This window comes from Polaribacter litoreus, from assembly GCF_054584775.1.
Window position 1 is genome coordinate 173,015 of record NZ_JBTLRD010000002.1, and the last position, 115,343, is coordinate 288,357.

Consider the following 115,343-nt stretch of genomic DNA (forward strand, 5'->3'; position numbering starts at 1 on the left):
TAAACTATTGGTTTTTATATCAAACATCCACCTAAAAGTCACTTATTCGTAATGTTAAAGAGTATCTTTGTACAAAATTTTTGAATCAAAAATTTTATAATAAAAAGATACCAAAAAAATGAATACACTATTTACAGAAGCTAGTTTTCAGAATATGACAAATGTAGCTAATCGCTATGGGATTAGCGTAAACGCAGTTACTGATTTAACCCAAGCTTTAATGCGAAGTGGAGGAAGCATGGCACAATTTAACATTCAAGAATTAGGTGGTGGAGGCCAATGGATGTTAGGAGGAATGACAATGGTAGGCGATATGTTTAACAATGGCTTAAAAGCAACTGTAGACGGTTTATGTTTAGAGCTTTATAACTTGATTAATAATGGAGGCATACAATACAAACCGTTGCCAAAAGTAAAGCATCAAAACGGATCAATGTCTGGCAATGCTGGGAATTGGTGGGGAGATTTAGGTTTTCCAAACTCCACAGGAAGTCAGAATAATACCAGTTATGCTATTTTTTCACAAATCAATCGATTGGCAATTCAAGAAAACGGAAAAGTAACTGTTTTTGATACGTTAGATCATCAAATTGGAGGTACAGGACAACAACAAGGAGGTTCGTATTCAGTTTCGTTTACTAGTCAATATGGTACTGTAGATTTGAATCAGTTACCCATTGTTTCTGGAGGTGAAAATAGGCCACAACCAATACAAAACAACAATACTGTTGTACAGCAACAACCACAGCAAAATTTTCAAGAACCGATTGAAAATGTTGCGCAAAATAGCAATACAACCAACGTTGTTGAGGAAGATATTTTTATGAAAATAGAAAAAATGGCAGGTCTAAAAGATAAAGGTATTTTAACAGAACAAGAGTTTGAAAATAAAAAAGCAGAGCTGTTAAGTAGATTATAAATTCGGGGTTTAATTTATAAACGGCAAACACTTCTTACAGAGGTTTTTGCCGTTTTTTTGTGGATTATTAATTCCGTTTTCTTGTCATTTCGACCTTGTGGAGAAATTTCAAAGTAAGTTTATTGCAGATTTCTCGATTTCATTGCATTACACTCGAAAAGACATTTCACTTTTTAATTGTGTTTTGTTGTCATTTCGACCTTGTGGAGAAATCTCAAAGTAACTTGAATCATTCTTATTTGACATTCCATCATAATCAATTCGTTTTGTATAAGTATGAAGTAAATTTTCAATTGAGTTATTAATCATATTCTTTTTCAAATTATATCATATTTTTAATAGCATAATATTATATTTAAATATACAAAAAATTACCTTTTCAACTTTTACCCAATCCAAACACTTTTCCCAACTTATCAACAGAAAAAATAGAAAAAGTTCCGTTTAAAATTCAGCAAAATAATGGCACAAGCAGCATTGCATCAGGATCCATCTTTTATCGCGTCTTGATGCAACTTGTATTCCATCAGGTTCTGATGCGAATTGCATCAGGGTGTAATTTTGGTGTTTTCAAAATATTGATAATCAATAGTTTAAAAACGATTAAAAATTGTAGAAAAATCATTTAAAAAAAGAGTAGAATTTACTGCTAAGCATAAAGTTATTAACAAACTTTATTTGAATAGACATCGTATTTTAAATCCATATAAAAACATGGTAATCAGTGTAATAAACTATTGTTTAACAGTTGAATATCATTAAGTAAAGCTTAGTGTATTTTATAAAACGCTAATAAAGTCTACTTTTGGTAGCTGATATCTTTTATATTCATAAATATTAAGAAAAATGGCAAAAACATTATTTGACAAAGTATGGGATTCGCACGTTGTTCGTCAAGTTAAAGACGGACCAGATGTGTTTTTTATAGATCGTCATTTTATCCACGAAGTTACAAGTCCTGTAGCTTTTTTAGGATTAGAAAGTAGAGGAAACAGTGTAGTATATCCAGAACGCACATTTGCAACTGCAGATCATAATACACCAACTATAAATCAACATTTACCTGTGGCAGATCCTTTATCTGCAAATCAGTTAAAAGCATTAGAAAACAATGCTGCAAAATATGGTATTTCTCACTGGGGTTTAGGTGATGTGAATAACGGAATTGTACACGTTGTAGGACCTGAAAACGGAATTACCTTACCTGGAGCAACCATTGTTTGTGGAGATTCGCATACATCTACACATGGTGCTTTTGGTGCGATTGCTTTTGGTATTGGTACATCTGAGGTAGAAATGGTTTTGTCTACACAATGTATTATGCAACCTAAACCTAAAAAAATGCGTATTAACGTAAATGGTAAATTAGGTTTAGGGGTAACTCCTAAAGATGTTGCTTTATACATCATTTCTAAGCAAACAACTTCTGGAGCTACTGGTTATTTTGTAGAATATGCAGGTGATGTTTTCGAAGACATGACTATGGAAGGACGTATGACTGTGTGTAACTTATCTATTGAGATGGGAGCACGTGGTGGAATGATTGCACCCGATGCTAAAACTTTTGAATATATTAAAGGTCGTTCTCAAACTCCTAAAGGAGCAGATTGGGACAAAGCCATGAAATATTGGGAAACTTTATATACTGATGAAGGAGCTGAGTTTGATGTAGAATTCAATTACGAAGCATCAGATATTGAGCCAATGATTACTTATGGTACAAATCCAGGAATGGGAATTGGCGTTACAAAATCAATACCAAATGCTGAAACTGTAGAAGGTGGCGTAGAGACGTATAAAAAATCTTTAGGTTATATGTCTTTTAACGAAGGCGAAGCAATGATTGGTAAAGAAATCGACTTTGTATTTTTAGGATCTTGTACTAATGGTAGAATTGAAGATTTTAGAGCATTTTGTTCTATTGTAAAAGGACGTAAAAAAGCAGACAATGTTACTGCTTGGTTAGTTCCAGGATCTCATAAAGTGGTAGATCAAATAAAAGCAGAAGGTTTAGATAAAATTATTGATGAGGCAGGTTTTGTGTTAAGAGAACCAGGTTGTTCTGCATGTTTGGCTATGAATGATGATAAAATCCCTTCAGGAAAATTATCAGTTTCTACATCAAACAGAAACTTTGAAGGACGTCAAGGACCAGGTTCTAGAACATTATTAGCATCTCCTTTAGTAGCAGCAGCATCTGCAGTAGAAGGTAAAGTTACAGATCCAAGAACGCTTTTGGTATAGTTTGCAGTTAGCAGTAAGCAGTTTTTCAGTCAAAAACTGATGTTCTGCTAGTGAAATAAAATTTAAAATAATTATAATGACTGCCAACTGAATACTGGCAGACTGAATACTTAAAATATGGCTTACGATAAATTTAATGTATTAACAAGTACAGCATATCCATTACCAACCGAAAATGTAGATACAGATCAAATTATTCCTGCTCGTTTTTTAAAAGCAACAGAGCGTAAAGATTTTGATATCAATTTTTTCCGTGATTGGAGATTTGAACAAGATGGAACACCAAAACCAGATTTTCCATTAAATAAAGAAATTTATGCAGGTTCTAAAATTTTAGTAGGAGGTAGAAACTTCGGTTCTGGTTCTTCTAGAGAGCACGCAGCTTGGTCTGTGTACGATTTTGGTTTACGTTGCGTTATTTCATCAGCATTTGCAGATATTTTTAAAAACAACTGTTTAAATGTTGGAGTTTTACCTGTGCAAGTTTCTCCAGAATTTGCAGATAAATTGTTTGATGCAATTTTTGCAGACCCAAAAACAGAAATAAAAGTAGATTTACCTAATCAAACAGTAACGTTAGTTGCAACTGGTGAGTCTGAGTCTTTTGACATCAATAGCTACAAAAAAGACAATATGTTAAATGGTTTTGATGATATCGATTATTTAAAAAACATCGAAAACGAAATTTCGGCATTTGCTGAAACAAGACCATTTTAAAACAGTTTTGTAAAAAAATGTCATTCCGAGTGAAGCGATAGCGAAATCGAGGAATCTCTAGTTCATTAGATTTCTCCACAAGGTCGAAATGACAAGCAATTATCATTTTGATTAAAGTGATAACGAAATCGAGGAATCTCTAGTTTTTTAGATTTCTCAATCTCAGTTGAAATGACAGATAAATTATTTAGGTTTTCAAAATTGATGAAATGACCCAAAGAGTGATAGAAATAATGGATACGACACTGCGTGATGGAGAACAAACATCAGGAGTGTCGTTTTCAGTTTCCGAAAAACTAACAATTGCTAAATTACTTTTAGAAGAATTAAAAGTAGATCGAATAGAAATTGCATCTGCAAGGGTTTCTGAAGGAGAGTTAGAAGCGGTTAAAAAAATTACTTCTTGGGCATCCGAAAATAATTTTTTAGATAAAATAGAAGTATTAACTTTTGTTGATGGTGGAAAATCTATAGATTGGATGATGGCTTCTGGAGCAAAAGTTCAGAATCTGTTAACCAAAGGTTCTTTAAATCATTTAACGCATCAACTTAAAAAAACGCCAGAACAACATTTTGCAGATATTAAGGCAACTATTGAGTTAGCTGCTAAAAATAATATTAAAACCAATGTGTATTTGGAAGATTGGTCTAATGGAATGCGTAGTTCTAAAGCATACGTTTTCGAGTATTTAGATTTTTTAACTACTCAAAAAATAGAGCGAGTTTTATTACCAGATACTTTAGGAGTTTTAACTCCAGAAGAAACGTTTAAATTCATTAGTGAGGTTAAAGAAAAGTACCCAAACTTGCCTATCGATTTTCACGGACATAATGATTATGATTTAGGTGTTGCTAATGTTATGGAAGCTGTAAAAGCGGGTACAAATGGTTTGCATTTAACCATAAATGGGATGGGCGAGCGTGCAGGAAATGCACCTATGGCTAGTGTAATTGCAGTAATTAATGATTTTTTAGAGAATGTAAAAGTAAATACTAACGAAAAGGCTTTAAATAAAGTAAGTAAGTTAGTAGAAACGTTTTCAGGATTTCGAATTCCTGTTAATAAACCTGTTGTTGGGGCAAATGTTTTTACGCAAACTGCAGGTATTCATGCAGATGGCGATAATAAAAACAATCTGTATTTTAACGATTTAATGCCAGAACGTTTTGGTAGAAAACGTAAATACGCTTTAGGGAAGACCTCTGGTAAAGCCAACATTCAGAAAAACTTACAAGATTTAGGTTTAAGTTTAAACGACGAAGAACTTAAAAAAGTTACCCAAAGAATTATAGAATTAGGAGATAAAAAAGAAGTCGTTTCTCAAGATGATTTACCTTATATTATTTCTGATGTTTTAGATTCTGATACCATAGAAAAAAGAATTGTAGTAGAAAATTATGTATTAGGGCACGCAAAAGGAATGAAACCCTCTACAACTTTACAATTAAAAGTAGAAGGAGTTCAATACGAAGCACATGCACAAGGAGATGGACAATTTGATGCGTTTATGAATGCCTTACGTACATTATACAAAACACATAGTAAAAAAGATTTACCAGATTTGATTGATTATGGAGTTAGAATTCCTCCTGGAAGTCATTCTGATGCATTGTGTGAAACCATAATTACTTGGAAAAAAGAAGAAAAAGAATTTATAACACGTGGTTTAGACTCAGATCAAACTGTATCAGCAATAAAAGCCACTGAGAAAATGTTGAATATTATATAATAGCTTTTTGCTTTTAGTAATTAGCACTTAGCTAAGAGCCAAAAGCCAAGAGCCAAAAGCCAAAATAAAAAATGAAATTAAACATCGCATTATTAGCAGGAGATGGAATTGGTCCTGAAGTAATAGACCAAGCTGTAAAAGTATCTGATGCAATTGCAAAAAAATTTAATCACGAAATTAATTGGAGACCAGCCTTAACTGGTGCTGCTGCTATTGATGCAGTTGGTGATCCTTATCCAGATGAAACTCACGAAATTTGTGCATCTTCAGATGCTGTATTATTTGGTGCAATTGGGCATCCACGTTTCGATAATGATCCTTCTGCAAAAGTTCGTCCAGAGCAAGGTTTATTAAAAATGCGTAAAAAATTAGGTTTGTTTGCAAATGTAAGACCAACGTTTACGTTTCCTTCTTTGTTAGATAAATCACCTTTAAAAAGAGAACGAATTGAAGGTACTGATTTGGTGTTTTTACGTGAATTAACTGGAGGAATTTACTTTGGAGAAAAGGGTAGAAGAGAAGAAGGTGAAACTGCTTTTGACAATTGTGTATACACAAGAGCTGAGGTTCAAAGATTAGCAAAAAAAGGTTTCGAATTGGCAATGACACGTGGTAAAAAATTATGTTGTGTAGATAAAGCCAATGTATTAGAAACATCGCGTTTATGGAGAGAAACTGTGCAAGCAATGGAAAAAGATTATCCAGAAGTTGAGGTTTCTTATGAGTTTGTAGATGCTGTTGCAATGAGACTTGTTCAATGGCCAAATAGTTATGATGTTTTAATTACTGAAAACTTATTTGGAGACATTTTAACAGACGAAGCTTCTGTAATTTCTGGTTCTATGGGCTTAATGCCAAGTGCTTCTTTAGGTGCTGAAATTGGTTTGTTTGAGCCAATTCACGGTTCGTATCCACAAGCTACTGGATTAAATATAGCAAACCCAATGGCTACAGTGTTATCTGCAGCAATGATGTTTGAAAACTTTGGTTTACAAGCAGAAGGTAAAGCAATTCGTGATGCTGTAAATAAAGCGTTAAACGAAGGTGTGGTTACAGAAGATTTAGCAGATGGCGGAAAATCTTACGGAACTTCTGAAGTTGGAGACTGGTTAGCGGAGAATATTTAATGAAACGATTTTTTTTGTTTATATAAGCGATTAAAATAGCATCATAAGATTATTAAATGGAAGGCAGTGATTTTTTATCACTGTCTTTTTTGTATTTTCGAACTTTGTGATTTTGAATCTGTTTTAAAATTGCGATGACACATAAATTCAGCATATAATGAACTGGGAACAACTCCTTTCTTTAAAACGTTTTGGCGATACCGAAAAAAGACCAAGAATAGCGCAAGACGAAACACGTTTGGGCTTTGAAGTAGATTTTGATAGAATCATATTTTCATCAGCATTTAGAAGTTTACAAGATAAAACACAGGTAATTCCGTTATCAGAAACCGATTTTGTACATACGCGTTTAACACACAGTTTAGAAGTTTCTGTAGTGGGTAGAACTTTGGGTAGAAGAGTAGGCAAAGTGTTGTTAGAACGTCATCCAGATTTGGTAAAATTAGGCTATACTTTTAATGATTTTGGAGCCATTGTTGCTGCAGCATCCGTAACGCATGATATTGGAAATCCGCCTTTTGGGCATTCTGGAGAAAAAGCTATAGGCGAGTATTTCAAAACCGGAAAAGGAGCTAAATACAAAGACCAATTATCAGCAAAAGAATATCAAGATTTGGTTGATTTTGAAGGAAATGCAAACGGTTTTAAAATATTAACCGAAAGTAGAGCGGGTATATCAGGTGGTTTACGGTTGAGTTATGCAACTTTAGGTGCGTTTTTAAAATATCCAAAAGAGAGTTTACCTAAAAAACCAACAGCACATATTTCCGATAAAAAATATGGGTTTTTTCAATCTGAAAAATCGGAGTTTTTAGATGTAGTTCAAGAGTTAGGAATGGTGTCTAAATCTTCAGAAAACATCGCTTTTTACAGACATCCTTTAGCCTATTTGGTAGAGGCTGCAGACGATATTTGTTATACCATCATCGATTTTGAAGATGGTATCAATTTGGGGTTAATTGATGAAGATTATGCTCTGGAATATTTGTCAAAATTGATAAAAAATATCAATAGAGAAAAATATTACGAACTACAACATACCAAAGATAGAACCGCGTATTTAAGAGCAATTGCTATAAGTGCGCTTATCGATGAAGCAGTTGCCCTATTTTTAAATAACGAAAAGGCCATTTTAGAGGGTAGTTTTGAAAAATCGTTATTAGAAAAATGTAAGTACGAAGCGCAAATTAATGACATCATAGAAATTAGTAGAATAAAGATTTACAACAGTACAGAAGTTATTGAAAAAGAAGTGGCAGGCTATAGAATTATTGCAGATTTGTTAGATGTGTTTGTAAATGCTTTGAATAATAATTTTACCAACACCCAGTCTAATTTTGATAAGTTGGTGCTGAATTTATTACCAAAAGAATATCTGAGAGAAACAGATAATATATATCAAAGAATTATGCAGGTATGCAGTTATGTTTCTAGGATGTCTGATAGCTATGCCATAAGAATGCATAAAAAATTAACAGGAAATATGATTTAGAGCTTTTACAAAACACTGTTTATATTTTAAATTCAACAACCAATTTTTGGTAAGATTTTACATTTTCTGCGGTACCATAATTAAAAATAACTCTATAAGATCCAGATTGCATTCTTTGGGTTGTTTTTCTTCCATTTTTACAATTTGTTATGTTTTTATCCCAATTAAAAACATGTTGCTGATTCGCAGAGATTGATAAAACTGCTGGTGGTGGTGGGCAACCTCCACAAGGACAGTATGGCACATCGATTTTAGTCCAATTTTCGCCATCAAATTTTTCAATTTTTTTCAAAAAAGGATCAAAAACCACTAAATTATGCTTCGTGTTATTTAAGATTTTAATGTCAACTGTATTTAAAGTCATAAAATCTTTTTCGGAGTGTACAGTCCAATCTTTATTTTGAGCAGGTTCGTTTTTTTTGATCTCTTTATGAATTTTACAGTTAAATAACAATAGTAGTACTAAAAATGAGATATTTTTCATAGTATTTTATAAATTAAACACGGGTAAGATTAGCTACCCGTGTTTAAGTTTAACATTTATTTTTTAATAATTTTAAACATTTTTGTTTTACCTTCATTTAAGATTTTCATGATATAAATACCATTAGCTTCTTTAGTTAAATCTAAAGTAAAATTTTGTTGGTTAACCTCTACAGATTGTTTTTTAACAGTTCTACCTGCCAAATCATACACAGCAACTTTTAAGTCAGAAGAAAAAGTAGCCCTCATTTGTACTTCAAATACACCATTTGTTGGGTTGGCAAGAAGTCTTAATTCATTTTCATTAAAATCAGCTGTACTAAGCGTAGGTTCGCTACTACCAAATAAACTAAAAATTAATGCACCATTATTGCCACTGTCTGTCCAAGTAGTAGCAGTACCTGCTAATTCTGTTGGTGATTGTCTCATATAATCTCCATTTACAGCTGGTGTAGTAAAGAACCAAAACCACTGATTACTACCTGGATTAAATGCTTGATTGGTTCTTACAGATACCCAGTAAATTCCTGAAGATAAACTAGCAGGTGTGTCTGTGGTAATGATAAAATCTGAACTATCATTGGTAGGTACTACATTTAAATCACCCGAATTAAAAATTTCGTTTCCAGGTAAACCATTATCATCTTCATGTATTGTAAAAACGGCTAATTCAGGAGCACCACTGCTAATAGACCCTTCAACACTTACACTAGATATATCCCAAGTTTCTCCAATAGGGATTTCGAAATTATCTGCGGTTTGTATGGTTTGATCTGCAAAATCTGGGAAAATTTGAGACGAACTAGTACCTTCTACAATACCTGTTTGTCCATAAAGAGGTAAAGAAACGATAAAAGAATCTTCTACACTAAGCCCATTTGAAGTCGCTTTTATAGTAATTTGTGCCATATCAAAACTTCCAGAATAATTTAAGGATAACTCTTTTCCAGAAATTGATGCTGTAACAAAAGAAGTGTTTTTATTGTCAGTAACTTCTAAAGTAATAAGATCATCATCATTATCTGCATCTGTAAATGTATTTGTTAAATCGATTACCATAGGATTTGGGTCAGGAATACTTAAAAGCGCTATGTCATCAATAGGATTTGCTACTGTTGGTGTTTCGTCTGTAATAGTAGCTACTCCATCTATTGAGAAAAGTAATTCGAATCCTTGAGAAGTAAATGTGCCAGAACCATTGCCAGCATAACTGTTTCCATCATTAGCACTTGTATACCAAGCAAAAAGAGCTGTTGAACTATCTGTACCTGCACTTACATCAAAAGTTGGTAAAATACTAAACCAGTAGTTGCCAGAAGTTAAATTAATTGTAGAATTTAGTCTAACCGTTAACGAAGGACTGTTTTGTGTACCTCCAATAATTTGACCTTGGTTATTTAAAATAGTTTGTTGTTCTACAATAGAACCAGGTGCACCTTCATTATCATCATATATTGTGATACTTACATTTTGTAAGTTTAAAACAGCTTCACCTAATGAAAACCCAAAAGAAGTTACTGTTGAGATATCCCAGTTTTGACCACCAGGTACAATAAAATCTTCTACATTTTGATTAGTTGTATTGTTGTAAACACCCTCTAATCTACCAGATCCATTAGGAGGTCCTGGTTGATTAAAAAGAGAAATTGCAGTACTGTTAGAAGTTACATTAAATGTATCATCTACTGTTTTACCATTTGATGTTGCTCTTATTGTAATTTGAGAAGCACCAATTTTATTGGCAATAAAAGATAGTGTTAAATCACTTTCTGTTAAATTGGTGTTTACAAGTGCGTTATTACTATTATTGAATATGGTATAGGTAATGTTGCTATTATCATTATCAATATCATTAAATACATCTGATAAGTTTATATTGATATCGTCGGAATTTTCATTAACAGAGATGTCTGCGATAGGAATATTTACCACTGGTGGTATATCACCATCAAAAGTGGTAAAATTCCAAGTGCTACTTTCTGAAATTCCAGCAAAATCGTTATCAAAATTATCTTTAAAAGTACCAGCATCAATGGTGATGTAATAGGCAGTTAAAGCAGCCAAATCATTTGTAGGATTTATAATAGCTCTAGAACCAGAAATGCTTACTTGACTACTAGTAACCGAAATGTTCTCTACCAAAGAATCGTCGTTAATTAAATAAAGACCAATATTTCCAGTGCCGATATTTATAGCTTCATTAAATTGAATTTCTAAATTGGCATCTAAAGGCGTAGCAGCAGTTTCATCGTCAGTTGGATTTAAAGCTGTAATTACTGGAGCATCTGTATCATTATTTTCTGTGAATATATTTGAAGTATAAAACCCTCTACCATGCGTGGCAACAACAATCATTCCATCTACTTCTCTATATTGTATCATATCACATCTAACATTAGCTAAACCCTCATTGCTAGGTTCCCAATTTGGATTGATAGCTGTAATATCATTTGTAGACCAAATACCTAACTCAGTTGCTAATAAGACTTGATTTGTATTGTTAGGGTTAAAAAGAGCCCATCTTATAGGTATATTTGGTAATCCGTGCTCTGCTTCATCTTTATTAATCCAGGTTGTACCACCATCTATAGAATACCAAACTGATGTAATACCAAAATTAGAGTACGTAGCAATAAGTTCCATATCACTAGAACCTACATCAATAGAAGAAACATTACCTACTGATGTAATGTTACTAGTGATGTCTGTAATTACGGGTGTATCTAAATTTGCATCGTCAATTTTATAAATTATACCCCCTTCAGTACCCACAAACAAACGATTGGCAACATTGGTATTCGCTCTTATTGTTGAGGTTTGTCTCCCTCCTAAATCAATACTTGTTGCAACTTCTTCGCTTGGGCTATCTGTTTTTAAATCTCTAATTAAGGCAATCTCATCATTATCAGCAGTGCTGTATAAAATACCACTAGTGTTATCATAATCACTTTGATTGATAAAATTACCAGTTCCTAAAGTTGTTAAATTAGAAAAAGAAATACCACCATTAGAAGAATGAGCTGATCTACCATTTTGCGAAGCAACCAATTGAAAGTTTCTGTCTAATTGATCTACATGAGCAAATGCACCATCTCCACCCCAAACTTCAACTGAAGAAAAACCAAGTTCACTGGTTAGTTGTTGGGTTCCATTATCTTGGGTACCACCAATATAATAATTTGAGTTGGCTATATTATCTGTTGCTACAGCGTAAAATTGAGTTGTGGTAAAGTTTTTATCTCTAGCAGCAAATGTAGGGCTAGGAGCAATACCAAGATTTGGTGAGTAATCAAGCCCACCATCACTACCTATAAGGGCTTCTGATGGGTGATTGGGTCTAAAAACAATATTATGTATGTCTGCATGAACATATGCAATACCATCACAAGGATTGTTTTCATTAGACCATCTTGAAATTTGAGACCATGTTTGACCACCATCTTCACTTCTTGCCATATCTACACCACCAATAACCACTACATCAGGATTCGTTGGGCTTACAGCTAAGATTAAATCATACCAAGATTGACCTCTAGTTAAATGTTGTTGCGTGGTACCGCAAAATTGGTTCATTACAGGAATGGATAAGTTAGTCCATGTAGCCCCACCATCTGTAGATTTTTGTACCCAATCTGTATCGTTATCACTACCTGCAAAAACTGCGTTGGTGTTAGATGCAATTGCATAGATAATATTTGCGTCTGTTGGTGCTGTGGCCATTTCTATTCTTCCAGGGTTTACTCCTCCAGGAGGTGTAACATCTGCCCAGTTGACCCCATCATCTGTAGATTTAAAAACACTTCCAGAAGTAAAAATACCTCTAGACGCATAGATGTCTCCATTTGCTGCAATTTCAATATCTACACCTCTAGTATTTAAAACTCTAGTGAAAGAAACCCCATCATCAGTTGATCTAAAAATTCCTCCATCATTACCATTTACAGCTCTTGTAGCCGCTAAAATAGTTCCAGAAGCAGTAATTTGAATTTTTTGTATATAAGCAAATTCTGATCCAGAAGTACTAGATAATAAACTCCAAGTTTTACCAGCGTCTGTAGACTTAAAGATACCTATACCTCTTACAGATCCGCCACCAAACCAGCCTTCACCTGTACCTGCATAGAAAGTTTGAGTGTTATTTGGGTCTGCAACTAAATGTGTAATGGATAAAGTAGCTAACATATCATTAACAGCTCTCCAAGAAGAATTTGGGTCTAAAACATTATCATTTACCCAAATACCACCTGTAACACCAGCAGCAAAAACCCTTCTATTGGTTGGGTCATTAGGGTCCCAAAGTATTGCTCTTGTTCTACCACCAACATTGTCGGGGCCTATTTCTTTCCAAACAACTGGTTCTCCATTCACTATAATCGCATCAGAAGGAATGTAATTATCATTCACTTCAAAAAAACCAGTTTTATTATTAAGAATGGAATTGCCATTGCTTAGAATGGTGCTTTTGTATTGTTTAATTTCTTGAAACCTATCATGTATTAATTCAAACCCTTTTGCTACTTCCTCATAAGGTACAGTTAGCGTATTAGGGTCTACCATCATAAAATAGTTTTGTTCAGCAGCTAAATCTGGTCTATCTTTTTTTGGTATTTTTCTATAGTTGTCAACATCAATATTCCTATTATTATATGGATGTTCATCTAGGAACTTGTTAAATTTTTCTCGCTTTTCTTTTACAGCATAATCCGTTTTATTTGAATCTTCATTATGCCGAAAACCAAAATAAATGGAACAAAAAAGTAAAGTAGTAATAGCAATTTTTTTGAAGGGTAAGTTTTTTTTCATATTAAAATTAGTTTTATACGTAGCCAAGTTATAAAAATAAAATGACCTTAATCCTTTTTTTTAAATTTTAATTGAAATTTGATTTCCCTAAAGCAAAGCGTTTTATAGGTATAATTGAAACAAATCTGCTAAACTTTTAACATCTAAGGCCAATTCGTATAGAAGGCTATTTGTAGCACCATGTTCAATAAATTGATCTTTAATACCTAGTATTTTTAGTTGATTTTGATAATGATGAGCAGCAGCAAATTCAGTAATTGCAGAACCAAATCCACCTTGTATTGCACCATCTTCTACAGTAATAATTGTTTCGTGTTTTTGAAAAATGGAGTGTAATAAGTTTTCATCCAAAGGTTTTATAAAACGCATATCAAAATGAGAAATACAACCTTTTTTATTTGGTTTTTCTTCGGATAAAAGAATCGCCTCAGAAACATTTTTTTCAATGGTTCCAACACTTAAAATAGCAATTTTATTGCCTTCTTTTAAACAGGTTCCTTTACCAATTTCAATTTTACAAAATGGTTGTTGCCATTCTTTTAGATGGCCATAACCTCTAGGATAACGAATGGCAATCGGATTTTTTAAACCCAATTGAGCTGTATATAAAATATTGCGCAATTCAATTTCGTTTCTTGGTGCAAAGATAATTAGGTTTGGTATACATCTAAGATAAGCCAAATCAAAAACTCCATGATGTGTAGCACCATCTTCGCCAACCAAACCAGCTCTATCTAAACAAAAAATTACGGGTAAATTTTGCAAAGCCACATCATGAATCACTTGATCGTAAGCTCTTTGCAAAAAGGTGGAATAAATATTACAAAAAGGTACTAAACCTTGTGTAGCAATTCCTGCAGCTAAAGTAACAGCATGTTGTTCTGCAATACCAACATCAAAAGTTCGTTTAGGAAATTTTTTTAGCATCAAGTTTAAAGAACTACCTGTTAACATTGCAGGTGTAATTGCTACAATTTTATCGTTTTTTTCTGCGAGTTCAACAATGGTTTTGCCAAAAACATCTTGATATTTTGTAAATAAACTAGCTTCTTTTTTTAAACGCTCTCCAGAAATTTTGTCAAATTTACCAGGAGCATGATAGGTTATTTGGTCTTCTTCAGCCTTTTGTAAACCTTTACCTTTGGTAGTGATAATGTGTAAAAATTTCGGGCCTTTTACAGATTTTAATCGTTCTAATTCTGATAATAATTTTGGTAAATTATGACCATCAATAGGTCCAGAATAATTAAAATTTAATGCTTTGATAATATTATTTTGAGCAGCTAATTTCCTGTCGGATTTAACCTTAGTCAAATATTCTTTTACAGCACCAACAGCCGGATCAATTCCAATAGCATTATCATTTAAAATGATGAGTAAATTTGCTTTAGAAACACCTGCGTGATTCAACGCTTCAAAAGCCATTCCGCTTGCAATAGAAGCATCACCAATTACAGCAATATGTTGTTTATCTTTGTCACCTTTTAAGTTCGATGCAATTGCCATTCCTAAAGCAGCAGAAATAGAAGTAGAAGAGTGCCCAACACCAAATGCATCAAATTCACTTTCTTTTCTTGATGGAAAACCTGCAATTCCACCAAATTGTCTATTGGTATGAAAAACGTCTTTTCTTCCCGTTAAAATTTTATGTCCATAGGCTTGATGTCCAACATCCCAAACTAATAAATCATTAGGTGTATCAAACAAATAATGCAAGGCAATTGTTAATTCTACAACACCCAAACTTGCACCCAAGTGTCCTTCTTTGGTTGATACAATATCAATAATAAATTCTCGCAATTCCTTTGCCAAAACCGGTAATTGCTCTTGGTTAAGCTTTCGTAAATCCTTTGGATTGGATATATTTTTCAACAAGTTTTTCATCCAAATACAAAAATACAATTTAACTTTTTGTAATATTGATTTTTTAATCTTAAAAATGATACAGCCTTTTGATGATGAATATTTTATGAAAAAAGCCTATCAAGAAGCAGAAATTGCTTTTGATAAAGGTGAAATTCCTGTAGGTGCTATTGTTACATTCAATAATCAAATCATAGCAAGAGCGCATAATTTAACAGAAACCTTAAACGATGTAACTGCACACGCAGAAATGCAAGCATTTACAGCAGCGGCTGATTTTTTAGGAGGTAAATATTTAAAAGATTGTGTGTTGTATGTTACTTTAGAGCCTTGCCAAATGTGTGCAGGCGCAAGTTATTGGGCGCAAATAGGTAAAATTGTTTATGGTGCTTCTGAGCCAGATAGAGGTTTTGTAAATTTAAAGACAACTTTGCATCCGAAGACAAAAGTAATAAGTGGAATTTTAGAAAATGAGTGTGCTCAAATTTTAAAACGTTTCTTTATCGAAAAACGTAATCTGAATTAAGGATTTGTTAAAGTTTTGTTAGGGTATTTCTTTTCATGTAACTTTAAATCCTAATTCAAATTTTTACAATGAAAAACACGTTATTAACCCTATTTTTTTTAGGGTCTTTCTTAACAATTAAGGCACAAGAAACACCACAACCAAATTACAGACAAGCAGCCCGATTTTCGCCTACAAAAATGGCGAAAATGGTACATTCTACTGCTGTAAGACCAAATTGGCTACAAAAAGGAAACCGATTTTGGTATCAATACAAAACATCAACAGAAGGAGCTAAATATTTTATAGTTGATGCTGATAAAAAAACTAAAAAACCATTATTTGACAATGTAAAAATGGCAAAATGGTTGTCTGAAATTACTAAAGACCCTTATGAAGCTAAGCATTTACCAAAATTCAGCTTTACATTTACTAAAGATGAAAAAGCCATTCGTTTTTATGTAACCTCTAAAGAAGAGGTTGAGGTAAAAGAAGACGAAGGTGAAGTGAAAAAAGATACTATCAAAACCAAAAAGAAGAAAAAAGGAAAGCCTAAAATGGAAAAGAAAGTGTACCATTTAGAATATAAATTGGGAGGCAATGGTTTGACTATTTTAGGTACAGAAAAGAAAAAGAAAGAGCCTTGGAAAAAATGGGCAACTATTGCTCCTGATAGCTCAATTGTTTTATATTCAAAAAATTACAATTTGTATTGGATGGATAAACAAAATTTTTTGAAGGCTGTAAAAGACGAAAAGGATACCACAATAGTAGAGCATCAATGGACAAAAGATGGTGAACGAAACTTTAGTTATGGAGGCAGAATGTATGGAAAAACAGATAAAGAAAAGTTAAAATCAGAAAAAGATAAACAACGTATTTATGGATATTGGTCTCACGATTCTAAAAAGTTCGTTTTTACAAGAACGGATTCAAGACATATAGAAGATTTATGGGTGATTCATGCCACTAAAAAAGGGCGTCCTCAATTAGAAACCTATAAATACCACATGCCTGGAGAACAAGAGTTTTATAAGTATCAAATGTTGGTTTTTGATATGCCATCAAAATCAAAAAAAGAAATAGAGTTAGATTCTACAGTACAGCAATCCTTAAGTATTTATAGTTATCCAAGAAAAAAATCAGATAGAAAAGATGAGCATCATCCCACAAAATTATTATCCAAAAAAGGCAAGATTTATTTTAGTACAGTTAGTAGAGATCGTAAAAGATTAGATATTCATGTTGCTGATATTGCTTCTGGTGAGGTAAAAACCTTAATTGAAGAACATTCTAATGTGTATATTGAAAATAGAGGAAAATCTATACGATTATTTAATAATGAGCAAGAAATATTGTTTTGGTCTGAGCGAGATGGCTGGGGACATTATTATTTGTATGATACTGATGGCAATTTAAAAAAACAAGTAACTAGTGGACCATATCATGTAGATAGCTTCGAAGGAATTAACGAAAAAACAAGAGAGTTGTTTTTTACAGCAAACGGAATAGCAAAAAACCAAGATCCATATTATGCACATCTGTATAAAATCAATTTAAATGGTACTGGTTTAAAGTCTTTAAATCCTGGTGATTACAATTCGTCAGTTAGTGTTTCAGATAGCAAACAATATTTTGTTAGTAATTATTCTAGAGTAAATACGGTGCCAAAATCTGAGTTAAGAGACGCTAATGGTAAGCTAGTAATGCAATTGGAAGAAGCAGATTTATCGCAATTATTTGCAGCAGGATACAAATTTCCAGAACCTTTTAAAGCCAAAGCTGCAGATGGAGTTACAGATATTTATGGAGTAATGTACAAACCTTACGATTTTGATTCTATTAAAAAATATCCGTTAATAGAGTATGTATATCCTGGACCACAAACAGAGGCTGTAAATAAGTCTTTTTCTCAGTATATGGACAGAACCGATCGTTTGGCACAAGTAGGTTTTGTGGTTATTACTTTAGGAAACAGAGGTGGTCATCCTGCACGTTCTAAATGGTATCACACTTATGGGTATGGAAATTTGCGTGATTATGGTTTGGCTGATAAAAAATATGTAGCAGAACAATTGGCTGATAAATTCGATTTTATTGATATTGAAAAAGTAGGAATTTTTGGTCATTCAGGTGGTGGATTTATGTCCACAGCTGCTATGTTAGTGTATCCAGATTTCTTTAAAGTGGCTGTATCATCTGCAGGAAATCATGATAATACTGTGTATAATTCTTGGTGGAGTGAAACGCATCATGGAATTAAAGAAGAAATTCAGGCAGATGGAAAAATAAAGTATAAATATATGATTGATAAAAATCAATCTTTAGCAAACAATTTAAAAGGTAATATTTTACTAGCCACTGGTGATGTTGATAATAATGTACATCCATCAGGTACCATTAGAATGGTAAATGCATTTATAAATGCCAATAAGCGTTTCGATTTTATGTTGTTTCCTGGAAGCAGACATGGTTTTAAAAACAGAGAATATTGGTTTTGGAGAAAGGCCGATTACTTTAGCAAACATTTGCTAGGTAAAGAAACCAATTTTGTTGATATTGTTGAAATGAATAGAGACAAAGCACTAAATAAATAATTTTTGTAATCTGTTTAATTTAAGGTAAGTAAAGAATACCAAAAATATAAATCCAAGTTTTAGGCATTTTCCAAAACTTGGATTTTTTTAGTTTACAATACACTTCTTTTCTTAATTGTTGCTATAAGCCTTGCTACTTTTATCTAACACTTGGGTTTATGAATATAGTTAACATGAGTTCGATATTGCTTTTTAGGTTGATACAGGTTTATTTTACTGTAAAACAGCAGTTTGTTATTTCTAATATAACTGAGATAAAAATTAATTTTTATTGAAAGTAGAGTAGCTGAGAAATCTTAATTTAAATTTGAGATTTTCCCATTTTAGTCGAGATGACATTCGTTTCAAAGAATAAAATTATAAGGTGTTAATAATCATCGGTTTTTAAACATAACTCAGGTCAGTTAGCTATTAATTAAAATCAATTTAAAATATTTCCGTGGATATATTTTCCTTGGTAAATAAAATTTAATTTTGTAACTTTGTACAGCTTTAAATCATAAAATAGAGATAAAATGAAAAAAGTATTAGCATTTGCAGGAAGCACAAGTTCAACTTCTATCAATAAACAACTGGCAACTTTTGCAGCAGAAAACTTAAAAGACACTAATTTTGATATGATTGATTTAAGAGATTTTTCAATGCCAATATATAGTGAAGATGAAGAAAAGGAAAACGGTTTACCAAATAATGCAAAACGTTTTTCTGCTTTATTTGATAAGTACGATGGCTTTATTTTATCATTAGCAGAACACAACAGTTCTTATACAGCCGCTTTTAAAAATATTTACGATTGGTCTTCAAGAGTAGAGGCTAATGTTTTTAGAGACAAACCATTATTATTAATGGCTGCTTCACCTGGTGGTTTAGGAGGTAGATTTGTTTTAGAATCGGGTATTGCACGTTTTTCTAGAATGGGAGCTAAAGAATTGGTTAGTTTTTCTTTTCCAAACTTTTATGCCAATTTTAAAGAAGGTAAAGTGGTAAATGAAGAATTATTGCTTGCTTTAAAAGAAAAAGTAAACGAATTTGAAAATGCATTAAATTTATAGTATGAAGATAGTCTTATATGGTAAACAAGGCCATGCATATACAGTGGCTTTTAAAAACTTTTTAAATTCTACCCAAGAACCTTATGTTTATAAAGATATAACTAAAGATGCAGAAGCTAGAGCGCATAGTAAAGAGCTGTATGGGGGTATTGCAAAATTTCCAACTTTATTTATAGATAACAAGGTATATTTAACCCCTACAACAGAAGAGTTTAATAAAATAATGCAAGATTTAAAGTTGAGGGCATAGTTTTTAGACAAGAAACTTTGGATAGAAGTTAAAAGATAGAAGAGAGACAAAAGCTAGTAGAGAGAAGAGTATATTAATGGTAAATGGGATATGTTTTTATTATGATTTTACAATTACCAACTCACTTTTTTATTTTTGATTACTGATTACTGATTACTGATTACTGATTACTGAACACTGAATATGGGAGATATTTCTAAAGACATAAAATCTATTTTTAAAAGCAATAAGCTTAAGGCATTAATAAATATTAAATATACTTCTAATTGGTTGAGCAGTAAAGAAAATGAGTTTTTTAAACCCTATGGAATATCTCCTCAACAGTATAATATTTTACGAATTTTAAGAGGAGCCAAGGATAAAATAAAAGTGCAAGTTGTTAAAGATAGAATGATTGAAAGAGCACCCAATGCTACTCGTTTAATGGATAAATTATGTGATAAGTGTTTGATCGAAAGAGAACGATGTGAACACGATAGAAGAGTGGTTTATGTACAAATTAAAAAGGAAGGGCTTGAACTGCTTAAAACAATAGATGATAATAAAAATTTATCGTTTCTCGAAAAATTAACAGAAGAAGAAGCTATAGTTTTAAGTGACTTGTTAGATAAAATTCGATAAAAAAATTACCATAATATTTTCCTTGGAAAATAAATTAAATGATCCTATTTATGAAACCAAAATATAAAACAATTCAAAAAACAGTTACAAGTCCGCTTGTAAATATGGGGCCAATTCGTTTGCGCCAACCCTTACCAACTCAAGGAATAGAAAATGTAGATCCGTTTATATTATTACATCATTATGGCCCTTATGCAATTTCTGAATTTAACAATCCTTTTGATTTAGGTCCACATCCTCACAGAGGTTTTGAGCCTATCACATTATTATTTAAAGGAGAGCAATTGCACAGAGATTCTTTAGGAAATGAAATGATAGTAAAAGCTGGTGGTGTACAATGGACAACAGCAGGACGTGGCATTATTCATGCAGAAGCACCCACCAAAGAATTTGTTAAAAAAGGAGGCGATTTAGAGGGGATTCAACTCTGGTTAAATCTACCTGCAAAGGATAAAATGATGCCACCCAATTATCAGCATTTAGAAGATGAGCAAATTCCAAAAATATTTTCTGAGGATAAAAAAGTACAATTAAACATTGTTGCTGGAAATCAGAAAAATATAACAGGCAATATTAAAACGCAAACTTCGGTAAATGTATTTACAGCAAAAGCTGATGAAAATGGATGTCTAGAAGTAGAGATTCCAGAAAATCATCAATCATTAATTTACCTTTTAGATGGTGAAATTTTGGTAAATGAAGTTGAGGTTTTAAAAAAAGGTGATAACCAAATGATCGTTTTCAATCAAGATGGAAATACCATAAAATTTGAAGCGAAAAAAGAGAGTACACTTTTAATTTTGTCTGGCGAGCCTATCAAAGAGAAAATAACTCAATACGGACCCTATGTAATGAACACACAAACCGAAATTTTAGAAGCAATGCGTGACTATCAACAAGGAAAAATGGGGTATTTGTATTAATATAAACCTCCTACAAGGTTTTAAAAACCTTGTAGGTATTTATAAAAAATAAAAAATGTTATTCTTCAGTAGTCAAGAATCTAGAAAATAACAAGACCTTGAATCAAGTTAAAGGTTATAAACAAGTTTATAATGAAAAAAACAATTCACAAAGCAAGCACAAGAGGATTCGCAAATCATGGATGGTTAAAATCATATCATACATTCAGTTTTGCTAGTTATCAAAACCCAGAAAGAATGAATTTTGGGATGTTAAGAGTGTTAAATGATGATGTTGTGCAACCAAAAATGGGCTTTGGTACGCATCCTCATAGAAATATGGAAATCATTTCGATACCAATTACAGGACCTTTGTCTCACAAAGATAGTATGGGGAACAAACGAGCTATTGAAGTTGGTGAAGTGCAAGTAATGAGTGCAGGAACTGGTATTACACACTCAGAGTTTAACGATAGTAAAACTTCTGAAAGTAACTTTTTACAACTTTGGATTATACCAGAAAAACAAGAAGTTACGCCTTATTACGACCAGAAAGTGTTTGATGAAGAAGGTAGAAAAAACAAGTTTCAAACCTTAGTTTCTCCAAGAAATAAACAAGTAAAAGGTTCTTTACCAATTTATCAGCAAGGATATATTTCTAGGATTGATTTAGAAGAAGGTTTTGAAACCGAGTACGAATTAAAAAACGGAGCCTATTTTTTCTTGATAAATGGTGAAGTAAAAGTAGCAGACGAAACTTTAGAAAACAGAGATGCTGTTGGAATATCAGAAACAGATAAGGTAACTGTAAAAGCTACAAAAAACAGTAAATTATTGATTATTGATGTGCCTATGAATTAGGTTACTCAATTCAATCTATAAAAAAGAGGTTATTTAAAAGTAATAATAACCTCTTTTTTCAGGAGAAAAAAATGGGTACTATATTTAAGCCATTACAGCTGCCTTCTTGGATTTTCGATACAAGAATTTATTAAAGATGTTTCGTTTCCCAAAATTGTTCATCGATTTTGCATTTATAAATTTGCCAAAAAGAATTTTATTTACACCAAAATACTCATACGTATTTCCATCAGTAAAAGTAACCTCTAACAACATACTTTTATGATACCAATCTGCCACTTGAAATTCTGTAATTGTTTTTTTATAAGCCTCTAAATTTGCCTCTTTGGTTTCTGGTGCAATGCTTACTAAAAAATGATACCCATCAATAATATTAGTACTTACATCTTCTGCCTCAGCTTTTTTAGCTTCATCCTGAAATTTATCTGGATGCCATTCTTTCACTAAATTTCTATAGCTGCTTTTTAATTCTTTTAAATTGATAGCGCCTTCTACATTAAAAAGCTTTTTATATTGTTTTATACGTTTCATATCTGCTGTTTTAAAAATGGCTGTAAAAGTATTGATATTAAATGGATAGTGAAGTAGTTATAACATCTATTTAGATTTTTAATTCAGTTAATCCAAACCCAATTCTTTTCGTTCTTTAACATCATCCTTACTATTTTTATTCCAATAAGCAGATTGTATTGTTTTTATTTTTGTTGCTATGGTTGTTAATTCTTTTCCTCTACTGATGATGTTTTCTTCCCAACGTTCTATTGTGTACGGAAAATTTTTTGTTGCTGTTATTTTTAAAGTTCTTTGTAATGTAGGATAGTTAATTTCGTAAATCATAAAACCATCTTTTTCGATTAATTTTGATGTAGCTTCATAAGCTAGAAATTTCTTGTGGTTTAATCCTAAATATTCAAAAGAAGGTATTATTTGTAATTTTCCAGTAGGTAAATTTTCAGGTGAAACTCGAAGTTTATTCCAGATTTCATTTTCTAAAATATACTTTTCCAAATTAATGTTACGATCAGTATTGCTCTCAAAATAAGAATAAAATTGAATTTCATAATCGTCTCTATTATTCAATTGAACAAAAGTATTTCCACACCATTCTTGAGATGAAAAAGAAATCTTAATGGCATTTTTGTGTACATCAATAGGAGAGAAGGTACTTGTCATTAAAGAATACGGATATATACCAGTTGTAAATTTTTTAGTGCTGTTTAGCTTTAAAATAGGAACATTCTTATCATTTTGATAATCTGCCTTCACTTGTTTTTCTGGTAAAAAATCTTCAGTTACAAAAATGTTTACAGCAGTACCTTCATAGATTTCTCCATAACGCACCTGTGATATTTTGTAAGAAGTAATTTCTGCTTTTCCTGCATACCAATACTTATTGAAATTTTGATGCTTTTTAAATTTAATGGTAGTGTTTTCTGTTTCTAGCGTTTCTTTTTTAGGCGTTGTATTTGTGCAAAATAGAAAGATAAGACTAAAAAAAATGGGAAAATAACTATTTATGGTTCGTGTCATTTTTAAATTTTACACTAATTTACAATAAATAGGTATGAATCTAAGAATTTAAAATGTTAACAAAACTAAAAAGGATTTCTTATTTTTGTGTAAAACAAACACATACTTATGAGTCAATCTATAAAACTTACAGTTGATGCTGTTGTATTTGGTTATGAAGATGGTAAAATTACAGTTTTGCTAATCAAACGAAAATACGAACCCTTTAAAAATAAATGGGCAATTCCTGGAGGTTTTATAAAGGATGATGAATCATTAGAATCCGCTGTCGAAAGAGAGTTGTTTGAAGAAACGGGTGTAAAAATCAATTATTTAGAACAACTTTATACGTTTGGGAGACCAGAAAGAGATCCAAGAGGAAGAATTGTTTCCATAGCCTATTTTGGATTGGTGAGACCAGATGCCTTTAAACTCTTTGCTTCTACTGATGCAGAAGAAGCAAAATGGTTTACTATTGATGATTTGCCAGATTTGTCTTTTGACCATAAAGAAATTTTAGAAATGGCAATTGAACGTTTACAAGCAAAGATTACCTATGAACCCATTGGTTTTGAATTGCTAGAAAAAAAATTTCCGTTTTCTGATTTAGAGAAATTATACACTACACTCTTAGGAAGACCTATAGATAGACGTAACTTTAGAAAGAAAATTATTGGTTTAAATGTCTTGGATGAATTGGATGAAAAAGTTTCTAAAGGTTCTGGAAGACCAGCCAATTTGTTTCAATTTAATCAAAAGAGATACTTTCAGCTAAAAGAAGAAGGAATTATTTTTGAAATTTAAATTACTGATAATCAGAGTTAAATTTTATTTGTGTAAAAAAAACGCAAATATTTCTTGCGGGATAATTATTCTCATTCTATATTTGTGTTGTAATTACGCAAAATAAGAATATTATGAATGCATTATTTTTAACTGATGGTTACAAAACTGGTCATCATCAGCAATACCCAAAAGGTACAGAACAAGTATATTCTAATTGGACACCAAGAAATAATACCTATGCTCCAAAAGGTTGTGATAAAGTAGTTTCTTTCGGTCAGCAATATGTTATAAAATGGTTACATCAATATTTCGAAGAAAACTTTTTTTTAAAAAAGAAAAATGAAGTTTGTAAAGAAATAAAAGAAGAGCTTTCATTATATTTAAATACAGATTATGATGTTGCGCATTTTGAACAATTACACGATTTAAGATATTTGCCTATTAAGATAAAATCTATCGAAGAAGGCAATGAAGTTGCAATCCGAGTACCAATACTAACCGTAATTAATACTCATAAAGATTTTTATTGGATAACTAACTTTTTAGAAACGATATTATCTACAATGTTATGGCAACCTATGACATCTGCAACAATAGCAATATTATACAAACGTATTTTTAAAAAATGGGCACTTTTAACAGATAAAGATAATTTAGATTTTATAGAATTTCAGGGACACGATTTTTCTATGAGAGGTATGGGAGGTCTGCAAAGTGCTATTTCTTCTGGAATGGGCCATGCAAGTGTGTTTTTAGGGTCAGATAGTTTACCAGTAATCTACGGAATGAGAAAGTATTACAATGCGAAAAACTTTGTAGTTGGTTCTGTAAATGCAACAGAACATTCTGTAATGTGTGCAGGTACAAAAGATGATGAAATAGAAACATTCAGAGAGTTGATGAAAACTTACCCTGAAGGTATTTTATCTGTAGTAAGTGATACTTGGGATTTGTGGAAAGTATTAACGAACTATTTACCTAAATTGAAAAATGAAATTTTAAATAGAAATGGTAAACTTGTAATTCGTCCAGATAGTGGAAATCCTGTTGATATTATTTGTGGAGAAAGTAAAGTTCTAGGAGGAGAAAATTCAAAAGAAAAAGGAGTTATTGAATTACTTTGGGATACTTTTGGAGGTACAATAAACAACCAAGGCTTTAAAGTACTAAATCCTAAAATAGGGGCTATTTATGGAGATAGTATTACAACAGAAAGAGCAGAACAAATTTGTAAACGTTTGTATGATAAAGGTTTTGCATCTACAAATATTGTTTTAGGTATTGGTTCATTTACGTATCAATTTAATACAAGAGATACCTTTGGCTTTGCAATGAAAGCAACTTCAGTTGTTGTTAAAGGGGAGAGAAGAGAAATATTCAAAGACCCAATTACAGATGATGGTGTTAAAAAATCTGCTAAAGGATTGATAAAAGTCATCTTAGAAAAGGGTAACTATTATTTAATTGACGAAGTTTCTGAAAAAGAAGAAAATGAAGGCGAATTAAAATTGATTTATGAGAATGGCGAATTTTTTAATCAAACAAATTTACTTCAAGTCAGAGAAAGAGTAAATAAAATTATATATGATGAAATATAAAGTGAAAAAATTTAAGGACAATCAAGTTTCAGCTAGAATTTTAGAAGAAGGAGATTTACATATTAAAATTAGAGGGAATACCTATGAAGATTTATTCAGAATTGCAGCCATAAAAGAAGCTTGGGATTCAAATCAAAAAAATAAAAAAAGATCTGCAACACTTACTGTTTACTGTCTTATAGGTCAACGATCAGATAGAAGATTTAACAAGCAAGAATCATTTGATTTGAAAATAATTTCAAAATTTATAAATAGTTGTAGTTTTGATGAGGTGCAAATTTTTCACCCACACAGTTCAGTTGCTTTGGCATTAATTGATAATTCTGTTGAGATAGATTGTTTTGAATTCGTAAAACAAGCGTTTAATAAAATTGGAAAACCTGTTTTAATTAGTCCAGATGCTGGGTCTTATAAGACAACACATTATTTTGCAGAAAAGCTAAATACTGATTTAATTCCTTCAAACAAAGTTCGGGAGAATGGAATACCTAAAATTAAAATTCAAGGAAATGTAAATAAGAAAGATTGTCTTATTATTGATGATTTAGCAGATGGAGGAAGAACGTTTAAATTCTTGGCTGATGAATTAATAAAACAAGGTGCAAATAAAGTTTTTTTATATGTTTCACATGCACAATTTAACTACGGATTTACAGAGTTGAAAGAATCTATACATCATATTTATTGCACCAATAGTTACAAAGATATTGATGATGCATTTATTACTCAGTATAAGGTGATTTAAAAATGAACAACTATTAATGTTGATCAAATTCAGGCTAAATAACTTCAATATTAAAATTCCAATCAAAATTTGATTGGAATTTTCTTTATAATTATATCAAAATTTTTAATACAAACTATTAAATTTCTGTGGATTGAATTCATGCATAATCTCATACACCTTTTCAAAAATATCTTCAGCAGATGGTTTTGAAAAATAATCGCCATCAGTACCATAAGCAGGTCTGTGCGCTTTAGAAGTTAAGGTAGCTGGTTTACTATCTAAATATTGATATCCATTTTGATTTTCTAAAATCTCTTGTAAAATATAAGCAGAAGCACCTCCAGGTACATCTTCATCAACCACTAATAATTTATTGGTTTTGGCTAGACTTTTTACACAATCATGAGCTAAATCAAAAGGTAATAAAGACTGTGCATCTATAATTTCGATATCGACACCTACTTGCGTCAAATCTTTTGCAACTTCTTGCACTATTCGAAGAGTAGAACCATAAGAAACAATAGTAATATCTTTACCTTCTTTAACGGTTTCTACAACGCCTATTGGTGTTTTAAAATCGCCTAAATTAGTAGGTAATTCCTCTTTTAAACGATATCCATTTAAACATTCAATAACCAAAGCGGGATCATCACTAGCTAAAAGTGTGTTGTAAAATCCAGCAGCTTTGGTCATATTTCTTGGCACTAAAACATGAATACCTCTAACATTGTTAATAATTCCGCCCATAGGTGAACCAGCGTGCCAAATACCTTCTAAACGATGTCCACGAGTTCTAATAATTAATGGTGCTTTTTGTTTGCCAAAAGTTCTGTAACGCAAAGTGGCTAAATCATCACTCATAATTTGTAGAGCGTACAGTAAGTAATCTAAATACTGAACTTCAGCAATAGGTCGTAAACCGCGCATTGCCAAACCAATACCTTGTCCGATTATAGTGGCTTCGCGAATTCCAGTATCCGAAATTCGTATATCTCCATACTTTTCTTGTAAGCCCTCCAAACCTTGATTTACATCACCAATATAACCAGCATCTTCGCCAAAAATAACCACATTTTGGTGTTTATTTAGGATGGCATCAAAATTATCTCGCATTACAATTCTGGCATCTACCAGATTTTTATCTTGAGCATAAGTTGGTTTTTTCTCTAAAATGGCTAAACTGTTTAAATCAGTTTCACTTGTTAAATGCGTAGAATATTTATGATGTGCATCTTTTAAGGCAGATTTTATAAAGTTTTGTAGCTCAATTTTTTCACTAAAATATTCATCTCTTAAATACCACAAACATTTTCTAGCTACAGATAATACATCTTTTCTTGTAGGTTCTGCAATGGCTAATAAATCGTTTTTATATTTATTGATAAATGCACCATTGTTACTTTTTTGGGTAACACCTTCTAATATTTCAGAAACAATTAAACGTTCAGATTTTATTTCATTTAAATAGGCACTCCAAGCGTTTCGTTTTGCGTTAGTAACCTCTTTTTTTGCTTCTTTTTCTATAATAATTAAATCCTCTTCACCATCAACAAAACGCAACACATCACCAGTTTTAGTTTCTAGTTCAAAATCTAGAATCCACTCTCTCATTTTTGCGATACAATCATGATTTTTTTCCCAAGCTAAACGATCTTTATCTTTATATCTTTCGTGAGATCCAGAGGTAGAATGGCCTTGAGGTTGTGTCAATTCTTTAACGTGTATTAAAACAGGCACGTGCTCTTCTCTTGCAATTTTAGCAGCTTTATGGTAAACATCTACCAATTGTACATAATCCCAGCCATTAATTACAAAAATTTCATACCCTTTATTTTTTTCATCTCTTTGAAAACCTTTTAAGATTTCGGAAATACTTTCTTTAGTAGTTTGATGTTTTGCATGAACCGAAATTCCGTATTCATCATCCCAAACACTCATCACCATTGGTACTTGTAAAACCCCTGCTGCATTTATGGTTTCAAAAAACAAACCTTCACTTGTACTTGCGTTTCCAATGGTACCCCAAGCCACTTCGTTTCCTTTATTAGAAAAATTGGTGTTGTTTTGTACGCTTTTTTCGTTTCTATATATTTTTGATGCTTGTGCTAAGCCTAATAATCTAGGCATTTGACCAGCAGTAGGTGAAATGTCTGAACTAGAATTGTATTGTTGGGTTAAGTCTTTCCAAGAACCGTTTTCGTTTAAACTATGGGTTGCAAAATGACCTCCCATTTGTCTACCTGCAGACATTGGATCTGCTTTTATATCTGTATGTGCATATAAACCCGCAAAAAATTGTTGAGCTGTAAGCTCGCCTAATGCCATCATAAAAGTCTGGTCTCTGTAGTAACCAGATCTAAAATCGCCATGCTTAAACGCTTTGGCCATGGCTAACTGAGGCACTTCTTTACCATCACCAAAAATACCAAACTTAGCTTTACCTGTTAATACTTCTCGCCTACCAAGTAAGCTACATTCTCTACTGATTCGTGCAATTTTGTAGTCTTTTAACACTTCTTTTTTAAATTCGTTAAAAGAAATTTCTTGAGTGTTTAAAAGAATTGTTTTTTGCAACATAGTCTGAGATTATTTAGGTATGCAAAGATAGTTTTTTTAATTGATATTTAAAAATAGCGTTAGTTATTAAGAATATGTTAAAATAATGTATAATTTATTCTTGTTTGTTGAGAATTATACAATAGAAATGGTTTTGTTTGAATTTATAGAAATCCTCTTCTTACAAAATTAAAAATAGAACGCAAGTTTCCTGTAAAAGTAAATCTAATTTTTTCAGCATAAGCTTGCTGCCCAATTTCCCAGCCATTGTTAGAGTATAAAGGAAAATAGATTTCAAAAATATTATGAACAAAGTTCAATCGTATTCCATTATTGTATGCAAAATAGATAGGAATATTTTTGTTTTTTAGAAAAGCAACATCATTATAAAACTCAACCCACCTCCATAAACCAAAACTCGAATTTAAAGAAACCATGTACTGATTGGCAAATCTTGTGGGTAGTACTGATTTAAACCCCCCTTCTGCAATAATAAATTGTTGACTAAAAATACCTGAATCTTCTGATCGACCAAAATAGTTAAGCTGAAATAAATAATCATTTGCTCTGTCTAAACCAAAGCTAAAATAGTTTCCAGTTGATGAGTTGTTTAAAAAAGAACCTGCAAATAGCCTAAAATCTAATTGCGTATCTGACGTAGATAATGCTCTATAGCGAATATCTGCAGAAACCTTAGAAAAATTTTCGGCAATTTCTAAACTAAAATTATACCTGAATTCTTTGATGATATCAGGGTTCATATAGTTATACCTTAAGTTAAAAATAGTGTATTGATCTTCGGGACCAATAGGTTCTCCCAAGGGTCTTTCTCTATCAATGTAAAGCATTCTTGCTGTTATAGCTTCTTGTGTAGCATCTCGCAAATCTTTTCTTTTAAAAAATAAATTTACATAAGGTACAAAAGCTGTGTAAGATAATTCTGGTGCGTAGTCTGACGTGCCACCATCCATTCCGTAAACTATTTTGTAAATGCTAGTTTCTTCGAAATATTGATGATATTTCACTGAAAAATTACCAATAACAGAGCCACTTTTTGTGGCATAAGCAGGCGCTATAGAAACTTCTAAATTTCTTTTAATTAAGGGTTTGTTGTGTAAACTCACTCCTAAAGTTAAACCGTTATAAAAATTATAGCTAAAATTGGGTTGATAAAATAGTTGATTGTAATATGGGTCTTGAATGTCTTTTATTAAGCTAAACTTTAAAGGCTTATTAAATATTTTATTTTGTAATCTTTTCCAATTGTCTAAAGTATTTAATTCAGGATAAAAATTTTCATAGTTTAAACTAACCTTATTAATTCCGTTTTTTGGAATGCTTATGTTGGCAGTATCTTTAACGCCTGTTACCCATTTTTTATATTTTATTTCTTTATCTTTTAAACCATAAACCAACACAGGTGTGGTCATATTTCTTTTGTTTCTAATCTTTACATGTACACTATCACCTTTTATTTCTATATCATCAATAGTATGATCTATTTTTTTGTTGGTTTTAATAAAATCATCAAAAAACCAACCTGTTTCTTTACGAGTCTTTGATGCTAATAATTTTTGAAAATCTTTACTATCAACAATTTTAGTTTGGTTATTTTGATAAAAATCTTTGATAGTATTATTTAATATGCTATCTCCTAAATAGCCTTTTAAATATCTAAAAGCCATACCTGCTTTGTACTTATTGGCAATTTTTCTGTTAAAATTAGACAGGGAATCTGCAGAGGTTGTTAACGCCTGATCTAAAAATTTACGAGAAACAAATTGATAAATCAACGGATATTTATCATTAAAATCAGCTTTAGAAATGTTAAAAGATCTTAAGAAAAAAGTGTCTGAAAATTTACCTAAAAGTTTTGTTTCAGGGTAAAACTCTTCTATGTATTCAATCATAAAATAGTTTTGTAAACCATCTAGCAACCAGTAATCTTTCCTTTTATTTAAAAATAACGTATTCTCTATATATTTTCTGCTCAGGGCCTTAAAGATGGTAATATCTGCCTTAAAAGTTTCCGAAAAAGGTCGTAAAAAATCTGGCAGTTGAGTTAACCCAATTACAGGATCTTTTTTTTGCGTGGCTTTGTCAATAAATAATTCTTTATGTGGATATTGGCCCAAATACTTTTCTAAAAATTGAATATTTCTATTTAAAATGACAATTTTAGATTTGTAATCTATTTCATATTCATCGCCTAAAACATCAGTATAAACATTAATTTTCTTTGTTTTGTAAGTTTTGAATTGTTCTGTTTTATGGATACTTAAAATAACATCTGATTTTTTTTTACCTATTAAATAGTAATTATTTACATCTTCCTTTTTTGTGATGTATTGATATAAATTACTCTCTAAGACATAAGATTTCGGAATATTGATGTCTATTTTAAAGTCGGTGGGTTTTTCGTATAAATCATCAATATTAAGATTACTCATCAAGGCCCATCCTTTATCATAAACAGCGGGTGTAATGTACCAAAAGCGTAAATGATACCCTTCTTTTGTTTTTCCATAGCCAGTAAAAGAGGCACTTGGTATTTTTACGGTATAGGTAATTATTATTTTAGTTTTTTCTTTTGGTTGTAAAGGTTTGTTTAGAGTTATGTTTAAAATATCTGCTTTTCCTTCATGTTCATTAAAGAGGGTGTTTTCAAAATCTACAGTTAAGTTTTTAATCGTAGTTTTACCAAGCTCGCTTTGTTTGGCAAAATATAAATCTTTTCTATAATCTTTTATAAATCGTTGTGATAAAGGTGTTTTTCGGTCTCTAAAGCTATTGGGCCAATTGTGTAAGTAAATGTTGTGTAGGGTAGAACCTGTTGTATTGAAAAACACAATTTCTTGTTTTATCATCATTTCATCTTTGCCTACATTTAAGTTTGCTTCTATAGAGATAGTATTTTCTTGTGCTAAAAAAGCACAGCAAAACATAAGGGTAAAAAAAGTTATAACGATGCTTTTCAATTTAAATTTTCACAAATTTTAGTGGTTTGTATGCATCCGCTTTTAAGAAGTAAACTCCTTTAGAAAACGAACGTGTATCAATATTCAATTTGGTTGTACTTGTGTTTTTCTGTTGATAAATAATTTGGCCAAGTTGATTGTAGATAATAATTGAATTTAGTTTTTCTTTTAATGTTAAAGTTATTGAATTTTTAACAATATTACTACCACTAAATGAAATTGGGTTGTTTTTTTCTACAGATAGTACGTTTTTGGGTGTTTCTAAGCTCATTACAATTGGCAAATGATCACTAAATTGATATAATGCATTTCGTAATTTTTGAGAATATATACCATCACAGTTCGTATTGTTTACATAAGAATTGTAGCAGTTTCCATTATTGCCAATAGTTTGATAACTATTTTCGATATAAAATAAATCTGTACTGGTTTTTAGATTTTCGGATATTAAAATAAAATCGAATCGATCATCCATACCACCACCAGCTCCATCTCCATTTAATGGAGAGTTTCTTGTAGATTGAGAGTGAATATCTGCAAAAGAGCTGTTTCTCCAAAAGTAATTTGAGCTAGAACTATAAAATTCAAAAGGATCTCTAACATTAGGGTTATTAGCAAATACATCTGTGGGGCGATTAAGGGGATCAATAATTTTAATAGCGTTTCTTGCATCAGACAACACCCGATAACCATCTTCATTGCTAGTGTAAAAGTTAAAATCACCAGCAAAAAGTACAAAACTATTTTGAGGTAGATGGTCTAAAGCGTCTAAAAATTGAAGTACAGAGTTGTATCGTTTTAAGCGATTATCACTGCCTGTAGATGCTTTTAAATGGGTTACAAAAACCTCTAATAGAATAGGGTTTGTTGCAGAGTTTTCTGTGTTTATGGTAAATGTATAATGATTTATATCTCTTATATCAGTAGGTACTATATTTGTAGCCTTTAAAGTTAGTTTTTTTTGGTTGTAATATACCATTTGCAACAAACCAGTTGCTGGAGATTGACTGTATTGAAAAGGTGCTTTTTTAAAATGACTACCCAAAGGCAAAACAGCGTTTTCAAATAAGTAATCAGAAGCATTTTCATTGATCAACTCGCAAACCATAAATAAGTCTGGTTGTACATCTTCTAAAACAGTTTTTAAATGAACGGTTCTGTTTTGGCTATTTACGCCAGCATCATAATTTAAAATGTTGTAAAACATCGATTTTATTTTGGTTTGCGCACCAACCGTTAAAACAGCAAAACAGCATAAAAAGAAAATTCTTTTTTTTAGCATATTTAGAAATTTGGCTTTATTTTGTATTTCGCATAGAATTTGTTAAAGTGTTCTACAGCTTCATCAGCAGTATCTACCAATCTAAATAAATTTAAGTCGTCTTTACTAATATTACCTTCTTCTATTAGGGTGTTTTTAATCCAATCTAACAAACCAGCCCAAAACTTTTTACCTACTAATACAATTGGAAAACGACCTATTTTTTTAGTTTGAATTAAAGTAATGGCTTCAAAAAGTTCATCCATAGTTCCAAATCCTCCTGGCATTACCACAAAACCTTGTGAATATTTTACAAACATTACTTTTCTTACAAAAAAGTAATCGAAGTCTAAACTCTTTCCTGGGTCAATCCAAGGATTATCATGTTGCTCAAAAGGGAGTTCAATATTTAATCCAACAGATAAACCTTTTCCTCTGTTGGCACCTTTATTACCAGCCTCCATAATTCCTGGGCCACCACCTGTAATTACGCCAAATCCACTTTGTGTTAATTTGTAGGCAACTTCTTCTGCCAATTTATAATAAGGATGGTCTGGTTTTGTACGTGCAGAGCCAAAAATAGAAACACAAGGACCAATTTTACTCAATCGTTCATAACCTTCTACGAATTCTGCCATTATTTTAAAAATAGCCCAAGAATCGTTGGTTTTTATCTCATTCCAAGTTTTTGGTTGAAAACGTTCTTTTATTTTTCTGTCGTCTTGTGTCATTATAATATTGTTTTAAAACTTTTCTAAAGAAAAGCGAACTGAATTAATTTTTTTAAATTTTGAAATATTTTTAATGCCAATTCTTTAAAGAAGCTCTTTTTTTAAGAATTTGGCAGTATAGCTTTTCTTATGTTTAGCAACTTCTTCTGGAGTACCTTTTACTAAAATTTTTCCGCCTTTTTTTCCACCTTCCATACCCACATCAATAATATAATCTGCTAGTTTTATTACGTCTAAATTATGTTCTATAATTAAAACTGTATTACCTTTATTGGTTAATTTATTGAGAACTTCCATCAATACACGAATATCTTCGAAATGCAAGCCTGTTGTGGGTTCGTCTAAAATATAAAAGGTGTTTCCTGTATCTCTTTTTGATAATTCTGATGCTAATTTTATACGCTGTGCTTCACCACCAGAAAGTGTGGTAGATTGTTGGCCAAGTGTAATATAGCCCAAACCAACATCTTTTATTGTTTTTAATTTTCTGTGGATTTTAGGGATGTTCTCAAAAAAATCTGTGGCATCTTCAATAGTCATATCTAAAACGTCCGAAATTGATTTACCTTTATATCTGATTTCTAAAGTTTCTCTATTAAAACGTTTGCCTTGACAAGTTTCACATTCAACCTGAACATCTGGTAAGAAATTCATTTCGATAACTCGTACTCCACCACCTTGACAGGTTTCACAGCGACCACCTTTTACATTAAAAGAAAAACGACCTGGCTTGTAACCACGAATGGCAGCTTCAGGTGTTTTTGCAAATAAACTTCTAATTTCATCAAAAGTTTTGGTGTAAGTGGCTGGGTTAGAGCGCGGAGTTCTACCAATAGGCGATTGATCAATATCAATCACTTTATCTATATGTTCTAAGCCTTCAATTTTTTTATATGGCATTGGTTTTTTTACACCTCTGTAGATGTGAGCATTTAAAATAGGGTACAAAGTTTCGTTGATTAAGGTTGATTTTCCACTACCAGAAACTCCTGTAACACAAATCATTTTTCCTAACGGAAAATCTACAGAAACATTTTTAAGATTATTACCAGAAGCACCTTTTAGGGTAATCGTTTTTCCATTTCCTACTCTGCGTTCTTTTGGAACAACTATTTTTTTTCTGCCTGTTAAATAATCTGTAGTTAATGTTTTATTTTTGATGATTTCATCAAATGTGCCAATACTTACAATTTCTCCTCCATGTCTTCCTGCTCCAAGGCCAATATCTAAAACATAATCTGCTTTTTTCATCATGTCTTCATCATGTTCAACTACTAAAACAGAGTTACCAACATCTCTCAATTTTATTAAAGAGTCTATTAATTTTTGATTATCTCTTTGATGCAAACCAATACTTGGCTCATCTAAAATATATAAAACACCTACCAATTGCGAGCCAATTTGAGTTGCTAAACGAATACGTTGTGCTTCGCCACCAGAAAGTGATTTTGAAGTTCTGTCTAATGTTAAATAATCTAAGCCAACATCTAATAAAAACTGAATACGAGTTCTAATTTCTTTTAAAATTTCTGATGCTATAGTGATTTGTTTTTCAGACAAATGTTTTTCAATAGTTGCAAACCAAGCAGCTAATTCAGTAACATCCATTTGTGCTAAATCACTGATGTTTTTATCGGTAATTTTAAAATGTAAAGCTTCTTTTTTTAAACGTTTTCCTTGGCAGGTTTTACAAGCAACTTCGTCCATAAACCCTTTTGCCCAGCGTTTTATAGAAGTACTTTCTGCATTTTTATATTGATTTTCAATAAAAGAAATGATTCCTTCAAAATCAATTTTATAATTTCTAGTTACGCCAACAGTTTTCGATTCAATTTTAAAGGTTTCATTACCACCATTTAAAATGATGTCTAATGCTTTTTTAGGAATGTCTTTTATTGCGTCTGTAAGTTTAAATTGATAACGCTCAGCAATATGTTGAATTTGTTTAAAAATCCAGCTATTTTTCTGTTCTCCTAAAGGTGCAATTCCTCCTTTTTTGATAGAAATAGTATCATCAGGAATTACTTTGTTTAGATTAATTTCTTGATTAATTCCGAGTCCATTACATGTAGAACATGCACCTTTTGGCGAGTTAAAAGAAAAGGTGTTTGGTTCAGGATTGGGGTACGCAATTCCTGTTGTTGGACACATCAACTCACGGCTAAAATATCGAGGAGTATTATCGTCAATATCAATAACCATCATAATATTATTCCCAGAGTACAAAGCCGTTTTTATGGTTTCTTCTAAACGTTTTTCTGATGTTTCGTTGATCAATAAACGGTCAATAACCACTTCTATATCATGCGTTTTGTATCTGTCTAAACGCATCCCTTTTTCAATTTCTCTAATTTTTCCATCAACACGAACCCTTACAAAACCTTGTTTTGAGATTTGTTCAAACAATTCGCGATAATGCCCTTTTCGAGATTTTATCAAAGGTGCAAGAATAGCTAATTTTTTACCATCAAAATCCTTTAAAATTAGTTGTCTGATTTGTTCATCAGAATAACTCACCATTTGCTCACCAGTATTATAAGAATAAGCATCAGCAGCTCTTGCATATAAAAGTCTTAAAAAATCATAAATTTCTGTAATAGTACCTACTGTAGAACGTGGACTTTTATTCGTGGTTTTTTGTTCGATAGAAATCACAGGAGATAATCCATCAATTTTATCTACATCAGGTCTTTCTAGACCGCCCAAAAATTGTCTGGCATAAGCAGAAAAGGTTTCGATATAGCGTCTTTGCCCTTCAGCATAAATGGTGTCGAAAGCCAACGAAGATTTTCCACTACCACTTAAACCAGTAATAACAACTAGTTTTTCTCGTGGAATTTTTACATCAATATTCTTTAAATTATGTGCTCTTGCTCCGTAAACTTCTATGTATTCTTGGTCTTTCAAAAAAAGGTGGTTTTTGCAAAAGCGCAAAGTTAATCAATAGAAATCATTTTTAATCGAAATGTAAATAACAAATAGCTAGATATTGTTATCTTGCAGTTATAATGGAAGGCAGAAAATTTATACATACCATACGTCATTTTTTCGAAAGACATGGATTCGGGTTTTTTCAAAGATTAGCAGACCGATTAGGAATGCGCGCAAAAAACGTACGTATTTATTTTATTTATGTAACTTTTTTTACTGTGGGGCTTTCTTTCGGGTTTTACCTCACGTTTGCATTTGCAATGAAGTTAAAAGATTTAATTTATACCAAAAGAAGTTCGGTTTTTGATTTGTAGTTTATGAAAGTTTTAAACTCTAAAATATATAAAATATCAATTTTAGTAACTGCAATTTTAGCTGTTGGAACTTTTGGATACATGTCTTTTTCTAGTTATACCTTTGTAGATGCTTTGTACATGACTGTAATTACAGTAACTACAGTTGGTTTTGGAGAAGTGCACCCTTTTACCCCAGAAGAAAAAATATTTACCATTTTTTTGATTCTTACAAGTATTACAACCTTTGGTTATGCAGTTTCTGCATTTTCTGAGTATTTGGTTAGCGGACAATTTTTTGAACATTTTAAACACAGAAGAGTGGAAAAACAAATAGCAAACTTACAAGGCCACACAATAGTTTGTGGTTATGGAAGAAATGGAAAGCAAGCAATAGTTAAGCTTCAAAACTATAATAAAGAGTTTGTGGTAGTAGAGAAAAATAAAGAAATGATAGCGCTTTTAGATGAACAAGGGTTGCTAAATATTGAGGGTGATGCCACTTTAGATGAAACTCTTTTAAGAGCAGGTATTGCTAAAGCGAGCTCTTTAATTGCGGCTTTACCTTCTGATGCTAATAATTTATTTATTGTGCTTACAGCTAGTCAATTAAATAAAAATTGTAGAATTATAAGTAGAGCATCTAAAGAAACATCATATAGTAAACTAAAAATTGCAGGTGCAGATAATGTAATTATGCCAGATAAATTAGGGGGTAATCATATGGCATCTTTAGTTACAACTCCAGATGTTATTGAGTTTGTAGATCGATTAACTATTGAAGGTGAAACCACTGCAAATTTAGAGGAAATTGATGTTGATACCTTGCCAAAAAAATATTTAGGGAAAACAATTTTAGATTTAGATTTAAGAAAACAAACGGGTTGTACTGTTATAGGTTTTAGAAATCCCGATAAAGATTATGTTATAAACCCAGAGGCATCTACACCTTTAGTTAAAGGTGCACATTTAATTGTTTTAGGAAGGCCAGAACAAATTACAAAATTGAGAGAATTATTTTAAAATGAGAAAAGTTATTATTACAGGTAGTAATGGGTTATTGGGACAATCCTTGGTAGCATTATTACTTAAAGAAGTTGAAAAATATCAAGTATTTGGTTTTTCAAGAGGAGAAAATAGAAGTGGAAGAGACGATTTTAATTATGTTTCAATTGATTTAACACAAGAAGAAAATTTAAAAAAAACAATCAGAGAAATTCAACCTCATTTTATTATCAACACAGCTGCTATGACTTTGGTTGATGATTGTGAGTTAGCAAAAGAAGCTTGTGATGTTTTAAATATTGATGTTGTACAATGGCTGGCAGAAATATCAGAAGAACTTAATATTCATGTAATACACTTATCCACCGATTTTATTTTTGATGGTGAAAAAGGATACTACAAAGAAACAGATACTCCAAATCCATTGAGTTATTATGGATTATCTAAAGTAAAATCCGAAAAGGTTTTAATTGATTCAAACATAAACTTTACCATTTTAAGAACTATTTTAGTGTATGGTAAAGTATTTTCTATGAGCAGAAGCAATATTGTGCTCTGGGTAAAAAGCATGTTAGAGCAAGGCAAAGAAATTACGATAGTAGATGATCAATTCAGAATGCCAACTTTTGTAGATGATTTAGCCTTAGCGTGTAAAATTACTATGGATAAAAATGCAAAAGGAATTTTTCATATTTCATCCAAAGAATTATTAAGTGTTTACGAAATTGCACAACAAGTGGCAGAGGTATTTGAATTAGATCAAGGTTTAATCAAACCAATTTCATCAACAACATTAAATCAAACTGCAAAAAGGCCACCTAAAACAGGTTTCGATTTGTCGAAAACAAATAAAGAATTGAATTTTTATCCAAAATCATTTAAAGAAGATTTGCAAAGGTTTAAAGAAACCTTAATCTAAAAATGACTTTTAACTGCTAAAAGTTGTTCAAAGAGCATTTTTTTAAGATATTGCACGTCAGTAAACTCAAAAAAAACTAACAATACCATTATTATGAAGAAAAAACTTCTTTCGTTATTGCTTTTAGCATTTCCTATTATATCATTTGCACAAAGCACAACAGATAGCATAGACGCAACTTTTAAAGATTATACAGGTTGGTTTGTAGATGCTATTTTCTATGAAATTCCGTTTTCTGATACATTTCAAATACCATGGGTATTAATTGTATTAATTGGTGGTGCTTTATTTTTTACATTTTACTTTAAATTTATCAATTTTACGGGTTTTTTAACAGCTATACAGGTAGTTAGAGGTAAATACGAAGATATAGAAAAACATGGTGTTGATAAACTTTATGGTGAAGACGCACAACAAATAATCGATGACAATGAAAATAATGAAAAAGCTTATGGAGATCAAACTCCAGGTGGAGATTTAATTGAAACAATTAGAGATGAAAGCGCAGATGGAGAAGTTTCTCACTTCCAAGCTTTAACTGCTGCATTATCTGCTACAGTTGGTTTAGGTAATATTGCTGGTGTAGCTGTCGCTTTATCTATTGGTGGTCCAGGGGCAACATTCTGGATGATAGTTGCTGGTCTTTTAGGAATGGCATCAAAATTTGCAGAATGTACATTAGGTGTAAAATATAGAGATGTGGGTGAAGATGGTACTGTTTATGGTGGGCCAATGTATTACCTTACAAAAGGATTAAAAGAAAAAGGAGCAGGGGGTTTTGGAAAAGTATTAGCAGTTTTGTTTGCTATTTTCGTAATCGGTGGTTCTTTTGGTGGTGGAAACATGTTTCAAGCCAACCAAGCTGCAGCTCAATTTACAAAACTTTTTGAATTAACAGGGCCAAATGCGGGTTTATATTTTGGTATAGTTATGGCTGCGTTAGTGGCAGTTGTAATTATTGGAGGTATTAAAAGAATTGCATCTGTAACCGAAAAAGTTGTGCCGTTTATGGCAGGTATTTATGTATTAGCTGCTTTAATTATCTTGTTTGCTAACTTTAGTTTAATAGATGATGCCTTTGCTTTAATTTTCGAAGGAGCATTTTCGGGATTAGGTATTGCTGGTGGTTTAATAGGTGTAATGATTCAAGGAATTCGTAGAGGAGCTTTCTCTAACGAAGCTGGTGTAGGTTCAGCTGCAATTGCACACTCTGCAGTTAGAACAAAATATCCAGCAAGTGAAGGTATTGTTGCTTTATTAGAACCATTTGTAGATACAGTAGTTATTTGTACTATGACAGCTTTGGTAATTATCATTACCAACTTCGATGGTCAGTTTATGGAGTATGGTGTAGAAATTAAGGAAGGTGTAGAGTTAACAGCTGTAGCTTTCGATTCTGTAATTCCTCATTTCTCAGTAGTCTTAACAATTGCGGTTATATTATTTGCATTTTCTACCATGATTTCTTGGTCTTACTATGGTATGCAAGGCTGGAAATTTTTATTCGGAAAAGGAAAAATAACTGATTTAGTATATAAAGTTTTATTCTTGTTATTCGTGATAGTAGGTGCATCTATTAGTTTAGGAGCGGTAATCGATTTTTCTGATGCAATGATATTTGCTATGGTGGTTCCAAATATAATTGGGGTAATAATGTTATCTCCGATAATTAAAAAAGAATTAAGTAAATACATGAATGCCATTAATAAAAAAGAAGAGGCAATTGAAGATGGTGCTGTAGATATTAACGACCACATGTAAAAAACAGCTATAATGAAAATATTCAAATCCCATTTCTGGTATACTAAAAGCCAAAGAAATGGGATTTTTTTATTGGCAATACTCATCTTAATTTTACAAGTTTTTATTTTTGTTGATGTTTTTAGTTCAGATGGTAGTGTTGATGTTAATCAACCAGAAATTCTAGCACTTCAACAACAAGTTGATAGTTTAAAGTTGGTAGAAATCGAAGATAGAAAACCTAAGATTTACCCTTTTAATCCAAATTATATTACAGATTATAAAGGAGAACAATTGGGCATGTCTTTACAAGAAATTGATCGATTATTAGCATATAGAAAAACGAATCAGTTTGTCAATTCTAAAGAAGAGTTTCAAAAAGTTACACAGATTTCAGATTCACTTTTGGCTAAAATAGCACCTTATTTTAAATTTCCAGATTGGGTTGTGAAAAGAAATCAAAAAAAGAATTCTTCAAACTTGTCATTCCAGAGTAAGCAGGAATCTCAGTCCAATTACTATAAAAAACCAACTTATAAACTAACTACAACAGACATTAACAAAGCAACAGCAGAAGATTTAAGAACTATTAACGGAATTGGTCCTGCTTTTTCAGAAAGAATTATTAAGTATCGTTCTAAATTACAAGGTTTTTCTTTTGCTTATCAGCTTTATGAAGTTTGGGGTTTAGAAAAAGAAGTTGCAGACAAAGTCTTGTCCGTTTTTAAAATTGCTGATAAACCTATCATTAAAAAAGTGAATGTAAATACTGTGGAATTCAAACAATTATTAAAAAATCCTTACATAGATTATGAGTTGTGTAAAAAGATTTTTAATTACAGAGATGAGGTTGCAGAGCTCCAAGATATCTCAGAATTAAAAAACATCAAGGGTTTTCCTTTAGATTTGTATGATAGAATAACCTTATATTTGTTGGCTGAATAATAAACTAAATTTCTAGCCTAATGAGCAGTATGTATTTTACTGAAGAACACGAATTTTTTCGTGCTAGTTTCAAAGAATTTTTACAGAAAGAAGTGGTTCCCCATGTTGATAAATGGGAAAAAAACGGAACAATAGATCGTTTTATCTGGAAAAAATTTGGAGAAATGGGGTATTTCGGTTTAGCTACTCCAGAAGCTTATGGAGGGTTAGATTTAGATTTATTTTACACAGTTATCTTTTTAGAAGAAATGCAAAAAATAAATTCGTGCGGATTTGCTGCAGCCATGTGGGCGCATGAATATTTAGCAATGACCCATTTAAACAAAGAGGGTAACGATTTTCAGAAGCAAAAATATTTAGCACCAAGTGTTCTTGGAGATATGATTGGTTGCTTGTGCATCACTGAGCCTTTTGGAGGTTCTGATGTAGCTGGCATGCGTTCTACAGCTATTAAAAAAGGAGGCAAATACATCTTAAATGGTTCAAAAACATTTATTACAAATGGAGTGCTTTCAGACTATTTAATTGTATCTGCAAAAACAGATCCTACAGACAAATACAAAGGTATTAGTTTGTTTATTGTAGACAGAAACTCAAAAGGATTATCAGCAACAATGCTAAATAAATTAGGTTGGAAAGCCTCAGATACAGGAGAAATCGCTTTCGATAATGTAGAAGTTCCTGCTGAAAACCTTCTGGGAGAAGAAGGTAAAGGATTTCCTTATATTATGCAGCATTTTGCCTTAGAAAGGTTGTTAATGGGCGTAAATGCACATGCAAGAGCAGAATATGCAGTAGATTATGCAATTAAATATATGGAAGAAAGAGTTGCTTTTGGCAAACCTTTAGATAGTTTTCAAGCCTTAAGACATAAAGTGGCAGAAATGGCAAGTAGAGTAGATATGTGTAGAGAATATAATTACTCTATTGCAAAACGTTTAGACGATGGGCAGTATGTAGTAAAAGAAGCAAGCATGTCTAAACTGCTATCAACAAAAATGGCAGACGAAGTAATTTATGAAGCACTCCAACTATTAGGAGGTTATGGTTATATGGAAGATTATCCTATGGCACGTTTGTTAAGAGATAGCAGATTAGGACCAATAGGAGGAGGTACTTCTGAAATCTTGAAAGAGATTATCGCAAAAATGGTAATTGATGGCAAGGAGTACAAGCCAGCAACATAGTTTTTTAAATTAGCTTTTTGCGAAAATAATCCTAAGATTATCGCAAAAATGGTAATTGACGGAAAAGAATATAAGCCAGCAACATAAAATCCTGCAAGGTTTCCAAAACCTTGTAGGTATTGAGCAACTACAAATAAGGTGCATTAACTGCAAACTGCTACTGATAAACTGTCCACTAATTTGGGCGTTCCCTAAAGGTCGGGCTTTTCATTATATCTTTTTTATGCTGAATTTAAGTTAGAATTATCTTTTTCAAGAAAAGTAATTTCTATAATTACACAGATATTAAATACAGATAAGCATAAAAAAGGATGCCATTGCAATCCCTAACGCAGGCCAATCTAAAAATTAATTGAATTAAAAATTTGTAATTCAGATTTAATAATTACATTTGCAGTCCAAAAATTATAAATCAGCAGTTTAACTGTTTTAAAAATATTTAAGATACTTATGAAGGGAGGTGCCAACAAATGTTAATTATACCTGTAAAAGAAGGAGAGAATATAGATAGAGCTTTAAAACGTTACAAACGAAAGTTTGACAGAACAAAGACAATGAAGAACTTACGTAACAGAAAGAACTTTACAAAGCCGTCTGTAGCTAAAAGAGCTCAAAGAATAAAAGCTTCATACGTTCAGAGATTAAGAACACAAGAAGAAGTAGGTTAATGAAACTCAGTTTTAAAAAGACCATAGGTCGCATTTAAAACTGTAAGTTGAATTAATTCCGATTTTACATCAGGATCTTCTCAAAATATTGAACTCATATCATTAATGTTGGTAAGAGTTTTCTATTTCATGAAAAGACCAAAACTTGTATTTAAAATTATACATTGAACTATTCTTAATTTTAAATTCGGATCTATTTTAAAGATACATCTCGCATCAAATTAATGATGCGAGTTTTTTTATGCCCAAAATTTTGTAAATTTAACAAAAACCAACAACCAAGAATTGTGATTGATTCCTTTTTAGAATACTTATCGCTAGAAAAAAAATATTCTGTACATACAATTACAGCATATAAAAACGATTTAATTTCATTTAAAGATTTTTTAGTTACAGAATTCAAACAAGAAAATTTATCAGAAGTACATTACAATCAAATAAGAACTTGGATTGTTTCTTTGGTCGATTTAAAGATTTCAAATCGATCAATTAATAGAAAAGTAAGTTCATTAAAATCTTTTTACAAATTTCTTCAGAAAACACATCAAATTAAAGTAAACCCCTTAGCAAAGCATAAAGCTCTAAAAATCAACAAAAAAGTACAGATTCCATTTAATCAAAAAGAAATAAATCAAGTTATTAATACAATCAACGAAAAAGATGATTTTATATCTATTAGAAATAAGCTAATTGTTGAATTATTTTATTCTACAGGTGTTAGGAGGGCAGAGTTGATTAATGTCAAAGAAAATGATATTGATTTATCAAACAAAATAATAAAAGTTTTAGGGAAAAGAAATAAACAACGGTACATTCCACTATTACCATCAGTAATTCAAACATTAAAACAATATTTAGAAGCAAAAAAGAAAATTTCAGCCGGTATAAATGAATTGTTTATTACAGAGAAAGGAAATAAAATATATGAAACCCTTGTTTACAGAATTATAAATTCATACTTTAGTAAAGTTTCTACAAAACAAAAGAAAAGCCCCCACATTTTAAGGCATTCCTTTGCGACGCATCTTTTAAATGAAGGGGCAAATATAAATTCGGTTAAAGAGTTACTAGGGCACTCATCTTTAGCCTCAACACAAGTCTATACTCATAACAGTTTAGATGCCATTAAAAAAGTGTATAACCAAGCTCACCCTAGGAGTAATAAAAACAAAAAAGTATGAAAGTATTTACGCAATCCGTTAACTTTAATGCAGACAAAGATTTAATTACATTTACAAATCAAAAAGTATCAACATTATCAAAATTTCACGATAAAATTGTAGATGCAGAAGTTTTTTTGAAAGTTCAAAATACTAGTGATAAAGAAAATAAGATTACAGAGGTTAAAATTAATATACCAGGTAAAGAATTAATAGTAAAAAGAGAAACCAAAACTTTCGAAGAAGGAGTCAATTCAGCCGTAGATAACTTAAAAAGACAGTTAAAAAGATCTAAAGAAAAGCATAGGGATTCTTTAATTTCATAAAAAAGATAAAAAAATATTAAAAAAAGTTTTAGAATATAAAAAAACTTTATACATTTGCAATCCGTTAGAAATAGCGGGTTGTTTTTTTAAACAAAAAGCCGATGTAGCTCAGCTGGCTAGAGCAGCTGATTTGTAATCAGCAGGTCGTGGGTTCGAGTCCCTCCATCGGCTCGAAAAAACAATTTAAGTTCATTAAAATAAAAGTTTTGGGAGTGTCGCATAGTGGCTATTGCAGCAGACTGTAACTCTGTCGTCGTGAGACATCGTTGGTTCGAGTCCAACCACTCCCACAAAAACTTTTTTTAAGAATGCGAAAGTAGCTCAGTTGGTAGAGCGTCAGCCTTCCAAGCTGAATGTCGCCGGTTCGAACCCGGTCTTTCGCTCAAAAGAATCCAACAAAGCCGGTGTAGCTCAGTTGGTAGAGCGCATCCTTGGTAGGGATGAGGTCACGGGTTCAAATCCCGTCATTGGCTCATAATAATTTGTATTATTAGACACTAAATATATTTAAACTAAAGAATTAAAATCAATAATTATGGCAAAAGGAACTTTTGACCGTTCGAAACCACACTTAAATATTGGTACAATCGGACACGTAGATCACGGTAAAACAACTTTAACTGCGGCTATTACTAAAGTATTAGCTGATGCAGGATTCTCTGAAGCTAGATCTTTTGATCAGATTGATAATGCACCAGAAGAAAAAGAAAGAGGTATTACAATTAATACTTCTCACGTAGAGTATCAGACTGCTAATCGTCACTATGCTCACGTTGACTGTCCAGGTCACGCGGATTATGTAAAGAACATGGTTACAGGTGCTGCTCAAATGGATGGTGCTATTTTAGTTGTTGCTGCTACTGATGGACCAATGCCACAGACTAGAGAGCACATTTTATTAGGTCGTCAGGTAGGTATTCCACGTATTGTTGTTTTCTTAAACAAAGTGGATATGGTTGATGATGAGGAGCTTTTAGAGTTGGTTGATATGGAGGTTAGAGAGTTGTTGTCTTTCTATGAATATGATGGTGATGAAGGGCCAGTAGTATCTGGTTCTGCTTTGGGTGCTTTAAATGGTGAGCAAAAATGGGTTGATACAGTTTTAGAATTAATGGAAGCTGTTGATAACTGGATTGAAGAGCCAACTCGTGAAGTTGATAAAGATTTCTTAATGCCTATTGAAGATGTATTTTCTATTACTGGTCGTGGAACTGTAGCTACAGGGCGTATTGAAACTGGAATAGCTAATACAGGTGATTCAGTAGATATCATTGGTATGGGAGCTGAGAAATTATCTTCTACCATTACAGGAATCGAGATGTTCCGTCAAATATTAGATAGAGGTGAAGCTGGAGACAATGCAGGTATTTTGTTAAGAGGTATAGCTAAGGAAGATATTAAAAGAGGTATGGTAATTTGTAAGCCAGGTTCAGTAACTCCACACGCTAAATTTAAGGCAGAAGTATATGTTCTTAAAAAAGAAGAAGGTGGTCGTCACACTCCATTCCATAACAATTACCGTCCTCAGTTTTATGTAAGAACAACTGATGTTACAGGTACTATTAATTTACCAGAAGGTGTAGAAATGGTAATGCCTGGTGATAACTTAACAATAACTGTTGACTTAATTCAGCCAATTGCATTGAATGTAGGTTTACGTTTTGCAATCCGTGAAGGTGGTAGAACAGTTGGTGCAGGTCAGGTAACTGAATTATTAGACTAATATTTTTATTAGTTTTATAAATAATATTTAAAAAGGGTGTCACGCTTTAGGCGTGACGCCTTTATCAATAAATATAAACGGGTTTAGCTCAGTTGGTAGAGCACTGGTCTCCAAAACCAGTTGTCGGGAGTTCGAGCCTCTCAACCCGTGCAAATAAAATAAGTAAGATGAACTTCATACAATACATCAAAGATTCTTTTGAGGAATTAAGCAATCACGTAACGTGGATATCTAAAGAAGACGCTCAGAAAACAACAGTTACTGTGGCGGTTTTTACTATTATATTCGCTTTAGCGGTAGCTGGTATTGATTATGTATTCCAAACTGGATTAGATAACTTTTTCAAATTATTTTAAGAATTAAATTATGGCTGATTCAGTAATGAAATGGTATGTTGTAAGAGCCATTGGAGGACAAGAAAATAAAGTTAAATCTTATATTGAAACAGAAATCAACAGAGTGGGGCTGTCAGATTATGTAAGTCAAGTGATAGTACCTACAGAAAAAGTAGTTCAGATAAGAAACGGAAAAAAAGTTAATAGAGAAAGAGTATATTTTCCAGGGTATATTATGGTAGAGGCTAACCTTTCAGGTGAAGTTCCTCACGTAATCAAATCCATTACTGGTGTTATCGGTTTTCTTGGTGAAACTAAGGGGGGAGATCCGGTTCCAATGAGAAAGTCTGAGGTAAATCGAATGTTAGGTAAAGTAGATGAGCTTTCTGTTCAAGATGAAAATATAGCAATTCCATTTAATACTGGCGAAACAGTAAAGGTTGTTGATGGTCCATTTAACGGATTTGATGGTACTATTGAAAAAGTTAATGAAGAAAAGCGTAAACTTGAGGTGATGGTTAAGATCTTTGGAAGAAAAACTCCATTGGAATTGAGCTACATGCAAGTAGAAAAAATTTAATATAATTGTTACACAAGTATATAACGATTTGTTTTTGAGCTTCCAACAATAAAACAAATCACTAAACATTTTATAATGGCAAAAGAAGTTAGTAAAGTAGTTAAATTACAAGTTAAGGGAGGCGCAGCGAATCCATCGCCGCCGGTTGGACCTGCTTTAGGAGCTGCTGGTGTTAACATTATGGAGTTTTGTAAACAGTTCAATGCAAGAACACAAGATAAACAAGGTAAGGTATTGCCTGTTGTCATAACTGTTTTCAAAGACAAATCGTTTGATTTTGTTATAAAAACTCCTCCTGCAGCAGTTCAGTTACTAGAAGCAGCCAAAATTAAAAAAGGTTCAGGAGAACCAAATAGAAAGAAAGTAGCATCAGTTACATGGGATCAAATTAAGGTGATTGCAGAAGATAAAATGGCAGATTTAAATGCTTTTGAAGTATCTTCGGCAATGAGAATGATTGCAGGTACAGCACGTTCTATGGGTTTAACAGTAAAAGGTGATGCACCAGCATAAACTTTATAAAAAAGTAGTTAGATGGCAAAATTAACAAAAAAGCAAAAAGAAGCGCATGCTAAGGTTGATAAAACTCAATCTTATGATTTAGCAGCAGCTTCAGCGCTAGTCAAAGATATTACTAATGTAAAGTTTGATGCATCAGTAGATATCGCAATACGTTTGGGTGTAGATCCACGTAAGGCAAACCAAATGGTTAGAGGGGTAGTAACATTACCTCATGGTACAGGTAAAGATGTAAAAGTTTTAGCATTAGTTACACCAGATAAAGAAGCAGAAGCTAAAGCAGCTGGAGCTGATTATGTAGGTTTAGACGAGTATCTTCAAAAAATTAAAGGAGGTTGGACAGATGTAGATGTAATTATCACTATGCCAAGTGTTATGGGTAAATTAGGTCCTTTAGGTAGAATTTTAGGTCCTAGAGGTTTAATGCCAAATCCAAAAACAGGTACAGTAACAATGGATGTCTCCAAAGCGGTTCAAGATGTAAAAGCTGGTAAAATAGACTTTAAGGTTGATAAAACTGGTATTGTTCATGCAGCAATTGGTAAGGTGTCTTTCGATGCTCAAAAAATTGAAGATAATGCAAACGAGTTAATACAAACAATTATTAAATTGAAACCTACAACAGCTAAAGGAACTTATGTAAAGAGTATCTTTATGTCAAGCACAATGAGTCCTAGTATTCCTGTTGAAGTTAAAACTGTTTAATACGTTAAAACTTAAAATTATGACCAGAGAAGACAAATCACAAGTAATAGAAGATTTAACAGCAGTATTAGCAGATACCAATACAGTATATTTAGCAGATATTTCAGGATTAGACGCAAAGACAACATCTAATTTAAGAAGAGCTTGTTTTAAAGCCGGAATTCAGTTATCTGTTGTTAAGAATACCTTATTAGAAAAAGCAATGGAAGCTTCGGATAAAGATTTCGGAGATTTACCATCAGTATTAAAAGGTAATACATCTATGATGATTTCTGAAGCAGCAAATGCTCCAGCTAAATTAATCAAAGAATTCAGAAAAAAAGTAAAAGACAGACCAATTTTAAAAGGTGCTTTTGCAGAAGAGTCTGTATATATTGGAGATGATCAGTTAGACGCTCTTGTAGATATCAAATCTAGAGAAGAATTGATTGGAGAAATCGTTGGATTATTACAATCACCAGCTAAGAATGTTATTTCAGCATTACAATCAGGTGGACAAACACTTTCAGGTATTATTAAAACTTTATCTGAAAAAGAATAAGCGCACAAATAAACTATTATAAAACAAAAATTTTAAAAAACAATTAAAATGGCAGAATTAAAAGATTTCGCAGAACAATTAGTTAACTTAACTGTAAAAGAAGTTAATGAATTAGCTACTATCTTAAAAGACGAATACGGAATTGAGCCAGCAGCAGCTGCAGTAGCAGTAGCAGGTCCAGCAGCAGGTGGTGAAGAGGCAGCAGAAGAGCAGACAGAATTTGATGTAATCTTAAAAGCAGCAGGAGGTTCTAAATTAGCGGTTGTAAAATTAGTTAAAGAATTAACTGGTTTAGGATTAAAAGATGCTAAAGGTATCGTTGATAGTGCACCAGCACCAATCAAAGAAGGTGTTTCTAAAGATGAGGCAGAAGGTCTTAAAAAATCTTTAGAAGAAGCAGGAGCTGAGGTAGAGCTTAAGTAAGCTTTTACTTCTCGGTTATTGGATAAGATTCCGAAATCGAGAAAACAAATTTAGGTTTAGGTACTAAGAGTTTTAATTCTTAGGCCTAAACCATTTTGTGTATATATTCGTTCTTTATTTTAATTCAAGATTTTAATCAAAAAAATATTCTCTTTTGGCAACGAAAAACACTACTGAAAGAATCAACTTCGCAACTTCTCAAATGATTAAAGAATATCCTGATTTTTTGGATATTCAGGTAAAATCTTTCCAAGATTTTTTCCAACTTCAGACTAAGGCAGAAGAAAGAGGCGAAGAAGGTTTGTACAAAACCTTCATGGATAACTTTCCTATTACAGATACAAGAAATCAGTTTGTATTAGAATTTTTAGACTACTTTGTAGATCCACCTAGATATTCAATTCAAGAATGTATCGAAAGAGGTCTTACACACAGTGTGCCTTTAAAAGCACGTCTTAAACTGTATTGTACTGATCCAGAACACGAAGATTTCGAAACTATTGTACAAGATGTATATCTTGGTACAATTCCTTATATGACAAATTCTGGAACCTTTGTAATCAATGGTGCAGAACGTGTGGTAGTTTCTCAATTACACAGATCACCTGGTGTATTTTTTGGACAATCTTTCCACGCAAATGGTACAAAATTGTATTCAGCAAGAGTAATTCCTTTCAAAGGCTCATGGATAGAATTTGCCACAGATATCAATCAAGTAATGTATGCTTATATTGATAGAAAGAAAAAATTACCTGTAACTACTTTATTCAGAGCCATTGGTTTTGAAAGAGATAAAGATATTTTAGAAATTTTTGATTTAGCAGAAGAAGTAAAAGTTTCTAAAGCAGGATTAAAAAAAGTATTAGGTAGAAAACTTGCTGCAAGAGTATTAAAAACTTGGTTTGAGGACTTTGTAGATGAAGATACTGGAGAAGTAGTTTCTATTGAAAGAAATGAAATTGTTTTAGATAGAGATACAGTTTTAGATAAAGAACATATTGATGAAATAATAGAAGCAGGTACTAAAACCATTTTACTTCATAAAGAAGATAATGAAATGGCAGATTATGCTATTATTCACAATACATTACAAAAAGATCCTACTAACTCAGAAAAAGAAGCGGTAGAACATATTTATAGACAATTACGTAATGCAGAACCACCAGATGAGGAAACTGCAAGAGGAATTATAGATAAGTTATTCTTCTCAGAGCAACGTTATAATTTAGGAGAAGTTGGACGTTTTAGAATGAACACCAAACTTCAGTTAGACGTTGATATGGATCAAAAAGTCTTAACAAAGTTAGATATTATAACTATTATTAAATATTTAATTGAGTTAATCAATTCTAAAGCAGAAGTTGATGATATCGATCACTTATCTAATAGACGTGTAAGAACTGTTGGTGAACAACTAGCAGGTCAGTTTGGTGTTGGTTTAGCACGTATGGCTAGAACTATTCGTGAGCGTATGAATGTACGTGACAATGAGGTATTTACTCCAATAGATTTGATTAATGCAAAAACATTATCATCTGTAATCAATTCTTTCTTTGGTACCAACCAATTATCTCAGTTTATGGATCAAACCAATCCATTAGCAGAGATTACACATAAGCGTAGATTATCTGCACTTGGGCCAGGTGGTTTATCTAGAGAAAGAGCAGGTTTCGAGGTACGTGATGTTCACTATACTCACTATGGCCGTTTATGTCCTATTGAAACTCCTGAAGGACCTAATATTGGTCTAATCTCTTCACTTTCTGTTTTTGCAAAAGTGAATAACTTAGGATTTATAGAAACTCCTTATAGAAAAGTTGATAACGGAATTGTAGCAAAAGACGAACCAACTTATTTAAGTGCTGAAGAAGAGGAAGGTATGAAATTTGCCCAATCTAACTTAGAATTAAATGAAGATGGTAGTTTTGTAACAGATAGAGTTATTGCTCGTGAAGAAGGCGATTTCCCTGTGGTTAGCCCAGATGCAATTGATTATATGGATGTTGCTCCAAATCAAATAGCTTCTATTTCTGCATCCTTAATTCCTTTCTTAGAACATGATGATGCCAACCGTGCATTAATGGGATCGAATATGATGCGTCAAGCAGTTCCTTTATTACGTCCAGAATCTCCAATTGTAGGTACTGGTTTAGAACGTAGAGTTGCAAAAGATTCTAGAATCTTAATCAATGCAGAAGGAGCAGGAGTAGTAACTTATGTAGATGCTAATAAAATTACAATTAAGTACGATAGAACAGAAGAAGAAAAAATGGTAAGTTTTGATTCTGATGAAACATCTTATAACTTAATTAAATTTAGAAAAACCAACCAAGGTACATCTATCAATCTAAAACCTATTGTAGAAAAAGGTGATAGAGTAGAAGAAGGACAAGTACTTTGTGAAGGGTATGCAACACAAAAAGGAGAATTAGCTTTAGGTAGAAATATGAAAGTAGCCTTTATGCCTTGGAAAGGGTATAACTTTGAGGATGCAATTGTAATTTCTGAAAAAGTAGTTCGCGAAGATATTTTTACATCTATTCATATTGATGAGTATTCTTTAGACGTAAGAGATACAAAATTAGGAACTGAAGAGTTAACTAACGATATTCCTAACGTTTCTGAAGAAGCTACCAAAGATTTAGATGAAAATGGAATGATTAGAATTGGAGCAGAAGTAAATCCTGGTGATATCTTAATTGGTAAAATTACACCAAAAGGAGAATCTGATCCAACTCCAGAAGAAAAATTATTACGTGCCATTTTTGGTGATAAAGCAGGTGATGTAAAAGACGCATCATTAAAAGCTTCTCCATCATTAAGAGGTGTAGTAATTGATAAAAAATTATTTAGAAGAGCCGTAAAAGATAAAAATAAGAGATTAAGAGATAAAGAAGCTGTAGCTACTTTAGAGCAATCTTTTGTTTCTAAATTCGAAAGCTTAAAAGACGAATTAATAGAGAAATTATTCACTTTAATTAGTGGAAAAACTTCTCAAGGAGTTTATAACGATTTAGGTGAAGAAGTTTTACCAAAAGGTAAAAAATACACTTTAAAAATGTTAAACTCTGTTGATGATTATGTTCACTTAACAGGGTCTTGGACAACAGATAGCGACTTAAATAATTTAGTTGGTGAATTAGTACACAACTATAAAATTAAAGTAAATGACTTACAAGGTAATTTACGTCGTCAAAAATTTACAATTTCAGTAGGAGATGAATTACCTGCAGGAATTTTAAAATTAGCCAAAGTTTATATTGCCAAAAAACGTAAGTTAAAAGTAGGTGATAAAATGGCAGGTCGTCATGGAAATAAAGGTATTGTAGCTCGTATTGTAAGAGCAGAAGATATGCCTTTCTTAGAAGACGGAACTCCAGTAGATATCGTATTAAATCCATTAGGTGTACCTTCTCGTATGAACATTGGTCAGATTTATGAAACTGTTCTTGGTTGGGCAGGTCAAAAATTAGATACTAAATATGCTACACCAATTTTTGATGGTGCATCTTTAGACCAAATTAATGCAATTACAGATTCAGCGGGTGTACCAAGATTTGGACATACTTATTTATATGATGGTGGAACAGGAAAACGTTTCGATCAACCAGCAACAGTTGGTATCATCTATATGATTAAGTTAGGACACATGATCGAAGATAAAATGCACGCGCGTTCTATTGGACCATACTCTTTAATTACACAACAACCTTTAGGAGGTAAAGCACAATTTGGAGGTCAGCGTTTTGGAGAAATGGAAGTTTGGGCACTTGAGGCTTATGGAGCATCAAGCATTTTAAGAGAAATCTTAACTGTAAAATCTGATGATGTAATGGGTAGAGCCAAAACATACGAAAGTATTGTTAAAGGTGAAGCAATGCCAGAACCAGGTTTACCAGAATCGTTTAACGTATTAATGCACGAACTGAAAGGTTTAGGTTTAGACGTTAGATTAGAAGAATAATATTTTAATAGTGGGCAGTAAAGCAGTCTGCAGTTTGCAGTTAACTTTACGAAGTATTGCAAACTGAAGGCTGCCAACTGAAGACTGAAGACTATAAAAAGACATGGCAAGAAAACAAGAGAAGTACACTGTAAAAAAGTTTAATAAAATCTCAATTGGTTTATCATCACCAGAGGCTATTTTAGAAGTTTCTAGAGGCGAAGTTTTAAAACCTGAAACTATTAATTATCGTACTCACAAACCAGAAAGAGATGGTTTATTTTGTGAGCGAATTTTTGGTCCTGTAAAGGATTATGAATGTGCTTGTGGTAAGTACAAAAGAATACGTTACAAGGGTATTGTTTGTGATAGATGTGGTGTAGAAGTAACAGAAAAAAAAGTACGTAGAGATAGAGTAGGGCACATCAACTTGGTGGTGCCTGTAGCTCATATTTGGTATTTTAGATCATTACCTAACAAAATGGGATACCTTTTAGGTTTACCTTCTAAAAAGTTAGATATGATTATTTACTACGAAAGATACGTAGTAATTCAACCAGGTATTGCAAAAAATCCAGAAGGAGAGCCGTTACAAAAAATGGATTTCTTAACAGAAGAAGAATACTTGGATATTGTGGATGAATTACCACAAGACAATCAATATTTAGAAGATACAGACCCAAATAAGTTTATCGCTAAAATGGGTGCTGAGTGTTTAATTGATTTATTAGCGCGTATCGATTTAGATTCGTTATCTTTTGAATTAAGACACAAAGCCAACACAGAAACGTCTAAACAACGTAAAACTGAAGCATTAAAACGTTTAAATGTAGTTGAAGCATTTAAAGATTCTCAAAAAAATAGAGAAAACAATCCTGAGTGGATGATTATGAAGGCAATTCCGGTAATTCCACCAGAATTACGTCCTCTAGTTCCTTTAGATGGTGGTCGTTTTGCAACTTCAGATTTAAATGATTTATATAGAAGAGTTATTATCAGAAACAATCGTTTAAAAAGATTGGTTGAAATAAAAGCTCCAGAAGTCATTTTACGTAATGAAAAACGTATGTTACAAGAATCAGTAGATTCATTATTTGATAACACACGTAAATCATCAGCAGTAAAAACTGAATCTAACAGACCATTAAAATCTTTATCAGATTCGTTAAAAGGTAAACAAGGACGTTTCCGTCAAAACTTACTAGGTAAACGTGTAGATTATTCAGCACGTTCTGTAATTGTAGTTGGACCAGAAATGAAATTGTCTGAATGTGGATTGCCAAAAGATATGGCAGCAGAACTTTACAAGCCTTTTGTAATTAGAAAATTAATTGAAAGAGGAATTGTAAAAACTGTAAAATCTGCAAAGAAAATTATAGACAGAAAAGAACCAGTTGTTTGGGATATTTTAGAAAATGTAATTAAAGGGCACCCAGTTTTATTAAATAGGGCTCCTACTCTACACAGGTTAGGTATCCAAGCTTTTCAACCAAAATTAATTGAAGGAAAAGCAATTCAATTACACCCATTAGCATGTTCTGCATTTAATGCCGATTTTGATGGAGATCAAATGGCGGTTCACTTACCATTAGGGCCAGAGGCTATTTTAGAAGCGCAATTATTAATGTTAGCTTCTCACAATATCTTAAATCCTGCAAATGGTGCTCCAGTAACTGTACCTTCTCAGGATATGGTACTTGGTTTATACTACATGACCAAAGAAAGAATTTCTACTCCAGAAGTTCCTATTAAAGGAGAAGGATTAACTTTCTATTCACCAGAAGAAGTAACTATTGCTTTTAACGAAGAAAAAGTTGACTTAAATGCAGGTATTAAAGTAAGAACTCAAGATTTAGATGAAAATGGTGATCAAGTAACTAAAATCATTAAAACTACTGTAGGTAGAGTTTTATTTAACGAAAAAGTTCCTGCTGCTGCTGGTTATATTAATGAAGTATTAACTAAGAAAAACTTACGTGGAATTATTGGTGGTATTTTAAAAGCTACTGATATACCAACAACGGGTGCATTCTTAGATGAGATAAAAAACATGGGATATAAATTTGCCTTCCAAGGTGGTTTATCTTTCTCATTAGGAGATATTATTATCCCAGCAGAAAAGCAATCTATGATCGATGAAGCTAATAAAGAAGTGGACATGATTGTAGGGAACTATAATATGGGTATGTTAACGCAAAAAGAGCGTTACAATCAGGTAATTGATGTTTGGGGTTCTACCAACAACAGATTAACTGAGTTATCTATGAAACGTTTGCGTGAAGATCAACAAGGTTTTAACTCAGTATACATGATGCTAGATTCTGGTGCAAGGGGTTCTAAAGAGCAAATTCGTCAGTTAACAGGTATGCGTGGATTAATGGCAAAGCCTAAAAAATCTACAGCAGGTGGTGGAGAAATTATTGAAAACCCGATTCTTTCTAACTTTAAAGAAGGTTTATCAATTTTAGAATACTTTATCTCAACTCACGGTGCGCGTAAAGGTTTAGCAGATACCGCTTTAAAAACGGCAGATGCTGGTTACTTAACACGTAGATTGGTAGATGTATCTCAAGATGTTATCATTACAGAAGAAGATTGTGGTACATTAAGAGGATTAGAGGTAACTCCTTTAAAGAAAAACGACGAAATAGTTGAGTCTATTGCAGACAGAATAGAAGGTCGTATTTCTTTACAAGATGTATACCATCCAATAACAGAAGAAGTTATTGTTAAAGCAAATCAATCTATCACATCACAATTAGCAGAAGCAGTAGAAAAATCTGGTATTGATAGCGTAGAAGTAAGATCGGCTTTAACTTGTGAGTCTTCTAAAGGAATTTGTGCTAAATGTTATGGTTTAAGTTTATCAACTCGTAATAAAGTGCAAATTGGTGAAGCAGTAGGTGTAATTGCAGCACAATCTATTGGAGAACCTGGTACACAGTTAACATTACGTACATTCCACGTTGGTGGGGTTGCAGGTAACATATCCGAAGAAAATAAGTTAATTGCTAAATTTGATGGTAATGTAACAATAGATGATTTACGTACTGTAAAGGGTAAAGATAATGAAGGTAAAGAAGTTGATATTGTAATTTCTAGAACAGCTGAAATTAAAATTATTGATAATAAAACCGGAATTACACAGAGTACAAATATTATACCTTATGGTTCTATTATTTTTGATAAAGATAGAAAGACCATCAAAAAAGGAGATGTTATTGTACAATGGGATCCATTTAATGGTGTTATAGTTTCTGAATTTGCGGGTAAAGTTAAGTTTGATAACTTAACACAGGGTATGAACTACTCTGTTGAAATTGATGAACAAACCGGTTTCCAAGAAAAAGTTATCACAGATTCTAAGAATAAAAAAATCATTGCTTCTTTAATTATTGAAGATGAAGATGGTAATGCATTACGTTCGTACAGTTTACCTGTTGGTGCACATTTAATGGTTGATGATGGAGACGCTGTTGAAAGTGGTAAAACATTAGTGAAAATTCCTAGAAAATCAGGTAAAGCAGGTGATATTACAGGAGGTTTACCACGTGTAACAGAACTATTTGAAGCACGTAACCCTTCTAATCCATCTGTTGTATCTGAAATAGATGGTGTAGTTTCTTTTGGGAAAATTAAGCGAGGTAATAGAGAAATTATTGTTGAGTCTAAAACTGGGGATATTAAAAAGTATTTAGTAAAACTTTCTAACCAGATTTTAGTTCAAGAAAACGACTTTATCAAAGCGGGTATGCCATTATCGGATGGAGCTACAACTCCTTCTGATATTTTAAGAATTAAAGGGCCATCTGCAGTACAGCAATACTTAGTAAACGAAATTCAAGAAGTATATCGTTTACAGGGTGTAAAAATTAACGATAAGCATTTTGAAGTTGTTGTGCGTCAAATGATGCGTAAAGTGAAAATTATAGATTCTGGAGATACTTTATTCCTAGAAAACCAATTGATCCATAAAACTGATTTTATAGAAGAAAATGATAAAATCTATGGAATGAAGGTTGTTGAAGATGCTGGAGATTCAGAGAGTTTAAAAGCGGGGCAAATTATTTCTGCACGTAGATTAAGAGATGAAAATTCTTTGTTAAGAAGAAATGATCAAAACTTGGTAGAAGCTAGAGATGCAAGACCTGCAACAGCAGAACAAGTTTTACAAGGTATTACAAGAGCATCATTACAAACAAAATCGTTTATTTCTGCAGCTTCTTTCCAAGAAACTACAAAAGTATTAAACGAAGCAGCTGTAAATGGTAAAGTAGATACCCTAGAAGGATTAAAAGAAAATGTAATTGTTGGTAAGAAAATACCAGCAGGTACAGGTATGAGAGCTTATGATAAAATTATTGTGGGACCTAAAGATGAGATAGAACAAAGTTTCTAACTTTCTATAAAGTACCATTGAGAACGAAGTGAAACAGTTTGTTTTTGTAATAACAATTTTTAATTTGTTCTCATAATACAATTTTCATTTAAAAGTTGAATTGTTTACAGTATCTTTATTGTATTCAATTCAACTTTTTTACTTTTACAACGTTATCCAATTCAATGGTTATCCAAATCAATAAAACACCTTAAAATTATGGAAGAAAATCAAAATAAAGACGGACAGTTAAATATTGAGTTAGATCAAGAAATAGCAGAAGGAACCTATTCTAACCTAGCAATTATCAATCACTCTATGTCTGAGTTCATTGTAGATTTTATCAATATTATGCCTGGTGTACCAAAGGCAAAAGTAAAATCTAGAATTATATTAACACCACAGCATGCAAAAAGACTAACAAAAGCTTTAGCTGATAATGTTCGCAAATTTGAACAACAGCATGGAGAGATAAAAGATTACGAACAACCACCAATTCCAATGAATTTTGGACCGACAGGTCAGGCTTAAAACAATAAGGCTGCTTAAAATGTGTAAAAAAATCTTATTTTAATCATTATAGAAAAAATTATTTACTGTAATTTAATACTATAGATTTTTGCTATTTCAATTAAAATGATCATCCAATCAACGTTTTAAACAGCCTCTTTTTTACTTATAAGGAGTAATTATTTTAAAGATTCATATTCTGAAATTCCTAAATTGTTTTCAACCAAATACATTTCAGGTTTACCCACTACAAATCCTAAATTTACACCACATCTAACAAAATATTCTTGCCCTTTTGCAATATTTAAAATAACAGATGTTTTAGATTCTGTTACACCCCAAAATTCATATCTCCCGAATTTTGTAATTTTATGTGTAAATTTTTCTCCATTCCTTACCCTACCAATAATACTATCATTATTCATTCTTACTTTGTACCCAATTAATGACCCCATGTAGTTTTTAGGTCTATAAAAATGCACCAATGCATAATCTGAATTTGCTGGTAGTCTTGATTGGTTTTTTAAGTGCATTTTCTTAGTAAAGTTAGCTATAACATCAGCATTTATATTTCTAAATAATTTAGCTTTTATTCTATAGCAGGTACTACCAAAATTAGGTTTTTTAATTTCAGTGATATACACAAGGTTAGCACCCGAATTTTGTGCAGTTTTTTTAGCTTCGTCTATCACTTTTGTATACCCACAATCTGTGGAAAAGCCAGAATCACCAATTTTTAAATCTCCTATAAAATCAGATCCTTCAGGGATTTTTTCATTCATTTCTATAACAAATACATTAGTTTTTTCAGGTAGTGGAGTATAATTGTTATTTGCTAGTTGGGTTCTAATTTTTGGCGAGCACGACTTTAATACTATCAAAAGTAATAGAAGAGGTAATATTTTCTTTTTCATTTTAAAAAACTAATTATTGTTTGTTTTTGATGATTGTTCTGTAAAAATATTGTTTTTTCATAATCGTAATGCCTTAAATAAAAGTTTAAACATTAAAAAAAATTATGTTTACTATAAAAAACATAAATAAAAATATATGAATTAAATTTTAGAGATTTGTGTAAACTTAAAAAGATCATTACAATGGAAAATATTAAAACTCAAGAACAATCTAAAAAAATCAGCGATAATCAAATAACAAAAGTGGCAGTGGCTTATGGAGATGGAATAGGGCCAGAAATTATGGAAGCTACTTTAAGAATTTTAGATGCTGCAGGTGCAAAAATACAACCAGAAAAAATTGAAGTAGGAGAACAAGTTTATAGATCTGGAAACTCAGCAGGTATCGAAAAAAGTGCTTGGGAAATTATCAATAAAAACAAATTAATCTTAAAAGCACCAATTACCACTCCACAAGGTAAAGGCTACAAAAGTTTAAATGTAACCTTACGTAAATCTTTAGGATTATTTGCCAATGTAAGACCAGTTACAGCATATTCACCTTATGTAAAAACAAATTTTTCAGAAATGGATGTAGTAATTGTTAGAGAAAATGAAGAAGATTTATATGCGGGTATTGAGCATCAACAAACACAAGATGTAGTACAGTGTTTAAAATTAATTACAAGACCAGGTTGTGAAAAAATTGTGAGATATGCTTTTGAATATGCCAAAGCTTATGGACGTAAAAAAGTAACTTGTATGGTAAAAGACAACATTATGAAGCTTACAGATGGTTTGTTTCATAAGGTCTTTCAAGAAATTGCATTAGAGTATCCAGAAATAGAAAGTAATTCTCAAATTATAGATATCGGTTCTGCACGTTTAGCCGCAAATCCAGAAAACTATGATGTTATTGTAACGTCAAATTTATATGGAGATATTATTTCTGATATCGCAGCTGAAATTGCAGGTTCTGTAGGTATGGCTGGTTCTGCAAATATAGGTACTAATGTTGCCATGTTCGAAGCCATTCATGGTTCTGCTCCAGATATTGCTGGTCAAAAAATTGCAAATCCATCTGGACTTTTAAACGCTGCAATAATGTTACTTTCTCATGTTGGTAAAACTAAAATTGCTGATACTATTAAAAATGCTTGGTTAACAACTTTAGAGCAAGGTTACCATACAGCAGATGTGTATCAAGAAGCTATTACTAGAGAAATTGTTTCTACAAGTGAATTTGCAAATAGAATTATCGATAATTTAGGAAAATTACCCAAAAAATTACCCAAAAGTAATTTAGCTTCTGGAAATGGAAAAATTACTATTCCAAAGTATAAGAGAAAAGAAGAAAAACAAGTTTTAGTAGGTGTAGATATTTTTATCAACTGGAAAGGTAATAATCCAAGCGTAATTGGTGATGCTTTAAATAGTATCAAATCTTTTAAAATGAAATTAAAGATGATAACCAATAGAGGTGTAAAAGTATATCCAGAAGGGATGAAAGAAACGTATTGTACAGACCACTGGAGGTGTAGATTTGTAGATGTTGATGCTAAAATTGACGGAAATAAAGTATATAATCCTATTGATTTTGAAAAAGTAATTGCTTTACAGTCAAAATTATATAACGAAGGCTTCGAAATTATAAAAACCGAAAATCTTTATGAATTTGATGGAAAAAGAGCATTTTCACTAGGACAAGGAGAGTAGAAATAGTGCTAGTTAGAAGTAAAGTAGTAAAGTAAAAGCCTTTTTGAAAAGTATAAAAACTTACCATTTCTGCTGTAGTGGAGAAATCTTAATTTGTGAGCTAGGTTTTTCTATTACAGCCGAAATTATAAATATCAAAATTTAATTTGAAACTTGTTTCTAGTTAATATTTTCTATTTTTTGTAATAATTTCTTAGTTTGAGGTAAAGGAGAAATTCCATATTCTTCCTCTAAAATAATAGCACATTTCATATACGTTTTTATGGCTTGAGGACGATTTCCTTTTGCAATATAGGCTTGCATTTGTATTCTATATGCATCTTCCCAAGCACTGTCAATATGCAATGCATTTTGTGCCAAACGAATACTTTCTAACGGATTTTCATCAATCAAAATTTCTGCTAATGTGATATAAGCTCCTAAAATTAAGAGTTGCGATTTTTCTCTTTCTTCGGATGTCCAATCTTCATAAATACGATTGGGCAAATAAGAACCTTTGTACAATTCTATGGCATTTAGATAAGCTTGTTTTGCTACTTCATTATCGTTGCCAAAAGTTTGATTTCCAATGATGATATATTTTTCCAATACCTCCACATCAATCCAAACTTTTTCTAAATCAATTTGATAACAGACTCCTTGTCTGATTACGTAAATGGGCTCAGTGCGTGAAGGTCTATTGGGTTCAAGCACTTTATGAATTCCGTGCAAAGCCACTTTAAAATCTCGATCGTTCCAATCTTCCCAAAGATTGTCCATAATTTTTTCTTTATGTAGTGCATTTTTCTGACGATGAGAAATTAAGTATTGTAGCAGTTGAATGGTTTTATCTCGTCCCCATTCTTTATTTTCTATTTTTTGCCCATTTCTCCAAGCGCGAAAGTTTCCAAGAGTTTCTATACGAATATTCGCAGTTGTCTTAAAATCATCAAGTTCTTTTAATTCTTGGAGTAGACTTAACATAAAAAAGTAGCGTTTTCAATTTAGTTAAAGCTTTCAGGTTTATAAAAACCTTAAAGTTCTTGAGTAGTTAAACTTTATGATTTATTGATATGATCAACTTTATTAGTTAGTTTTTGGATTTGATCAGCCAGACTTTCAATCTGATTCTGGATTTTATTAAAGTCCGATCTAGAGGCATTTCGCCACTCATTTATGTGTACTTTCTCAGAAATTTCATCACCAATTATGGTAATTTTATCTTGTAGTTCTTCGTGTAAATGAGATAATTGTTTTTTGGGGTCTTTAATAGTATCGCGAATAACTTTTGGTCCTATGTCTTTAATAGTTTTCCACATCGACAAACTTTTGTATAAAATATTTTCTTGTTTTGCAGAAGACTCATGCTTTGTGGCTTCTTCTGTTAATTCAGCCAATTTACTTTGCATAAAAATAAGCGCATCATTAAAATCTGAAAATCGTTTTTCATCACCATCTTGTACGTGTGTAATTTTACCACGCCATTGTATTTTAGATTCGTTATTTTCTTCAAAAATTTGTTGATTAAAACGCACAATAAAAGAAGCGTTTTGTTCTTGTTTTTTTATCATTTTTTAAATTTTAACCAGGCTCTTTTTCAGAACCTACTTCATATTTTAATAAGCCTTTAAATGCATCATTAATTGTGTTTCCTTTGTATAAAACCTTATAAATCTCTTCAGAAATTGGCATATCTACATCGTACTCTTTAGCCAGTTGCATCACTACTTTTGCAGTTTTTACTCCTTCAGCAACTTCATCCATTTCATTAATAATTTGATCTAAACTTTTTCCTCTACCCAATTGAAAACCAACATGGTGATTTCTACTTTTTGATGAAGAACAAGTTGCAACTAAATCTCCCATTCCTGCTAAGCCAGAAAACGTACTTTTTTTACCTCCCATTGCAATTCCTAGTCTGGTGAGTTCAGCCAAACCTCTTGTAATTATGGCAGCACGAGTATTATCACCTGCATTTGCACCATCACCCATACCAGCAGCAATGGCAATAATATTTTTTAAAGCACCACCCAATTCGCAACCAATTACATCAGTATTGGTATATACTCTAAATAAACCTGAACTAAATATAGGTTGTAATTTTGTTCCAATTGTTTTATCAACCATAGCAATAACAGCTGCAGCTGCACTGCCAGAATGGATTTCTTTTGCCAAATTTGGGCCTGTTAACACTCCAGCAGGATGACCAGGCATCAGCTCTTCAATTATTTCGGTCATTCGCATTTTTGTACTCATTTCAAGACCTTTTGCTAAATTTATGATGGGAACCCAAGGTCTAATATGAGGTTTTGCTTCTTCCAAAACTTGACGCATATTTTGAGATGGAATTCCTAAAACAATAACATCTGCATTTTGTACAGTTTCTTTTATGGAATTTGAAGCGACAAGCGTTTCTGTAAGTTGGGCATCAGGTAAATATTTTTGATTGGTGTGATGCTGATTGATCTCATCAACCGTATGTTGGTTTCTTGCCCAAATAATGGTATCTGTATTTTTTGCAGTTAATGAAGCAACTGTTGTTCCCCAAGAACCACCACCCAACAATCCTACTTGTAGTTTCATTTTTTTTTTGATTTATGGTGATTAACTCTCTAACTCTTTTACATACAAATTTCGAACTTCTTCAATATATGTATTTAAATGTTTTGGCTTCCATTCAGAAGTATCTACAGGATCTAAAACCACAACTTCAATATGCGTTGGCTTAAAGATTTTACTACCTTTTGGCATGGCCATATATGCGTTTTTAATTACTATTGGAACAATGGGTACACCAGCTTTCATGGCCAAATGGAAAGCCCCTTTTTTGAATTTCCCTAATTTTTTACTTCCACTTCGTGTTCCTTCAGGAGCTATGGCTACAGAAGTCCCGTTTTTAATGACTTCAGCTGCTTGCTGCATAGAAGCTATAGCTTTCTTTTTGTTAGATCTATCTATAAAAATAGCGCCCATGGCTTTAAATATTGGTCCAAAAGGAGTGAGTTCTAATTCTTTTTTTGCAATTCCTGTAACGTCTTTTTTTAATAATTTTAAGATTACGAAAAAATCGGCAGAAGATTGATGATTAAAACAGAAAACAGCAGGTCTGTGATCTACTAAATTCTGTTTATTTTTTACATTAATATCTAAACCTGCAAGTCTAGTTCCTAAGTCTCCAATACTCTCAATAGTGGTATTGATACCCTCTTTTTGAGACATTGATAATACTCCTTTTACGATTCCTTTTAATGCTGACGGATACAAACTTGCAGCTGCCAAACCAGTTCTTAAGCCATTGACTAAAGGCTTTTTTGTGTTGACTTTAAAGCGCAAAATTTTCCAATCGTTTTCAAAAGCTAGTTGAGATAATTTATTATCAGGATTTGTAGCAATAGGTTTTCCTACAATTTCTAATAACGGATAATCATCAATACTATCCGTATAAAAGAAACTTTTTGATAAATCGATATTATTAGCTTTGGCAAATCTACGACCAGCGCTGGCTTTCCCCTCAGACCAACACATTTCAGAAATAATACCAGTGAATTTTCCTTTTTTCACTTCCATTTCTGTACAGTAAATATCTTTGATACCTAACTCATCTGCAATGGGTTTTACTTGATAACGAGTGGCTGCAGAAATGATAACTACTTGATGCCCTTTTTCTAAATGTGATTTGATTAAAGTTTTAGATTCGGGATAAATAGTGGAAGCCAAATGGTCTTTAAAGATTTGCTTTCCTAAATCTGTAAACTGTTTTTCTTTGATGCCTTTTACGCCTAAAGCAGAAATTTTTGTTAAGATTTCAAAATCTCGATTTCCAATTGCACAAGCTATTAAGGTTACAAATTGAGATAATACTTCTTTAGGTGTTGATTTTCCGCTTAAAAATCTCGATTTCACAAATTGTTTTGCAGAGAAATCATTGATTAACGTTCTGTCTAAATCAAAAAAAGCAGCAATATGAGGTCCTTCTTCTTCATCTAAAACATCTTGAGTGATGCTTTCGATTTCTGCCCCTGGCACTTTTTCTTTTAGCTCATTTTTCTTTTTTGTTTTTTTAATGCTTTCAGATTCTAATTTTTGTAAGAAGTATAGTCGTTCTGTTAAATTGTCTAACAGTTCCATCCAAATATCCAATCGTTTGAAATCGATTTTATTATCAATAGGAACTAATTTGCTGTTTTTAGCCAATCGTAAAGCACTAATTAGAAATGGTTTGGAAACACTGTCTAATCTACTGATTCTATTTTTCCAATGCAGTTCTTTTCCTTTAAATAAACACAGTTCAATGAATTCGGATTCGGAAAATTCATCCTCTAAATCCCAAGATTGTAATGTTTTACAAACTACTTTGTTGGCCTCTAAATAAATCAATAACAATCCTTTAGAAACAAATAATTCTTGTTTTGCAAGTAAACTTTCAACATTACCTTCAGAACTGTTGATAATTGTTCTCCAGTTTTTATCGAATAAATTCAATTCGGCTTCAATTTCTGAACTAAATTGTGGTTTGTTGGTATAGAAAAATTCGAATTTAAATAAGTTACGCAAACGCATAATTTCTTCCCAAAAAGATAAAATTCGGTTTTCTTTTTCATCTTTGATTTTTACCAAAGTCATTTCTATAAAAGCTCTATGATACAAATGGGCAGATGCCATATTTGCATAATACGTTGCAGGTAAAAATTCGGATGCGCTTAACGTGTATTTGGTTTTGTAGCCTGCTTTATTTTTTTGAACAATACCTGAACTTTTTAATAAATTCAATGCTTTTTGTACTGAAGCACTTATGCTTTTTCCACGTTCTATCAACACATCATTTTTGCGTTGTTCAATGTAATTCATCAATTTAATTACACTGAATTCAATCTCACTTTTAGTCAAAGCAAAATTGTTCAATAATACGTTACAAACCAAAGAAACTGTGGTTACTGGTGTAATCATATTTGCCTTATGAATTAATTCAAAAGCAAAACGAGGTAAGGTATATTTATCAGAATAACTATCTTCATCGATATCAGGAATAATGGCATTATGATGTGCACTGGTGTCTACAGGTTCACCAAATCTTATTGCGGCTTTTCCATATTCGTTACCTAACTTTTTAAAGTATTTTACAAAGGCCTTTACATCTTCAGATTTCTTTTCTTTTCCTTTGCCTTCTTCTGTCATTTGCTTCACATCAGGAATCAAATCATACACAATAGAAACTGGTACATATTTAATATTTCTGGTGCTTTCTTTTTCACCTTCCATAATGTATTTCAAAATCCCCATTTGTGGATAGACGATTTTTCCTGTTCGTGAACGAGTACCCTCTATATTCCAAGTTAAATGATCTCCATTTTCTATCATACAAGAAATATAATGACGTAAAGCAGCTTTATAAATTCGATTTTCTTTAAAACTTCTACGGATGAATATCAATCCTGAATTTTTACCCAATTGTTTAAAACCAGGAAATGCCAAATTGATGCCTCCAAATGTGTATGGAATTGGCATTCCATAACGTGCTAAAGTGGTTACGAGAACAACTGTGTCTAAATACGTTTTATGTGTTAAAATAAAGGCAACCGAATTTTGGCGCATTAATTTCATTAATTTTTTAATTTCTTGACGATCAATATCAATCTTGTTATTGTAGGCTTTAGACATCATAAATTGAAAGCCTTTTACAGATAACATATTGGCTATAGGATGTTGTTGCGAATACAATTCGTTGATATATTCCTCTCCTTTTTGTTGCACTTCAGTCAAATCCATAGCTTCTTCTTTGGCAATTGAAGAAAGCTTTTCTAAGAATTTAGGATGACTGATGATGTTTTTTAAATTGTGTTCCATAATCAACTAAAAAAAAGATTTGTGAATTTAGATACTCCTTTTTGTTCCCAAAATTTAGGGAAAAATAAAGTTTCTACTTTTTGAATGATGGATTTTTGAGTAGTGTTCTCAATATTTGCATTCAAAGCGTTTGCCACAGTTAACAATACAGTTGCATTTGCACCCATACCACAATGACTGCCAAAAACTTCCACATTTTTGATGTCTTTTCTATAAGTTTCAGCTTCCATGCAGTTTTTCCAAGGAATTAAACCATCAGTTTTGGTGTACACACAAGTGATGGGAACTTCTGGAATAACCTCTAATTCTTTGATAAACTTTTCATTTCGCTCCCTCAATTTTGCACCTCTTACAAATTCCAACGTTTTGATAATTGGTGTTTTCATGTTTTTTACTCCCCAAACAGGAGAACCTATGGTGATGAGTTGTTCTACTTTGTCTGGAAAACGATTTGCGATAATTTTGGCGAAAATTCCACCACCACTCCAACCAACTAAACTTACTTTTTCTTGATGTTTTTCAAAAATTTCATCTAGTTTTTCAATTAGTTTTGGGAGCGATTTTGAGTTGATCATATTTACACCCAATTCCCATTTATAGGTTTTAAAACCTAGGGATTTTAAATATTTTCTTACAAAGGTGGTTGAATTGTCATTTCCTAAATAAGGGGGCATTAATAAAACAGGTTTTGCTCTTTCGCTTTTGTGTTTGGGTATAAAAGGATACAACCAAAACATAGATGTCCATTCTGCAATGGCACGCGTTTCTAAAATTACATTGAATAGTGGAGGAGCAGGAATATTGGCATTTATCTTTTCAATTGCAGTTTTAAATCTATTGATGATATTTAAAATCGTATCTTTTTCAACAGCCTCAAAATCTTCAATTTTGTAAATGTCTTCTAATAATAACACTAAAGTGATGTAATCTCTATCAGGTCCAAAATCTTCACAAATGGAAATACATTCGTTGCTCAAGATGTTCAAATTTTCTTTATCGAGTTTTACCTTTTTAATAATTTTAGAAATCTCTTTATGAAAAGGATGTCTTTCAAAACTTTGTATGATTAACTTTTTAGCTTTTGGCAATGTAGCTCCCTGAGAAACTGCAATTGCCACTGCCAATTTCGAAAATGATGTATATACTATTTTATTACTCTCCATACTTTAATTTTTGGCTTCAATTCTTGAATTAAGCCAGTTTAATAAATCTTCTTGAACCTCTTTTTTGTTCACTTCATTTAGCATTTCGTGCCTTCCACCTCTATAAAGTTTTAGTGTAACATCTTGTACACCTGCATTTATATAATTTTTTGCAACTTTTTTAACCCCTTTTCCCATTTCTCCAACAGGATCATGATCTCCTGAAAAAATATAAATAGACAACTCTTTAGGAGTCTGTTCAAAAGTTTCTGGTTTGCTTATTTTTTTACTTCCTTTCAAAATGTCTAAAAAAACACTTAGTGAGAAATCTTCAATCCTTAAAGGGTCTGCCTCGAATTTATCGACTTGTTTTTCATCGCTACTAATCCAATCTACCTTTGTTCTGTTGGGTTTAAATTTTTTATTAAATTGATTAAAAAATAAATTTTTTAACAATTCATTACTTCTGTGTTTCCCATTTAATTTGCTCAAAAATTTAGCGCTCATCATTCCAAAAGAACCCAATCCTTTCATAAAGCTCGCTGTTCCAGATAAAATTAACGCTTCAAAATCTTCTCTATGTTCAGTGATATATTCTCTACTCAACAATGAACCCATACTATGCCCAAATAGAATTATTTTTTTGTTTGGATGTTCATTTTTGATGATTTCCGTGAGTTTTCGCATATCTAAAATGGCATCAGTAAAATAATCTTCACCATCATAAAAACCCAAATGATCGTGACTTTTTGCAGATTTTCCATGAATTCGATGATCGTTTGCATATACTTCATACCCATGTTTGCGTAACTTTTTCGCAATCGATTTATATCTACCTGCATGTTCACCAACTCCGTGAGAAATTTGCACAATGCCTTTAATTTCTTGACTTTCTTTTATCTTCCAATTGTAATAGAAAATTTCTTCTCCATCAAAAGAAGTGTATGTGTTTTTGTAGCAACTCATTTACTTACTTTCTAAAAAGTTTGCCAATAATTTGTAAAATTTATCTGTATTCTTTTTCGTTCCAGAAAGTTTTAATCGACTTTGAATCAATACTTCGTCTAATAATAATTTCTTTTTGTGTAAGTTGATTAAAATCTCATCATCAATAGTAATAATTACCACAGGTTTAGATGCTTTTTTCTTACGAACTCCAACTGTTTTTTCTGAAATATCTAATTGATAATTTACGGTATCATCACCCAAAGACAACTCGAAATCATAAACTCCAATATGTTCTTTTCTCAAATTTTCATCAGCATTTAAAAACTTTTTGAACGCCGTAAAAAACGGAGTGCTTTTCGATTTTAATACCTTTACAGCATCTTTTTGTTTACCTTTCGCTAAAATAATTTCCTCTAATTCGTTTGCAGATTCACGAATGTATCTCGAAAATTTATCGGCATCAGGCATTGTTTTCGCATCAGAAGTTGTGGTTAAAGAAACCAAACCATTGTAGCTAAAAGCAGCAATTATCAATCCAAAACCATCTAAAACAGGTGTTAATCCAAAAATGGATAAAATTTTATGACCTCTTAGATATAAAGGCATTTGTGGACCAGGAACGTTGGTAATGGTTACGTTAAAAGGAGGTCTGTGAAACTCTTTAATATTATACTTGCTATATAAACCTGCTGCCAAATTCGCCAAGCCAAAAGGTACAGCATCTGCCATTTTTGCAAGTGCTTTTGCACCCACAGCTTTATGTCTTGTTTTACCTCTGTTGGTTTGTTCTTGAATATATTCTAAACGCTCAATGGGGTTTTTAATATGCGTAGCAATACGAACTAACATATTAGAAATTTGATTGTTCATTTCTTGCTTTTCGCCTTTTACACGAATAGAAATAGGAACATTTGCCACTAATGGTTGTACAGGTAGTTTTTCTTTTTCTTGTAAATATTTACGAATTCCACCAGCGCAAATGGCCAAAATCATATCATTAACACTTACGTTCATAAGTTTACGAAGTGTGTTAATTCTATCAAAAGATAAAATGGCTGTTCCCCATGTTCTTTTAGGTGATACTGAGTTATTGAAAATTGTATTGGGCGTAGAAAATTTATTTTTAATCGGTTTTTTTAAACTAATTTGTGTTTTGATGTTTGCTTTGATAAAAGAAAAGGTAGTTTCTCCGATTAATTTTGGTATTCGTAATGGATTTTTAAAAAATCCTTGAGAACTTTTTACTAATAAATCAATTTCATCAGGCAATTCATCTGGTTCAAAAGGTTTTGGTTTTGGGATTGGTTTATCCTTATCTTCTAGATTTTTATCAAACAATAAACCCATAATTCCCACTCCAGAACTCCCATCAATCATCACATGATGTACTTTTGCTACAATTGCTACAGAACCTTTTGGTACTTGAGAAACTTCATCCAATCCTTCAATAAACGTCATAGACCATAAAGGTCTGCGTAAATCTAAAGGGCTACTAAAAATAGTAGAAGTGGTTTCTCTCAAGGTTTTCCAATTACTAGGTTCAGGCAATCTTTGTCTTGTAACGTGCATATCGATATCAAAATTAGGGTCATCTACCCAATAAGGATAATCTAAATTCATTGGCACATTCAACAAGCGTTTCCTGAACTTTGGAATTAAATGTAATTTAGAAGCCACAATCGCTTTAAAATCTTCAAATTCTAAAGAACCTTCAACAACAGTTAATGTGGCAATATGCATTGGGCTTGATGGAGATTCTGCATATAAAAAAGCAGCATCAGAGCCAGAAATTTGTTGTATAGAATCGTCTAAAACATTATCTAAAAAATCTTGAATTACTTTTTTTGGCATTTATTTGTTTGAATTACTGAAATGAATTATGAATCTATCAAAAAATTATGATATATTTTTGCATCTCTGCAATATAATTAATTTCAACTACATTTTATAATGCTAAAAATTGATTCGTATTGTTTACAATTAAAATAAATAAGATTTTTATAAGTTTATTGATGTGTTAGACGCTCAATAACATCTCTATGTTTTGGAAATTCAGAAACTAACATTGCACGAGTTGGCAATACAAAATCTTTAAAATCGAAACCAGGTGCAACTGTACAACCCACAAAAGAAAAGGAGTCTTGTTGAATGACTTCTGCTGCAAAATAATGATGCGCAGGTACTGTAAATTGCGGAATATCTCCTTTAGTAAAATCGTTACCAATGATAACATTAGAATACTCTCCTAAAGGTGAAATTACGTGTAATTTTAAAGCTGTACCGTCGTAAAAATGCCAAATCTCATCTTGATTGATTTTATGAAAAGCTGAAAACTTTTCTGAGGTTAATAAAAAGTAAATACTTGTGCAATAATTTCTATTTCCTTCAAAGTATTCTGCTAAATTTTCTTCTAAAATTTCTCCTTTGCTTCTATAAATTTCTTTAAAGAAACCTCCTTCAGGATGTGCTTTTAAATCAAAAAAACCGATTAACTCTTGTGCATTCATTCGTTAAAAATTTTTGAATTTATAATAAATTGTGCCATGTCTTTGCCCCAAATTTGGTAGGTGGTTTTAGAAGGATGAACGCCATCACTAAAAAATATAGAAACATCCCCTTCTAAATTGTATTTTTCTTGCCAAGTAGGTAAAGTAATCACTTCGTTATTGTAAAAAACATTACTTTTCTTATGCACTCTTTTGTGCAATCTTTTGCCAAAAACTTCCACTAAATTACCAATTACAAATTTTATAGCTTTTGTAAATGCAGGAAATTCTTTAATTGGGGGCATATTTGTGAAAAAGATAGGTGTTTTTGGAAACTTCTTTTTTAAAGTTTTTATCAATAAATTGATTTGATGCATCCAAAGATCTGGAGAGTTTAAAGCAAAAGCATCATTGCCTCCTAAACCCACTACAATAATATCGGCATTAGATTCCTCTATTTTTGGAATGATTTTTTTACGAACTAATTTTGCTGTATAACCGCTTTTTGCGTAAACTTTCCATAAAACAGAAACCGCTTGTATTGATGAAATTTCTTGAGCAAGAGCACCAATAAATCCGTTTTCATGAAAATCAACCCCAACTCCAGCAATGGTACTTTCTCCAATAGCTAGAATTTTTAAGGTTTTTTCAGATGTTGTTTTAATATATCCTTGAGGTTTTTTTGCTTCAGGTAGTCTGGGCACTTCTCTTCGTATTTTCTTTCCTTGAAAATAGAGAATTGGTAAAAGCGGTACAGATAAAAATGCACCCAAATAATATTTTAAACTCAAGATGCGTTGTTTTTTTGTTCGTTTGCTTTTTTTATAATTGCTTTTAGTCGCTCTTTATGAAGCTGCTTTTCTAGTTTTACTTTGTTTATTTTTCGATTCATCAACTTGGTGTGCTTCTCTTTATTCACCGTGTTTTTTGCTTTTCCTTTTTTTGGCATGGGTTCTAAATATACAAATTTGCTATAAATAAATTATCAATGGCAACTCTGGTCGTAAATCAAATATTTTCTGTTGAATAGCATTGTCAAAATACAATTCCATTACGTGTTCTGTTCCTTTTTTAATTACCACATTTTTAATGCTATTCAGTGCTTTTATAGTTTGTGTTGCAATATCTAACTTTGGTGATGAAATTATAATTTGGGTTACTTTTTTAGCACCATTTGGGTGTTTGAATAATGACCTATAAAAGGCAAATTCTTTTGGAATTTTTTGTAAATCTGCCAAAGTTTCAAATTGATCTGATTCAATGTCTGGATACACCACAAAAACGGAAGGTTCTTTAAGATTGATTTTAGAACTTTTAGCAGCATAAATATTGGCATTTTTTGTCATCCATTCTTGGTGATAGGTTACTTTTTGAAAAGGAATTTTATCTGTATTGTAGTCTTTTACTTTTAAAGCAATACTAAAAGGAGATGCATCATTATTTTTAAAATCAGCTCTTTCTGCAAAGTCTAAATCTTTATTTTTAGCATTGTTTGCTTTAAATTCTTTCTCGTCATTTACATAAATCAATTCTAGATAATTATTTAAAAAATAAAAATAACGGCCAGTTGTGCCTTGCCCATGATGAACTTTAGATAAAGAATCAGGTAGTGCAATAAACCCGAGTTCGATTAGTTTTTCTTTAGCTAATTGTGGTGATTTTGTCCAGATATTAAAATGATCAACTTGTAAATTTGATGTTTTTTTTTGATTGATTTTTTCTTTAGTGCAAGCAGAAAACACTAAAATCAAAAAAACAATATAATAATAACGAAGATTCATTTTTACTCTTTTAAAGCTACTGAGGTTGAGCTAATTTATAGATTTTTAACGGATAAATAAATTATTTTTACAAATAAGCGTTTTTTAAAATCTTTATAAATCGTTAGTATAAAATTTTTAGTATGAGCATCGTTTTTTCTATCTTTAAAAATTAATTCAAAGTTTCATGAATTTAGAGAAATATAAAGTCACATCTACTGTAAAACTTGGTGATTTTGCCACCAAAGAAGTGGTAGAAGATGCCAAGAAAGTATTAAAAAAAATCAGAAAAAAAATTAGCGATTTGCAAAATGCAATGTATGCAGAGGGTAAATATGGAATGCTAATTTGCTTACAAGGCATGGATACTTCTGGCAAAGATAGTTTAATTAGAGAGGTTTTTAAAGATGTAAATGTAAGTGGGGTAGAAGTACACAGTTTTAAAGTTCCTACAGCATTAGAGTTAAAACACGATTTTATGTGGAGGCATTACATAGCCTTACCTCCAAAGGGTAAAATAGGTATCTTTAACAGAACACATTATGAAAATGTTTTGGTAACAAGAGTGCATCCTAATTATATTTTTTCAGAGAATATTCCTGCTGTAAAAAGTTTGGACGATTTAGATGATGCTTTTTATCATGATAGAATGGAAAGAATCAATGAATTTGAAAGTCATTTGGCTAAAAATGGAACAATAGTTTTAAAGTTTTTCTTAAACTTGTCTAAAGACGAACAAAAAAATAGGTTGCTAAGAAGATTGAATTTACCTGAAAAAAATTGGAAGTTTTCTGCGGGTGATTTAAAAGAGCGCAAACTTTGGAATACATATATGTTTTGCTATGAAGATCTGTTGAATAGAACGTCTAAAGAAAATGCACCATGGTTTGTGGTTCCTGCTGATGATAAACCAACTGCAAGGCTTATCTTTGCAAAAATCTTATTGGAAGAATTGGAAAAATATAATTTTGAAGAACCCACATTATCTCCAAAACTATTAGCGCAATTAGACGATTTTAAAGCACAATTGAATAAAGAATAGATTAAAAATGTTCAAAATTTTGAATTTAATATTCAAAGTTGAACGTAACCTTAAATTTTAAACTTTGAACCTTAAATTAAACAGACCCATCGTATTTTTCGATTTAGAAACAACTGGTGTAAATATTGGAAATGATAGAATTGTAGAAATTTCAATTTTAAAAGTTTTCCCTAACGGAAATAAAGAAAGTAAAACGTGGTTGGTAAATCCTGAAATTGAAATTCCACAAGGCGCAACAGACGTTCATGGAATTACCAATGAAAAAGTGGTTACAGAACCTACTTTTAAAGAACTAGCGCCCAAAGTAAACGAAATGATTGCAGGTTGTGATTTGGCAGGTTTCAATTCCAATCGATTTGATATTCCTCTGTTAGCGGAAGAATTAATGCGAGCTGGTATCGATTTTGATATGAAAAACAGAAAAGCAATTGATGTTCAGGTTATTTTTCATAAAAAAGAACAGCGAACTTTAGGTGCAGGTTATCAATTTTATTGTGGTAAAGAATTGGAAGGCGCTCATGGGGCTGAAGCAGATACAAATGCAACTTACGAAATATTATTAGCTCAAGTTGATAAATACGACGATATAGGAAATTCAGTTGATGAATTAAGCGAATATTCAACTCACGGAAAAAGAGCAGATTTTGCAGGGTTTATTTTGATGAATGAAGACGACCAAGAAATTTTTTCTTTTGGCAAATATAAAGGAAGAACGGTTGAGGAAGTTTTAAAAGAAAATCCTGGATATTATAACTGGATTCAGAATGCAGATTTTCCTTTGTACACCAAAAAAGTATTGAAAGAAATTAAAGAACGTATGTCTAAACCTAAAAATACGATGACAGACGCCGAAAAATTACGAGCGTTACAGCAAAAGTTTAATTTAAGATAAAACGGATTTTTTAGATCTTTAGATTATTGGTTTCTTAGAAAAGTTGGATAATCTAAACCATCTAAAAGTCTAATCATCTAAGCATCTTAAAACTTAAAATATGTTTACAGAATATAACAATTTACCCGACAATTCTCGAGTTTGGATTTATCAATCAGATAGAGAATTTACAACACAAGAAATTGAATTGATTTCGGAAAAGGCAGAAGAATTTATAAATTCTTGGACAAGGCATGGAGACGATTTAAAGGGCTCATTTACCATAAAATATAATCAATTTTTGGTCTTGGCAGTAGATGAAAGTTTTAACAACGTTTCTGGCTGCTCTATTGATAGTTCTGTACGTTTTGTACAAGAACTAGAACAAGAACTACAAATTGACTTGATGAACAAAATGAACATCACTTTTAAAGATAATGATCATATTAATTTAGTAAAATTATCTGATTTTCAAAAGTTTGCCAAACAACAAAAAATTACTCCAGAAACCATTGTTTTTAATAATATGGTAAATACCAAACTAGATTTTGAAAACAATTGGGAGGTTCCTGCATCGCAAAGTTGGCACAAACGTTTTTTGGTATAACAATTGATTTAAAAAGATAATACATTACCAAACAAGCTGCGTTAAGGATTGAAATGGCATCCTTTTTTATGCTCGTCAATTATTCAATATTTTTTTTGAGCTATACAATAGCCTATTAAGAATGTAGATGCTGAAATAAATTCAGCATAAAAAAGATATAATGGAAAGCCTGTTAAAACGCCCAAAAAAATAGATAGCATTTAAATGAAGAAAGCACTGTTATTCATTCTACTGATCACTTTTGTTTTTTATACAAAAGCACAAACTATAGACCCTTTACAGACCAAAGATTTTGAAGCGCAAGAAATTTGGGTTGATAGTATTTTAAGCAACATGTCTTTAGATGAAAAAATAGGGCAGTTGTTTATGGTACAAGCATACTCTAATTTAGATGAAAAACATGAGGATTTTATTACAGAAATGATTACAAAATATCATGTAGGTAATTTAATTTTTATGCAAGGAACACCTGAAAAACAAGCCATTTTAAATAATAAGTATCAAGCCATTTCTAAATTGCCTTTAATGATTGGTTTTGATGGAGAATGGGGTTTAGACATGCGTTTACAAAATACGTATAAATTTCCTTGGAATATGACTTTGGGAGCCATACAAAATGATTCTTTGGTGAAACAATTTGGCGAGCATTTGGGCAAACATTGTAAACGTTTAGGAATTCATATAAATTTTGCACCTGTGGTTGACGTGAATGTGAATCCTGAAAACCCAATTATTGGCAATCGTTCTTTTGGGGAAAGTAAAGAAAATGTTACTCAAAAAGCTATTGCATTTACACAGGGATTGCAAAAATATGGAGTGATGGCAAATGCGAAACATTTTCCAGGACATGGAGATACAGCCTCAGATTCACATCATACTTTACCATTGTTAGACTTTGATAAAGCACGATTAGATTCCATAGAATTGTACCCCTATAGAAAAGTATTTGATGCCAGTATTGGTAGTGTAATGACAGCGCATTTAAGCATCCCAAGTTTAGAGTCTAATACCAATTTACCAACCTCATTATCTAAAAATGTAGTTACAGAGTTACTGCAAAAAGAACTCGGTTTTAATGGTTTAATTATTACGGATGGCTTAAACATGAAAGGTGCTGCAAATTATGCAACATCTGCAGAAATAGATTTGGCAGCCATACAAGCAGGTAACGATTTGCTACTGATTCCGCAAGATGTACCAGCAAGTGTACGTTTGATAAAACAAGCAATTTTGCTAAAAACATTATCTGAAGAGCGTTTAAATTTTTCGGTTCGTAAAATTTTAAAGGCAAAATATTGGATGGGTTTACACAACTATCAACCAGTTGTTTTAGAGAATTTACAAGAAGATTTAAATACGGTAGAAGACGAATTACTACATCGTGAATTGGTTAAAAACTCCATTACTTTAATTAAAGATGATAAACAAAACTTACCCATTGCCAATTTAGATTATCAGAAAATAGCCTATATGCAACTGGGAGATGATTCTGGAAATCACTTTGTAAACATGCTTAAAAATTATACCAAAATTGATGTAATTTCTGATACAAACTTAGACGGATTGTTAAAAAAACTAAAGCCATACAATAATGTAATTATCGGTTTTCATAAATCTAATATTCATCCTTGGAAAAGTTATAAGTTTACACAAAAAGAATTGGTATGGTTGCAAGAAATTGCAAGAAAACACAACGTGGTTTTAGATGTCTTTACAAGTCCTTATAGCCTGTTGCAAGTAAAAAGTTTTACAAATATAGAAACAGTTTTGGTGTCTTATCAAAATAGTAAATTGGCACAAGAATTGTCTGCACAGGCTATTTTTGGGGCTATTAAATTGAAAGGAAAATTACCAGTTTCTATTGGCGAAGAATTTAAAGTAGGCACAGGAATTGATACCTACAGTTTAAGTAGATTAGAATATACCATACCAGAAGCAGCGAAAATGTCATCTACAAGGTTAGCTTTGATAGATACTATTTCTAAAACCATATTAGAAGAAAAAATGGCGCCAGGCTTTCAAGTGTTGGTGGCTAGAAGTGGAAAAGTAGTATATCAAAAAAGTTTTGGTTATCACACATCAGAAAAAAAAAGACCTGTAAAAAATTCTGATATTTACGATTTAGCTTCATTAACTAAAATTTTAGCTTCTTTACCTTTAATTATGAAAGCAGATGAAGAGAACAAGTTAGCCTTATCATCAACCTTAAAAGAATTATTGCCAAGTTTCAAAAACACCAATAAAGCTTCAATTACTGTGCAAGAAATGCTATCTCATTATGGACGATTACCAGCTTGGATTCCTTTTTATTTAAACACACAAGATAGCATCACTAAGAAAAATTCTTCTAAATTTTATCGCCCTAAAAAAACAGGAAGATTTAGTGTAAAAGTTGCTGAAGACTTATACATCAATAAATCTTATAAAGACAGTATTTACAAATACATACGCGATGTAGATCTGCGAGAAACAGCAGGTTATAAATATAGCGATTTGGGTTATTATTTGTTTAAAGAAATTTTAGAAGAAAAATATGGCAATAGCTTAGATATTTTAACACACCAAAAATTTTACAGCTCTTTAGGAGCTGATAGAATGACGTATTTACCACTTAAAAAGTTTGATAAGTCTGAGATTGTACCCTCTGAAAAAGACAGCTATTATAGACATCAAATACTACATGGGCATGTACATGATATGGGAGCAGCTATGCTGGGTGGTGTAGCAGGTCATGCAGGTTTATTTGCCAATGCAAATGATGTTGCCAAAGTTATGCAAATGTATTTGCAAAATGGCTTTTATGGGGGCAGACGTTATTTGAATTCAGAAACAGTTAATAAATTTAACAAACGGTACTACCAAGATCAAAACGTAAGAAGAGGCTTAGGTTTTGATAAACCCCAATTGGATCCAGAAGTTGAGGCCACTTGTGGTTGCGTTTCTGATGAAAGTTTTGGTCATTCTGGTTTTACAGGTACGTATGCGTGGGCTGATCCAAAAAGTGAAATTGTGTATGTTTTTTTATCTAACAGAACCTATCCTACAATGGAAAATAGAGGTTTGGTAAAAGAAAATATACGCACTAACATTCAGCAAATTATTCAAGATGCTGTTTTGGATTAGTTTCTTAGAGCTGAACTTGATTCAGTATTTCATTCTTTTTTTTTGAAGCTATTTCCAGCTTTCACTACTCGCTTTTTTTAAGCTGAAAAAGCTTAAAAAAGAGCTCAAACAGGTCGTTCAATCTGGGCTAGACTTGTTTGCTAGCTTTTAGGGTTATTAAGTAATAAATCAAGATTTTATTTGCCTTTCGCTAACTTTGTTTTCTATGGTTTATTGTGCCGTTTAAGTACGTAATTTACTACATATAAAACGAATAAAAAACTCGAAAGAATTTTTGTAAATAGAACAGAATTAGCAGTAAATTATGTACGGTGTTGTAACCAGTACTTTTTTAGTCATAATGAAATCTACATTTTGCAATCAAAATTTCTTCTTCTCTATATTGGTAAATCAGTCTATGCTCGCTATCAATTCGTCTTGACCAAAATCCAGCGTACTTATGTTTTAGCGGTTCTGGTTTTCCAATTCCATCAAAAGGGTTTCGAGCGATATCTTTCAGAAGTTCATTTATTTTCCTTACTTTTTTCTTGTCTATTTTCTGCCAATATAAATAATCTTCCCAAGACTCATCAACGAATGTGTATTTCATTTTAATCTTCGATTAGGCCTTTGTTGAAAGTCGTTCCGTTTTTTATTTTGTCAATTGCAGAATCTAATCTCAATTCATTCTTTCGTGAAGATAATTCGTGATTTGTAGCCATTAAAGAATTGTATTCTTCCAAAGACATAACTACAATTCCAGAATCTTTTCCACGATTTATAATCAAAGTCTCAAAGTTCTTTACAACTCGGTCTAGGTATGTTTTAATATCTTTTCTAAAATCAGAAACAGTTGTTATTTGCATAATATTGTGTTTTATAAAGTACAAATATATGTACAGAATATGAGTTGTGCAATTTTTCCTGTATTGGTTACCATTCGTTTCAGATATGCCGAGTTTTAATTCATTATATCAAAAGTTAATAAATTTCCCTTTTTTATTTTGAAAAATCAACAGTAAAAAACCTCTTTTTAATTAAATATTTTCAGTATTTGTGGGTGAAAATTTTGTGTAAATAAAAACCAGAAGATAAGAAAACAACAAATAGCTTCCTGCAATTTTCCATCCAAAGAAAAAAGAGAGCATTAATGCCTGTAGTAGATAAAAAATAGGAAAAGTAATAACATTTACAGCAAATTTCATGGTATCTATAAACTCAATTTCATCAATGTTTTTCGATATTTTTTTCCAAATCAAAAACGGAAAAAAACTATTTAATAAAATAATATAAAATAAAGGTTGTAAAAAATTGATTCGTTTTTTAGTAGGTTCAGGAAAGTTGTTTTCTGTAATCATTTTATTCACGGTATCAACATCAGTAAAATCTACATTAGCATTGTTTAGGGTGGTTAAAATCGTTTCGTAATTTTCATCATCAGGTATATGTACGGTAAGTTTTTTTAATTGATTGCTTACTTCGCTTTTTAGAATGTTAATCGCTTTCGGTTTAGAGTTTTGGGTAAATATTTTTCTAGAATCAATACCTTTACCAAATTGCACACAGACTTTACTTGGGTAATTAGATGAGTTTTGATAGGTAACGCCTACAGGAATTACGGTTATGTTTACATCAGGATTTTGCTCTAAAGCGCCAAAAACAATTCTTGTAAAACCTTTGCTTAGGGGTTTTATATTTCTATCTCTAGAATGTCCACCTTGTGGAAAAATAATTACGGTTTCTTCTCGTTTTAAAATGTTGAAGCATTTATTAAAAATCTCTTCGTTGTTAGAAAGTTGACTTCTTCCATCTCTAATTCTGTATATTGGCATAAGATTTAAAGAGGATAAGGCTTTTTTAATCAATGGTTTTTGAAACACATCAGCCCTAACCAAAAAATGATTTTCTCTTGGGTTAAATGAAGTTACAAACAAAGGATCCATCAACGCGTTTGGATGATTTATGGCAAATAAAACCGCACCTTTTTTAGGAATATTTTTCTTGCCAAAAATCTTTATTTCTTTGGCGTAAAAGTTTAGACTTATTTTTAGAAAAACCTTTACGCTTTGGTACCAAATTTTTTTTAAAAATTTCATTTATAAAATTAATACGTTATCATTAAGTTACAAAAACTGATAAATGTCATAAAATACACATTAATTATCTGTTATCTTTAATGTATAAAAATATTGAAAATGTAAACCTTATAAGATTCCCCCCCATTGATACTTATTTGTTAGAAAGTTGATTTGTATTGCTTTACACCCCTAGTACTTTTACCCCTAGTAAGTAAATAATACAAATCAGCTTTTTTTTCTTCCCCAAAAAGTAGCTAAAGCCATTCCAGAAAAAACATCCCAAATCCCCCAAAATGCAGCTAATAAAGCCATGCCTCCTAAACCATCAAAAAAACCAAAAATAAGCAGTAAACCTAAACCACCATTTTGTATGCCAGTTTCCATAGATATAGTTTTAGTATCTTGTTTGTTTAAACCAAAACTTTTTGCCGTATAAAACCCTAAGATAAAAGCAAAAATATTATGAAAAATTACCAATGCTAAAACATGATGAATATGATTTACAAAAATCTCTAAATTTTGAGAAAAGGCAATAAATATCAAGGCAATAAAAACCAACATAGATAAAGGTTTTAAAATCTTTTCAATTTTACCAGCCATTTCTGAATGATAATGGTTGATGAGCATTCCACAGATTAATGGAATTCCTAAAATTAGAGAAACCAGTTTTAATAAATCTACCCAGTTGAGTTCTACGGTTTTTAAAATTTCGTTAGTAGGCTCATATAAACTGCCCCAAAAATTTAAATTAAATGGGGTCATAAAAATACAAATTAAGGTAGCAAAAGCAGTTAAGCTTACAGAAAGCGCAGCATTACCACCTGCCATTTTGCTAAAAAAGTTAGATACATTTCCACCTGGGCAAGCAGCAATCATCATCATTCCTAATGCAAAACTTGGGTGAGGTTTTATTAATAAAATGGCTAAAAAAGTAAATGCAGGTAATAAAATAAATTGCGATAAAACTCCAACAAAAACTATTTTTGGGTTTTTAAACAATCTTTTAAAATCATCAACAGTAATTGCTAAAGCAACCCCAAACATAATAATGGCAATGGCAATGTTTAACACCCACAATCCACTAGAATCGAAGTTTATTTTTATGGCATCTATGTTTATTTCGTTTTGCATATTCTTGTTTTAGATTCAAGATTCAAGATTTAAAGTTTAAAATTTAAAGTTTAAAAGGTTTTTCATTTTTACTAAAAGCTAAAAGCTAAAAGCTAAAAGCTAAAAGCTAATTTCTAAACGCATACTCAATAATATTAGCGCCCATTTTTAACGCTTTTTCTCTCACTTCTTTTGGGTTGTTATGTATAATTTGATCTTCCCAACCATCGCTTAAATCGGTTTCATAATCGTAAAAAACAATTAACCTTCCTTCATAAAAAAGACCAAAACCTTGAGCTGGTTTTTTATCGTGTTCGTGAATTTTCGGAATTCCGTTTGGGAATTTAAACGTTTGATTGTAAATAGGATGGTTGCTAGGTATTTCTTGAAACTCTAATTTAGGAAATACTTTTTTCAATTCTCTTCTTATAAATTTATCCAAACCATAATTGTCGGAAATATGCAAAAATCCGCCAGAAATTAAATAGTTTTTTAGGTTTGTAACTTCTTCATCAGAAAAAAAAATATTTCCATGACCTGTTAAAAATAAAATAGGATAGTTGTAAATGTCTTCACTATTTACAGCAACAGTTTGCGGATTTTTAGAAATATTGGTTTTTATATTTTGATTGGTAAACTCAACTAAATTCGGAATCGCAGTTGGGTTTGCATACCAATCTCCACCACCATTGTATTTTAAAATGGCAACATCTTGTGCGTTTATGAAAAGAGAAGTGAAAAGAAAAAGTATCGTAAAAATCGATTTCATAAATTGCTATTGATTAATTGATAGCAAGATAGTAAAAATGATTTTACTGATTAATAAAAGAAACGGAATGTACAGCAACCAAACCCGCAGTTTCTGTACGCAATCTGCTTTCTCCTAAAGAAATAGGAATGTATTTTTTTTCTAATGCTTTTTTAATCTCATCCAAAGAAAAATCGCCTTCAGGACCAATAAGAATTGTTGTTTGTGCTGACGGATTTACAATTTCTTTTAAGAGATTTTTATGTTCAACATCCTCGCAATGCGCTATACAAACTTTTCCACCAAAATTCTGATTGATAAATTCATTAAACTTGATAGGAGCATTTAATTTTGGCAACGTAAACTTTAAAGACTGCTTCATGGCAGACTGAATAATTTTCTCAAATCGTTCAGTTTTTACAACACGTCTTTCTGAATTCTGACAAATGATGGGTGTAATTTCATCTATACCAATTTCAGTAGCTTTTTCTAAAAACCACTCCATTCTGTCATTATTTTTGGTGGGTGCAATAGCTATGTGTAAATGATAATTCCACGGTTTTGGTTTTTCTTCTGAACAAATAATGTCTGCAATGCATTTTTTATCACTTGCAATCGTAATTTTTGCATCAAACAAAAACCCTTTTCCGTTTGTTATTTTTAGTATGTCGCCTTCTTTTTTCCTTAAAACCTTTATAATATGCCTGCTTTCAGTTTTATTAAAAATAATTTGAGTGGTGTTTGTATCAATATCAGAATTATAAAAAAGCTGCATTGTTTAGATCATTTTCAATGTTGTAAGTTTCTGGTTTTCAAAATATACTATTCTCGCCAATATCAAATTGCCTTATTGAATATTTTTACGATAGGTTCTCCTTCTTTTATGCGTTACTGGGTTAAAATCATCCCAAATCTTTTTTATAGATTCGTTGTCTTCTAATTCAGGAGTTCTGATACAATTTATAATTCTTTTTTTACTGAAAGTTGTGGTGTATTGATCAAAAATAATTGCGGTTACTCCTTTATTTTGATAATCTGGATGAACTCCAATTAAGTAAAAAGTAACGTCTTTGGCCATTTTTTTTGCCTTTAACAAACGTAAAATACCCAATGGAAAAAGTTTACCTCTTGCCCTTTGTAAGGCTCTAGAAAAAGAAGGCATTACTATTGCAAAAGCAACTAATTTTTTATTTTCATCCATCACAAACTTAATGTATTCTGGATTAATGAATGTAATATATTTACGTTTAAAGTAATCGATTTGATCTTCAGAAATAGGCACATAAGTTGATAATTTAGAGTAAGAAGCACTAAAAACTTCAAACATTTCATCAACATAAGGCATAATGTCTTTAGTTTTTTTAAAGTCTAATGCTGTTAATTTGTATCGTCTTTTTACAATATTGCTCATTCTATTGTAGTAAACAGCATCTACATTTTTAAACTTGAATTTATTTTCTAAATATTCTTTCTCTTTTACAAAGCCTAATTGCTCTAAGTGGTCTTTGTAATAAGGGTGATTGTACCAAGTAATCATTGTACCCATGTGCTCAAAGCCGTCTATTAAAACCCCGGTTTTATCTAAATTATTGAAACCAACAGGACCTTCTATGTACTCTAAATTATTGGCTTTTGCTATTTCAGTTACCTTATCTAAAAGTACTTTAGAAACTTCAAGATCATCAATTACATCATACCAGCCAAACCGCATTTTTTTAATATTTTGCTGGTTAACCTCATACCAATTAATAATGGCAACCACTCTACCTACTATTTTTTTGCCTTTGTAGGCTAAAAAAAAGCGAGCGTCTGCATTTTTAAAAACAGGATTTTTTTTGACATCAAAATTTGCAATTTCGTCCTTTATTATTGGTGGTACCCAATATTTATTTTTTTTGTATAAAGAGAAAGGGAATAAAACAAAGCGTTTAATATCTCTTTTTGTTTTTGCTTCTTTTAAGGTAATCATAATTATTGGGGGTTTTAATTATTCCTTTTTTTTCTAGAACGGCTTCTGGAAGTTCCTCTTTTGTTCTTTTTTGTAAAAATACTAAAAAGTCTACTAAAAAAGCCATTTTGTTTTTTATTGTATTTAGAAATTGGGGTTTCTTTTATTTCTCTACCATTTTCATCTATTTCTTTAAAGGCATCTTTATGTTTATCTATTCTGTAAGAAACACCAAAACCAGCATAATAACCAGGTGTTTGGCCTTCATTTAATATTCTGCCAGAAACATTAAACTGTAGGTTGTTGTTGTACAAAAAAGCCAAGCCTGTTCCAAAATTTATGTTGTTTTGATATTCTTGAAATAGCATTTGATTTTCTACAAAAGTAGACCATCTGCTGCTAAAATTATAAGTACCCGTAATTATGTAGGATAATTCTGAGAAATCAGTTCCAATTTTATCGTAAAAAACATTTGTAATGATGTTAAATTTATTGGTTAAATTATGTTGTAACAATAACCCTAGTTTAGGAGAGATATTTCCGGTTTTGTAATAATCGCCCACATAGTCTGTATTTGCACCAGCATAAATTGCTACTGATGGTATTAATCTTCTTTTATCAAAAGCAAATCTTTTTTTCCAGCTTCTTATTTCTTTGCTTTTATCTTTATATTTTGGTTGATAAAGCAAATATTTGGCACCAATAGTTAGTCTGCTTAAGTTACTTTCACTATAGTGTGAAGTAAAAATATTTTTAAAAGCTACTTTATCTTTTTGGTGCGTTACTTGTACATTGAGTTCTAATTTTTCAAGAAAAAAACTGGTTCTAAACAACAAGTCGAACCCTAAAGACTGCGGTCTGGAAAAAGTAGGATCAATTCGTGTATCTCTAAAAAAAACATTTGTCTCTAATTGATAAATTCCAGTACCTACACTGTAAGGACTCTCAGAAAACCCTGGTTTATTAGAGTTAATTACCTCTGTATATTGTGCGTAAATAGATGAAAACCCGAAAAGAAACACGATTGTGAAGAATTTCTGAATAGAAGTATTCATCATATAAAATAGTTTTACTCTTAAATTAATTTGCTTAACAAACATAGCATAAAAATGCTGTTTTTAAAAGGATTGCATACTTTTTTACCTTTATTAAAGTTTTATAGTTTGTTAACGCTGCAATTGTTGACAAATTGTTATTTTTGATAATTATTAATACAATATAAAATGGGTTTATTAAAAATTCTAGTTTACATATTATTGTTTTACTATGCTTTTAAATTTTTAGCGAAATTATTGGCGCCTTTTTTAATGAAAAAAGTGGCAGACACAGTACAAAAAAAAGCGGAACAACAGTTTAGAGGTCAGCAAACTAAGAGTACTGTAAGAGAAGGGGAAACAATTATAGATAAAACCCCAAGAAAACAACAGCAAAGTAACTCTTCTGTTGGCGAATATATTGATTTTGAAGAAGTAGATTAGCCTGTCTTTAGTCATTCTAAATTCAATTTTCAATCAACCTAAATACAAACTTAACCAATTCTATCACTTGAAACTTAAAAAACTATTTCCATATGTAATTGCTATCGCAATTTTTGTAATAGCTTCTGTAATGTATTTTCATCCTGTTTTAAAAGGACAAAAAATAGCCCAATCTGATATTACGCAATTTACAGGAATGGCTAAAGAAATTAAAGATTTTAGAGCCGATAAAAATGCAGAACCTTATTGGACAGGGGCTTCATTTAGTGGAATGCCTGCGTACCAAATAAGTGCATATTATCCTTATGATTTTGTAAGAACTCTAGACAGAGCAATTCGTTTTTTACCAAGACCAGCTGATTATACTTTTCTATATTTTTTAAGTTTTTTTGTGTTAATGATGGCATTAAAAATAGAATGGAGATTGGCCATTTTAGGTGCACTTTCCTTCGGATTTTCTACTTACTTAATCATCATTTTTGTACCTGGCCATAACGCAAAAGCTCATGCAATAGGGTATATGCCCTTAGTTTTGGCGGGTATTTTGTGGGTTTTTCAAAAGAAATACGTGTTAGGTTTTATTGTTACTGGTTTGGCAATGGCTTTAGAAATTTACACCAATCACATACAAATGACCTATTATTTAGGTTTTTGTTTGTTAATTTTAGGAATTGTTGAACTGATAAATGCAATTAAAGAAAACACGATTCCAAGATTTATAAAACAAGCTGCTGTAATTATTGCTGCAGTGGTTTTAGGTATTGGTGCAAATGCGCCTAGATTAATGGCAATGAAAGAATATGCAGATTATAGTACCAGAGGTAAATCTGAAGTAACTATAAATGTAGACGGATCAAATAAAGAAGCAACAAAAGGATTAGATAAAGCCTACATTACAGAATATAGTTACGCCAAATTAGAAACTTTTAACTTGTTTGTACCGCGTTTTATGGGTGGTGGAACTGTAGAGGAATTGAGTAAAAACTCTAATTTTTATCAATTGATAGCACAAAAAGCTGGTAAAAAAGTTGCAGACGATTATTCGAAACAAGTGTTAACGTATTGGGGAGACCAAACCATTATAGAAGCTCCTGCTTATATTGGTGCAGTTGTGTTTTTCTTATTTTTCTTAGGTATTTTCTTAGTAAAAGGAAGATTAAAACAATGGTTGGTGGCAGCCACAGTATTTTCTATTCTGTTGAGTTGGGGTAGGAATTTTGAATTTTTAACCAACTTTTTTATCGATTATGTTCCTCTTTACAATAAATTTAGAGCAGTTTCATCTATACAAATTATAGCGGAATTGTGTGTGCCAATTTTAGGAGTTTTGGCTTTAAAAGAATTCTTTACATCAAAAAAATCGGATAAAAAGAAATTAAAAGCGCTAGAAAAAGCTGTTTTTACTTTTGGAGGGCTAATTGTTTTTGGTTTTATTTTAGCTCACAGTTTTTCAACTTTTCAAGGAATAAGAGATGCTAATTACAATGATTTACCTGGTTTAATTGATGCTGTTATTGCTGATAGAAAATCGATGTTATTAATGGATACTTTACGTTCTTTAATTCTAGTTATTTTATCTGCAGGTGTGTTGTGGTTTTTCTTAAAAAACAAATTAAAACAACAATATGCAATAATTGGCTTATTGGTTTTTATTTTATTCGATTTAATATCTGTAAATAAAAAATACGTAAACGAATCTGATTTTAAACCTTCTAGAAGAGTAGAAAAACCATTTATAGCCTCTAATGCAGATAAACAAATATTAGAAGATAAAACACATTATAGAGTGGCCAATTTTGCTACGAATCCTATGCAAGATGGAGCAACTTCTTATTTTCATCAATCCATAGGAGGTTATCATGCAGCAAAAATGGGGCGTTACAAAGAACTGTTCGATTTTCAAATTGCAAAGAATAATATGCAGGTATTAAATATGTTAAATACTAAATATTTTATTGTTGCAGATAATGATGGAAAAAAACAAGCACAATTAAATCCGGATGCCAATGGCAATGCTTGGTTTGTAGAAGAGGTAAAATTGGTGAATTCTGCTAACAAAGAAATAAAAGCGTTAGATTCTTTAAATACAAAAACGACTGCTGTTTTAGACAAAAGTAAATTGTCAGAAAATATTAATTTTGATATTCAAAAAGATTCAACAGCTACCATTGAGTTGTTAAATTATGATGTTACTACTTTAAGCTATCAATCAAAATCAGAAAAAGAACAATTTGCTGTTTTTTCTGAAATCTATTATAAAGATGGTTGGAATGCTTATATGGATAATGATTTGGTGCCACATTATAGAGTGAATTATGTTTTAAGAGGGATGAAAATTCCTGCAGGTAAGCATAAAATTGTATTTAAATTCGAACCCAAAGTAATTCAGAAAGGAAGTTTTATTTCTTTAGCCTCTTATAGTTTATTGCTTTTAGTAACTATGGGTTGGTTGTTTTATGATGAGAAAAAGAAGAAAAAAGGAGCGAAACATGTATAAGAAACTACCTAAAAAAAGATACGAACATACATTGGCTTTTTTGCAAAATTCCATTCCTGCACCAGCAACAATTTTAGATTTGGGTGTTCGAAATCCGTTTTCTGAAATAATGGAAGAAAATGGTTACACTGTTATAAATACTGAAGGAGAAGATTTAGATCTTTTACCCGAAATTGTTAAAAAACATAAAGTTGATGCAGTTTCTGCTTTCGAAATTTTTGAGCATTTAATAGCGCCATTTAATGTGTTAAGAGAAATTGAAGCGACTAAATTAATTACTACAATTCCTTTAAACTTATGGTTTGCTAAAGCTTACAGAAGCAAAACTGACATGTGGGATAGACATTACCACGAATTTGAAGATTGGCAATTTGATTGGTTGTTAGAAAAATCGGGTTGGGTAATTAAAGACAAATTAAAATGGACAAGCCCAATTAAAAAGATTGGTTTTAGACCCATTTTAAGAAAGTTTACACCTAGATATTATGCTGTTTTTGCAGAAAGAAAGTAGTATATATGAATATAGGAATGATTTTAGATGAGGAGTTTCCTCCTGATCCTAGAGTAGAAAATGAGGCTATTGCATTAATCAATGCAGGACATGCTGTTTTTCTTTTTTGTTTGACTTATGATGATAGCAGCCAAGCATCTTCAGAACATATTCATAAAATTCAAGTAAAACGCTATTTGTCTAATAAACTTACCTATAAATTATCGGCTTTAGCCTACACTTTTCCTTTTTACAAATGGATGCTAAAGGATAAAATTCAACATTTTTTAATTGAAAATAAGATAGAAGCAATTCATATTCATGATATTAGAATTGCAGACACCGTTTTTAGTGCCAATAAAAAATTAAAACTTCCAACTATTTTAGATTTGCACGAAAATAGACCTGAGATTATGAAGTACTATCCGCATTTAACTAAATTTCCTGGTAAGTATTTGATCTCTCCAAAAAAATGGAAAAAGAACGAAGAAAAATTTATTAAAAAAGCGAATAATGTTATTGTGGTTACCCAAGAATCTAAGAGCGAAATTGTAAAAAGATTACAGATAAAATCTGATAAAATTATTGATGTTCCTAACACAGTACGTAAAGATTTTTTTACAAAATATGCCACTTTTCCAGAAATTTTAAATCGATATTCTCATCATTTTGTGTTGCTTTATATTGGTGATACTGGTTTACGAAGAGGTTTGCAAACAGCTATTAAATCACTAGTTTTTTTGAGTGATAAAATCCCGAATATTAAACTAGTTGTTGTTGGTGAAAACTCAACAGATGCTATTTTAAAACAATTAGCAAAAGATTTAAAAGTAGAAGCGTATGTAGATTTTTTAGGATGGAAAGATCCCAAATATTTTAGTTCGTATATATTGTCGAGTGAAATTTGTATTTCTCCTTTGCACAGAAATTTACATCATGATACTACTTATGCCAACAAAATTTTTCAATATATGAGTTTTGGGAAACCTTTGTTGGTTAGTGATGCTACCGCTCAAAAAAACTTGACAGATAATTACAAATCTGGTTTGGTGCACAAAGCAGAAGATGTAACTGATTTTGCTGATAAAACCATGCAATTATATAAAAACGAAGCATTAAGAAATCAACTTGGTGCCAATGGAAAAGATTTTGTGAGAAACGAGTTTTCTTGGGAACAAACATCAAAAAAACTCATACATTTATACGATAATTTAACAGATTGAAAGTACTCATCATTACATATTATTGGCCTCCTGCAGGTGGTTCTGGCGTTCAACGTTGGTTAAAATTTGTAAAATATTTACAAAGTTTTGGCATTGAACCTATTGTGTATACTGTTGCCAATGCAAATTATCCAAAAGAAGATAATTCTTTATTAAATGAAATTCCTAAAGATGTAAAAGTAGTACAGCAACCTATTTGGGAACCAACAGATGTACTGTTTTGGAAAAAGAAAAATCAACAAAAAAAAGACATTTCTAATAGCACTAACAGTGGATTTTTATCTTTTGTTAGAGGGAATTTCTTTATACCAGATCCAAAAATATTTTGGGTAAAACCTTCTGTTAAATTCTTAACTCAATTTTTAAAAGAAAGACCAGTTGATGTCGTAATTTCTACAGGTCCACCTCACAGTATGCATTTAATTGCCAAAAAAATCTGCAAAAAAAATAATGTAAAATGGTTGGCAGATTTTAGAGATCCTTGGTCAGACTTGTATTATAATAAAGAATTTAATCAGCTTTCTTTTGCAAAAAAGAGAAATTTAAAGTTAGAAAACTCGGTTTTTAAAACTGCAGATTGTGTGTTAACTGTTAGCAATACTTTAAAAAAAGAGTTCGATAAAAAAGCCAAAAGAGTAGAGGTAATTACTAATGGTTTTGATGATGAAGTAACCCATCAAAACAGTGTAAAGTTAGAAGAAAAGTTCACCATTTCTTATATTGGTTTGCTGCCAAAACAGAGTAATCCTACATTGTTATTCAGGGTTTTAGAAAATTTATGTTTAGAAAATAAAGATTTTAAAAACGATTTAAAATTAAATTTTATTGGTGATATTTCTAATGATGTAAAAAAGGAAATCGTTCAGCATAATTTAATAGATCAAACAGAGTTTAAAGGATATGTTTCTCACAGAGAAGCAATTGTTTATCAGAAAAAAGCACAGGTTTTGCTGTTGTTAATTCCGAATGTAAAAAAATCTGAAGGTATTTTAACTGGCAAACTTTTTGAATATCTAACCGCAAAAAGACCTATTTTAGCCATAGGTCCAGAAAAAGCAGATTTATCAGAAATATTAGAAAATACAAATGCTGGAGTTGTTGTTGGTTTTAATAACGAAGCCAAACTAACCTCAGAAATTAAAGAATTGTATCAAAAATATAAAGAAGGATTTTTACAAGTAGATTCTAAAAACGTTGAGCAATATCATCGTAAAAATTTAACAGCACAATTGGCCAACATCTTAAAAAGTATGACATCGTAAAATGGGAATCGTATTAAAACAGTCTTTTAAAAATACACTTTTTATATATTTAGGTTTTGCCATTGGTGGTATAAATACTTTGTTTTTATACACTCGTTTTTTAGAAGATGAGTATTATGGTTTGGTTACTTATTTATTGGCAACATCTAATATTTTAATGCCATTAATTGCCTTAGGGATTCATCATACTATTGTAAAATTCTTTTCGAGTTATTTTACTAAAATAGAGAAAGATAAGTTTTTATCTTCTGTGCTATTTTTACCTTTATTTATAGCAATACCAATGGGATTTTTTGGTAATTTATTTTACGAAGAAATTAGTAACTATTTATCCGAAGAAAACCCAATTATAAAAGAATACACCTTTGTTATTTATTTAGTGGCATTTACCTGTGCTTATTTCGAGGTTTTTTATGCTTGGGCAAAAGTGCAGTTTCAATCGGTTTTTGGTAATATTTTAAAAGAACTTTGGAATAGGGCAGTAGTTATGATGCTATTATTTGCAGTTTATTTTGATTGGATTACCAAATCAGAATTCATTTATTACCTAACAGCAGCTTATTTTTTAAGAATGTTTGTAATGATGTTTTATGCCTTTAGTTTGTATTTTCCGAAATTCACTTTTTCTACACCCGATAATTTTAAAGAAATTTTACGTTTTTCGTTATATATAATTTTGGCAGGTAGTGCAGGAGCCATAATTTTAGATATTGATAAGTTTATGATTCCTGGAAAAGAAACTCTAGAAAAAGCTGCTTATTATTCTGTTGCAGTGTTTATTGGTTCTTTTATAGAAGCACCAAGTAGAGCCATGTTAAATATTTTACAGCCATTAACTTCTAAAACGTTAAACGAAGAAAATCATAAAGAAGTGGCTTCTTTATATAAAAAGAGCTCTATTAATTTATTGTTGATTAGTGGCTTTTTCTTTGTGTTGATTAATGCAAACATTCACCAATTGTTTAATCTATTACCAAAAGAATATGCAGGTGGAACTTTAGTGGTTTTTATGATTTCTTTGCTTAAAATGTACAATGGTTTTTTAGGCAATAATGGGGCAATTATCAATAATTCTAAGTTTTATAGAATTGTTTTGCCTTTAAGTTTAGGAATGGCTTTTTCTGTGTATTTTTTAAATAAACTTTTTTATTACGAGTTAGAAATGGGTACTGATGGTTTGGCTTTTGCCACTTTAATAATCATTTTTGTAGCCAATACTTTTAGGTTGTTATTTGTAAAAAGAAAATTTTTAATGACACCTTTTACCAACAAAACCTTTGTATTGTTTGTTATAATTACTGTTTTGTATTTGATTTTTAATTTTTGGGATTTTACAATAAGCAATATTTATTTGTTTAAATTCCCAATTCATCCAATTATAAACATCATTTTAAAAAGTATTCTTATTACTGTGGTTTATTTTATTTTGATTATCAAATTACATATTTCTGATGATATCAATCGAATCTTTAAAAGATTTTACAAATAACAATCTATAAAATCTGTTAGCATATGAAACAACAACGCTACACAGAGTATTCTAACTTTTTTAAATAATAAACCAATTGCATAAAAGCTAATCGCGATATAAGAATGCAAAGGATGAAAGTTAATACTGCATCTGTTTTCTTCAAAAATAGGATTGGCTAGTAGATGATCTATATCTACCAACATCGAACATAAAAAAATAAGGTACACTTTTTTCCAATTTTTTCTAAAAAAGAAAAAGGCAATAAACAAAGGTGCAATAAAGTGTAACGAATAATGAATGGTGAATTTTAGCATAAAAAAAAGACTTATTGTAAAAATAAGTCTTTTTTAACAACTAAAAAGTTATAAAATAACTGGGGGAGTTTTTAATTGCTTTATTCAAATATATGTAATAGTCTCGCTTTAATAATTAACATATGTTAATTATTTGAAGTTTTTTTTAATTTTTTTGTTATCTTGAGTAAATTTCTTTGCGGATTCTGCTTAATTGTACAGCAGAAACATTAAGGTAAGATGCAATATGGTATTGAGGTATAAGAGTTTCTATCTGTGGAATTTCTTTTTTTAATTTTAAATAACGCTCAGTAGCATTTAAAACAGACAACTCATAAATTCTAGATTCTAAAAGCAAGAATACACGTTCTAACAGTTCACTATAAAACCTTAAAATATGATGGTCTTTATGAGAAAGTGTTATAAAATCTTGATACACAATTTTATATACATTGCAATCTGTAAGGCACTCATAGCTTAATGTACTTGGCATTCCAGAAATTAACGAACTTAAGGCACCTGTTGTTTTACCAGCTGTAAAAATGGTTCTGGTGTGTTCTTTGCCTTTTTCATCTGCATAAAACGAACGCATAACACCAGATTTAACAATATAAAAATCTTTGGCAACCTCACCTTCTTTAATAATAAAATCGTTTTTACTAAATGCTTCTTCAGTAGCCAAATTTACAAACGAATCCATGCTTTCTGCGGGGAAATCTTTGAATTTATCAATAAATTGATTGAGTGAAAACATATCTTGTTTACTAGTGCCTTCTTAATATAAGTAAAAATTATTAATAAACAATAAATATTACAAAAAACTTACTGCATTAGGTCCTTCCATAAACAAAAGATCTAAAACGGATAAATTTGGAATAAAACCATGTTTGTCATCAAACATTTGAGTGTAGGCATCAAATTTTTTTTGGGGTTGATGTTTTTTATCTGATAAAATTCTAAAATCATTTTTAATGGTTTCAGGTTGTTGATAGCTTGAGGTTTTTTTAAAATTCAAGTTCAATTGTAATGTATCCATTATAAAAAGATGAGCATCAATATTGATATCTAGTAGATATTTGTATTTTTTATGAAAAATAGGTGCAATATCATCTTCTAAAAAATCAAAAAAAGGAGAGGTTCTATACGCCACTTGTAACGATTTAAAATGCTGATCTTGCCAAGCCACGTTGTTTTCTACTAAGGTGTCTTTTGTTGCTTTTCTTCCGTTTTTTAAAGGATGTTTAACAGGAATACTTAATAATTGTTTACCATTACTGTTATAAATGTAGCATCTGTTTCTGTAGCTCTGTTTTTGAAAATTATCTTCGATTTCAAAAATAATTTCCTCAGCTTTTACAATTTCAGCATATTGAGCTATTGGAGAAAAGTAAGTTGGTATAAATAATGACATAGGTTTGGTTTTTTGTAGGCAATAGCTTGTGTAAGCACTGTGTTTACAATAGCTACTGCCAACTAAAACTGTATTTTATGCTTTCTTTTTAGATCTGTAATAGCTCCAACCAATATAAAGTGCAATTAAAGCAAATACTAAATATCGGTAAGATACAGGTTCTCCATCTCCTCCAACAGTAGTAAACATTCGGTTCCAGCGAATAGATTTTAGTTTTGCACCAAAGCTTGGGGCATTTGCATCCCAACTAAACCATATCATTACAGGTTTTCCTAAAACATGGTCAAAAGGTACATATCCCCAATAACGGCCATCTAAAGAGTTGTGTCTGTTATCACCAATTAAGTAAAAATAATCTTGTTTAAAAGTATAAGATGCTACTTTTTCTCCATTAATATAAATGTCATCACCATTTACCATTAAATCGTTATTTTCATAATTTTTAATAATTTGCTCATAAAAAGGTAATGAGTTTTTATCTAACTTTACAGTAGCACCAGCTTCAGGAATATAAATTGGCCCAAAGTTATCTTGGCTCCAACCCAACTCTTCAATATGAGGAAAAATAGCTTTATCAGGAGCATGATTTACTTTGGTTACAGAAACCGTTAATGGATATTTTTTAAGTCGGTCAACTTCTTCATCAGTCATATTGATATTAATTTTAGTATCAACATTAACCATTTTTAAGCGTTGTGCAAATTGTGGGTTTATACCGCCAGCTACCTCTGTATACAAAGAGTCTTGTCCTATTTTAGTAAGATTACCATTTTGTTTTATTGCTTCTTGTACTTTGGTATTCTCCCAATATTCGGTTAAAATTTTATAAACACCTGTTCTTTCTTTTTCTAATAAAAACTTAGGATAAGTGCTTTGACTAATAGGTTTTTTACACTCAAAAGTGTAATAAAATTGTAATTTAGCTCTGTAAGGCAGTTGGTTTTTTTTACCATTAATGTAAAAATAACCGTCTTTCATTTCTAAAGAGTCGCCAGCAATACCTACACAACGTTTTACATAATTGGTTTTTTTATCTACAGGTTTGTAGGTAAATTTTCCAGAATTATCTCCCCACATTGTAGCCAAAGAATCTGCTGGCCAATTGAAACAAACAATATCATTATTCTTTATTTTTTGCAATCCAGGTAAACGCATGTATGGTAATTGCGGACTTTTTAAATATGAGGCAGAAGCTGTATATGGTAAAGAATCGTGCACCATAGGCGCTGCAACAACTGTAGACGGAACTCTAGCACCATAATGAAACTTACTTACAAACAAATAATCTCCTATTAATAATGATTTTTCTAAAGAAGATGTTGGTATGGTAAAAGGCTGCATAAAATACGTATGTACCAATGTAGCTGCAATAATAGCAAATGTAATAGAGCTTACCCATTCTCCTAACTCCGAACGTGGTTTTAAACTTCTTGTAGGATTGTATTGGGCGTCTGTAGCATAATTGATGTAAAAAATGTACAACCCTAAAGTTACAATTACTAAAAACGAATCTAATTTTTTATAAAAGCCAAATGTTCTTATAGTTTCAATCCAAATTACAGGGAACATTAAAAGGTTTACAATAGGTATAAATAGCAGTATAATCCACCATTTTGGGCGATTTATTATGTGCATTAAAACTACGCCATTGTAAATTGGTATTGCTGCTTCCCAAGCTTTTCTGCCTGCTTTAACATATAATTTCCAAGTACCTAAAAAGTGTATTACTTGTATAGCTAAAATAAAAATCAACCATTGTGTATACGTCATAATTATAATATTGATGTCTGTTCGAGCGCAGTCGAAAACTCTTTTTTATTTTTAAACTTCTCGAAAACTGCGTTTCTATTTTCCAACAAAATTGTTTTCTAATAATAATCGAGAAGACTGTAGTTGAACTACTGTATTCTTATTGTATAATATTTAAGAGATGTTCAATACATCTTTCATTGTAAAAACACCTGTTTTATTCAAAATCCATTCTGCTGCAATTACTGCACCCAAGGCAAAACCTTTTCTATTATGTGCAGTGTGTTTAATTTCTATGGTATCAATATCAGAATTATACCAAACTGTATGAGTGCCAGGCACATCAGGAATTCTTTTTGCCACAATTGGTACTTCATTTTCAGTATTTTCATCACCTAAAACCCAAGCCGATTTTGATGTGTTTTCAATAACTCCTTCTGCTAGCGTAATGGCTGTACCACTTGGGGCGTCTAATTTTTTTGTATGATGAATCTCTTCCATAGAAACATTGTAATCTTCTAAAGTACTCATCATTTTTGCCAACTGTTTATTTAACTCAAAAAAGATATTAACGCCTACGCTATAATTAGACGCATAAATAAAACCACCTTTTTTTTCTTTGCATAAAGCAACAGCATCATCATATTTATCTAACCATCCTGTAGTTCCAGAAATTACAGGTACATTATTGTGTAAACAATTTGTAATGTTATTAAAAGCAGAATTTGGTACACTAAAATCAATAGCCACATCAGCTAAAGTAATGTCAATTTTATCATCAACATCTTTACGAATTACTATTTCATGACCTCTAGAAACTGCAATTTTTTCAATTTCTTTGCCCATTCTTCCATAACCTAAAAGTGCAATCTTCATTTTAAAAAGTATATTTAAATGTTAAGCCTACTTTTGGAGATTCAAATTGAATTGGATCTGCAATAAATGTAGGTTTTAGTGATAAATTATCGTCTGTATTAAATTGTAGTAAGTGTGCATTCACACTGGCTTCTACAATTTGTAAAATGTATAAAATTATTCCTGATAAAAGCGAGAAATCTCTGTTTTCGCTTAATTGTTCTTGTGCTGTTTCTAATGTTGTGGTAGATAAAAGTTCTGTGCCATCATTTAACGTAAACTCATCTTGTAAACCTGCTTTTCTTAATCTGTATGCAGTTCTATAGCGTTTATAGTCGCTATTATTTATTTGATAGTAATAGGTTGGTATGGCTAATGCGCCCCAAACAATAGGAGCTTTCCAGTATTTTTTATTATAAATTTGCCCTAACCCCGGAAAAATAGCAGAATAAAATGCGGCTTTAGACGGCCTTAATGGGTCATAAACTCCCTGAGGAATATTTAACTTATCTTCTATTTGAAGTCCTTTAACTTTTACTGCAGTAGAATCTTTTTGCGAAAAAAGCGTCGTAATAAAAAATACGAAACAAAAAAATGTGGTATGTTTTTTTAAAAACACTTACTTTAATAAGTTTTTTATGCGATTAAAATCTTCTTCTGAATGAAAGGGAATTGATATTTTACCTTTACCATTAGAAGCTATAGAAATGTCTATTTTATGTCCGAAAAACTCGCTAATTTCTTTTTTACTTTCTCTAACAAAGGCAGGTATTGTTTTCTTTTTAGGTTTAGCAATAGCGCCTGTTTTTAGGTTTTTTACCAAATCTTCGGTTTGTCTTACTGATAATTTATCGCGTAACACTTTTTCGTAAATTGCCAACTGATCTTCGGTATTTTCTACATTAATCATGGCGCGTCCATGTCCCATAGAAATAAAACCATCTCTCATACCCGTTTGTAAAATTGGGTCTAATTTTAATAAACGCAAATAATTGGTAACTGTAGAGCGTTTTTTACCCACTCTTGTGCTTAGTTCTTCTTGGGTTAATTGAATTTCATCAATTAAACGTTGGTAAGAAAGTGCAACTTCTATAGGATCTAAATTTTTACGTTGTATATTCTCTACCAATGCCATTTCTAGCATTTCTTGGTCGTTGGCTAAACGTATGTATGCAGGTATGGTTTTGCTACCAATTAATTTTGATGCTCTAAAACGTCGCTCACCAGAAACCAACTGAAACTTGTTTCCTGCTAATTTACGAACCGTTATTGGTTGTATAACACCCAACTCTTTAATAGAGCTTGCCAATTCTCTTAAAGCTTCTTCATCAAAGTATGTTCTTGGTTGAAAGGGGTTTACATCAATTAAATTTAAATCAATTTCTATGATGTTACCCACAAGTTTATCAGCGTTTTTGTCTGATGCAGAGTTTATATTTGGTGATTCTTGCAACAACGCAGATAATCCTCTTCCTAAAGCTTGTTTCTTGGTTGCTCTTGCCATATTATGCGTTCTTTTTTAATAGTTCTTGTGCCAAATTTAAGTAATTTACAGCACCTTTACTGGTTGCATCGTAAGCAATAATACTTTCACCATAGCTTGGTGCTTCTCCTAAACGTGTATTTCTTCTAATAATGGTATCAAAAACCATACTAGAAAAATGCTTTCTAACTTCATCAACTACTTGATTTGAAAGACGTAATCGAGAATCAAACATGGTGAGTAATAAGCCTTCTATATCTAATTCTGGGTTGTGAATGTTTTGTACACTTTTTATTGTATTTAATAATTTACCTAAGCCTTCTAATGCAAAATATTCACATTGTATCGGAATTATTACTGAATCTGCAGCAACTAAAGAATTTAATGTGATTAAACCTAATGATGGTGCACAGTCAATAAGAATATAGTCATAATCATTTTTAATATCAACAATAGACTTTTGTAACATGTATTCACGATTTTGTTTATCTACCAGTTCAATTTCTATGGCAACTAAATCTATGTGTGCAGGTATAAGGTCTACATTTGGAGATGTTGTACTCACAACTGCCTCTTTAGCACTAATGGTATGCTCTAACACTTGATAGGTACCTAATTCTACAGTATCAACATCTACGCCTAAACCCGAAGACGCGTTGGCTTGAGGGTCAGCATCAATTAATAATACTTTTTTTTCTAAAACACCTAAAGAAGCTGCTAAATTTACACTTGTTGTCGTTTTTCCTACGCCTCCTTTTTGATTTGCGATAGCAATAATTTTTCCCATAAAGATTGTATGTTACAAAAAGGTAAAATTACATTTTTTTCTTGTGTAAAGAAATGAAAGATGTTAACAAAAAGATAAAAATTTAAGATATTGTAAATTAATGATATAAACTTACTTATACTCTGTTTTTAAACAATTTTTATAAAAATAGCCAATAATGTACTGTTACTGTTTTTCGGGTATATTTTTTAAGACCTCTTTTAATAACTTCCAAAATTTTTGAGTTGATGAAATTTGTGCACGTTCGTCTGGTGAATGCGCACCTTTAATATTTGGTCCAAATGAAATCATTTCCATCTTTGGATAATTTTGTCCTAAAATTCCACATTCTAAACCTGCATGACAAGCAGCCACATGTGGTTGTTCGTTAAACAAATTTATGTATGTGCTTTCTACAGTTTTTAAAATAGAAGAATTCATATTAGGCAACCATCCTGGGTATGTTCCTGAAAACGCTACATTAAACTCAGCCAATTCAAAACACGAACGTAACGAATTTGCCAAATCCCATTTGTTACTTTCTGATGATGAACGTGTTAAACAAGCTATTTTTATTTTACCCTCTTTTACAACAACTTTTGCAATATTGTTTGACGTTTCCACTAAACCTTCCACATCAGAACTCATCCTATAAACACCATTTAAAGCTGCATAAATAGCTTTTATGAATTTTTCTTGAGCATCGATTTCCATAACTTTCTTGGGCAGGTCAATTTCTTGAATATCAATAGATAAATTTGGTTCTATTGTTGAAAACTCTTGATTTATTTTGTTGATAAGTATTTCACTTTCTGATAAAAAAGATGCTTTAGAAGCATTATTTAGTACAACAGTTGCAAAACTTTCTCTAGGGATTGCATTACGTAAACTACCTCCATTAATTGCTGAGATTTGTAGTCCATAGTTTTTATATCCATCAAACAAAATACGATTCATTATTTTGTTTGCATTTCCTAATCCTTTGATGATATCCATTCCAGAATGTCCGCCATTTAAGCCAGTTACAGCAATAGTGTATGCGGTTTTATCGTTATCAACGTTTTCTTCTGCATAAGTTTTTGTTGCAGTAACATCCACACCACCTGCACAACCAATCCCAATTTCATCGTCTTCTTCTGTATCTAGATTCAGTAAAATTTCGCCTTGTAAGAGTCCGCCTTCTAAACCCATTGCACCTGTCATTCCAGTTTCTTCATCAATAGTAAATAATGCTTCAATTGCAGGATGCGGAATATCGGTAGCAGATAAAACTGCCATAATTGCTGCTACACCTAAGCCATTATCTGCACCTAAAGTTGTTCCTTTAGCTTTTACCCAATCACCATCAACAAACATATTAATGCCTTCTTTATCAAAATCGAAAACAGTATCTGCATTTTTTTGATGCACCATATCTAAATGCCCTTGAAGTACTATTGCCTTTCTGTTTTCCATACCAGAAGTAGCTGGTTTTTTTATAATTACATTCCCAACCTTATCAACAATGGTTTCTAAATTAAGATGGTTACCAAAATCTACCATAAATTTGATGATTCTTTCTTCTTTTTTAGAAGGTCTTGGCACAGCGTTTAAATCTGCAAAGTGATTCCAAACCGTTTTTGGGGCTATATTTCTGATATCTTGACTCATATGTTTTCTTGAATTTGATGTCAAATTTAATTAAAAGTTTAGGATTTTATATTTCTAATGTGCATAAAAAGAATTGCCCCGAATTCACAGAAGAAATTGTGTATTCGAGGCAAAGATAAATGGGCTTATTTTAAGAAATATCAATCACTACATCATCAATGTTTTTTCTAACCTTTTTTAAATCTTTCATATAATCATCTTCTGCTCTAAAACCCACAGGTAATACTAAAACAGATGTTAAATTTTGTTGAGATAAATGTAACACCTCATCGTATTTTTCTGGTATAAAACCCTCCATTGGGCAAGCGTCAATTTTTTCTAAAGCGCAAACTGTTAGTAAATTACCTAATGCTAAATAAGCTTGGTTTTTATTCCAAGTCAACAATTCTTCTTGGGTTTTCTTTTCAATTTCGGCAGTTAAAAACTTTTTAAAAGGATCAATTACGGAATCTGGTGTAGCTCTTATTTTTTGAACCAAATTAAAGTACTTTTCAACCTGATCTGTGGTATATTCTTTAGGTACGCAAATTACAAGTAAATGAGACGCTTCTAAAACCTGTGGCTGATTCCAAGAGTGTAAAACTAGTTCTTTCTGAATTTCTTTATTACTAATTACCAATAACTTTAAGGGTTGTAAACCGTAAGAAGTTGCAGTTAAATTAAAAGCTTCTTTTAGGGTTTGAATTTGTAAAGAAGATAGGTTTTTTTTATTATCGAATTTTTTAACAGCATAACGCCATTGTAAACTATCAATTGTATTCATATTTTTATTTTAGGATACAAAAATAGTGGCAAAATCATCCATAAAAAATAGCTTACGATTGGTAAAATTGATGTAAACATAAATTTTTTGTACCTTGAAATCAAAAAAAGCAATGAATGAAGATTTTTTGTATTATGTATGGCAATACAAACTTTTTGCTAAAGCTAGTTTACACACAATAGACAATAAAACAATCCATATACGTAAATCTGGATTACAAAATGCGTATAGTGGTCCAGATTTTTTAAATGCTCAAATTGAAATTGATAACCAACTTTGGGTAGGAAATGTTGAAATGCACCTTAAATCTTCTGATTGGTACGCACATAAACACGAAGAAGATACCAATTACGAAACTGTAATTTTACATGTTGTTTGGGAGCATGATACACCAATTTTTATGAAAAATAATCAGCCGCTACCAACTTTAGAGTTGAAACATTTTGTGGATAAAAATTTATTGAACAACTACAATTCTTTGGTGTATGTGCCAAAAAGTTGGATTCCTTGCGAAAATCAGATTTTTAGTGTTGATGCTTTTTTAATAGCGAATTGGCTAGAACGTTTGTATTTTGAGCGCTTAGAACAAAAATCTACTTTTATAAAAGAATTGTTGGTAACATCTCATTACGATTTTGAAGCTGTTTTATTTAAACTTTTAGCTAAAAATTTTGGATTAAAAATAAATGGAAATGCTTTTTTACAATTAGCAAATTCTATAGATTTTTCTGTAATTCGTAAAGTACGTTTTCATGAAAATGAATTGATGGCTTTACTTTTTGGCCAAGCTGGTTTTTTGCAAGATGTAGAGGAAGCTGTATATCATCAAAAGCTAAAAGAAAAATATCAGTATTTACAACACAAATACCAACTAAAACCTATTTCTAAAAATATGTTTCAGTTTTTTAGAATGCGCCCAAATAATTTTCCAACCATTCGTATGGCTCAATTAGTAAGTTTGTATGTTATGCATCAAAATTTGTTTTCAAAATTAATGAATACCTCTAAAAAAGAAGATTTCTACGAGTTATTCGCTATTAAAATGAATGATTTTTGGCAAACACATTATACGTTTGGCAAAGCGTCAAAAAAATCACCAAAAAAATTGACCAAATCTTTCATTGATTTGCTTCTTATCAACACAATTATTCCTTTAAAATTTGTGTATTTACAACATAGAAATGCCTTAAATCAAGAAGTGTTTTTAGCGCTCATTCAACAAATACAACCAGAAAAGAATAGTATTATTACTAAATTTTCTGAACTCAATATAAACGCCAAAAACGCTATGGATAGTCAAGCTTTGTTAGAATTAAAAAACAGCTATTGCAATTCAAAACGTTGTTTGCAATGTGCAATTGGCAATACTTTGTTGCGAAAATAGACTTTATTTTAATAAAAACTGTAACCTTTATGGTAAAGCCGTAGTCAAAGATACAATGACTCACAACAACGACCAACACTACATTGCCAAAGTTATCAATGGAGATACAAATGCGTTTGCCTATCTTGTTGATAACTATAAGAATATGGTGTTTGGTTTGGCGTTTAAAATGACAAAAAACAAAGAGGAAGCAGAAGAAATATGTCAAGATACATTTATAAAAGCATATAAGAATTTATCTAAATTTAAAGGGGATTCTAAATTTTCGACTTGGTTGTATCGCATTGCGTATCACACCTGTTTAGATAACATCAAAAAAAATAAAAATAACGATAGTACTTTTGAAATTAATGAAGTTACGTTTAATCAGATAGCAGCAGTAGAAGATATTTTACAAGGTATTGCTCGTAAAGAAAGATCTGTTTTAATGGATAAATGTTTGCAAAAATTACCCCATGAAGAACGTTCTGTAATTTGGATGTTTTATTACGATGAGCTATCTTTAAAAGAAATTATTGAAGTAACCAATTTATCTGAAGCGAACTTAAAAGTGAAATTGCATAGAGCAAGAAAAAAATTACTGACCATTGTTAAAGAAAATTTAGCACCAGAAATGATAGAAAATTATGGGAGAAAATAAACATATGAAAGAGTTAGATGCTTTTGCGAAAAAGTATGTAAAAGAGATTCCTCAAGAACAACCTTCGATTAATTTTACATCAAATTTGATGCAAAAAATAACTCTAGAGCCAAAGGCAAAAGTTTTTAAAACACAAGCTTTAATCTCTAAGAAAGGTTGGTTTGGTATTGTAGTCTTGGTATTTTTAACGCTGTTTTTGACATTTAATCATACTGGAGAACGTAGTTTAAGTATTCCAGAAATCAATTTTTCTATTTCAGATCATATTGAAGTTTCAACTATTTTAGAAGGTATTTCTTTTTCAAATACAACTATCTATGCTTTTGTTTTCTTTGGGTTGATGATTGCTATTCAATTTACCTATTTAAAACAGTATTTTGATAAGAACATAGGTTAATATTCTAAGTTGTGTTTTTTATGAAATCGAACAGAATGAAAATAACAAAGAGGGCCTAAAAAAGCGTACACAAAACCAGGAACTCCATACATTAAGCCAATCTGAAATTTCGCTAAAAGAAAAGATACTAATCCTACAATGATGAAGATTAGAAAATGTCTGGAATAAAACAATAACTTCAAATTATTGTCATTGGTCTTGTCTTTTTTAAAAGTTCTTAAATACATAAAATATAAACTGGCAAAAATTAAAGAAAACCCAATACTATATAATTGAAAAATGTTTGAAAATTCATCAATACCAATTCTTTGTCCTCCAATACCTGTGCTTAATAAAGAACGCACTGGAAAAATGTAAAATAAAACTGTAAACAACAAAATCATATTCAGTGCAATAATCCAATTATCTATATAATCTGTACGTCTAAAGAAGTTGTAATGTACTTTCCAAATTACCATCATCACAAAAAAAACTCACGCCAAAACTCACAAAGTTAGGCAGTTCTTCTTTAAAAGAGGTAATATTGGTATTTGCGCCAATATTTACCACCATTAGTGTTGCTGCAAAGGCAAATACACCATCAGAAAGGGCTTTCAATTTATTTTTTGAATGTTTGAGTTTCATAAAAACTACATAAAAGTTACACTTGCAATTTTACCATTTTTTATGGTATAAATAGCCACAGCTTTAAAGGTTCGTCCGTTAGCGGTAACTAATTCGTGATCAATAACTTTGTCTTTATACACAATTCGGTTTAGTATTTTACAATGTAAATCTGGAGTGTTTTTAAAAAATGAAGCATAATTTTCTCTCATTTTTTCAACACCTTGATAGCTTAATGTGTTTGGAAAACGATATACTTTTACATCCTTTGCAAATGGTTTTAAAAAGGCATTTATATCTCTAGAATTATATCCTTTTAATTGTGCTTCTGCCAAATACCTGGGTGAAACTTCTGCAACAATTGCCAATTTTGTTCCATCAGCATTTATTGCCATTCTAGAAATGTTGTTGATGTTTTCATCAAAAAAACTAAAAAATAACGTGGGTTGTTTGTCTGTTTTAGGATTAAATTTATAAATCGTAGATTGATTTGGAATTAACAAAGTACCATCAGGTAACCAAGCAACATCTTCAGTTTTACCTACTGATGTAATGGTTTTAATCTCCTTTGTTTTTGGATGGATAGATTTTAATAACCAGTATTGCTCATTTTCTTTACTGATAAAACTCATCAACGCTGAATTCGGAATGCTATGCACTGAGCGCCCAACCATTTTTGCTACAGTTGTGTTGGTGTTTTTTTTAAGACCTGAAATGATTAAATGCAAACTATCATTTACAATTACAGATGAAACCAAGGTATTTTTATCAAACCAAGCAGGATAAGCTACTTTTAAATCTGGAATTAATTCTTTTGATTTTTTAGTTTTATAATGATAACTGTACAAACGTTGTAAACCATCATTATCTAAACGAACAGCAGAAATATTGTCGGACTTTGGTATTCTTTGAGGAGAATATTCGCCACCATTTTCAGTATTTGAAATATAATAAAGTTCAGCCTTTTTTTGTTTTAAATCGTATAAAGCAATGTCTGTATTTCCATTTCTTGAGGATGCGAAAATAACTTTAGAATGGTCGTAAAAATAAGGTTGACTATCATAACCACTATTGTTAGATATGTTTTTTCCGTTTTCTAGAACATAATTTTCACCATTTTTTTTAATATCAAAAACGTGAATTTCTGTATTGGTTTGTGCATAAAATGAAAGGGTAATAAAAAAAATAAAAAGGAAATTATTTTTCATAATAAATGAAGTAATGGTTTATGATTTGTTTCGATAGTGTTTAAAATCTAAAATAAGTGTAAAAAACGAGGCTTTCTGAAAAGTATTAAAATTTGTCATTTCGACTGCAAAGGAGAAATCTTATTTATTGATAATTAAATACATAGATTTTTCGACTTCGCTCAAAATGACATCTAAACCTACTTTTCAGACAGCCTCGTTTTCATTTAATTAAAATGTTATTCTGTTGTTTCTTCAACAGGTTTTAAATTATCATCAGGAATTCGATCAATTAATTTATTATATGGATCAATTCCTGCTTTTATAGGCAGTTTTGATGTTTTAAACGTGTAGGTATTAACACCAGGTTGTACCCACATTTTTTTGATAACTAATGGAACTTTTATAGTTACACTTTGATCATTTTTAGAATCATTATCAAAAACAGCTATTTCAATGAGGTTTGGTTGATTACCTTTTTCTAAAAGCTTACCATTTCCATCAAAGTAACTCTTGGAGCTTTCTATCTCTAAAGTTACTTCAAACTCATCATCAGCTAATTTTTTATAGGTGGCTTTTTTTACTTTATTGTTGTATAAAGTAATTTTTTCAAAACTATCTTCTAAATAATATTGTAAAGAATCTGGGGTAACAGCTTTCATATAACTATACCATTCTAAAGAAGTTGAAAAAGGTGCTTTAGGTCTAAATCTTGCAGCATCCATATAGCGTTTAAAACCACTGTTTAAGTTCTTTTCACCAATTAAATCTTGCAGACCATATAAAATTAACCCTCCTTTTCTATACCAAACATAGGCTTGAGAATCGTTATCTAACAAAGTTTTTTCGAATTTACTTTCATTAGCTCTTCCCCTTAAATAACTATCCAATTCTCTCTTTAAGAAATCTTGCATAGCATCAATTCCATATTCTTTCTTCATCACCATTAAAGAAGAATATTCAGCCATAGATTCTGAGATTTGATTCGACCCTCTTGTTGCTGATGGTGTAATTTGATGCCCCCACCATTGATGTGCAACTTCGTGTGAAGTAACCATATACACATAGTCTAAATCTTCAGGATTACTGAAATCGCCAACCCAACCAAAACTTTCTGCATAAGGCACTGTGTTAGGAAAAGATTGCGCAAATGTTGAATATCTTGGAAATTCTATAATTCTTATCTGTTTGTATTGATAAGGACTATAATTTTCTGTAAAATAATCTAGAGAGTGCTTAACACCTTTTACGAACTTATCTAAGTTGTATTTATGTGTTGGGTGATGAAAAATTTCAATATTTACTTTTTCGTCATTTTTACCTGTCCAAACATCTCTTAAAACATCATATCTGGCTGAAGAAATATTATAGAAAAAATCTAACTCTCCACGCATTTTATATGAATAGTATTTTCTTCCATTTTCTTCCCATTCTCTTTGTAAATAACCAGGCATAATGGCTATCTGATCTAAATCTGTACTCACAGTTCCTTCAAAAGTAATGTAATCTGCATCATCATTAAATAACAAGTTATTCAAGCCCCATTGATCATCTTGTTTTGGTAAAGAATATTCTTTGATGGGTAAATTATACTTCTTTCTATCTTTATCGCTAGTAATTTCACCTTGTGTACTATACCCAAAAGAAGGAAAAAAATCATTATTTAAGAAAGTACCATTATACACAATTTGAGATCCAGTGCCTTCATTTGGAAATCCTTCAAAATATCGTGTTATTTTTAATTCTAATTTAGCAGTATCATTAGGCATTAATGTGTTTGGTAATTTGTAAATTTCATAACCAAACTTATCAAATTTTTCTCCTAAAACAGGTGCTTCATTATCAATTAAAAATATTTCTTTTTTAACTTTAAAACTAGATTTTCCACCCCAATTTAAATGCAATGAATCAATTGGCTCATCAGATTTATTAACCATAATAAAATTGGTTTTTATGGTAGCGCTTCTATCTTTAGGCATTAAATCTGCATGAACTTTAACATCAATAATTTTAGGTTGATTAATTTTGGCATATTTGCTCAAGGTTTTTTCATAATCAACTCTGCTTTTTGTTCCAGTATCTGAATTTGCATAATAATTAAGTGTTTTCGTGTTATAGTTGATATAAAAGCCAGCTCCAATCCAAAAAATTAATAAACATACCACTGTAATGATTGTAGGCATTGTGAACCTGTTTTTAACAACTTGAAACCTTGATTTTATTCCAGAATCTGTACCTCTTTTCCAGAATAAATAACCAATAACAGCCAATAAGGCTCCGCAAGAAAGCCAATAAAATCGAAACCAAAATAAAGATTCGCCAAAATGACCAAAGCCATTCATATCAGAAATGGTATAACCTGGAGAGTATCCATACAAATACAAATTGTTATCGATGTTTGCGAAACTATTCAACCCAAACAAAAATGCCCAAATTGCAATTGCAATTACGTGACCCATAAATTTCTTTGTAACTATGGAATGCACAAAGAAAGCAAGCATGATAAAAATGATATACCTAGGATATTCGATAAGGTATAAATCTGTAAAATATTTACCAAACTCGAAATTAAAATACCCTTTAATAACTTGGTTTATAAGGCCACTAACTAAAACCATATTCACCAACACAAAAGCTATAAGGGCTAATGCTAAAAATTTAGAACCATACACAATTTTATTGGGTATAGGTAATGAGCCAAAAATTTGATTGTATCTAATTGCCCTTTCTCTATGTAAAACTTCACCAGTCATAAATACAATTAGAATAAAAATGAGAATTACATAGGTAAAATCTTTAACTTCTAACATGTAGAGCGTTAGTGGTAAAGAAGGTGTACCATAAATAGGGAAACCAAACCAAGCATCAAAAAATAAAAATAACACACCAGCTGCTAAGATGGCTTTAAAGAAATTATCTCGAACAATATTTTTGAATTCTAAAAATGCAAGACTAAATAGTAATCTTATATTTAAACTACCAGAGAATACTTTTTGAACCTTAGGAATTTTAGTAAGTGCTGCATTTGATGTACTTTTTGCTACTTCTTTTTTCTTCTTTTTCTTATCGTAATTTTTATTCAAGAATTTTTGAAAATCGAATCTAAAAAGGGTAAATAAAAATAAAAGTACGCCTAGACCTACCCAAAGTAATCTGTTCCAAACCAACATACCTTCAAAAGGAACTGTTAGGTTATTTTGTTCTTCGGGTGTCCAATATTGTGTAATATTTTGGTAGGTTCCAAGTCCAAACGGATCTAGTAAACTCACTAAATCTTTAGATTCTATATCTTGAGAAAGTGTTAACGTTACCAAATAAGTAATAAATAAAATAGCACCACCAGCATAAGCTAACATCACTTTTTTTGTTAAACTTACCAAGGCAAAGAAAATACAACCAGCAAAGAAAAAGTTGGTCCAATACAGTAAAATAGTAGGTTGTAGGTACCACCAAAAGTTAAAACTTGTAAAACGTTCAGCTTCTTCATAACCAGCATAAGGACCAATTTCAAAACCAATAATTAATCCTAATTGAAGGCCTAAACTAACAAATAGCAACACAAACATAGAACCAAAAAAACGCCCCATTAAATACCCTTTTTCAGTAATAGGGTAAGAGAAGTAGTAATTTTCAGTTTTATGCTCTATATCTCTATAAATAGGAACCCCCATAATTGCACTAGAAAGCATTATCCCAAAAATACTAATGGTAGATAGCATTGTAGCTATTGCAATTGGCGAGTTTACAAATACTTTTTCTGATGCAGGCCCATTTCCTCCAATAGAAAAGAATAAACCAAAGGCTAATAGAATGCCAAAATACGCCCAAGTTGCAGGTCTTTTTAATCTGTATTTTATTTCGAATAGAAAAATTTCTTTAAACATAATTGATTGTTTTATTGGTTTATACTCAATTATATAGAAATAGATTCCATACGTGAAGTTATCTCAGCAAAGTAGACATCCTCTAAATTGGCTACACTTTTTGTAAAAGAGTTATCAGGTTGGTCATCACTTAAAACATGAATTACAGTTTGTCCTGCTTTTAAATGTGTAGAGATTACTTGAAGGTTATTTTGATAACTTTCCAATTCAGTTTTAGGTATGGCCTTCTTCCAAATTTTACCTTCTACATTTTTAGTTAAATCTAAAGGATTTCCTTGGGCAACCACCTCACCCAAACAAATAATAGCCATATTATGACAAAGATTTGAAACGTCTTCTACAATATGAGTCGATAAAATAACGATAGTGTTCTCGCCAATTTCACTTAATAAATTATGAAAACGCACTCTTTCTGCGGGATCTAATCCAGCAGTCGGTTCATCAACAATAATTAATCCAGGATCGCCAATTAACGCTTGTGCAATACCAAAGCGTTGTTTCATTCCACCAGAATACGTACCTAAACTTTTATTACGAACATGCCATAAGTTGGTTTTGTTTAAAAGAGATTCTACCAAGTCTTTTCTTTCGCCTTTGCTAGCTACTCCTTTTAATTTAGCAATATGATTTAACATATTAAATGAACTAATTTTTGGATAAACACCAAACTCTTGAGGTAAATAGCCTAAGATTTCTCTTACTTTAGATTTGTTTTTTAAAACATCAATATCTCCTAAAGTTACTGTACCTGAGTCAGCCTCTTGAAGCGTTGCTAATGTTCGCATCAAAGATGATTTTCCAGCACCATTTGGCCCTAAGAGGCCAAACATTCCTTGGGGAATGGTTAAAGAAACGTTTTTTAATGCTTGAACACCATTTGAATACGTTTTACTCAAATTGCTAATTTGTAATTCCATAGTTTGTAAGTTAGTTAGTAGTTATCTGCTAACAAGATACAATAAATTAAGAAATAGGTTTGATATAGAGGTGTTTAGATTTATATGTGTAATATGAAATTGGAGTTTGTATGCGTTTCTGAAATCTTAAAATTAAAATCACCTACTGTTTTGAAACCCATTTTAGCGTAGAATTTTACACCTTTTTTCGGTTTTTTTAACCAAAATCACTAATTAAATTATTTTAAAAAATAGAATTGTTATATTGATGTAAATGGAAGTGCTAATTTTTTTTTAGAATTCTAAATACAAAACATCATTAGGTCTTGTTTCTGTTTCAGAAATAGGAAAATTATAAGAAGCTATTTTTTTGAAACCATTCTTTTTGTAAAAATTAATGGCTCTGTAATTCTTAATCCAAACATACAACCAAATTCCTTTTTGATTTTTTTGCTTTGCCAAGTTGAGGTTAAATTCAAATAATTTTTTGCCTAAGCCTAAATTATAAAACTCTTTTACAAGATATAAGCGTTCCATTTTAGTAACGTTGGCTGCTTTTATATGCTCATTTTGAGTGTTTGGGATAATTTTAGAAAATCCAGCCAACACATCCTTCACATAGATGACATGAAATTGAAAATTAGCATCGCTGATTTCTTTGAGTAGAGCAGCCTCACTAAAATTAGTGCGCATATAATCTGTTATAATTGCTTTAGGAATGGCATCTTTATGAGGTTCATAAAACGCTTTTTTACCAACTTTGGTTAAAGCTGCAATGTCTTTAGGAGTTGCTTTTTGTATTGTAAATAACATTTTATTATAATGAAGTTGCACTAAACGTATCACCTTGAGAAATATCTCCAGCATCAAAACCTTTTTTAAACCAACGCATTCTTTGGGCAGATGTTCCATGCGTAAAAGAATCAGGAACCACCCTGCCAGAAGCTTGTTTTTGCAATCGATCATCGCCAATAGCAAAAGCAGCATTTAAAGCCTCTTCTAAATCGCCTTGTTCTAAAATAAGATCCATATTTTGTGAATGATGTGCCCAAACTCCGGCTAAAAAATCTGCTTGTAATTCTAATTTTACAGAAAGTTGGTTGTATTCTTTTTGACTAATTTTTCCACGCAGTCTTTGCATTTTAGCAGTGGTGCCCATGATATTTTGAATGTGATGCCCAACTTCGTGTGCAATTACATACGCTTGGGCAAAATCTCCAGGTGCATTTAAACGCGTTGCCATTTCTTGAAAAAAACTTAAATCGATGTATAATTTATCATCTCCAGGACAATAAAACGGACCTGTTGCACTAGAAGCAGAACCACAAGCTGAAGAAACAGAATTTGTGAATAAAACTAGAGTGGGTTCTCTGTAATTATTGAGTAATTTGTTCCAAACATCTTCTGTGCTTTTTAAAACACGTTTGCTATGTTCAGCCAATTCATTTTCTTTGGCAGAACCTTTGTAATTTGTATTTTGAATTTGATTTGAAGTACCACCTGTTAAAAGTTGTATGGGATTGGTACCTGTAAAATAGAGTACTCCTAAAACAAGAGCGACAATAATTAATCCTTTTTTTGTAGTAATTAACCTGAGAATTAAGGGGATTAACAATTTTAATAATCCACCTCCATTAGAGCTTCTTCCAGAAGACATTCCCCTTCTGTCGTCCACATTACTGCTGGTGCGTCTGCTTCTCCATTTCATTGATGCTACTTTTTTCTGTTAGGCGCTAAATGTACTACTATTTTTAAATATTTGAGTAATTGCGCTATTGAATCACTTTAAAAGTATAGGTAGCCATTAGTTTGTTGTTCATATATAAATGCATGTCAAAAAAACCGATTCTATTAAAAGTTTGAGTTAGTTTTAAGTGTTTTTCTTGCAACTCAATTTGTGGTTTTACCGTTTTTTCTGAAGAACCACTATCAATAATAAATTTTATCCTTTTTGCATTTGCCTCTTTTTTAAGTTGATATTCAAAAGAATAACTACTTCCTTTTGTAATAGTATGATGCATTTTTTTTGGTGAAATGTGTTTTTCAAGAATTTGATAAGCATCACTATACAACAAAGGTGCATCCACAAAATCATTAAAGTTTAGCGTGTTTTCTTCTAACAACGTGTATTTACTTTCTAGTGGAAAATGATTGTAAAAAAATAATTTGGGCTCTGTTAAAAAATACCCATCATTATATATGAATTCAAATCTGCCTTCTTCTGGAAAAGATATTCCTGTAGACCAAGTTGGGTCGCACAAATACCATTTTTTGTTCAGTTTTACTGTATTCCATGTATGATTAGGCATGGTAAGTGTATTGAAATCAACAGCAGCAGTTCTGCCAAAACCATTTACCATTTTACTTTGTATGCCTACAGTTGCACACATTTCTTTTAATAAATATGCATAGCCAGTACAAATGGTGCGTTTCTTTTTTAACAGCTTTTTAAAAAGTTTCTTTTTGAATTTTGAGTTCCAGTTTTGTAGTTGTATAGAATCTTCTGCAAAACGTTTTCTTTTTCTTTCGTTTGCAGCATATAAACCAAAATCATTGGCAACATTGTTGCAAATCCAAATATAAATGGCTCTGAATTTTTCTACCTCCGTTTTTAAATCTTTGGTTAACTCAAAGGTTAGTTTATTCAACTCAAATAACCTTTTCGACTTTACTTTTTTGGCAATTTGATCTGCTTTACTAAAATCGATATGATTAAAGTCGGATTGTTGAGCATTAGAAAGACTAACAAATAATAAAAAAATACAGAGCGTAAGTTTTGGCATCAACTTAGTCTTTTTGCCTTTTAGATTTATAACGTTTGTTATTGTTTAAGGCGCCCAACATTTGATTGTCATCTTCTTGTAAAGTGATGTTTAAAAAATTTGAATTTGGTTTAATAGTGATTCTTTTCTTTACATAACCTAGATAAGAAATTTCTAAAACATCGCCAATATTTAGTTTTTCAGGAAAGGTAAACTCACCTTTTTTATTAGAACTAGTGCCTATTTTTGTACCTTTTAAAAAAATATTTGCACCATTTAATACTTCTGTTTTTTCAAAAGTTTCTCCTTTAACAATTCCTTTTACGGTAATATCTTGGGCTTGAAATGAATAAGAACAAAAGAAAAAGGATAAAAAAAGACCAAATAAAATAGCTGATGATTTTTGCACTTTAAGTGTTTTAATAGTTTTCATAAGTATATGTTTTTAAATTCACTTCAAAATTATAAGCCTTTACTCAATTGTAATAGCGATAATGAGTAACTCGTTCTTTTTTAGAGGTTAAAGGTACTTTTTATTTAGTTAATTTAAAAATGGGATTTGTTAAATCAAATTAAATGATTTTATAAACTCTTAATACCAACGTTTTTTCTTTTTCTTAGAAGCTTCAGATTTTCTTCCTTTTTTATGTTTACTGATGGTATTGGGTTGTTTCTTTTTATGCTTTGGTTTGTTTACGGGGTAAGGATGATCATCAATTACTTTAATCTGTTTTTCTAGTAAAGTTTCTATAGTTTTGATGTATTCATTTTCATCTGGTGAA

98 protein-coding genes and 5 tRNA genes (1 of these 103 cut by a window edge) are annotated in these 115,343 nt (G+C 31.4%); 54 read left to right on the top strand and 49 right to left on the bottom strand.

Annotated features, from left to right (window positions below):
- Positions 1-118: 118 nt before the first annotated feature.
- The 6 genes from ACW9UN_RS01940 (at position 119) to ACW9UN_RS01965 (ending at position 8,229) form a co-directional block, all read left to right on the top strand.
- Positions 119-919 carry an SHOCT domain-containing protein gene (locus ACW9UN_RS01940; protein ID WP_459483391.1) on the top strand — a complete coding sequence of 267 codons (801 nt, stop codon included), beginning with the start codon at positions 119-121 and terminating at the stop codon, positions 917-919.
- Positions 920-1,765: 846 nt separating this feature from the next.
- Positions 1,766-3,163, top strand: coding sequence for a 3-isopropylmalate dehydratase large subunit (gene leuC, locus ACW9UN_RS01945; protein ID WP_459483393.1), 1,398 nt, complete (start codon positions 1,766-1,768; stop codon positions 3,161-3,163).
- A gap of 117 nt (positions 3,164-3,280) precedes the next feature.
- Positions 3,281-3,880, top strand: coding sequence for a 3-isopropylmalate dehydratase small subunit (gene leuD, locus ACW9UN_RS01950; protein WP_397445873.1), 600 nt, complete (start codon positions 3,281-3,283; stop codon positions 3,878-3,880).
- A 209-nt stretch (positions 3,881-4,089) separates the two neighbouring features.
- The gene (locus ACW9UN_RS01955; RefSeq protein ID WP_459483395.1) at positions 4,090-5,610 is read left to right on the top strand and encodes a hydroxymethylglutaryl-CoA lyase-like TIM-barrel protein; all 1,521 of its coding nucleotides are present in this window, start codon (positions 4,090-4,092) and stop codon (positions 5,608-5,610) included.
- A gap of 71 nt (positions 5,611-5,681) precedes the next feature.
- Positions 5,682-6,737: a 3-isopropylmalate dehydrogenase gene (gene leuB / locus ACW9UN_RS01960; RefSeq protein ID WP_459483397.1), complete on the top strand. Its 1,056-nt coding sequence runs from the start codon at positions 5,682-5,684 to the stop codon at positions 6,735-6,737.
- A 157-nt stretch (positions 6,738-6,894) separates the two neighbouring features.
- Complete coding sequence (locus ACW9UN_RS01965) at positions 6,895-8,229, top strand: deoxyguanosinetriphosphate triphosphohydrolase (RefSeq protein WP_459483399.1); 1,335 nt, start codon at positions 6,895-6,897, stop codon at positions 8,227-8,229.
- 19 nt (positions 8,230-8,248) lie between these two features.
- Here the strand turns inward: ACW9UN_RS01965 and ACW9UN_RS01970 are convergent, their stop codons facing one another.
- From ACW9UN_RS01970 to dxs, 3 genes are all read right to left on the bottom strand, one after another.
- Positions 8,249-8,713 carry a hypothetical protein gene (locus ACW9UN_RS01970; protein ID WP_459483401.1) on the bottom strand — a complete coding sequence of 155 codons (465 nt, stop codon included), beginning with the start codon at positions 8,711-8,713 and terminating at the stop codon, positions 8,249-8,251.
- A gap of 56 nt (positions 8,714-8,769) precedes the next feature.
- On the bottom strand, positions 8,770-13,515 hold the full coding sequence (locus ACW9UN_RS01975; protein WP_459483403.1) for an Ig-like domain-containing protein: 4,746 nt from the start codon (positions 13,513-13,515) through the stop codon (positions 8,770-8,772).
- Positions 13,516-13,617: 102 nt separating this feature from the next.
- On the bottom strand, positions 13,618-15,399 hold the full coding sequence (dxs, locus tag ACW9UN_RS01980; RefSeq protein ID WP_459483602.1) for a 1-deoxy-D-xylulose-5-phosphate synthase: 1,782 nt from the start codon (positions 15,397-15,399) through the stop codon (positions 13,618-13,620).
- 55 nt (positions 15,400-15,454) lie between these two features.
- On the opposite strand from dxs, the gene ACW9UN_RS01985 reads away from it, so the two are divergent.
- The 7 genes from ACW9UN_RS01985 to ACW9UN_RS02015 all read left to right on the top strand — a co-directional run bounded on the left by ACW9UN_RS01985 (position 15,455) and on the right by ACW9UN_RS02015 (position 22,166).
- Positions 15,455-15,904 carry a nucleoside deaminase gene (locus ACW9UN_RS01985; RefSeq protein ID WP_459483405.1) on the top strand — a complete coding sequence of 150 codons (450 nt, stop codon included), beginning with the start codon at positions 15,455-15,457 and terminating at the stop codon, positions 15,902-15,904.
- Between the two features lie 68 nt (positions 15,905-15,972).
- Entirely contained in the window at positions 15,973-18,480 is a 2,508-nt protein-coding gene (locus tag ACW9UN_RS01990; protein WP_459483407.1) for a S9 family peptidase, read from the top strand.
- A 515-nt stretch (positions 18,481-18,995) separates the two neighbouring features.
- A complete protein-coding gene (locus ACW9UN_RS01995; RefSeq protein ID WP_459483409.1) occupies positions 18,996-19,532 on the top strand; it encodes an NADPH-dependent FMN reductase in 537 nt (178 codons plus the stop codon).
- A gap of 1 nt (position 19,533) precedes the next feature.
- Positions 19,534-19,782 carry a glutaredoxin family protein gene (locus ACW9UN_RS02000; RefSeq protein ID WP_459483411.1) on the top strand — a complete coding sequence of 83 codons (249 nt, stop codon included), beginning with the start codon at positions 19,534-19,536 and terminating at the stop codon, positions 19,780-19,782.
- 183 nt (positions 19,783-19,965) lie between these two features.
- The gene (locus ACW9UN_RS02005) at positions 19,966-20,403 is read left to right on the top strand and encodes a MarR family winged helix-turn-helix transcriptional regulator (protein WP_459483413.1); all 438 of its coding nucleotides are present in this window, start codon (positions 19,966-19,968) and stop codon (positions 20,401-20,403) included.
- Between the two features lie 50 nt (positions 20,404-20,453).
- Complete coding sequence (locus ACW9UN_RS02010; protein WP_459483415.1) at positions 20,454-21,326, top strand: pirin family protein; 873 nt, start codon at positions 20,454-20,456, stop codon at positions 21,324-21,326.
- A 132-nt stretch (positions 21,327-21,458) separates the two neighbouring features.
- Complete coding sequence (locus tag ACW9UN_RS02015) at positions 21,459-22,166, top strand: pirin family protein (protein ID WP_459483417.1); 708 nt, start codon at positions 21,459-21,461, stop codon at positions 22,164-22,166.
- 84 nt (positions 22,167-22,250) lie between these two features.
- Here ACW9UN_RS02015 and ACW9UN_RS02020 read toward each other — a convergent pair whose 3' ends face one another.
- Entirely contained in the window at positions 22,251-22,697 is a 447-nt protein-coding gene (locus tag ACW9UN_RS02020) for a KTSC domain-containing protein (protein WP_459483419.1), read from the bottom strand.
- An 87-nt stretch (positions 22,698-22,784) separates the two neighbouring features.
- A complete protein-coding gene (locus ACW9UN_RS02025) occupies positions 22,785-23,696 on the bottom strand; it encodes a septum formation inhibitor Maf (RefSeq protein ID WP_459483421.1) in 912 nt (303 codons plus the stop codon).
- Between the two features lie 108 nt (positions 23,697-23,804).
- Between ACW9UN_RS02025 and ACW9UN_RS02030 the strand changes: the two genes are divergently transcribed.
- From ACW9UN_RS02030 to ACW9UN_RS02040, 3 genes are all read left to right on the top strand, one after another.
- Positions 23,805-24,479, top strand: coding sequence for an NUDIX hydrolase (locus tag ACW9UN_RS02030; protein ID WP_459483423.1), 675 nt, complete (start codon positions 23,805-23,807; stop codon positions 24,477-24,479).
- A 113-nt stretch (positions 24,480-24,592) separates the two neighbouring features.
- Positions 24,593-26,059, top strand: coding sequence for a nicotinate phosphoribosyltransferase (locus ACW9UN_RS02035; RefSeq protein ID WP_459483425.1), 1,467 nt, complete (start codon positions 24,593-24,595; stop codon positions 26,057-26,059).
- Between the two features lies 1 nt (position 26,060).
- Complete coding sequence (locus ACW9UN_RS02040; RefSeq protein WP_459483427.1) at positions 26,061-26,804, top strand: phosphoribosyltransferase family protein; 744 nt, start codon at positions 26,061-26,063, stop codon at positions 26,802-26,804.
- 105 nt (positions 26,805-26,909) lie between these two features.
- Here the strand turns inward: ACW9UN_RS02040 and ACW9UN_RS02045 are convergent, their stop codons facing one another.
- The 5 genes from ACW9UN_RS02045 to uvrA all read right to left on the bottom strand — a co-directional run bounded on the left by ACW9UN_RS02045 (position 26,910) and on the right by uvrA (position 37,219).
- Positions 26,910-29,363 (bottom strand): alpha-ketoacid dehydrogenase subunit alpha/beta, encoded by a 2,454-nt coding sequence (locus tag ACW9UN_RS02045; protein WP_459483429.1) that lies wholly within the window; start codon positions 29,361-29,363, stop codon positions 26,910-26,912.
- A gap of 143 nt (positions 29,364-29,506) precedes the next feature.
- Positions 29,507-32,287 (bottom strand): gluzincin family metallopeptidase, encoded by a 2,781-nt coding sequence (locus ACW9UN_RS02050; protein ID WP_459483431.1) that lies wholly within the window; start codon positions 32,285-32,287, stop codon positions 29,507-29,509.
- 34 nt (positions 32,288-32,321) lie between these two features.
- Positions 32,322-33,602, bottom strand: a complete 1,281-nt coding sequence (locus ACW9UN_RS02055) for a T9SS type A sorting domain-containing protein (RefSeq protein ID WP_459483432.1) — start codon at positions 33,600-33,602, stop codon at positions 32,322-32,324.
- A gap of 2 nt (positions 33,603-33,604) precedes the next feature.
- The gene (locus tag ACW9UN_RS02060) at positions 33,605-34,312 is read right to left on the bottom strand and encodes an LOG family protein (protein WP_459483434.1); all 708 of its coding nucleotides are present in this window, start codon (positions 34,310-34,312) and stop codon (positions 33,605-33,607) included.
- 84 nt (positions 34,313-34,396) lie between these two features.
- The gene (gene uvrA / locus ACW9UN_RS02065; RefSeq protein WP_459483436.1) at positions 34,397-37,219 is read right to left on the bottom strand and encodes an excinuclease ABC subunit UvrA; all 2,823 of its coding nucleotides are present in this window, start codon (positions 37,217-37,219) and stop codon (positions 34,397-34,399) included.
- Positions 37,220-37,320: 101 nt separating this feature from the next.
- On the opposite strand from uvrA, the gene ACW9UN_RS02070 reads away from it, so the two are divergent.
- From ACW9UN_RS02070 to ACW9UN_RS02185, 24 genes are all read left to right on the top strand, one after another.
- Positions 37,321-37,557, top strand: a complete 237-nt coding sequence (locus tag ACW9UN_RS02070) for a PspC domain-containing protein (RefSeq protein WP_459483438.1) — start codon at positions 37,321-37,323, stop codon at positions 37,555-37,557.
- Positions 37,558-37,560: 3 nt separating this feature from the next.
- Positions 37,561-38,559, top strand: a complete 999-nt coding sequence (locus ACW9UN_RS02075; RefSeq protein ID WP_459483440.1) for a potassium channel family protein — start codon at positions 37,561-37,563, stop codon at positions 38,557-38,559.
- Between the two features lies 1 nt (position 38,560).
- On the top strand, positions 38,561-39,460 hold the full coding sequence (locus ACW9UN_RS02080) for an SDR family oxidoreductase (RefSeq protein ID WP_459483442.1): 900 nt from the start codon (positions 38,561-38,563) through the stop codon (positions 39,458-39,460).
- 93 nt (positions 39,461-39,553) lie between these two features.
- Positions 39,554-41,221: an alanine/glycine:cation symporter family protein gene (locus ACW9UN_RS02085; protein ID WP_459483443.1), complete on the top strand. Its 1,668-nt coding sequence runs from the start codon at positions 39,554-39,556 to the stop codon at positions 41,219-41,221.
- Between the two features lie 12 nt (positions 41,222-41,233).
- A complete protein-coding gene (locus tag ACW9UN_RS02090) occupies positions 41,234-42,145 on the top strand; it encodes a helix-hairpin-helix domain-containing protein (RefSeq protein ID WP_459483444.1) in 912 nt (303 codons plus the stop codon).
- 20 nt (positions 42,146-42,165) lie between these two features.
- On the top strand, positions 42,166-43,332 hold the full coding sequence (locus ACW9UN_RS02095; RefSeq protein ID WP_459483446.1) for an acyl-CoA dehydrogenase family protein: 1,167 nt from the start codon (positions 42,166-42,168) through the stop codon (positions 43,330-43,332).
- A 470-nt stretch (positions 43,333-43,802) separates the two neighbouring features.
- On the top strand, positions 43,803-44,000 hold the full coding sequence (gene rpsU, locus ACW9UN_RS02100; protein ID WP_015480739.1) for a 30S ribosomal protein S21: 198 nt from the start codon (positions 43,803-43,805) through the stop codon (positions 43,998-44,000).
- 227 nt (positions 44,001-44,227) lie between these two features.
- On the top strand, positions 44,228-45,181 hold the full coding sequence (locus ACW9UN_RS02105) for a tyrosine-type recombinase/integrase (RefSeq protein ID WP_459483604.1): 954 nt from the start codon (positions 44,228-44,230) through the stop codon (positions 45,179-45,181).
- Entirely contained in the window at positions 45,178-45,486 is a 309-nt protein-coding gene (hpf, locus tag ACW9UN_RS02110; RefSeq protein WP_459483448.1) for a ribosome hibernation-promoting factor, HPF/YfiA family, read from the top strand. The genes ACW9UN_RS02105 and hpf overlap by 4 nt, the downstream gene beginning before the upstream one ends.
- 97 nt (positions 45,487-45,583) lie before the next feature.
- A tRNA-Thr gene (locus ACW9UN_RS02115) sits at positions 45,584-45,657 on the top strand.
- Positions 45,658-45,694: 37 nt separating this feature from the next.
- Positions 45,695-45,776 (top strand) — tRNA-Tyr (locus ACW9UN_RS02120).
- 20 nt (positions 45,777-45,796) lie between these two features.
- Positions 45,797-45,869, top strand: a tRNA-Gly gene (locus tag ACW9UN_RS02125).
- A gap of 17 nt (positions 45,870-45,886) precedes the next feature.
- Positions 45,887-45,959: transfer RNA gene (locus tag ACW9UN_RS02130), tRNA-Thr, on the top strand.
- Between the two features lie 62 nt (positions 45,960-46,021).
- Entirely contained in the window at positions 46,022-47,209 is a 1,188-nt protein-coding gene (gene tuf, locus ACW9UN_RS02135) for an elongation factor Tu (RefSeq protein WP_459483450.1), read from the top strand.
- Between the two features lie 77 nt (positions 47,210-47,286).
- Positions 47,287-47,359 (top strand) — tRNA-Trp (locus ACW9UN_RS02140).
- A gap of 17 nt (positions 47,360-47,376) precedes the next feature.
- The gene (gene secE / locus ACW9UN_RS02145) at positions 47,377-47,565 is read left to right on the top strand and encodes a preprotein translocase subunit SecE (RefSeq protein WP_459483452.1); all 189 of its coding nucleotides are present in this window, start codon (positions 47,377-47,379) and stop codon (positions 47,563-47,565) included.
- Positions 47,566-47,575: 10 nt separating this feature from the next.
- On the top strand, positions 47,576-48,124 hold the full coding sequence (gene nusG / locus ACW9UN_RS02150; protein ID WP_459483453.1) for a transcription termination/antitermination protein NusG: 549 nt from the start codon (positions 47,576-47,578) through the stop codon (positions 48,122-48,124).
- Between the two features lie 75 nt (positions 48,125-48,199).
- Positions 48,200-48,637, top strand: coding sequence for a 50S ribosomal protein L11 (gene rplK, locus ACW9UN_RS02155; protein ID WP_459483454.1), 438 nt, complete (start codon positions 48,200-48,202; stop codon positions 48,635-48,637).
- Between the two features lie 21 nt (positions 48,638-48,658).
- The gene (gene rplA / locus ACW9UN_RS02160) at positions 48,659-49,348 is read left to right on the top strand and encodes a 50S ribosomal protein L1 (protein WP_459483456.1); all 690 of its coding nucleotides are present in this window, start codon (positions 48,659-48,661) and stop codon (positions 49,346-49,348) included.
- A gap of 19 nt (positions 49,349-49,367) precedes the next feature.
- Complete coding sequence (gene rplJ, locus ACW9UN_RS02165) at positions 49,368-49,889, top strand: 50S ribosomal protein L10 (protein WP_459483457.1); 522 nt, start codon at positions 49,368-49,370, stop codon at positions 49,887-49,889.
- 48 nt (positions 49,890-49,937) lie between these two features.
- Positions 49,938-50,312 carry a 50S ribosomal protein L7/L12 gene (rplL, locus tag ACW9UN_RS02170; protein ID WP_459483458.1) on the top strand — a complete coding sequence of 125 codons (375 nt, stop codon included), beginning with the start codon at positions 49,938-49,940 and terminating at the stop codon, positions 50,310-50,312.
- Between the two features lie 154 nt (positions 50,313-50,466).
- Entirely contained in the window at positions 50,467-54,276 is a 3,810-nt protein-coding gene (gene rpoB / locus ACW9UN_RS02175) for a DNA-directed RNA polymerase subunit beta (RefSeq protein WP_459483460.1), read from the top strand.
- Between the two features lie 103 nt (positions 54,277-54,379).
- Complete coding sequence (gene rpoC / locus ACW9UN_RS02180; protein WP_459483462.1) at positions 54,380-58,654, top strand: DNA-directed RNA polymerase subunit beta'; 4,275 nt, start codon at positions 54,380-54,382, stop codon at positions 58,652-58,654.
- Positions 58,655-58,852: 198 nt separating this feature from the next.
- Complete coding sequence (locus ACW9UN_RS02185; RefSeq protein ID WP_439132563.1) at positions 58,853-59,164, top strand: DUF3467 domain-containing protein; 312 nt, start codon at positions 58,853-58,855, stop codon at positions 59,162-59,164.
- A gap of 158 nt (positions 59,165-59,322) precedes the next feature.
- On the opposite strand, the gene ACW9UN_RS02190 is transcribed toward ACW9UN_RS02185, so the two are convergent.
- Positions 59,323-60,057 (bottom strand): hypothetical protein, encoded by a 735-nt coding sequence (locus ACW9UN_RS02190; RefSeq protein ID WP_459483464.1) that lies wholly within the window; start codon positions 60,055-60,057, stop codon positions 59,323-59,325.
- Between the two features lie 183 nt (positions 60,058-60,240).
- Here ACW9UN_RS02190 and ACW9UN_RS02195 point away from each other — a divergent pair, with 183 nt between their 5' ends.
- Complete coding sequence (locus tag ACW9UN_RS02195) at positions 60,241-61,752, top strand: NADP-dependent isocitrate dehydrogenase (protein ID WP_459483466.1); 1,512 nt, start codon at positions 60,241-60,243, stop codon at positions 61,750-61,752.
- 159 nt (positions 61,753-61,911) lie between these two features.
- Here ACW9UN_RS02195 and ACW9UN_RS02200 read toward each other — a convergent pair whose 3' ends face one another.
- From ACW9UN_RS02200 to ACW9UN_RS02245, 10 genes are all read right to left on the bottom strand, one after another.
- On the bottom strand, positions 61,912-62,715 hold the full coding sequence (locus ACW9UN_RS02200) for a bacterial transcriptional activator domain-containing protein (RefSeq protein ID WP_459483468.1): 804 nt from the start codon (positions 62,713-62,715) through the stop codon (positions 61,912-61,914).
- Positions 62,716-62,789: 74 nt separating this feature from the next.
- The gene (locus ACW9UN_RS02205) at positions 62,790-63,302 is read right to left on the bottom strand and encodes a hypothetical protein (RefSeq protein WP_459483470.1); all 513 of its coding nucleotides are present in this window, start codon (positions 63,300-63,302) and stop codon (positions 62,790-62,792) included.
- A gap of 10 nt (positions 63,303-63,312) precedes the next feature.
- Positions 63,313-64,314, bottom strand: a complete 1,002-nt coding sequence (locus tag ACW9UN_RS02210; RefSeq protein ID WP_459483471.1) for an NAD(P)H-dependent glycerol-3-phosphate dehydrogenase — start codon at positions 64,312-64,314, stop codon at positions 63,313-63,315.
- Between the two features lie 21 nt (positions 64,315-64,335).
- The gene (locus ACW9UN_RS02215) at positions 64,336-67,575 is read right to left on the bottom strand and encodes an HAD-IB family hydrolase (protein WP_459483472.1); all 3,240 of its coding nucleotides are present in this window, start codon (positions 67,573-67,575) and stop codon (positions 64,336-64,338) included.
- Positions 67,576-67,577: 2 nt separating this feature from the next.
- Complete coding sequence (locus ACW9UN_RS02220; protein WP_459483474.1) at positions 67,578-68,738, bottom strand: alpha/beta hydrolase; 1,161 nt, start codon at positions 68,736-68,738, stop codon at positions 67,578-67,580.
- 3 nt (positions 68,739-68,741) lie between these two features.
- On the bottom strand, positions 68,742-69,683 hold the full coding sequence (locus ACW9UN_RS02225; protein ID WP_459483476.1) for an alpha/beta hydrolase: 942 nt from the start codon (positions 69,681-69,683) through the stop codon (positions 68,742-68,744).
- Positions 69,684-71,516, bottom strand: a complete 1,833-nt coding sequence (locus tag ACW9UN_RS02230) for a wax ester/triacylglycerol synthase family O-acyltransferase (RefSeq protein ID WP_459483478.1) — start codon at positions 71,514-71,516, stop codon at positions 69,684-69,686.
- 155 nt (positions 71,517-71,671) lie between these two features.
- The gene (locus ACW9UN_RS02235; RefSeq protein ID WP_459483479.1) at positions 71,672-72,172 is read right to left on the bottom strand and encodes a cupin domain-containing protein; all 501 of its coding nucleotides are present in this window, start codon (positions 72,170-72,172) and stop codon (positions 71,672-71,674) included.
- Positions 72,169-72,942, bottom strand: a complete 774-nt coding sequence (locus ACW9UN_RS02240; protein WP_459483481.1) for an SGNH/GDSL hydrolase family protein — start codon at positions 72,940-72,942, stop codon at positions 72,169-72,171. The genes ACW9UN_RS02235 and ACW9UN_RS02240 overlap by 4 nt, the downstream gene beginning before the upstream one ends.
- A 180-nt stretch (positions 72,943-73,122) precedes the next feature.
- Positions 73,123-73,932: a hypothetical protein gene (locus ACW9UN_RS02245; RefSeq protein ID WP_459483483.1), complete on the bottom strand. Its 810-nt coding sequence runs from the start codon at positions 73,930-73,932 to the stop codon at positions 73,123-73,125.
- Positions 73,933-74,098: 166 nt separating this feature from the next.
- Here ACW9UN_RS02245 and ACW9UN_RS02250 point away from each other — a divergent pair, with 166 nt between their 5' ends.
- The 4 genes from ACW9UN_RS02250 (at position 74,099) to ACW9UN_RS02265 (ending at position 79,554) form a co-directional block, all read left to right on the top strand.
- The gene (locus tag ACW9UN_RS02250; RefSeq protein WP_459483485.1) at positions 74,099-74,953 is read left to right on the top strand and encodes a PPK2 family polyphosphate kinase; all 855 of its coding nucleotides are present in this window, start codon (positions 74,099-74,101) and stop codon (positions 74,951-74,953) included.
- Between the two features lie 64 nt (positions 74,954-75,017).
- A complete protein-coding gene (locus tag ACW9UN_RS02255; RefSeq protein ID WP_459483487.1) occupies positions 75,018-75,845 on the top strand; it encodes an exonuclease domain-containing protein in 828 nt (275 codons plus the stop codon).
- 100 nt (positions 75,846-75,945) lie between these two features.
- A complete protein-coding gene (locus ACW9UN_RS02260; RefSeq protein WP_459483488.1) occupies positions 75,946-76,431 on the top strand; it encodes an ABC transporter ATPase in 486 nt (161 codons plus the stop codon).
- Between the two features lie 204 nt (positions 76,432-76,635).
- Positions 76,636-79,554, top strand: coding sequence for a serine hydrolase domain-containing protein (locus tag ACW9UN_RS02265; protein ID WP_459483490.1), 2,919 nt, complete (start codon positions 76,636-76,638; stop codon positions 79,552-79,554).
- A 331-nt stretch (positions 79,555-79,885) separates the two neighbouring features.
- On the opposite strand, the gene ACW9UN_RS02270 is transcribed toward ACW9UN_RS02265, so the two are convergent.
- The 8 genes from ACW9UN_RS02270 to ACW9UN_RS02305 all read right to left on the bottom strand — a co-directional run bounded on the left by ACW9UN_RS02270 (position 79,886) and on the right by ACW9UN_RS02305 (position 86,475).
- The gene (locus tag ACW9UN_RS02270; protein ID WP_459483492.1) at positions 79,886-80,143 is read right to left on the bottom strand and encodes a Txe/YoeB family addiction module toxin; all 258 of its coding nucleotides are present in this window, start codon (positions 80,141-80,143) and stop codon (positions 79,886-79,888) included.
- 1 nt (position 80,144) lies between these two features.
- The gene (locus ACW9UN_RS02275) at positions 80,145-80,399 is read right to left on the bottom strand and encodes a type II toxin-antitoxin system Phd/YefM family antitoxin (protein ID WP_459483494.1); all 255 of its coding nucleotides are present in this window, start codon (positions 80,397-80,399) and stop codon (positions 80,145-80,147) included.
- A gap of 171 nt (positions 80,400-80,570) precedes the next feature.
- Positions 80,571-81,629, bottom strand: a complete 1,059-nt coding sequence (locus ACW9UN_RS02280) for a 1-acyl-sn-glycerol-3-phosphate acyltransferase (protein WP_459483496.1) — start codon at positions 81,627-81,629, stop codon at positions 80,571-80,573.
- Positions 81,630-81,836: 207 nt separating this feature from the next.
- A complete protein-coding gene (locus ACW9UN_RS02285) occupies positions 81,837-82,742 on the bottom strand; it encodes a bile acid:sodium symporter family protein (RefSeq protein WP_459483498.1) in 906 nt (301 codons plus the stop codon).
- Between the two features lie 106 nt (positions 82,743-82,848).
- Positions 82,849-83,490: a DUF4159 domain-containing protein gene (locus ACW9UN_RS02290; protein ID WP_459483500.1), complete on the bottom strand. Its 642-nt coding sequence runs from the start codon at positions 83,488-83,490 to the stop codon at positions 82,849-82,851.
- 43 nt (positions 83,491-83,533) lie between these two features.
- On the bottom strand, positions 83,534-84,244 hold the full coding sequence (locus ACW9UN_RS02295; protein WP_459483502.1) for a 16S rRNA (uracil(1498)-N(3))-methyltransferase: 711 nt from the start codon (positions 84,242-84,244) through the stop codon (positions 83,534-83,536).
- 72 nt (positions 84,245-84,316) lie between these two features.
- Positions 84,317-85,438: a GTP cyclohydrolase gene (locus tag ACW9UN_RS02300; RefSeq protein WP_459483503.1), complete on the bottom strand. Its 1,122-nt coding sequence runs from the start codon at positions 85,436-85,438 to the stop codon at positions 84,317-84,319.
- Between the two features lie 14 nt (positions 85,439-85,452).
- Positions 85,453-86,475 (bottom strand): transporter, encoded by a 1,023-nt coding sequence (locus ACW9UN_RS02305; protein WP_459483505.1) that lies wholly within the window; start codon positions 86,473-86,475, stop codon positions 85,453-85,455.
- A 165-nt stretch (positions 86,476-86,640) separates the two neighbouring features.
- On the opposite strand from ACW9UN_RS02305, the gene ACW9UN_RS02310 reads away from it, so the two are divergent.
- From ACW9UN_RS02310 to ACW9UN_RS02335, 6 genes are all read left to right on the top strand, one after another.
- Complete coding sequence (locus ACW9UN_RS02310) at positions 86,641-86,895, top strand: DUF4834 family protein (protein WP_459483507.1); 255 nt, start codon at positions 86,641-86,643, stop codon at positions 86,893-86,895.
- Positions 86,896-86,962: 67 nt separating this feature from the next.
- A complete protein-coding gene (locus ACW9UN_RS02315) occupies positions 86,963-89,392 on the top strand; it encodes a YfhO family protein (protein ID WP_459483509.1) in 2,430 nt (809 codons plus the stop codon).
- Entirely contained in the window at positions 89,385-89,903 is a 519-nt protein-coding gene (locus ACW9UN_RS02320; protein ID WP_459483510.1) for a class I SAM-dependent methyltransferase, read from the top strand. Before ACW9UN_RS02315 ends, ACW9UN_RS02320 begins: the two co-directional genes overlap by 8 nt.
- Before the next feature lie 5 nt (positions 89,904-89,908).
- Positions 89,909-91,105 (top strand): glycosyltransferase family 4 protein, encoded by a 1,197-nt coding sequence (locus ACW9UN_RS02325; protein WP_459483512.1) that lies wholly within the window; start codon positions 89,909-89,911, stop codon positions 91,103-91,105.
- Positions 91,102-92,367, top strand: coding sequence for a glycosyltransferase family 4 protein (locus ACW9UN_RS02330; protein ID WP_459483513.1), 1,266 nt, complete (start codon positions 91,102-91,104; stop codon positions 92,365-92,367). Before ACW9UN_RS02325 ends, ACW9UN_RS02330 begins: the two co-directional genes overlap by 4 nt.
- Position 92,368: 1 nt before the next feature.
- A complete protein-coding gene (locus ACW9UN_RS02335) occupies positions 92,369-93,856 on the top strand; it encodes a lipopolysaccharide biosynthesis protein (RefSeq protein ID WP_459483515.1) in 1,488 nt (495 codons plus the stop codon).
- On the opposite strand, the gene ACW9UN_RS02340 is transcribed toward ACW9UN_RS02335, so the two are convergent.
- The 10 genes from ACW9UN_RS02340 to ACW9UN_RS02385 all read right to left on the bottom strand — a co-directional run bounded on the left by ACW9UN_RS02340 (position 93,847) and on the right by ACW9UN_RS02385 (position 102,808).
- Positions 93,847-94,152 (bottom strand): DUF6122 family protein, encoded by a 306-nt coding sequence (locus ACW9UN_RS02340; RefSeq protein ID WP_459483516.1) that lies wholly within the window; start codon positions 94,150-94,152, stop codon positions 93,847-93,849. The two genes, ACW9UN_RS02335 and ACW9UN_RS02340, sit on opposite strands and share 10 nt — an antisense overlap.
- Positions 94,153-94,309: 157 nt before the next feature.
- A complete protein-coding gene (locus ACW9UN_RS02345) occupies positions 94,310-94,885 on the bottom strand; it encodes a Crp/Fnr family transcriptional regulator (RefSeq protein WP_459483518.1) in 576 nt (191 codons plus the stop codon).
- Positions 94,886-94,942: 57 nt separating this feature from the next.
- Positions 94,943-95,542, bottom strand: a complete 600-nt coding sequence (locus tag ACW9UN_RS02350) for a WbqC family protein (protein ID WP_459483520.1) — start codon at positions 95,540-95,542, stop codon at positions 94,943-94,945.
- Positions 95,543-95,617: 75 nt separating this feature from the next.
- Positions 95,618-97,312, bottom strand: coding sequence for a signal peptidase I (lepB, locus tag ACW9UN_RS02355; protein WP_459483522.1), 1,695 nt, complete (start codon positions 97,310-97,312; stop codon positions 95,618-95,620).
- Between the two features lie 153 nt (positions 97,313-97,465).
- A complete protein-coding gene (dapB, locus tag ACW9UN_RS02360) occupies positions 97,466-98,167 on the bottom strand; it encodes a 4-hydroxy-tetrahydrodipicolinate reductase (RefSeq protein WP_459483524.1) in 702 nt (233 codons plus the stop codon).
- Between the two features lies 1 nt (position 98,168).
- Complete coding sequence (locus tag ACW9UN_RS02365) at positions 98,169-98,765, bottom strand: DUF5683 domain-containing protein (protein WP_459483526.1); 597 nt, start codon at positions 98,763-98,765, stop codon at positions 98,169-98,171.
- A complete protein-coding gene (locus tag ACW9UN_RS02370; RefSeq protein WP_459483528.1) occupies positions 98,766-99,650 on the bottom strand; it encodes a ParB/RepB/Spo0J family partition protein in 885 nt (294 codons plus the stop codon). It abuts the gene before it with no gap.
- A gap of 1 nt (position 99,651) precedes the next feature.
- Positions 99,652-100,416: a ParA family protein gene (locus ACW9UN_RS02375; protein WP_459483530.1), complete on the bottom strand. Its 765-nt coding sequence runs from the start codon at positions 100,414-100,416 to the stop codon at positions 99,652-99,654.
- A gap of 165 nt (positions 100,417-100,581) precedes the next feature.
- Positions 100,582-102,045 (bottom strand): aminoacyl-histidine dipeptidase, encoded by a 1,464-nt coding sequence (locus ACW9UN_RS02380; protein WP_459483532.1) that lies wholly within the window; start codon positions 102,043-102,045, stop codon positions 100,582-100,584.
- Between the two features lie 130 nt (positions 102,046-102,175).
- Complete coding sequence (locus tag ACW9UN_RS02385; RefSeq protein ID WP_459483534.1) at positions 102,176-102,808, bottom strand: NAD(P)H-dependent oxidoreductase; 633 nt, start codon at positions 102,806-102,808, stop codon at positions 102,176-102,178.
- Between the two features lie 94 nt (positions 102,809-102,902).
- Between ACW9UN_RS02385 and ACW9UN_RS02390 the strand changes: the two genes are divergently transcribed.
- Genes ACW9UN_RS02390 through ACW9UN_RS02400 form a run of 3 tightly spaced genes read left to right on the top strand, consistent with a single transcriptional unit; the run spans position 102,903 to position 105,229 of the window.
- Complete coding sequence (locus ACW9UN_RS02390) at positions 102,903-104,192, top strand: DUF2851 family protein (RefSeq protein ID WP_459483536.1); 1,290 nt, start codon at positions 102,903-102,905, stop codon at positions 104,190-104,192.
- 55 nt (positions 104,193-104,247) lie between these two features.
- Positions 104,248-104,832 (top strand): RNA polymerase sigma factor, encoded by a 585-nt coding sequence (locus ACW9UN_RS02395; protein WP_459483537.1) that lies wholly within the window; start codon positions 104,248-104,250, stop codon positions 104,830-104,832.
- A complete protein-coding gene (locus ACW9UN_RS02400; RefSeq protein ID WP_459483539.1) occupies positions 104,819-105,229 on the top strand; it encodes a hypothetical protein in 411 nt (136 codons plus the stop codon). Before ACW9UN_RS02395 ends, ACW9UN_RS02400 begins: the two co-directional genes overlap by 14 nt.
- On the opposite strand, the gene ACW9UN_RS02405 is transcribed toward ACW9UN_RS02400, so the two are convergent.
- The 10 genes from ACW9UN_RS02405 to ACW9UN_RS02450 form a co-directional block, all read right to left on the bottom strand.
- Positions 105,226-105,690, bottom strand: coding sequence for a TMEM175 family protein (locus ACW9UN_RS02405; RefSeq protein WP_459483541.1), 465 nt, complete (start codon positions 105,688-105,690; stop codon positions 105,226-105,228). The two genes, ACW9UN_RS02400 and ACW9UN_RS02405, sit on opposite strands and share 4 nt — an antisense overlap.
- The gene (locus ACW9UN_RS02410; protein WP_459483543.1) at positions 105,653-105,853 is read right to left on the bottom strand and encodes a TMEM175 family protein; all 201 of its coding nucleotides are present in this window, start codon (positions 105,851-105,853) and stop codon (positions 105,653-105,655) included. The genes ACW9UN_RS02405 and ACW9UN_RS02410 overlap by 38 nt, the downstream gene beginning before the upstream one ends.
- A 5-nt stretch (positions 105,854-105,858) precedes the next feature.
- Positions 105,859-107,040 carry a nuclear transport factor 2 family protein gene (locus tag ACW9UN_RS02415; RefSeq protein WP_459483545.1) on the bottom strand — a complete coding sequence of 394 codons (1,182 nt, stop codon included), beginning with the start codon at positions 107,038-107,040 and terminating at the stop codon, positions 105,859-105,861.
- Between the two features lie 218 nt (positions 107,041-107,258).
- The gene (locus tag ACW9UN_RS02420; protein WP_459483547.1) at positions 107,259-110,903 is read right to left on the bottom strand and encodes an ABC transporter permease/M1 family aminopeptidase; all 3,645 of its coding nucleotides are present in this window, start codon (positions 110,901-110,903) and stop codon (positions 107,259-107,261) included.
- Positions 110,904-110,932: 29 nt separating this feature from the next.
- Complete coding sequence (locus ACW9UN_RS02425) at positions 110,933-111,820, bottom strand: ABC transporter ATP-binding protein (RefSeq protein ID WP_459483549.1); 888 nt, start codon at positions 111,818-111,820, stop codon at positions 110,933-110,935.
- Between the two features lie 273 nt (positions 111,821-112,093).
- Entirely contained in the window at positions 112,094-112,612 is a 519-nt protein-coding gene (locus ACW9UN_RS02430; protein ID WP_459483550.1) for a GNAT family N-acetyltransferase, read from the bottom strand.
- 4 nt (positions 112,613-112,616) lie between these two features.
- A complete protein-coding gene (gene ypfJ, locus ACW9UN_RS02435) occupies positions 112,617-113,507 on the bottom strand; it encodes a KPN_02809 family neutral zinc metallopeptidase (RefSeq protein WP_459483552.1) in 891 nt (296 codons plus the stop codon).
- Between the two features lie 64 nt (positions 113,508-113,571).
- On the bottom strand, positions 113,572-114,582 hold the full coding sequence (locus tag ACW9UN_RS02440; RefSeq protein WP_459483553.1) for a transglutaminase domain-containing protein: 1,011 nt from the start codon (positions 114,580-114,582) through the stop codon (positions 113,572-113,574).
- A 4-nt stretch (positions 114,583-114,586) separates the two neighbouring features.
- Positions 114,587-114,994 (bottom strand): carboxypeptidase-like regulatory domain-containing protein, encoded by a 408-nt coding sequence (locus tag ACW9UN_RS02445; RefSeq protein WP_459483555.1) that lies wholly within the window; start codon positions 114,992-114,994, stop codon positions 114,587-114,589.
- Positions 114,995-115,153: 159 nt separating this feature from the next.
- On the bottom strand, positions 115,154-115,343 hold the 3' portion of the coding sequence (locus tag ACW9UN_RS02450; protein ID WP_459483556.1) for a DEAD/DEAH box helicase. Its footprint extends 1,046 nt past the window's final position; the window shows 190 of its 1,236 coding nt (coding positions 1,047-1,236); the start codon falls outside the window, past its right edge; its stop codon occupies positions 115,154-115,156.

Excerpts from the sequence above, each read along its gene's own strand:
- ACW9UN_RS01940 (WP_459483391.1), top strand. The coding sequence starts at position 119 with ATGAATACACTATTTACAGAAGCTAGTTTTCAGAATATGACAAATGTA.
- leuC (WP_459483393.1), top strand. The coding sequence starts at position 1,766 with ATGGCAAAAACATTATTTGACAAAGTATGGGATTCGCACGTTGTTCGT.
- leuD (WP_397445873.1), top strand. The coding sequence starts at position 3,281 with ATGGCTTACGATAAATTTAATGTATTAACAAGTACAGCATATCCATTA.
- ACW9UN_RS01955 (WP_459483395.1), top strand. The coding sequence starts at position 4,090 with ATGACCCAAAGAGTGATAGAAATAATGGATACGACACTGCGTGATGGA.
- leuB (WP_459483397.1), top strand. The coding sequence starts at position 5,682 with ATGAAATTAAACATCGCATTATTAGCAGGAGATGGAATTGGTCCTGAA.
- ACW9UN_RS01965 (WP_459483399.1), top strand. The coding sequence starts at position 6,895 with ATGAACTGGGAACAACTCCTTTCTTTAAAACGTTTTGGCGATACCGAA.
- ACW9UN_RS01970 (WP_459483401.1), bottom strand. The coding sequence starts at position 8,713 with ATGAAAAATATCTCATTTTTAGTACTACTATTGTTATTTAACTGTAAA.
- ACW9UN_RS01975 (WP_459483403.1), bottom strand. The coding sequence starts at position 13,515 with ATGAAAAAAAACTTACCCTTCAAAAAAATTGCTATTACTACTTTACTT.
- dxs (WP_459483602.1), bottom strand. The coding sequence starts at position 15,399 with ATGAAAAACTTGTTGAAAAATATATCCAATCCAAAGGATTTACGAAAG.
- ACW9UN_RS01985 (WP_459483405.1), top strand. The coding sequence starts at position 15,455 with ATGATACAGCCTTTTGATGATGAATATTTTATGAAAAAAGCCTATCAA.
- ACW9UN_RS01990 (WP_459483407.1), top strand. The coding sequence starts at position 15,973 with ATGAAAAACACGTTATTAACCCTATTTTTTTTAGGGTCTTTCTTAACA.
- ACW9UN_RS01995 (WP_459483409.1), top strand. The coding sequence starts at position 18,996 with ATGAAAAAAGTATTAGCATTTGCAGGAAGCACAAGTTCAACTTCTATC.
- ACW9UN_RS02000 (WP_459483411.1), top strand. The coding sequence starts at position 19,534 with ATGAAGATAGTCTTATATGGTAAACAAGGCCATGCATATACAGTGGCT.
- ACW9UN_RS02005 (WP_459483413.1), top strand. The coding sequence starts at position 19,966 with ATGGGAGATATTTCTAAAGACATAAAATCTATTTTTAAAAGCAATAAG.
- ACW9UN_RS02010 (WP_459483415.1), top strand. The coding sequence starts at position 20,454 with ATGAAACCAAAATATAAAACAATTCAAAAAACAGTTACAAGTCCGCTT.
- ACW9UN_RS02015 (WP_459483417.1), top strand. The coding sequence starts at position 21,459 with ATGAAAAAAACAATTCACAAAGCAAGCACAAGAGGATTCGCAAATCAT.
- ACW9UN_RS02020 (WP_459483419.1), bottom strand. The coding sequence starts at position 22,697 with ATGAAACGTATAAAACAATATAAAAAGCTTTTTAATGTAGAAGGCGCT.
- ACW9UN_RS02025 (WP_459483421.1), bottom strand. The coding sequence starts at position 23,696 with ATGACACGAACCATAAATAGTTATTTTCCCATTTTTTTTAGTCTTATC.
- ACW9UN_RS02030 (WP_459483423.1), top strand. The coding sequence starts at position 23,805 with ATGAGTCAATCTATAAAACTTACAGTTGATGCTGTTGTATTTGGTTAT.
- ACW9UN_RS02035 (WP_459483425.1), top strand. The coding sequence starts at position 24,593 with ATGAATGCATTATTTTTAACTGATGGTTACAAAACTGGTCATCATCAG.
- ACW9UN_RS02045 (WP_459483429.1), bottom strand. The coding sequence starts at position 29,363 with ATGTTGCAAAAAACAATTCTTTTAAACACTCAAGAAATTTCTTTTAAC.
- ACW9UN_RS02050 (WP_459483431.1), bottom strand. The coding sequence starts at position 32,287 with ATGTTTTGCTGTGCTTTTTTAGCACAAGAAAATACTATCTCTATAGAA.
- ACW9UN_RS02055 (WP_459483432.1), bottom strand. The coding sequence starts at position 33,602 with ATGCTAAAAAAAAGAATTTTCTTTTTATGCTGTTTTGCTGTTTTAACG.
- ACW9UN_RS02060 (WP_459483434.1), bottom strand. The coding sequence starts at position 34,312 with ATGACACAAGACGACAGAAAAATAAAAGAACGTTTTCAACCAAAAACT.
- ACW9UN_RS02070 (WP_459483438.1), top strand. The coding sequence starts at position 37,321 with ATGGAAGGCAGAAAATTTATACATACCATACGTCATTTTTTCGAAAGA.
- ACW9UN_RS02075 (WP_459483440.1), top strand. The coding sequence starts at position 37,561 with ATGAAAGTTTTAAACTCTAAAATATATAAAATATCAATTTTAGTAACT.
- ACW9UN_RS02080 (WP_459483442.1), top strand. The coding sequence starts at position 38,561 with ATGAGAAAAGTTATTATTACAGGTAGTAATGGGTTATTGGGACAATCC.
- ACW9UN_RS02085 (WP_459483443.1), top strand. The coding sequence starts at position 39,554 with ATGAAGAAAAAACTTCTTTCGTTATTGCTTTTAGCATTTCCTATTATA.
- ACW9UN_RS02090 (WP_459483444.1), top strand. The coding sequence starts at position 41,234 with ATGAAAATATTCAAATCCCATTTCTGGTATACTAAAAGCCAAAGAAAT.
- ACW9UN_RS02095 (WP_459483446.1), top strand. The coding sequence starts at position 42,166 with ATGAGCAGTATGTATTTTACTGAAGAACACGAATTTTTTCGTGCTAGT.
- rpsU (WP_015480739.1), top strand. The coding sequence starts at position 43,803 with ATGTTAATTATACCTGTAAAAGAAGGAGAGAATATAGATAGAGCTTTA.
- ACW9UN_RS02105 (WP_459483604.1), top strand. The coding sequence starts at position 44,228 with ATGCGAGTTTTTTTATGCCCAAAATTTTGTAAATTTAACAAAAACCAA.
- hpf (WP_459483448.1), top strand. The coding sequence starts at position 45,178 with ATGAAAGTATTTACGCAATCCGTTAACTTTAATGCAGACAAAGATTTA.
- tuf (WP_459483450.1), top strand. The coding sequence starts at position 46,022 with ATGGCAAAAGGAACTTTTGACCGTTCGAAACCACACTTAAATATTGGT.
- secE (WP_459483452.1), top strand. The coding sequence starts at position 47,377 with ATGAACTTCATACAATACATCAAAGATTCTTTTGAGGAATTAAGCAAT.
- nusG (WP_459483453.1), top strand. The coding sequence starts at position 47,576 with ATGGCTGATTCAGTAATGAAATGGTATGTTGTAAGAGCCATTGGAGGA.
- rplK (WP_459483454.1), top strand. The coding sequence starts at position 48,200 with ATGGCAAAAGAAGTTAGTAAAGTAGTTAAATTACAAGTTAAGGGAGGC.
- rplA (WP_459483456.1), top strand. The coding sequence starts at position 48,659 with ATGGCAAAATTAACAAAAAAGCAAAAAGAAGCGCATGCTAAGGTTGAT.
- rplJ (WP_459483457.1), top strand. The coding sequence starts at position 49,368 with ATGACCAGAGAAGACAAATCACAAGTAATAGAAGATTTAACAGCAGTA.
- rplL (WP_459483458.1), top strand. The coding sequence starts at position 49,938 with ATGGCAGAATTAAAAGATTTCGCAGAACAATTAGTTAACTTAACTGTA.
- rpoC (WP_459483462.1), top strand. The coding sequence starts at position 54,380 with ATGGCAAGAAAACAAGAGAAGTACACTGTAAAAAAGTTTAATAAAATC.
- ACW9UN_RS02185 (WP_439132563.1), top strand. The coding sequence starts at position 58,853 with ATGGAAGAAAATCAAAATAAAGACGGACAGTTAAATATTGAGTTAGAT.
- ACW9UN_RS02190 (WP_459483464.1), bottom strand. The coding sequence starts at position 60,057 with ATGAAAAAGAAAATATTACCTCTTCTATTACTTTTGATAGTATTAAAG.
- ACW9UN_RS02195 (WP_459483466.1), top strand. The coding sequence starts at position 60,241 with ATGGAAAATATTAAAACTCAAGAACAATCTAAAAAAATCAGCGATAAT.
- ACW9UN_RS02200 (WP_459483468.1), bottom strand. The coding sequence starts at position 62,715 with ATGTTAAGTCTACTCCAAGAATTAAAAGAACTTGATGATTTTAAGACA.
- ACW9UN_RS02205 (WP_459483470.1), bottom strand. The coding sequence starts at position 63,302 with ATGATAAAAAAACAAGAACAAAACGCTTCTTTTATTGTGCGTTTTAAT.
- ACW9UN_RS02210 (WP_459483471.1), bottom strand. The coding sequence starts at position 64,314 with ATGAAACTACAAGTAGGATTGTTGGGTGGTGGTTCTTGGGGAACAACA.
- ACW9UN_RS02215 (WP_459483472.1), bottom strand. The coding sequence starts at position 67,575 with ATGGAACACAATTTAAAAAACATCATCAGTCATCCTAAATTCTTAGAA.
- ACW9UN_RS02220 (WP_459483474.1), bottom strand. The coding sequence starts at position 68,738 with ATGGAGAGTAATAAAATAGTATATACATCATTTTCGAAATTGGCAGTG.
- ACW9UN_RS02225 (WP_459483476.1), bottom strand. The coding sequence starts at position 69,683 with ATGAGTTGCTACAAAAACACATACACTTCTTTTGATGGAGAAGAAATT.
- ACW9UN_RS02230 (WP_459483478.1), bottom strand. The coding sequence starts at position 71,516 with ATGCCAAAAAAAGTAATTCAAGATTTTTTAGATAATGTTTTAGACGAT.
- ACW9UN_RS02235 (WP_459483479.1), bottom strand. The coding sequence starts at position 72,172 with ATGAATGCACAAGAGTTAATCGGTTTTTTTGATTTAAAAGCACATCCT.
- ACW9UN_RS02245 (WP_459483483.1), bottom strand. The coding sequence starts at position 73,932 with ATGAATCTTCGTTATTATTATATTGTTTTTTTGATTTTAGTGTTTTCT.
- ACW9UN_RS02250 (WP_459483485.1), top strand. The coding sequence starts at position 74,099 with ATGAATTTAGAGAAATATAAAGTCACATCTACTGTAAAACTTGGTGAT.
- ACW9UN_RS02260 (WP_459483488.1), top strand. The coding sequence starts at position 75,946 with ATGTTTACAGAATATAACAATTTACCCGACAATTCTCGAGTTTGGATT.
- ACW9UN_RS02265 (WP_459483490.1), top strand. The coding sequence starts at position 76,636 with ATGAAGAAAGCACTGTTATTCATTCTACTGATCACTTTTGTTTTTTAT.
- ACW9UN_RS02270 (WP_459483492.1), bottom strand. The coding sequence starts at position 80,143 with ATGAAATACACATTCGTTGATGAGTCTTGGGAAGATTATTTATATTGG.
- ACW9UN_RS02275 (WP_459483494.1), bottom strand. The coding sequence starts at position 80,399 with ATGCAAATAACAACTGTTTCTGATTTTAGAAAAGATATTAAAACATAC.
- ACW9UN_RS02280 (WP_459483496.1), bottom strand. The coding sequence starts at position 81,629 with ATGAAATTTTTAAAAAAAATTTGGTACCAAAGCGTAAAGGTTTTTCTA.
- ACW9UN_RS02285 (WP_459483498.1), bottom strand. The coding sequence starts at position 82,742 with ATGCAAAACGAAATAAACATAGATGCCATAAAAATAAACTTCGATTCT.
- ACW9UN_RS02290 (WP_459483500.1), bottom strand. The coding sequence starts at position 83,490 with ATGAAATCGATTTTTACGATACTTTTTCTTTTCACTTCTCTTTTCATA.
- ACW9UN_RS02295 (WP_459483502.1), bottom strand. The coding sequence starts at position 84,244 with ATGCAGCTTTTTTATAATTCTGATATTGATACAAACACCACTCAAATT.
- ACW9UN_RS02300 (WP_459483503.1), bottom strand. The coding sequence starts at position 85,438 with ATGATTACCTTAAAAGAAGCAAAAACAAAAAGAGATATTAAACGCTTT.
- ACW9UN_RS02305 (WP_459483505.1), bottom strand. The coding sequence starts at position 86,475 with ATGATGAATACTTCTATTCAGAAATTCTTCACAATCGTGTTTCTTTTC.
- ACW9UN_RS02310 (WP_459483507.1), top strand. The coding sequence starts at position 86,641 with ATGGGTTTATTAAAAATTCTAGTTTACATATTATTGTTTTACTATGCT.
- ACW9UN_RS02320 (WP_459483510.1), top strand. The coding sequence starts at position 89,385 with ATGTATAAGAAACTACCTAAAAAAAGATACGAACATACATTGGCTTTT.
- ACW9UN_RS02325 (WP_459483512.1), top strand. The coding sequence starts at position 89,909 with ATGAATATAGGAATGATTTTAGATGAGGAGTTTCCTCCTGATCCTAGA.
- ACW9UN_RS02335 (WP_459483515.1), top strand. The coding sequence starts at position 92,369 with ATGGGAATCGTATTAAAACAGTCTTTTAAAAATACACTTTTTATATAT.
- ACW9UN_RS02340 (WP_459483516.1), bottom strand. The coding sequence starts at position 94,152 with ATGCTAAAATTCACCATTCATTATTCGTTACACTTTATTGCACCTTTG.
- ACW9UN_RS02345 (WP_459483518.1), bottom strand. The coding sequence starts at position 94,885 with ATGTTTTCACTCAATCAATTTATTGATAAATTCAAAGATTTCCCCGCA.
- ACW9UN_RS02350 (WP_459483520.1), bottom strand. The coding sequence starts at position 95,542 with ATGTCATTATTTATACCAACTTACTTTTCTCCAATAGCTCAATATGCT.
- lepB (WP_459483522.1), bottom strand. The coding sequence starts at position 97,312 with ATGACGTATACACAATGGTTGATTTTTATTTTAGCTATACAAGTAATA.
- dapB (WP_459483524.1), bottom strand. The coding sequence starts at position 98,167 with ATGAAGATTGCACTTTTAGGTTATGGAAGAATGGGCAAAGAAATTGAA.
- ACW9UN_RS02370 (WP_459483528.1), bottom strand. The coding sequence starts at position 99,650 with ATGGCAAGAGCAACCAAGAAACAAGCTTTAGGAAGAGGATTATCTGCG.
- ACW9UN_RS02375 (WP_459483530.1), bottom strand. The coding sequence starts at position 100,416 with ATGGGAAAAATTATTGCTATCGCAAATCAAAAAGGAGGCGTAGGAAAA.
- ACW9UN_RS02380 (WP_459483532.1), bottom strand. The coding sequence starts at position 102,045 with ATGAGTCAAGATATCAGAAATATAGCCCCAAAAACGGTTTGGAATCAC.
- ACW9UN_RS02385 (WP_459483534.1), bottom strand. The coding sequence starts at position 102,808 with ATGAATACAATTGATAGTTTACAATGGCGTTATGCTGTTAAAAAATTC.
- ACW9UN_RS02395 (WP_459483537.1), top strand. The coding sequence starts at position 104,248 with ATGACTCACAACAACGACCAACACTACATTGCCAAAGTTATCAATGGA.
- ACW9UN_RS02400 (WP_459483539.1), top strand. The coding sequence starts at position 104,819 with ATGGGAGAAAATAAACATATGAAAGAGTTAGATGCTTTTGCGAAAAAG.
- ACW9UN_RS02405 (WP_459483541.1), bottom strand. The coding sequence starts at position 105,690 with ATGATGGTAATTTGGAAAGTACATTACAACTTCTTTAGACGTACAGAT.
- ACW9UN_RS02410 (WP_459483543.1), bottom strand. The coding sequence starts at position 105,853 with ATGAAACTCAAACATTCAAAAAATAAATTGAAAGCCCTTTCTGATGGT.
- ACW9UN_RS02415 (WP_459483545.1), bottom strand. The coding sequence starts at position 107,040 with ATGAAAAATAATTTCCTTTTTATTTTTTTTATTACCCTTTCATTTTAT.
- ACW9UN_RS02420 (WP_459483547.1), bottom strand. The coding sequence starts at position 110,903 with ATGTTTAAAGAAATTTTTCTATTCGAAATAAAATACAGATTAAAAAGA.
- ACW9UN_RS02425 (WP_459483549.1), bottom strand. The coding sequence starts at position 111,820 with ATGGAATTACAAATTAGCAATTTGAGTAAAACGTATTCAAATGGTGTT.
- ACW9UN_RS02430 (WP_459483550.1), bottom strand. The coding sequence starts at position 112,612 with ATGTTATTTACAATACAAAAAGCAACTCCTAAAGACATTGCAGCTTTA.
- ypfJ (WP_459483552.1), bottom strand. The coding sequence starts at position 113,507 with ATGAAATGGAGAAGCAGACGCACCAGCAGTAATGTGGACGACAGAAGG.
- ACW9UN_RS02440 (WP_459483553.1), bottom strand. The coding sequence starts at position 114,582 with ATGCCAAAACTTACGCTCTGTATTTTTTTATTATTTGTTAGTCTTTCT.
- ACW9UN_RS02445 (WP_459483555.1), bottom strand. The coding sequence starts at position 114,994 with ATGAAAACTATTAAAACACTTAAAGTGCAAAAATCATCAGCTATTTTA.